Origin of the sequence: Acinetobacter sp. TY1 (assembly GCF_048551395.1) — a bacterium.
Lineage (GTDB): Bacteria > Pseudomonadota > Gammaproteobacteria > Pseudomonadales > Moraxellaceae > Acinetobacter.
Window position 1 is genome coordinate 114,197 of the sequence record NZ_JBLYZK010000001.1, and the last position, 115,343, is coordinate 229,539.

General features: G+C 38.7%; 96 protein-coding genes and 1 tRNA gene. 51 read left to right on the forward strand and 46 right to left on the reverse strand.

Annotated features, from left to right (window positions below; all coding sequences use genetic code 11):
* The first annotated feature begins 36 nt into the window (after nt 1–36).
* The 4 genes from ACK2M2_RS00540 to ACK2M2_RS00555 are packed head-to-tail and all read left to right on the forward strand — an operon-like array spanning nt 37 to nt 6,405.
* Nucleotides 37–474 carry a cation efflux protein, CzcI-like gene (locus ACK2M2_RS00540; protein ID WP_409509865.1) on the forward strand — a complete coding sequence of 146 codons (438 nt, stop codon included), beginning with the start codon at nt 37–39 and terminating at the stop codon, nt 472–474.
* A 57-nt stretch (nt 475–531) separates the two neighbouring features.
* Nucleotides 532–1,899, forward strand: a complete 1,368-nt coding sequence (locus ACK2M2_RS00545) for a TolC family protein (protein WP_419345795.1) — start codon at nt 532–534, stop codon at nt 1,897–1,899.
* A 2-nt stretch (nt 1,900–1,901) separates the two neighbouring features.
* Nucleotides 1,902–3,221 carry an efflux RND transporter periplasmic adaptor subunit gene (locus ACK2M2_RS00550; RefSeq protein WP_419345796.1) on the forward strand — a complete coding sequence of 440 codons (1,320 nt, stop codon included), beginning with the start codon at nt 1,902–1,904 and terminating at the stop codon, nt 3,219–3,221.
* Between the two features lie 31 nt (nt 3,222–3,252).
* Nucleotides 3,253–6,405: an efflux RND transporter permease subunit gene (locus ACK2M2_RS00555; RefSeq protein WP_419345884.1), complete on the forward strand. Its 3,153-nt coding sequence runs from the start codon at nt 3,253–3,255 to the stop codon at nt 6,403–6,405.
* Between the two features lie 77 nt (nt 6,406–6,482).
* Here ACK2M2_RS00555 and ACK2M2_RS00560 read toward each other — a convergent pair whose 3' ends face one another.
* Entirely contained in the window at nt 6,483–7,292 is an 810-nt protein-coding gene (locus ACK2M2_RS00560) for a DUF4198 domain-containing protein (RefSeq protein WP_419345797.1), read from the reverse strand.
* 159 nt (nt 7,293–7,451) lie between these two features.
* Here ACK2M2_RS00560 and ACK2M2_RS00565 point away from each other — a divergent pair, with 159 nt between their 5' ends.
* Entirely contained in the window at nt 7,452–8,417 is a 966-nt protein-coding gene (locus tag ACK2M2_RS00565; RefSeq protein ID WP_419345798.1) for a cation diffusion facilitator family transporter, read from the forward strand.
* Nucleotides 8,418–8,445: 28 nt separating this feature from the next.
* Here ACK2M2_RS00565 and ACK2M2_RS00570 read toward each other — a convergent pair whose 3' ends face one another.
* The 4 genes from ACK2M2_RS00570 to ACK2M2_RS00585 all read right to left on the reverse strand — a co-directional run bounded on the left by ACK2M2_RS00570 (nt 8,446) and on the right by ACK2M2_RS00585 (nt 11,148).
* Nucleotides 8,446–8,787: a hypothetical protein gene (locus ACK2M2_RS00570; protein WP_409509870.1), complete on the reverse strand. Its 342-nt coding sequence runs from the start codon at nt 8,785–8,787 to the stop codon at nt 8,446–8,448.
* A gap of 176 nt (nt 8,788–8,963) precedes the next feature.
* Nucleotides 8,964–9,039, reverse strand: a tRNA-Glu gene (locus ACK2M2_RS00575).
* Nucleotides 9,040–9,170: 131 nt separating this feature from the next.
* A complete protein-coding gene (gltX, locus tag ACK2M2_RS00580; protein WP_409509871.1) occupies nt 9,171–10,679 on the reverse strand; it encodes a glutamate--tRNA ligase in 1,509 nt (502 codons plus the stop codon).
* A gap of 151 nt (nt 10,680–10,830) precedes the next feature.
* Entirely contained in the window at nt 10,831–11,148 is a 318-nt protein-coding gene (locus ACK2M2_RS00585; RefSeq protein ID WP_409509872.1) for a DUF4179 domain-containing protein, read from the reverse strand.
* A 388-nt stretch (nt 11,149–11,536) separates the two neighbouring features.
* On the opposite strand from ACK2M2_RS00585, the gene ACK2M2_RS00590 reads away from it, so the two are divergent.
* From ACK2M2_RS00590 to ACK2M2_RS00630, 9 genes are all read left to right on the forward strand, one after another.
* The gene (locus tag ACK2M2_RS00590) at nt 11,537–12,547 is read left to right on the forward strand and encodes a sulfate ABC transporter substrate-binding protein (protein WP_409509873.1); all 1,011 of its coding nucleotides are present in this window, start codon (nt 11,537–11,539) and stop codon (nt 12,545–12,547) included.
* 273 nt (nt 12,548–12,820) lie between these two features.
* Entirely contained in the window at nt 12,821–13,837 is a 1,017-nt protein-coding gene (locus ACK2M2_RS00595; protein ID WP_409509874.1) for a sulfate ABC transporter substrate-binding protein, read from the forward strand.
* 288 nt (nt 13,838–14,125) lie between these two features.
* The gene (rsmH, locus tag ACK2M2_RS00600) at nt 14,126–15,052 is read left to right on the forward strand and encodes a 16S rRNA (cytosine(1402)-N(4))-methyltransferase RsmH (RefSeq protein WP_409509875.1); all 927 of its coding nucleotides are present in this window, start codon (nt 14,126–14,128) and stop codon (nt 15,050–15,052) included.
* Nucleotides 15,049–15,381: a cell division protein FtsL gene (gene ftsL, locus ACK2M2_RS00605; RefSeq protein ID WP_409509876.1), complete on the forward strand. Its 333-nt coding sequence runs from the start codon at nt 15,049–15,051 to the stop codon at nt 15,379–15,381. Before rsmH ends, ftsL begins: the two co-directional genes overlap by 4 nt.
* A 10-nt stretch (nt 15,382–15,391) precedes the next feature.
* Nucleotides 15,392–17,221 carry a penicillin-binding protein PBP3 gene (ftsI, locus tag ACK2M2_RS00610; RefSeq protein ID WP_419345799.1) on the forward strand — a complete coding sequence of 610 codons (1,830 nt, stop codon included), beginning with the start codon at nt 15,392–15,394 and terminating at the stop codon, nt 17,219–17,221.
* A gap of 6 nt (nt 17,222–17,227) precedes the next feature.
* On the forward strand, nt 17,228–18,724 hold the full coding sequence (locus ACK2M2_RS00615) for a UDP-N-acetylmuramoyl-L-alanyl-D-glutamate--2,6-diaminopimelate ligase (RefSeq protein WP_419345800.1): 1,497 nt from the start codon (nt 17,228–17,230) through the stop codon (nt 18,722–18,724).
* 9 nt (nt 18,725–18,733) lie between these two features.
* Nucleotides 18,734–20,143: a UDP-N-acetylmuramoyl-tripeptide--D-alanyl-D-alanine ligase gene (locus ACK2M2_RS00620; RefSeq protein ID WP_419345801.1), complete on the forward strand. Its 1,410-nt coding sequence runs from the start codon at nt 18,734–18,736 to the stop codon at nt 20,141–20,143.
* 1 nt (nt 20,144) lies between these two features.
* Entirely contained in the window at nt 20,145–21,263 is a 1,119-nt protein-coding gene (gene mraY, locus ACK2M2_RS00625; RefSeq protein WP_409509880.1) for a phospho-N-acetylmuramoyl-pentapeptide-transferase, read from the forward strand.
* A 58-nt stretch (nt 21,264–21,321) separates the two neighbouring features.
* Nucleotides 21,322–22,125: a putative RNA methyltransferase gene (locus ACK2M2_RS00630; protein WP_419345885.1), complete on the forward strand. Its 804-nt coding sequence runs from the start codon at nt 21,322–21,324 to the stop codon at nt 22,123–22,125.
* A gap of 103 nt (nt 22,126–22,228) precedes the next feature.
* Here ACK2M2_RS00630 and ponA read toward each other — a convergent pair whose 3' ends face one another.
* The gene (ponA, locus tag ACK2M2_RS00635) at nt 22,229–24,832 is read right to left on the reverse strand and encodes a penicillin-binding protein PBP1a (protein ID WP_419345802.1); all 2,604 of its coding nucleotides are present in this window, start codon (nt 24,830–24,832) and stop codon (nt 22,229–22,231) included.
* A gap of 164 nt (nt 24,833–24,996) precedes the next feature.
* On the opposite strand from ponA, the gene ACK2M2_RS00640 reads away from it, so the two are divergent.
* The 11 genes from ACK2M2_RS00640 (at nt 24,997) to ACK2M2_RS00690 (ending at nt 40,343) form a co-directional block, all read left to right on the forward strand.
* Nucleotides 24,997–26,055 (forward strand): pilus assembly protein PilM, encoded by a 1,059-nt coding sequence (locus tag ACK2M2_RS00640; protein WP_409509883.1) that lies wholly within the window; start codon nt 24,997–24,999, stop codon nt 26,053–26,055.
* Nucleotides 26,055–26,705 (forward strand): PilN domain-containing protein, encoded by a 651-nt coding sequence (locus ACK2M2_RS00645; protein WP_409509884.1) that lies wholly within the window; start codon nt 26,055–26,057, stop codon nt 26,703–26,705. Before ACK2M2_RS00640 ends, ACK2M2_RS00645 begins: the two co-directional genes overlap by 1 nt.
* Nucleotides 26,702–27,424, forward strand: coding sequence for a type 4a pilus biogenesis protein PilO (locus ACK2M2_RS00650; RefSeq protein WP_409509885.1), 723 nt, complete (start codon nt 26,702–26,704; stop codon nt 27,422–27,424). Before ACK2M2_RS00645 ends, ACK2M2_RS00650 begins: the two co-directional genes overlap by 4 nt.
* Nucleotides 27,424–27,951, forward strand: a complete 528-nt coding sequence (locus ACK2M2_RS00655) for a pilus assembly protein PilP (protein ID WP_419345803.1) — start codon at nt 27,424–27,426, stop codon at nt 27,949–27,951. Before ACK2M2_RS00650 ends, ACK2M2_RS00655 begins: the two co-directional genes overlap by 1 nt.
* A gap of 20 nt (nt 27,952–27,971) precedes the next feature.
* Nucleotides 27,972–30,155, forward strand: coding sequence for a type IV pilus secretin PilQ (gene pilQ / locus ACK2M2_RS00660; RefSeq protein ID WP_419345804.1), 2,184 nt, complete (start codon nt 27,972–27,974; stop codon nt 30,153–30,155).
* Between the two features lie 36 nt (nt 30,156–30,191).
* Nucleotides 30,192–30,743 carry a shikimate kinase AroK gene (gene aroK, locus ACK2M2_RS00665; RefSeq protein WP_409509888.1) on the forward strand — a complete coding sequence of 184 codons (552 nt, stop codon included), beginning with the start codon at nt 30,192–30,194 and terminating at the stop codon, nt 30,741–30,743.
* An 11-nt stretch (nt 30,744–30,754) separates the two neighbouring features.
* Nucleotides 30,755–31,834: a 3-dehydroquinate synthase gene (aroB, locus tag ACK2M2_RS00670; RefSeq protein WP_419345805.1), complete on the forward strand. Its 1,080-nt coding sequence runs from the start codon at nt 30,755–30,757 to the stop codon at nt 31,832–31,834.
* Between the two features lie 18 nt (nt 31,835–31,852).
* Nucleotides 31,853–32,731: a hypothetical protein gene (locus ACK2M2_RS00675; RefSeq protein WP_419345806.1), complete on the forward strand. Its 879-nt coding sequence runs from the start codon at nt 31,853–31,855 to the stop codon at nt 32,729–32,731.
* Between the two features lie 427 nt (nt 32,732–33,158).
* The gene (gene gltB, locus ACK2M2_RS00680) at nt 33,159–37,634 is read left to right on the forward strand and encodes a glutamate synthase large subunit (RefSeq protein ID WP_419345807.1); all 4,476 of its coding nucleotides are present in this window, start codon (nt 33,159–33,161) and stop codon (nt 37,632–37,634) included.
* Nucleotides 37,635–37,725: 91 nt separating this feature from the next.
* Nucleotides 37,726–39,147, forward strand: coding sequence for an FAD-dependent oxidoreductase (locus tag ACK2M2_RS00685; protein ID WP_409509892.1), 1,422 nt, complete (start codon nt 37,726–37,728; stop codon nt 39,145–39,147).
* A 302-nt stretch (nt 39,148–39,449) separates the two neighbouring features.
* A complete protein-coding gene (locus ACK2M2_RS00690; protein ID WP_419345808.1) occupies nt 39,450–40,343 on the forward strand; it encodes a metal-dependent hydrolase in 894 nt (297 codons plus the stop codon).
* A gap of 80 nt (nt 40,344–40,423) precedes the next feature.
* Here the strand turns inward: ACK2M2_RS00690 and ACK2M2_RS00695 are convergent, their stop codons facing one another.
* The 7 genes from ACK2M2_RS00695 to ACK2M2_RS00725 form a co-directional block, all read right to left on the reverse strand.
* The gene (locus ACK2M2_RS00695; protein WP_409509894.1) at nt 40,424–41,038 is read right to left on the reverse strand and encodes a riboflavin synthase subunit alpha; all 615 of its coding nucleotides are present in this window, start codon (nt 41,036–41,038) and stop codon (nt 40,424–40,426) included.
* A gap of 114 nt (nt 41,039–41,152) precedes the next feature.
* Nucleotides 41,153–41,536: a Na+/H+ antiporter subunit G gene (locus tag ACK2M2_RS00700; protein ID WP_409509895.1), complete on the reverse strand. Its 384-nt coding sequence runs from the start codon at nt 41,534–41,536 to the stop codon at nt 41,153–41,155.
* Between the two features lie 22 nt (nt 41,537–41,558).
* A complete protein-coding gene (locus tag ACK2M2_RS00705) occupies nt 41,559–41,834 on the reverse strand; it encodes a monovalent cation/H+ antiporter subunit F (protein WP_409509896.1) in 276 nt (91 codons plus the stop codon).
* Nucleotides 41,831–42,358 (reverse strand): Na+/H+ antiporter subunit E, encoded by a 528-nt coding sequence (locus ACK2M2_RS00710; RefSeq protein ID WP_419345809.1) that lies wholly within the window; start codon nt 42,356–42,358, stop codon nt 41,831–41,833. The genes ACK2M2_RS00705 and ACK2M2_RS00710 overlap by 4 nt, the downstream gene beginning before the upstream one ends.
* The gene (locus ACK2M2_RS00715) at nt 42,359–44,167 is read right to left on the reverse strand and encodes a monovalent cation/H+ antiporter subunit D (protein WP_419345810.1); all 1,809 of its coding nucleotides are present in this window, start codon (nt 44,165–44,167) and stop codon (nt 42,359–42,361) included.
* Nucleotides 44,167–44,532 (reverse strand): Na+/H+ antiporter subunit C, encoded by a 366-nt coding sequence (locus ACK2M2_RS00720; RefSeq protein WP_409509899.1) that lies wholly within the window; start codon nt 44,530–44,532, stop codon nt 44,167–44,169. The genes ACK2M2_RS00715 and ACK2M2_RS00720 overlap by 1 nt, the downstream gene beginning before the upstream one ends.
* A gap of 2 nt (nt 44,533–44,534) precedes the next feature.
* On the reverse strand, nt 44,535–47,372 hold the full coding sequence (locus tag ACK2M2_RS00725) for a monovalent cation/H+ antiporter subunit A (protein WP_419345886.1): 2,838 nt from the start codon (nt 47,370–47,372) through the stop codon (nt 44,535–44,537).
* 8 nt (nt 47,373–47,380) lie between these two features.
* Here ACK2M2_RS00725 and ACK2M2_RS00730 point away from each other — a divergent pair, with 8 nt between their 5' ends.
* Entirely contained in the window at nt 47,381–47,557 is a 177-nt protein-coding gene (locus tag ACK2M2_RS00730) for a hypothetical protein (RefSeq protein WP_409509900.1), read from the forward strand.
* Nucleotides 47,558–47,872: 315 nt separating this feature from the next.
* Here the strand turns inward: ACK2M2_RS00730 and ACK2M2_RS00735 are convergent, their stop codons facing one another.
* The 11 genes from ACK2M2_RS00735 to ACK2M2_RS00785 form a co-directional block, all read right to left on the reverse strand.
* The gene (locus tag ACK2M2_RS00735; RefSeq protein WP_419345812.1) at nt 47,873–49,276 is read right to left on the reverse strand and encodes an AAA family ATPase; all 1,404 of its coding nucleotides are present in this window, start codon (nt 49,274–49,276) and stop codon (nt 47,873–47,875) included.
* A gap of 43 nt (nt 49,277–49,319) precedes the next feature.
* The gene (locus tag ACK2M2_RS00740) at nt 49,320–50,813 is read right to left on the reverse strand and encodes a UvrD-helicase domain-containing protein (RefSeq protein WP_419345814.1); all 1,494 of its coding nucleotides are present in this window, start codon (nt 50,811–50,813) and stop codon (nt 49,320–49,322) included.
* Nucleotides 50,814–51,018: 205 nt separating this feature from the next.
* Entirely contained in the window at nt 51,019–51,801 is a 783-nt protein-coding gene (gene hisIE, locus ACK2M2_RS00745; protein WP_419345815.1) for a bifunctional phosphoribosyl-AMP cyclohydrolase/phosphoribosyl-ATP diphosphatase HisIE, read from the reverse strand.
* Nucleotides 51,802–51,912: 111 nt separating this feature from the next.
* Nucleotides 51,913–52,053, reverse strand: a complete 141-nt coding sequence (locus ACK2M2_RS00750) for a hypothetical protein (RefSeq protein ID WP_409509904.1) — start codon at nt 52,051–52,053, stop codon at nt 51,913–51,915.
* Between the two features lie 129 nt (nt 52,054–52,182).
* Nucleotides 52,183–52,446, reverse strand: a complete 264-nt coding sequence (locus ACK2M2_RS00755) for a hypothetical protein (RefSeq protein ID WP_409509905.1) — start codon at nt 52,444–52,446, stop codon at nt 52,183–52,185.
* The gene (locus ACK2M2_RS00760; RefSeq protein ID WP_419345817.1) at nt 52,439–53,728 is read right to left on the reverse strand and encodes an FAD-dependent oxidoreductase; all 1,290 of its coding nucleotides are present in this window, start codon (nt 53,726–53,728) and stop codon (nt 52,439–52,441) included. Before ACK2M2_RS00760 ends, ACK2M2_RS00755 begins: the two co-directional genes overlap by 8 nt.
* Before the next feature lie 125 nt (nt 53,729–53,853).
* Entirely contained in the window at nt 53,854–54,936 is a 1,083-nt protein-coding gene (locus tag ACK2M2_RS00765) for a patatin-like phospholipase family protein (RefSeq protein ID WP_419345819.1), read from the reverse strand.
* Between the two features lie 388 nt (nt 54,937–55,324).
* Nucleotides 55,325–56,944: an ABC1 kinase family protein gene (locus ACK2M2_RS00770; RefSeq protein ID WP_419345821.1), complete on the reverse strand. Its 1,620-nt coding sequence runs from the start codon at nt 56,942–56,944 to the stop codon at nt 55,325–55,327.
* Between the two features lie 8 nt (nt 56,945–56,952).
* Entirely contained in the window at nt 56,953–57,618 is a 666-nt protein-coding gene (locus ACK2M2_RS00775; protein WP_409509909.1) for a ubiquinone biosynthesis accessory factor UbiJ, read from the reverse strand.
* Nucleotides 57,619–57,654: 36 nt separating this feature from the next.
* Nucleotides 57,655–58,599 carry a bifunctional demethylmenaquinone methyltransferase/2-methoxy-6-polyprenyl-1,4-benzoquinol methylase UbiE gene (ubiE, locus tag ACK2M2_RS00780; protein ID WP_409509910.1) on the reverse strand — a complete coding sequence of 315 codons (945 nt, stop codon included), beginning with the start codon at nt 58,597–58,599 and terminating at the stop codon, nt 57,655–57,657.
* A 155-nt stretch (nt 58,600–58,754) separates the two neighbouring features.
* Entirely contained in the window at nt 58,755–59,459 is a 705-nt protein-coding gene (locus ACK2M2_RS00785; RefSeq protein ID WP_419345822.1) for an FFLEELY motif protein, read from the reverse strand.
* 195 nt (nt 59,460–59,654) lie between these two features.
* Here ACK2M2_RS00785 and ACK2M2_RS00790 point away from each other — a divergent pair, with 195 nt between their 5' ends.
* Nucleotides 59,655–61,073 carry a phosphate--AMP phosphotransferase gene (locus tag ACK2M2_RS00790; RefSeq protein ID WP_419345823.1) on the forward strand — a complete coding sequence of 473 codons (1,419 nt, stop codon included), beginning with the start codon at nt 59,655–59,657 and terminating at the stop codon, nt 61,071–61,073.
* 189 nt (nt 61,074–61,262) lie between these two features.
* Here the strand turns inward: ACK2M2_RS00790 and ACK2M2_RS00795 are convergent, their stop codons facing one another.
* Nucleotides 61,263–61,775, reverse strand: a complete 513-nt coding sequence (locus ACK2M2_RS00795) for a hypothetical protein (RefSeq protein ID WP_409509913.1) — start codon at nt 61,773–61,775, stop codon at nt 61,263–61,265.
* Nucleotides 61,776–61,960: 185 nt separating this feature from the next.
* Here ACK2M2_RS00795 and ACK2M2_RS00800 point away from each other — a divergent pair, with 185 nt between their 5' ends.
* The 3 genes from ACK2M2_RS00800 to recD all read left to right on the forward strand — a co-directional run bounded on the left by ACK2M2_RS00800 (nt 61,961) and on the right by recD (nt 71,408).
* The gene (locus ACK2M2_RS00800) at nt 61,961–65,746 is read left to right on the forward strand and encodes an exodeoxyribonuclease V subunit gamma (protein WP_419345824.1); all 3,786 of its coding nucleotides are present in this window, start codon (nt 61,961–61,963) and stop codon (nt 65,744–65,746) included.
* Nucleotides 65,747–65,781: 35 nt separating this feature from the next.
* A complete protein-coding gene (locus tag ACK2M2_RS00805) occupies nt 65,782–69,534 on the forward strand; it encodes a UvrD-helicase domain-containing protein (protein WP_419345887.1) in 3,753 nt (1,250 codons plus the stop codon).
* A 98-nt stretch (nt 69,535–69,632) separates the two neighbouring features.
* Nucleotides 69,633–71,408 (forward strand): exodeoxyribonuclease V subunit alpha, encoded by a 1,776-nt coding sequence (recD, locus tag ACK2M2_RS00810; RefSeq protein ID WP_419345825.1) that lies wholly within the window; start codon nt 69,633–69,635, stop codon nt 71,406–71,408.
* Between the two features lie 582 nt (nt 71,409–71,990).
* On the opposite strand, the gene ACK2M2_RS00815 is transcribed toward recD, so the two are convergent.
* A complete protein-coding gene (locus ACK2M2_RS00815) occupies nt 71,991–73,289 on the reverse strand; it encodes a serine hydrolase domain-containing protein (protein WP_419345826.1) in 1,299 nt (432 codons plus the stop codon).
* A 278-nt stretch (nt 73,290–73,567) separates the two neighbouring features.
* Between ACK2M2_RS00815 and rpsO the strand changes: the two genes are divergently transcribed.
* The 3 genes from rpsO (at nt 73,568) to ACK2M2_RS00830 (ending at nt 77,606) form a co-directional block, all read left to right on the forward strand.
* Complete coding sequence (gene rpsO / locus ACK2M2_RS00820; protein ID WP_409509917.1) at nt 73,568–73,837, forward strand: 30S ribosomal protein S15; 270 nt, start codon at nt 73,568–73,570, stop codon at nt 73,835–73,837.
* 258 nt (nt 73,838–74,095) lie between these two features.
* The gene (pnp, locus tag ACK2M2_RS00825; RefSeq protein ID WP_409510012.1) at nt 74,096–76,183 is read left to right on the forward strand and encodes a polyribonucleotide nucleotidyltransferase; all 2,088 of its coding nucleotides are present in this window, start codon (nt 74,096–74,098) and stop codon (nt 76,181–76,183) included.
* Between the two features lie 199 nt (nt 76,184–76,382).
* Nucleotides 76,383–77,606, forward strand: coding sequence for a magnesium transporter CorA family protein (locus ACK2M2_RS00830; protein WP_419345828.1), 1,224 nt, complete (start codon nt 76,383–76,385; stop codon nt 77,604–77,606).
* Nucleotides 77,607–77,634: 28 nt separating this feature from the next.
* Here the strand turns inward: ACK2M2_RS00830 and ACK2M2_RS00835 are convergent, their stop codons facing one another.
* The 8 genes from ACK2M2_RS00835 to ACK2M2_RS00870 form a co-directional block, all read right to left on the reverse strand.
* On the reverse strand, nt 77,635–77,889 hold the full coding sequence (locus ACK2M2_RS00835; protein ID WP_409509919.1) for a YdcH family protein: 255 nt from the start codon (nt 77,887–77,889) through the stop codon (nt 77,635–77,637).
* 99 nt (nt 77,890–77,988) lie between these two features.
* Nucleotides 77,989–78,327 carry a chaperone modulator CbpM gene (locus ACK2M2_RS00840; RefSeq protein WP_409509920.1) on the reverse strand — a complete coding sequence of 113 codons (339 nt, stop codon included), beginning with the start codon at nt 78,325–78,327 and terminating at the stop codon, nt 77,989–77,991.
* A 76-nt stretch (nt 78,328–78,403) separates the two neighbouring features.
* Nucleotides 78,404–79,354: a DnaJ C-terminal domain-containing protein gene (locus ACK2M2_RS00845; RefSeq protein ID WP_419345829.1), complete on the reverse strand. Its 951-nt coding sequence runs from the start codon at nt 79,352–79,354 to the stop codon at nt 78,404–78,406.
* 184 nt (nt 79,355–79,538) lie between these two features.
* Complete coding sequence (locus tag ACK2M2_RS00850) at nt 79,539–79,976, reverse strand: DUF2147 domain-containing protein (RefSeq protein WP_419345888.1); 438 nt, start codon at nt 79,974–79,976, stop codon at nt 79,539–79,541.
* A gap of 264 nt (nt 79,977–80,240) precedes the next feature.
* Complete coding sequence (locus ACK2M2_RS00855) at nt 80,241–80,687, reverse strand: DUF2147 domain-containing protein (RefSeq protein WP_409509922.1); 447 nt, start codon at nt 80,685–80,687, stop codon at nt 80,241–80,243.
* Between the two features lie 121 nt (nt 80,688–80,808).
* On the reverse strand, nt 80,809–81,684 hold the full coding sequence (locus ACK2M2_RS00860; protein ID WP_409509923.1) for an Hsp33 family molecular chaperone HslO: 876 nt from the start codon (nt 81,682–81,684) through the stop codon (nt 80,809–80,811).
* 147 nt (nt 81,685–81,831) lie between these two features.
* Nucleotides 81,832–83,739 carry a monovalent cation:proton antiporter-2 (CPA2) family protein gene (locus ACK2M2_RS00865; RefSeq protein WP_409509924.1) on the reverse strand — a complete coding sequence of 636 codons (1,908 nt, stop codon included), beginning with the start codon at nt 83,737–83,739 and terminating at the stop codon, nt 81,832–81,834.
* Nucleotides 83,740–83,855: 116 nt separating this feature from the next.
* Nucleotides 83,856–86,087, reverse strand: a complete 2,232-nt coding sequence (locus ACK2M2_RS00870) for a primosomal protein N' (RefSeq protein WP_419345830.1) — start codon at nt 86,085–86,087, stop codon at nt 83,856–83,858.
* Between the two features lie 145 nt (nt 86,088–86,232).
* Here ACK2M2_RS00870 and gspF point away from each other — a divergent pair, with 145 nt between their 5' ends.
* The 4 genes from gspF to ACK2M2_RS00890 all read left to right on the forward strand — a co-directional run bounded on the left by gspF (nt 86,233) and on the right by ACK2M2_RS00890 (nt 89,210).
* Nucleotides 86,233–87,438 (forward strand): type II secretion system inner membrane protein GspF, encoded by a 1,206-nt coding sequence (gene gspF, locus ACK2M2_RS00875; protein ID WP_419345831.1) that lies wholly within the window; start codon nt 86,233–86,235, stop codon nt 87,436–87,438.
* A gap of 40 nt (nt 87,439–87,478) precedes the next feature.
* Complete coding sequence (gspG, locus tag ACK2M2_RS00880) at nt 87,479–87,916, forward strand: type II secretion system major pseudopilin GspG (protein WP_409509927.1); 438 nt, start codon at nt 87,479–87,481, stop codon at nt 87,914–87,916.
* Nucleotides 87,917–88,353: 437 nt separating this feature from the next.
* The gene (locus ACK2M2_RS00885) at nt 88,354–88,689 is read left to right on the forward strand and encodes a hypothetical protein (protein ID WP_409509928.1); all 336 of its coding nucleotides are present in this window, start codon (nt 88,354–88,356) and stop codon (nt 88,687–88,689) included.
* Between the two features lie 182 nt (nt 88,690–88,871).
* Entirely contained in the window at nt 88,872–89,210 is a 339-nt protein-coding gene (locus ACK2M2_RS00890) for a tRNA-binding protein (protein WP_419345832.1), read from the forward strand.
* Between the two features lie 87 nt (nt 89,211–89,297).
* Here the strand turns inward: ACK2M2_RS00890 and lnt are convergent, their stop codons facing one another.
* Both lnt and ACK2M2_RS00900 read right to left on the reverse strand, forming a co-directional pair.
* On the reverse strand, nt 89,298–90,863 hold the full coding sequence (gene lnt, locus ACK2M2_RS00895) for an apolipoprotein N-acyltransferase (RefSeq protein WP_419345833.1): 1,566 nt from the start codon (nt 90,861–90,863) through the stop codon (nt 89,298–89,300).
* Nucleotides 90,860–91,699: an HlyC/CorC family transporter gene (locus tag ACK2M2_RS00900; RefSeq protein WP_409509931.1), complete on the reverse strand. Its 840-nt coding sequence runs from the start codon at nt 91,697–91,699 to the stop codon at nt 90,860–90,862. Before ACK2M2_RS00900 ends, lnt begins: the two co-directional genes overlap by 4 nt.
* 189 nt (nt 91,700–91,888) lie before the next feature.
* On the opposite strand from ACK2M2_RS00900, the gene tusA reads away from it, so the two are divergent.
* Complete coding sequence (tusA, locus tag ACK2M2_RS00905) at nt 91,889–92,146, forward strand: sulfurtransferase TusA (RefSeq protein ID WP_409509932.1); 258 nt, start codon at nt 91,889–91,891, stop codon at nt 92,144–92,146.
* Nucleotides 92,147–92,238: 92 nt separating this feature from the next.
* Here tusA and ACK2M2_RS00910 read toward each other — a convergent pair whose 3' ends face one another.
* Nucleotides 92,239–93,951, reverse strand: a complete 1,713-nt coding sequence (locus tag ACK2M2_RS00910) for an electron transfer flavoprotein-ubiquinone oxidoreductase (RefSeq protein WP_409509933.1) — start codon at nt 93,949–93,951, stop codon at nt 92,239–92,241.
* A 214-nt stretch (nt 93,952–94,165) separates the two neighbouring features.
* Here ACK2M2_RS00910 and ACK2M2_RS00915 point away from each other — a divergent pair, with 214 nt between their 5' ends.
* From ACK2M2_RS00915 to ACK2M2_RS00935, 5 genes are all read left to right on the forward strand, one after another.
* The gene (locus tag ACK2M2_RS00915) at nt 94,166–94,777 is read left to right on the forward strand and encodes a DUF1285 domain-containing protein (protein WP_419345835.1); all 612 of its coding nucleotides are present in this window, start codon (nt 94,166–94,168) and stop codon (nt 94,775–94,777) included.
* A 48-nt stretch (nt 94,778–94,825) separates the two neighbouring features.
* Nucleotides 94,826–95,704 carry a glutamate racemase gene (gene murI / locus ACK2M2_RS00920; protein WP_409509935.1) on the forward strand — a complete coding sequence of 293 codons (879 nt, stop codon included), beginning with the start codon at nt 94,826–94,828 and terminating at the stop codon, nt 95,702–95,704.
* 115 nt (nt 95,705–95,819) lie between these two features.
* A complete protein-coding gene (locus ACK2M2_RS00925; protein WP_409509936.1) occupies nt 95,820–96,848 on the forward strand; it encodes a DUF4062 domain-containing protein in 1,029 nt (342 codons plus the stop codon).
* Between the two features lie 108 nt (nt 96,849–96,956).
* Nucleotides 96,957–97,964: a ferrochelatase gene (gene hemH, locus ACK2M2_RS00930; protein ID WP_409509937.1), complete on the forward strand. Its 1,008-nt coding sequence runs from the start codon at nt 96,957–96,959 to the stop codon at nt 97,962–97,964.
* Nucleotides 97,965–98,010: 46 nt separating this feature from the next.
* Entirely contained in the window at nt 98,011–98,655 is a 645-nt protein-coding gene (locus ACK2M2_RS00935; RefSeq protein ID WP_409509938.1) for an MBL fold metallo-hydrolase, read from the forward strand.
* A gap of 597 nt (nt 98,656–99,252) precedes the next feature.
* Here ACK2M2_RS00935 and ACK2M2_RS00940 read toward each other — a convergent pair.
* Nucleotides 99,253–99,426: a DNA gyrase inhibitor YacG gene (locus ACK2M2_RS00940; RefSeq protein WP_409509939.1), complete on the reverse strand. Its 174-nt coding sequence runs from the start codon at nt 99,424–99,426 to the stop codon at nt 99,253–99,255.
* An 81-nt stretch (nt 99,427–99,507) separates the two neighbouring features.
* Between ACK2M2_RS00940 and ACK2M2_RS00945 the strand changes: the two genes are divergently transcribed.
* The 3 genes from ACK2M2_RS00945 to ACK2M2_RS00955 all read left to right on the forward strand — a co-directional run bounded on the left by ACK2M2_RS00945 (nt 99,508) and on the right by ACK2M2_RS00955 (nt 101,858).
* Entirely contained in the window at nt 99,508–100,167 is a 660-nt protein-coding gene (locus ACK2M2_RS00945) for an SAM-dependent methyltransferase (RefSeq protein ID WP_419345889.1), read from the forward strand.
* Nucleotides 100,157–101,386 carry a TIGR03862 family flavoprotein gene (locus ACK2M2_RS00950; protein ID WP_419345836.1) on the forward strand — a complete coding sequence of 410 codons (1,230 nt, stop codon included), beginning with the start codon at nt 100,157–100,159 and terminating at the stop codon, nt 101,384–101,386. Before ACK2M2_RS00945 ends, ACK2M2_RS00950 begins: the two co-directional genes overlap by 11 nt.
* Before the next feature lie 61 nt (nt 101,387–101,447).
* Nucleotides 101,448–101,858: a GFA family protein gene (locus tag ACK2M2_RS00955; RefSeq protein WP_419345837.1), complete on the forward strand. Its 411-nt coding sequence runs from the start codon at nt 101,448–101,450 to the stop codon at nt 101,856–101,858.
* 88 nt (nt 101,859–101,946) lie between these two features.
* Here ACK2M2_RS00955 and ACK2M2_RS00960 read toward each other — a convergent pair whose 3' ends face one another.
* On the reverse strand, nt 101,947–102,279 hold the full coding sequence (locus ACK2M2_RS00960; protein ID WP_419345838.1) for a HopJ type III effector protein: 333 nt from the start codon (nt 102,277–102,279) through the stop codon (nt 101,947–101,949).
* 216 nt (nt 102,280–102,495) lie between these two features.
* Between ACK2M2_RS00960 and crcB the strand changes: the two genes are divergently transcribed.
* A complete protein-coding gene (gene crcB / locus ACK2M2_RS00965) occupies nt 102,496–102,876 on the forward strand; it encodes a fluoride efflux transporter CrcB (protein WP_419345839.1) in 381 nt (126 codons plus the stop codon).
* A 135-nt stretch (nt 102,877–103,011) separates the two neighbouring features.
* On the opposite strand, the gene ACK2M2_RS00970 is transcribed toward crcB, so the two are convergent.
* Both ACK2M2_RS00970 and ACK2M2_RS00975 read right to left on the reverse strand, forming a co-directional pair.
* Entirely contained in the window at nt 103,012–103,260 is a 249-nt protein-coding gene (locus ACK2M2_RS00970; RefSeq protein WP_409509944.1) for a type B 50S ribosomal protein L31, read from the reverse strand.
* Nucleotides 103,261–103,588: 328 nt separating this feature from the next.
* Complete coding sequence (locus ACK2M2_RS00975) at nt 103,589–104,893, reverse strand: ABC1 kinase family protein (RefSeq protein WP_419345841.1); 1,305 nt, start codon at nt 104,891–104,893, stop codon at nt 103,589–103,591.
* A gap of 194 nt (nt 104,894–105,087) precedes the next feature.
* Here ACK2M2_RS00975 and ACK2M2_RS00980 point away from each other — a divergent pair, with 194 nt between their 5' ends.
* On the forward strand, nt 105,088–105,300 hold the full coding sequence (locus ACK2M2_RS00980) for a DUF1737 domain-containing protein (RefSeq protein WP_419345843.1): 213 nt from the start codon (nt 105,088–105,090) through the stop codon (nt 105,298–105,300).
* Between the two features lie 89 nt (nt 105,301–105,389).
* Here the strand turns inward: ACK2M2_RS00980 and ACK2M2_RS00985 are convergent, their stop codons facing one another.
* Together ACK2M2_RS00985 and ACK2M2_RS00990 are read right to left on the reverse strand one after the other, a co-directional pair.
* Nucleotides 105,390–106,691, reverse strand: coding sequence for an MATE family efflux transporter (locus ACK2M2_RS00985; protein WP_409510015.1), 1,302 nt, complete (start codon nt 106,689–106,691; stop codon nt 105,390–105,392).
* Nucleotides 106,692–106,791: 100 nt separating this feature from the next.
* Complete coding sequence (locus ACK2M2_RS00990) at nt 106,792–107,265, reverse strand: DMT family transporter (RefSeq protein ID WP_419345844.1); 474 nt, start codon at nt 107,263–107,265, stop codon at nt 106,792–106,794.
* Between the two features lie 119 nt (nt 107,266–107,384).
* Here ACK2M2_RS00990 and hemW point away from each other — a divergent pair, with 119 nt between their 5' ends.
* Together hemW and ACK2M2_RS01000 are read left to right on the forward strand one after the other, a co-directional pair.
* Nucleotides 107,385–108,539, forward strand: coding sequence for a radical SAM family heme chaperone HemW (gene hemW / locus ACK2M2_RS00995; RefSeq protein ID WP_419345845.1), 1,155 nt, complete (start codon nt 107,385–107,387; stop codon nt 108,537–108,539).
* 24 nt (nt 108,540–108,563) lie between these two features.
* Nucleotides 108,564–109,286, forward strand: coding sequence for a sulfite exporter TauE/SafE family protein (locus ACK2M2_RS01000; RefSeq protein WP_419345847.1), 723 nt, complete (start codon nt 108,564–108,566; stop codon nt 109,284–109,286).
* A gap of 81 nt (nt 109,287–109,367) precedes the next feature.
* Here ACK2M2_RS01000 and ACK2M2_RS01005 read toward each other — a convergent pair whose 3' ends face one another.
* Nucleotides 109,368–111,191 carry an acyl-CoA dehydrogenase C-terminal domain-containing protein gene (locus ACK2M2_RS01005; RefSeq protein WP_409509950.1) on the reverse strand — a complete coding sequence of 608 codons (1,824 nt, stop codon included), beginning with the start codon at nt 111,189–111,191 and terminating at the stop codon, nt 109,368–109,370.
* A gap of 240 nt (nt 111,192–111,431) precedes the next feature.
* Here ACK2M2_RS01005 and ACK2M2_RS01010 point away from each other — a divergent pair, with 240 nt between their 5' ends.
* Nucleotides 111,432–113,876, forward strand: a complete 2,445-nt coding sequence (locus ACK2M2_RS01010; protein WP_419345848.1) for a hypothetical protein — start codon at nt 111,432–111,434, stop codon at nt 113,874–113,876.
* A gap of 70 nt (nt 113,877–113,946) precedes the next feature.
* Here ACK2M2_RS01010 and aroE read toward each other — a convergent pair whose 3' ends face one another.
* Together aroE and ACK2M2_RS01020 are read right to left on the reverse strand one after the other, a co-directional pair.
* Nucleotides 113,947–114,738 carry a shikimate dehydrogenase gene (gene aroE / locus ACK2M2_RS01015; RefSeq protein ID WP_409509952.1) on the reverse strand — a complete coding sequence of 264 codons (792 nt, stop codon included), beginning with the start codon at nt 114,736–114,738 and terminating at the stop codon, nt 113,947–113,949.
* 105 nt (nt 114,739–114,843) lie between these two features.
* On the reverse strand, nt 114,844–115,050 hold the full coding sequence (locus tag ACK2M2_RS01020) for a hypothetical protein (protein WP_409509953.1): 207 nt from the start codon (nt 115,048–115,050) through the stop codon (nt 114,844–114,846).
* Nucleotides 115,051–115,343 lie beyond the last annotated feature (293 nt).

Sequence of the window (115,343 nt, forward strand, 5' to 3'; positions counted from 1 at the left end):
TGTTATATTAGCAAGATGTAATTTTTGGGTCGATATGTGAAGCGTTCTGGTATTTTGATGACCGTCTTATTAAGTTTGTTCATGTTTCAAAGTTTATGGAATGTGGCGGCAGCTTTTTGTGGTCATGAAAGTACAATCTCTTCAAATCAGCTTGTTTCTACGCATTTTGGTCACCATGTTGCTTTACATTGTAGGCAAGATCAACAACAACATGCCATTGAATCTAGCGAATATAATCATTCTTTAGTACAAGTTGATCATTTACAACAAAGTGATTTTTTGAACCATTTAAGTGACGATCATAGTGATCATTTACCTTCATTTGCACATTTCATTGTTAAAGATGTTCAGAAACAATCTGAGCAACCAAAATTTATAATACATCCTGAATCTGCATTTATGGATTGGCATAATTTGTATCAGTCGCCACATTTAATTCTACCTAATCCTCCACCCGTATCATCCCCGCTATAAGGTGGGGTAGCCGAAAAAGAGCCCACCGCTAAACATTCATTTTAGTGGGGCATCAACATGTCTAACAGAAAACCCAATGCAACGGGTTCATTATCATCATTGAAGCGCAAGAGTGCTTTATATGCTGGAATTATTCTTGCCTTAATGTCAGCCACGACTTGGGCTGAAACACCAAATTCAACACTGAATTTAGCACAAGCCATCAGCAAAGCTGAGCAGTATCAGCAGACTCAAGAGCTGTGGGAAACTCAGCAACATATTGCAACTGCAAATATAAAACAGACAAAACTGTGGATAAATCCTGAGTTATCCATAACGCAAACAGGTTTCGATTCAGATCAAGACAGAGAGCTAGAAATTGGTATTTCTCAGCGCTTCGATGTATTTGGTGAGCGGAAATCGGCTCAGAAATTAGCATATATCGCCCAAGACCAAATGTCATTGAAGCAAAAAATATATCGGGCTCAACTTGAGTTGGCGGTTAAATATTTATGGTCGCAATTAGCGATTTTTGAATTGGAAAAAAATATTATTCGTGAACAGTTGAATGTCAGCGAAGATAATTTTAATGCCATTCAAAAGCGTTATCAGGCAGGAAGTGTGGCACAGGTCGATGTAGATCGTGCCAAACTTAGCCATGCAGAAAATGTACGACTTTATCGCCAAGCAGATTTGCAAGTACAAGTTGCAACTCAACAATTGTCCAATGTTTGGGGTGAGTCAGATAAAAATATTCGGATCGGTTTGAGCCCACAGGCTTTGTGGCCATCATCTACGCATCAGCAAGTTCAGCAATATTTGTCTGAAAATCTGATGGAAAAATTTCGTCAGTTACAGGTGCTGGAATCAAAAGCAACAGTAGATCAGCTGAAAGCTTCTGCACGCCCGAATCCAACTGTAAATGTAGGGGTAAATAGAACAAAATCCCTTGAAACCTCGACAGAAAATGCATTTGTGGTTGGGGTTTCTATTCCTCTGAATATTTTTAATCGTCAGCAGTATGGTGTAGAAATTGCACAAGCTAAACAGGATTTATTGGCAAAACAGCAGGAATTTTATCTGAAACAAAATGCCTTGCAAGTGGGAACTTTATTGACGGAATTGCAAGGTTTGGAGGTGCAATTCAATGCGGTGGATCAATCTCAAATTCCTTTAGCGACACAAGTACAGCGTAAAACATTGATGGGATTTAGTGCAGGAAAATTCGCTGTGATTGATGTGCAACAGGCGACTTTGCAGTTACAGGATGTGCGTTTGCGTAAGGTGCAATTGCTTAAAGATGGTTGGCAACGTGCAATTGAGGCAGAAAGTCTGAGTTTAGGAATTGAACCAAGTCAGGTGATGGCAAAAGATGCAATTGCTCAGCTCAATCAAAGTTTATGGCAGGACACACAGGCATTACCTGTTGTGGGTGGGGGAAATTAATCATGTTGAATCAAAAAGATAAAATGAATATTCAAAATCAGAATCAACAAGGAAAAGTTTCCCAAAAGCTATTAATTGGAATTACTTTAGTGGTTACAGCATTGCTTGCGTTTGGATTGTTTATTGTTGGAAAAAATAAATCTGCTGAAACCGATGAGCATGGGCATGGTGAGTCGGAAGCTCATGCAGAAGAAGGACATGCGCATAAAGAAGGTGATGGGGAACAGGTGCATAAAGAGAGCGAGCATGCACATGAGGAAGGCGAACAAGGAGAAGGTCACGGCGAAGCCATTAGTTTAACGGCTCAGCAAATGGCTGAACAAGGTGTACAGCTTGCTAAAGTAGAATTAGGTGCAGTCACAAAATCAGCTTCTTATCCTGCAAAATTAATGGTCAATACGGATCGTCAAGCGCATGTGTCACCTGCATTTAGTGGTCATGTGCAATCAGTCAGTGTGGAGCTTGGTCAGCAGGTAAAAAAAGGTCAGGCTTTGGCAACATTGCTCGTACCTGATTTGGTTGATCAGCAGTCTAATTTACAAATTGCACAGTCTAATCTGCAATTGGCGAAGCAAGATTATGAACGTGAGCGTCAATTGTGGTCACAGGGAATTTCTGCGAAACAAGATTATCAACGTGCTTATAACGCTTATCAACAAGCACAAATTCAGGTGCAAGCGATTAAATCACGCCTTTCTGCTTTTGGTGCATCTTTAGGTTCAAATGGACGTTATGTATTGACTGCACCCATTTCAGGTGTGATCAGTAAAAAAGATTTAGTGATTGGTGAAAATGTTCAGTTGGCAGATCAGCTCTTTATTATTGATCAACTCGATCAGTTATGGCTTGAATTTATTGCGCCAAGTGCTGAATTTTCAGCGATTGCTCCCAATCAGCAAATTGAATTTAAATCTTTGCAAACAGGCAATATTTTCAAAGCTCAAATTCAAAGTTTAAACAGTGAAGCAGATGCTCAAACAGGTCGTTTACAGATTCGTGCCAAAGTTTTATCCAATGCCTCTGAACTGCGTCCAAATTTGATGGTGAATGTTCAATTACAACAAAATGGCTCAACTCAGGCACTGCGTGTGTTGAAAAGTGCGGTACAGAAAATTGAAGGTAAAGATGCAGTTTTCGTGGCGCATGAACACGACAAAAAAATTGAATTTACCCCGCAGGCTGTTGTTTTGGGACAAATCTCAGGTGATGGTCAATGGATTGAAATTGAGTCAGGGTTAACGCAAGGTCTGCAATATGCAGGGCAGGGCAGTTTCTTGCTGAAATCTGAATTGGAAAAAGGAGAAGCGAGTCATGAGCATTAATGATTCTTCTGATTCTAAATTAGATATAGATATGGCTTCAGCATTGCCAAAACCTGACGGATTGTTCGATCGGTTGATTCAATTTTCCATTAAAAACGCGATTTGGGTGATGCTGTTTATTATCGCTTGGATTGGTGTGGGTATCTATGGTTATCAGAAATTACCGATTGATGCTGTGCCTGACATTACCAATACGCAGGTGCAAATTAACACGCAAGCCACAGGCTTTACGTCGCTTGAAGTTGAACAACGCATCACCTACCCGATTGAAAATGCGATGGCAGGTTTACCAAAACTTGAGCAGACCCGATCTATTTCTCGTTATGGTTTATCACAAGTCACCATTATTTTTAAAGATGGTACGGATATTTACTGGGCAAGACAGCAGATTAATCAGCGTTTGCAAGAAGTGCAAGCCGAGTTGCCCGAAAGTATTGCACCAACTATGTCACCTGTATCGACAGGTTTAGGTGAGATTTATCAATGGGTGATTAAAGCAGAGCCGAATGCGAAAAAGCCTGATGGCACACCTTATACAGCGATGGATTTACGTGAAATTCAGGACTGGATTGTACGTCCGCAGTTACAACGTGTCGCAGGTGTTGCAGAGGTTAACTCTATTGGTGGTTTTAATAAAACCTATGTAGTAACGCCTGATTTAAATCGCTTGCAACAGTTACAAATTCCATTGTCAGATCTACAAATTGCACTTACGGAAAATAATGAAAATCGTGGTGCAGGCTTTATTGAAACCAATGGTCAGCAGTTGACGGTTCGTGTGCCAGGTACATTAAACAGTATTGAAGATATTCAAAATGTAAATGTAAGCAATAAAAATGGTTATCCAATTCGGGTGGCAGATGTAGCTACTGTGTCCATTGGTCATGATTTGCGTACAGGTGGTGCAACCTATAACGGTGAAGAAACTGTACTTGGCATTGCCATGATGATGATGGGCGAGAATAGCCGAACAGTTGCCAAGGCAGTCGATGCCAAAGTGAAAGAAGTCCAGCAATCTTTGCCCAAAGGCATTGTGATAGAAACCGTGTATGACCGTACAGATCTGGTTGAACGCGCGATTACTACTGTGCAGAAAAACCTTGTAGAAGGGGCGATTCTGGTTATTGTGATTTTGTTTTTATTCCTTGGGAATTTCCGTGCGGCTTTAATTGTTGCCTGCGTGATTCCGTTATCAATGTTATTTACATTGGCAGGAATAGCGGAGCAAAGAATTAGTGCTAACTTGATGAGCTTAGGTGCGCTCGACTTCGGCATCATTGTCGATGGTGCAGTGGTGATTGTGGAAAACTGTATCCGCAGGCTTGCAGAAGCGCAACATGCCAAAGGGCGCTTGCTTAATCGTTCTGAGCGTTTTAAAGAAGTTTTTCTAGCCGCTAAGCAAGCACGTCGTCCGCTTATTTTTGGTCAATTGATCATTCTTGTCGTCTATCTACCAATTTTTGCATTGTCAGGTGTAGAAGCTAAACTCTTCCATCCAATGGCAATGACGGTGGTCTTGGCTTTGGTGGGGGCAATTATTCTATCGGTGACTTTTGTCCCTGCAGCAGTAGCTTTATTTGTTAATGGTGAAGTTAAAGAAACTGAAAGTCGTTGGATGCTGTGGCTAAAGCAAAAATATGAAGCGCTTTTGAATTGGGCTTATGAATTTAAAATGTTCATGGTCACGATTGCGCTGTGTATTTTGTGTTTAACAGGCATGCTAGCGACACAAATTGGTAGTGAGTTTGCCCCGCAACTCAGTGAAGGTGATTTTGCAGTTCAGCAAATGCGCTCACCAAGTACAGGCTTAGAGCAGTCTTTACGTATGCAGGAAAATACTGAAAAGCTGTTGTTGAAAGAATTTCCTGAAATTAAAGCGATCTTTGCTCGTACAGGTACAGCAGAAGTCGCAACCGATGTAATGCCACCGAATATTTCCGATGCAGTATTGTTACTGAAACCACGTGATCAATGGAAAAATCCAAAGGAAACTTTGGATGAATTGCGTCAACGTATGATTGCATTTTTGGCGACTTTACCTGGCAATAACAGCGAATTTTCTCAACCGATTGAACTACGTTTTAATGAGTTAATCTCAGGTGTGCGCAGTGATGTAGGTGTGAAAATTTTTGGTGATGACATGGGGGTGCTAAATCAGCAAGCCAATTTAATTGCACAGAAAATAAAAAGTATTTCAGGTGCCACGGCAGTCAATGTGGAACAAACCTCGGGTTTACCATTGCTGAATATTGAAGTGAATAAAGCTGCAACTGCCCAATACGGTTTGTCGGTAAAAGCCGTTCAGGACTTGGTTGCAACGAGTGTAGGTGGTCAAAATGTCGGGCAGATTTTACAAGGCGATCGACGTTTTGATTTTATCATTCGTTTAGCTGATGCACAGCGCACACCTGAACATTTAGCAACATTGCCGATTCAAATTCCGAATGGTGGTTTGATTCAACTGCAAGATGTGGCAAAAGTTGAGAATATTTTGGGCATCAATCAGGTCAGTCGTGAAGATGGTAAACGCCGTGTGATTGTGACTACCAATGTTGAAGGACGGGATTTAGGTTCTTTTGTGAAGGAACTGCAAAGCACACTCTCTAAACAAGAAATGCCATCAGGCTATTGGTTGGATTATGGTGGGCAATTTGAAAACCTAACATCTGCCAAAGCTCGAATGCAGTTGGTTGTTCCGTTGGCGCTGATCACCATTTTTATTCTACTTATGGCAGTTTTTCACAATGTGAAAGAAAGTTTGCTTGTATTCACAGGTGTACCTTTTGCGCTGTGCGGTGGACTTGTTGCATTGTGGTTACGTGATATTCCATTGTCGATGTCGGCTGGTATTGGTTTTATTGCACTGTCTGGTGTCGCTGTGTTAAATGGCTTGGTGATGCTTACGTTTATTAAAGAATTGCGTCAGCAATTCGATGTTGTGCAGGCAACATGGCAGGGTGCAATTCTGCGCTTACGTCCTGTATTGATGACAGCTTGTGTCGCATCGCTTGGTTTTATTCCAATGGCATTGGCGACAGGAACGGGTGCAGAAGTGCAGCGTCCACTTGCAACTGTGGTTATTGGCGGAATTGTATCATCCACTTTACTGACCTTGCTCATTTTACCTGTAATTTACCGTTGGATAAATGAGCGGAAAGAGAAAGTTGAAATTCTTAAATCCTAAACATTAAAAACGTGTATTCAAAATAAGAACCTCGCTTTTTCCTATGAAAGAGCGAGGTTGAAACAAAGAATTTTTCTTTATTTCGTTGCAGGTTGAACACCTAAACTAATAATGGTGTAGTACTGATTGGTTGGTTTAGCTGTTTTATTGAATTTCTCACTGACTTCAACAAGATACTGACCTGCATGTGGGAAATTTAAAGTCGCTATGCCATTTGTATCAACAGTAACGTGTGTTGCATCATCCTCTTCTTGTCCCTGCGCTCGTACAACAAGCTCGGGATTTTTTAGTGCTTGACCAGATTTTTTAATTGTTATTTGAATGGGTTGTTGTGCGTTAATGTTATTTGGATGGGTTTTGAACTCAACTTGAATAGGTGCATCAATTGTACTTTGTAGAGGTGATATTTCTTCTTTAGAAACATAGCTCTGAATTGACCATTCACGTGTGATTTCTATAGGAGTAGGTGATTTTTTGAAGTCAGAAGGAATAATGTAATCACGCTCTTTAATATCTTTTGCTTTATCTGCGGGCATATCAAAAAAGGTTTTCCATTCTTTATTGTGCTGTACGTATTTTAAAGGGAAAGATACTTTACTTGAAATTTGATACGTACCTTTTTGGGGGAGCGGTAAATCTATCAAACTTACAGATTTTAAATCGCTTTCAGATGGAATACTGATTTTGCTTTGATCAGGTTGAATGATATTAAATGTAGGTTGTTTTAATGCATATTCTGGTTGAAGTGCTTGCTCAGCATAGGCACTAATCACAGGAATTTGAGTATTTGACGTGATATAGCTTAGAGGAGCAACATAAGGTTCATGTGCATATGTTAATGTTGTTGCTAAGCTGAAAAATAAAGTAGAAAGGATATATTTTTTCATCGGTTTTGAATCCTAATGTAAGGTTATAGTTTAAAGCGTTGGTCTTAAAATGGATGAAGTATATATGAGAATTTTATTATTTGATAATAATTATCATTAGTATCTGTGGTTGAGTTAATTATTAGCCCATCAGATCAAAGCAATAAAAAGAGGTGAAAAATGGGTAATCATGCAGGTCATGATCATAGTCATGCTGTTGTAACAGAAGGAAATGCAAAAAAATTAACCTTTGCTTTAGTGTTAACGACGACCTTCTTAGTCATTGAAGTGATTGCGGGTTTTATGACACAAAGTTTAGCATTGTTGTCCGATGCAGCACATATGTTTACTGATGCTGCGGCTTTGGCGATTGCTTTGGTTGCGATTAAAATTGGTAAATTGCCTGCCGATGATAAGCGCACTTTTGGTTACCAGCGTTTTGAAATTTTAGCAGCATTGTTTAATGCCATGATGCTCTTTGTTGTTGCGATTTATATTCTGTATGAAGCGTATCAGCGTTTTAGTCATCCACCTGAAATTCAAAGTCTTGGTATGATGATTGTTGCGGTAATTGGTTTGATTATTAACCTAATTTCTATGAAAATTTTATTTTCAAGTTCACAAGAAAGCCTGAATGTAAAAGGAGCTTATCTTGAAGTATTGAGTGATGCAGTTGGTTCTGTTGGCGTTATTATCGGTGCTACAGTTATTTATTTCACGGGTTGGATGTGGGTCGATACTATTATTGCAGTATTGATTGGTTTTTGGGTTTTACCAAGAACTTGGGTTTTGTTAAAACAAAGTATCAATATTTTGTTAGAGGGTGTACCTGAAGAAATTGATATTGAGAAATTGCGTAATGATTTATTGGCTTTAAAAGGTGTGGAGAGTATTCATCAACTGAAAGTTTGGGCAATTACTTCAAAAAATGTACATTTGACGGTACATTTATTGGCACCACAAGTAGATCGCAACCAGTTGTATCAAGATGCAATGGAAATACTCAGTCATCAACATGGGATTACTGAAATGACTTTACAGATTGAAGACGATGAGTGTGCCCCACATTTACATAGTGAACAGTCAGTGAATGACGATCATGAGTCACATGAACATTCAAATTCTGTAAAACAGCATCAACATTGATGCTGTTTTCTATTTATAAGATTAAGGGTTAAACTTTCCATTGATGATTGCAATCACGGCATTTCCACTCTTTATTGGCTTGCATGAAAGATTGCATTGAAATTTTAAAATCAGGAAGATCACGCCAAAATAAAATTCCGGCAATGGCTGAGGCAATAAAAATAACCACAGTTGCAATTTGGAGTGTTTGACCTGCACCATTACCAAAAATCATCATAAAAATGCTAATAACAACTAAAAGTAATAAAATGAAAATTAATGGGATAAGGAATACCAAGCTTTTCGGCACGACAGGGCGTACTGCAGGTTCATTGGCACTTGCAACTGGAAGAATTTTTCGGCTCTGGCATTTAGGGCATTGGTATTGCATGAGGACTCCACAGATTTAATCTGAGTGTTATTTTAATCGGAATATTGGCGAATGTAAAAAGCGTGCTGATTTTATAAGTATAAATAAAGATATCGTGAAAAATAGGCAATAAAAAACCCAAGTCATAATGCTTGGGTTTTTTACGAAGATAACTTCAAACAAAGCCATCTTAAATATGGCGTCCCTACGGGGATTCGAACCCCGGTTACCGCCGTGAAAGGGCGATGTCCTAGGCCTCTAGACGATAGGGACAATCGAGGCAACAGCAGTAAAATTTACATTAACAATGTTATTGTAGGATCTTACTAACTAAGTTTTGAACCTAGTCTCTGTATGGGCGCTATATTAGGGGCATAGCGCCTATACGTCAACATTAAATTCAATTAAGTGTTATCAACTGCATCATTTTTCGGCAGTTTTAAGCTTTCATTGAGTTTTTCCCATACTTTTGTTTCTTTTTTACTCGGGCCACCAACAATTTCAAGCGCATGGCGTAAACGAGCAAAGGTCAAATCAGGTCCAATCGTCACCATTGACTGCATAACAGGGGTCGAAGATGTTGAACCTGCAATGGCAATAAAGAATGTCGGCATGAAATCACGTAGTTTAATTTCCATTTGTGTTGCCAAATCCATTAAAGTTTGGCTTACAGTGTCATTGTTCCATGTAAACATGCTTTCTAGACGCCAAATAGCAAACTGTAAACTTTGACGAACTTGTTCTTCTGACAATTTTTTACTTTCAAATTGTTCTTTAGATAAAGTTGGGAATTGATTGAAGTAGAAACCTGCCCAATTCACAGCTTCAGACAATAAGTTAATACGCGGTTGAATTGCAGCTGCTATATCTTCAAGTAATTTACGATCTGCTTTCCAAGTCAATAACGTATCGAGTAATTGACCTGGTGTTAAACCTTTAATCCATTGACCATTGAGCCAATTGAGTTTTTCAACATCAAAGATTGGACCACCAAGTGATACACGTTTAATGTCGAAGTGTTCAACCATTTCTGCAAGGCTGAATTTTTCACGTTCATCAGGCATTGACCAACCCATACGACCCAAATAATTCAATAATGCTTCAGGAAGTACACCAATATCTTTGTAGTAGTTGATGGATGTCGGATTTTTACGTTTAGATAATTTTGATTTATCAGGATTACGCAACAAAGGCATATGGCACAGTGTTGGCATGTCCCAACCAAAATATTGGTAAAGTAATTGATGTTTTGGTGCAGATGGAATCCATTCTTCACCACGAATCACATGAGTAATTTCCATTAAGTGGTCATCAACCACGTTCGCTAAATGATAAGTCGGCAAGCCATCTGTTTTTAACAGTACTTGCATATCCACTTGTGTCCATGGAATTTCAATTTCACCACGAAGCATGTCTGGAAAGCGACAAATACCTTCAGTTGGAATTTTCATTCGAATCACATGCGCTTCACCTGCTGCAAGGCGAGTTTGTACTTCTTCAGCAGATAAGTTTAATGCACGACCGTCATAACGAGGTGATTCACCACGGGCTTGTTGATCTGCGCGCATTTGATCTAATTCTTCAGCCGTTTCAAAGGCATAAAAAGCATGACCTTTTTCAACCAACTCAAGTGCATATTGCTTATAAATACCCATACGTTCAGATTGACGATAAGGTGCATGAGGTCCGCCAATATCTGGACCTTCAGACCAATTTAGACCTAACCAACGCAATGAGTCTAAAATCATTTTTTCAGATTCAGGAGTGGAGCGAACTTGGTCAGTATCTTCAATACGTAAAATAAATTCACCGCCATGTTGTTTAGCAAAACATAAGTTAAACAAGGCGATATAAGCTGTACCTACATGGGGGAAACCTGTAGGAGAGGGAGCAATACGAGTACGAACGGTCATGGTAAGCTATTATTCAAACTATAAATTGATACTATTATAACGAAAAAGCCCAATCGCTTAAGGGCTAATTCACCAATAAACGATTGAGCAAGTTAATTCTCTTTGGGGAAGTGAATTTAGTCAGTAGTCTTAAATGACTACAATTACTATTTTAAGAGTTATGCGGTTGGAAAAATGCTTGCACAAAACGTGAAAAACGTTGGTGTTGTTCAGCAAAAAAATTCTGTGTAGGTGCGGACTTAAGTGAAGTTAGTACTTTTAATTCATCTGTTTCAGTGATTAATTTTTGTTCGCTACGCTTTTGTTGCTTTTGTTGCAGTAAAGCTTTTTCAATAGGAGATTGACGTTCAATCACCACGCTTGATGTAATTGCTCTATGTGTATCTTTAATGGCAGCGCTATGCCCCATTTGTGCAGTAAATCCTAAAAAAAGCCCGAGTATTGCTATTTTGTGTAATTGAGTTTTCATATCCAATCATCCCCTATTGGTTGGTATTTTCTTATAATCTGGATGGATATCAAGATTATATACTAACTATAATACATTTGATAACAAAAAATATAAATTAGTTCACATTTTTTACGAAAAGTAATAAAAATAGCTATCCATTTTTACGTTTCTCACCACGCTGTTTTAACAAATAACTGTGTAGACAGCATGAAGAGCTAATTTCGTTTGTGATCTATTTATGGAATATTCTTAATGAAAGTTATTCTCATTTATTTCTGAGTGAATTTCAAGCGATTAAATATGACAAAATGTGATTTATTATAAAAATATACATATAACCGAAGGATTGTAGAAACGAGATGATAAAAATATAGTGGTTAAAAATGATACCAATAGTAGATGCGCAATGAAAAAATTAGTATTAAACAGTCTCGTCACACTTGTTAGCTTTGGGGGAGTATTTGGTAGTACAGCAAGTTATGCTGCCAAAGAGTTTCTGAATGTTTCCTATGATCCAACCCGTGAATTTTATCAGGAATATAATGAAAATTTTGGTAAGTTTTGGAAGACCAAGACAGGACAAGATATTGATTTTAAACAATCACATGGTGGCTCAGGAAAGCAAGCGCGTTCTGTGGTTGATGGTTTACAAGCAGATGTAGTGACTCTTGCACTTGCTAATGATATTGATGAAATTGTCAATGCGGGCTTAATTCAAAAAGGTTGGGAAAAAGAGTTTCCAAACAACTCAGCACCTTATACATCGACTATTGTATTCTTAGTACGAAAAGGTAACCCCAAAGGCATTAAAGATTGGAGTGATTTGGTTAAACCAGGTGTTGAAATCATTACCCCAAATCCGAAAACAGGTGGTGCACCACGTTGGATTTACTTGTCAGCATGGGGTTATGCATTAAAACAACCAGGTGGTAATGATGCGAAGGCTCGTGAATTGGTGAAAAAGCTGTATAAAAATGTCAAAGTGTTAGATTCAGGTGCGCGAGGGTCTCTCACGACTTTTGCTGAGCGTGGCATTGGCGATGTTTTACTGTCTTGGGAAAATGAAGCATTATTGGCAACATCAGGACCTGATAAAGATAAATATCAGATTATTTATCCCTCAATTTCAATTTTAGCTGAACCATCGGTGGCAATTGTCGATAAAAATGTCGATAAAGATGGGAATCGTAATCTTGCTAAAGGCTATTTAAACTATTTGTATTCACCTGTTGGGCAGGATTTGGCAGCAAAATATAATTTCCGTCCACGTAATGCTCAGGCTGCAGCAAAATATGCAGGAAAATTTCCAAAGATCAAACTTTTTACCATCAATGATGTATTTGGTGGTTGGGCAAAAGCGCAAAAAACACATTTTGTAAATGGAGCGATTTATGATCAAATTTCAGCAGAGAAATGATCTGTAGATTATTCTTTTAAAAAATAATCGTAAAATTGTGCATGAAAGTAAAGTGGAAAGAAACGAATTGAATCATATTCGTTTCTTTCATAATAAAAGCAGAAATTGGTATATATGCATTCTAAAAGTTAAATATGTATTTTTTTAAATTAAAAACAATAGATTAAAAAAATTGAGAATAAATCAGCATATGCTATCTACGAAAAGCTGAATTGCGATTTATATGAATTTTTCATATATTTACTAGTAACTTAGATTATTTTTAGATATGTCATGAAAAGCCTATTAAAAACCGTATTGAGTGCAACATTATTGCTCTCAGGTGTTGTTGCAACGACAACGTCTGTACAGGCTGCCGACCGTGAATTTCTTAATGTCTCTTATGATGCGACACGCGAGTTCTATGATGAATTTAACACATCATTTGGTGCATATTGGTTAAAACATACAGGTAAAACCGTACATTTTAAACAGTCGCATGGCGGTTCGGGTAAGCAAGCACGTTCAGTTGTTGATGGTTTGAAAGGTGATGTGGTGACACTCGCACTTGCGAATGACATTAATGAAATTGTGAAATCGGGTCAGATCAATCCAGGCTGGGAAAAAGAGTTCCCATCAAACTCCGCACCTTATACTTCGACCATTGTATTTATGGTACGTAAAGGTAATCCGAAAGGTATTAAGGATTGGACAGATTTAACTAAGCCTGGTGTGCAAATTATTACGCCAAACCCAAAAACAGGTGGCTTACCGCGTTGGATTTATTTATCTGCATGGGGCTATGCACTGAAACAACCGGGTGGTAATGATATTAAGGCACGTGAATTCGTATCGAAAATGTATCACAACGTGAAAGTAATGGATCCTGCTGCTCGTGCCTCAATGACGACCTTTGCTGAGCGTGGTATAGGTGATGTTTTACTGACTTGGGAGAATGAAGCCATGATCAGTAAAAAAACCTTGGGTGATAAGTTTGATATCGTTTATCCATCAATGTCTATATTGACTGAGCCATCGGTGGCAATTGTTGATAAAACTGTTGAGAAGAATGGTAATAAATGGTTGGCGACAGGCTATATTAACTATTTATACTCACCACTCGGTCAAGATATGGCAGCACGTCATTTCTATCGTCCACGGAATCCACAAATTTTAGCGAAGTATTCAAAGCAATTCCCTGCATTGAAAACATTTACCATTGATGAAGTATTTGGTGGCTGGGCGAAAGCACAGCAAACACACTTTGTGAATGGCGGTATGTTTGATCAAATTTATAACTCAAAGCGTTAATTTAAATGATAAAAGTCTTCTGAATGACAGGAGACTTTTTTCTAGGTGGCGTATTTGATGGTTTTAGGTATTTCATTGTAAAAAAATTGTATTTAAAAAGACAATTGTAAAAAAATTGTAATCAATTTTAAATGAACATCTTGAAGTTGAGTTAAAAGGGCAGAATAACCGTCATAAAACGGATTTCCCTATTAAAATTAATATTTCCGTACAAAAAGTCGTTTGGAGCTTTAATAAAACAAGGTAATAATGTGCAGTTACTTTTTTGATTATGCTGAAACCCCGCTTATGTCTCATATTTCCGTATTACTCCATGAAACTGTTGATGCACTGTTAGCAGATCGCAATACCGGAATTTATATTGACGGGACATTTGGACGAGGTGGGCATACACGCTTATTGTTGTCTAAACTGGATACAAATGCGCAAGTTTATGCATTTGATAAAGACCCGCAAGCTCTTGAAGTTGCTTATCAACTTGAAAAAGAAGATCCTCGTTTTAAAATTATTCATGCAAGTTTTGCCGACCTACAACAGGAAATGAATCAAATTGGTTTGTTTGAAGTCGATGGCATTATGGCGGACTTGGGCGTGTCATCTCCTCAGCTTGATCAGGCTGAACGTGGTTTCAGCTTTATGCGTAATGGTCCTTTGGACATGCGTATGGACAATTCACAAGGTCCAACTGCAGCGGATTGGTTGGTGAGTGTAGATGAAGAGCATCTTGCCAATATTATTTATCAATATGGTGAAGAGCGTTATAGTCGTCGTATTGCTAAAGCGATTAAAAATGCAGGTTATATTACAACGACAGCGGAACTTGCTGAAATTGTAAAAGTTGCGCATCCGAAATGGGAAAAAAATAAACACGCGGCAACACGTACGTTCCAAGCGATTCGTATTGAAATTAATAAAGAACTTGATGATGTACATGCCTTTTTACCTCAGGCAACAGATTTGCTAAAATCGGGTGGTCGTTTGGCAGTGATTAGCTTCCATTCTTTAGAAGATCGAATTATTAAACAATTTATTCAAAAAGAATCAACACTTGCCGAAGATGATGGTTGGGGTTTACCACAAAAAATTAAAGATACCCGTAAACTGAAAAAAATTGACCGTATCCGTGCGAGTGAAGCTGAAGTGAAGGAAAATCCTCGTTCACGTAGCGCATGGTTAAGAGTAGCTGAACGCTTAGAGCAAAAAGGCACAGAATGAAAGAACAGGTGATTGAAGAAAAATCAGCAAATATTGCTATTAAAAAAATCGTGGTATATGCCATTTTGCTGCTTATAGTGATGGGTAGTGCTTTTATGGTGGTGTTGCAAGTATTTGAATATAGACATGATTTTCGTGAATTAAATACCTATATGCGTGAACGTGAAGATATTAATGCAGAATGGGGGCGCTTGCTGATTGAACAGCAAACCTTTGGTGCAACGGCACAAATCGGCACACGTGCTGTCACACAATTACGTATGTATTCACCACCAGCGGGACAAACCGTTGTAATTTCATTACCTGCTGAAACAGATCAGAAGAAATAAGGCTCGCTGTATGGTAACTAAGCAGACGAAACAGACTCAACCTACGCGTAAAAAGAAGTCTATTTCCGAAAAAAATACAATCACCCTAGATATGTGGCGTTTTTATCTTTTATGGGGCGTAGTATTGGTGTGTTTTTTTGCACTGGTTGGTCGGGCGTTTTATGTACAAGTCATTAATAAAGACTTTTTACAAAATAAAGCCAATGCTAATATTTTGAGATCAGAAAAGCTCAGAGCAATGCGTGGAGTCATTAGTGATCGTCATGGTGTACCTTTAGCAATTAGTACACCAATCATGAAAGTTGTGATTGATCCAAAAGAATATTTTGAAACAAAAGCTGAATTTGATCGCATCACTAAAGAGCTTGAAAAACAGCCGAATAGCCGTAAATTAAAGCGCGCTTTACCCGATAAAAATTTAAATTTAGATGAGCTTGCGGATGCAGTGGGTATCGATCGTGCAGCTTTAAAGAAAAATTTGAATGATCGCCCTCGTTCACGCTATTTGGTACTGAAAAAAGAAGTGCCACCACCACAGTCTGATTTGATTGTGAAGCGTGAATTTGCAGGAGTATATGCTGAAAAAACCTATAAACGCTATTATCCACAGCCACAGCCAAATGCGCAGATTATTGGTTTGACCAATAGTGAGGGGCTTGGAATTGAAGGCTTGGAAATGCAGCTCAATACTCGCTTAGCAGGTGAAGATGGTGAGCAAAAAATTTCCCGTGATAAGCATGGTAACCGTGTAAAAACGCCTGAAGTAGTGAAAGAAGTCACTGCGGGTGAAAATATTACGCTGAGTATCGACTCACGTTTGCAATATATTATGTATCGTGAATTGACGGCGGTTGGTGTTGCAAATAATGCACGTTCTGCCTCTGCGATTGCTGTAGATGTGAAAACGGGTGAAATTTTGGCGATGAGCAGTTGGCCATCGTACAATCCAAATGATAAAAATGGTCTAAAAAATAAAGATGCTATGCGTAACCGTGGGGCAATTGATATGTTTGAGCCAGGCTCAACTATGAAACCTTTTACTATTGCTGCAGGTCTAGAAAGTGGTAAATACACGCCAAATAGTGTGATTAGTACAAGTCCGGGTTCAATGCGTATTGGTAACCATACCATTCGTGATACGCATAACTATGGTTCGTTGACAGTTACAGGTGTCATTATTAAATCATCGAATGTCGGCTCAGCGAAAATCGCATTATCGATGCCATATTCAACTTTACCAACGTTCTTTAAACGTGTCGGCTTTGGTCAGCGCTCTGCGGTGAAATTTCCAGGTGAAAGTGGTGGTTTAATTCTGCCATCGAATAAATGGAATGTATCTGAAGTAGGTGCAATGGCATATGGTTACGGGATCAATGCCACAACCTTACAGCTTGCACAAGGTTATGCAATGTTGGCGAACCATGGCGTGCGTCATCCACTAAGTTTGTATAAGTTGGAAAGTGAGCCGAAGGGTGAACAAATTATTGATAAAAAAATTGCCGATGATGTTTTGCTGATGCTTGAGCAGGTGACGATGCCAGGTGGTACAGCAAAACAAGCAAACATTCCTGGCTATCGTGTCGGTGGTAAAACGGGGACGGCACATAAATTGCGCCCTGACCATCGTGGTTATTCAAATACTGAGTATCGTGCATTATTTGCAGGCGTTGCCCCGATTAGTGATCCACGTTTAGCGATTATTATTGTGGTGGAAAATCCTCGTGGGCAATATTATGGTGGCTTGGTTGCTGCTCCTGTGTTTGCACGTATCATGCAGGAATCTCTGCGTTTAATGAATGTTCCTTTAGATAAACCGCTTGAAACAGCGAAAGCCCAATAGGTAAAAATGATGATTTGTTTTCAGGATATTTTTGATACCGAAAATAAGTATGCTTGGATGGCAGAGCCTTTTCACGGTTTTAGTTTAGACAGTCGTGCTGTACAGTCAGGGCAAATTTTTATTGCTCTGACCAGTTATACGCAGCCTGAAAAAACGATTCAGTTTGCTCAATCCGCTTTGCAAAATGGTGCATTGGCAGTGATTAGTGAAACAGATTTAGGTCTTGAATCTACTTTGATTTGTCCCGATGTACGTCATTTGATGGGACAATGGCAAAAACAATATTTGCAAGCGACTGATGCTGTAACGCTAAGTCGTATTTTGGCCATTACAGGAACCAATGGTAAAACGACTATTTCTCGTTTAGTTGCTGAATTGATTATGTTGCAAGGCAAAAAATGTGCCGTGATGGGAACAACAGGGAATGGTATTTTACCGAACCTTGAAGCATCGTCACATACCACATTGGATGCACTACATTTACAAGATATGTTGCATGATTTTGCCAAACAAGGTGCCGAATTTACGTCACTTGAAGCAAGTTCACATGGCTTAGAGCAAGGTCGTCTGAATGGCTGTGATATTGAAATTGCAGCGTATAGCAATTTAAGCCGTGATCATTTGGATTATCACGGTACGCTTGAAGCTTATGCTGAAGCGAAGTCACGTTTATTTAAATTTTCATCACTGAAAGTTGCTGTGATTAATATTGATGATGAACATTCTCATATCATGTTAGATGCGGCAAGTAGCAATTTATCGCATCCTAAAGTGTTGACCTATTCAACATCACGTACTGCGGATTATCAAGTTTTTGGTATTCAGTACAGTTTAGAGGGCGCGATATTCCACTTAAAAACGATAACTCAAGAATTTACCGTTCGTAGCCCATTATTAGGGCATTTCAATATTGAAAATCTTGTTGCTGCATTGATTGTTGCAGAGCAAGCAGGTTTTGATTTGGCAAGTTTAATTGCTGATGTGCCGAAGCTCAAAGGTGCACCGGGTCGCATGCAGGTGATTCGTGATGAAGATCGTTTATTTGTGGTCGATTATGCGCACACACCCGATGCACTTACACAAGTTTTAAAAACTCTAAAACGTCACGTAGAAAATCAATTGTGGGCGGTGTTTGGCTGTGGTGGTGATCGTGATCGTGGTAAACGCCCACTGATGACTAGGGCTGCTTTAGAACAAGCTAATCCGATCATCATTACTTCGGATAATCCACGAACAGAAGATCCGACACAAATTTTTGCAGATATGAAACAAGATATTAATTTTAGTCAGCATGACGTTCATGAAATACATGATCGCCGTGAAGCCATTAAATATGCCGTTAAGCATGCAAATAGCGGTGATATCGTGGTGATTGCAGGCAAAGGGCATGAAAACTATCAAGAAATTGATGGTGTACGCCATTGGTTTGATGATGTGGTAGAAGTGCAATCAGCCATTGATGCGCAACATCATAATTCAAATTCAGCATATCCAGCTCAGTAGGAATAAGAGATGCATACCTCGACCACGAGTACTGTGCCTTTGGAGCCATGGTCAGCAGAGCAACTTGCTGAAGCAACTCAAGGTTATTGGTATTTAGATAAAGCACCACAAGGTGAAGTTAAACGTATTTTGACCGATTCACGTCATGCAGAATTGGGAGATGCATTTTTAGCGCTTAAAGGTGAGCGTTTTGATGCGCATGATTTTATTGTACAAGTGGCTACCAATGGTTGCCAAGTTGCGATTGTGAGTCATCCAGTTGATGCTGATATTTGCCAATTGGTCGTCAAAGATACACGCTTGGCATTGGGGTATTTGGGTGCATATCGTCGTGCCAAAAACTCACAACTGAAAGTAATTGCGCTGACAGGCAGTAGTGGTAAAACCACAACCAAAGAGATGTTGGGTAGTATTTTATCTCGCTTAGCACCGACTTTAATTACGCGTGGTAACTTGAACAATGATTTAGGTGTGCCGATGATGCTCCTTGAGCTACGTGCCGAGCATCAATATGCGGTCATGGAGTTGGGTGCAAGTCACCAAGGTGAAATTGATTACACTTCAAATTTAGTTCAACCGCATGTCGCAGGTATTCTTAATATTGGGACGGCACATTTGGGTGAGTTTGGTGGTCGTGATGGCATTTGTCGTGCAAAATCTGAAATTTATGCACATATTGTGCCTACAGGAACTTCAATTATTCCTGCACATGACGACTTTACCGATACGATTCGCCAAGTGATAAAAACTGAGAAAGTACTCAGTTTTGGTCAAGGTGGTGATATTTTTGCAACAGATCTTCAGCTACATACTCAGTCTGCAACATTTACCATGAATACACCTGAAGGCTCTAAAAAAGTTCATTTACCCTTTGCAGGTGAGCATAATGTTCAAAATGCGGAAGCAGCGACTGCTTTTGCTTTAGCGATTGGTATTTCACTTGATGATATTGTTACTGGGCTTGAACAAGCACAAGGCGCGAAAGGGCGTTTGAACTTTATTCAGCAAGACAAATATTTATTTATTGATGATACTTATAATGCCAATCCGACTTCTATGCGCGCTGCTGCTGAAGTGCTTTCACAGCAAAACGGTATAAATGTCATGGTGATGGGTGATATTGGAGAGCTTGGAGATACGGCGGCACAACAACACTATATGTTGGGACGTGACCTAGTTTCTGTTCAAGGTGTCAATTTTGTAGTTGTTGTGGGTGAATTTTCTCCTGCTGCACAAGAAGGTGCACGTAGTACACAATACGGTAAAAAAATGCAGGCTTTTCTGACGCAAGAACAGGCTTTACCTTTCTTGGTAAGTTTGGTTGAAACCCATCAACCACAGTCAATGAGTTTCCTCTTTAAAGGTTCTCGTTATACGCATATGGAAACATTGATGACTGCTTTAATGGAGAAACTCTAAAATGTTGTTATGGTTGTTTGAACATCTGGCAGGCTTTGATAGCACGTTTCAGGTGGTTCGATATTTGTCATTGCGCGCTTTATTAAGTGTATTGACCTCTCTTGCCATTGGCTTGGCACTTGGTCCATATATGATTCGTAAGCTGCAAGCATTGAAATATGGACAAGCGGTCAGTTCATTTGCACCTGAAAATCATGCAAAGAAAATGGGTACGCCAACGATGGGCGGGATTCTCATACTCTTGTCGATTGGCATCAGTACATTGCTTTGGGCAGATTTATCTAATCCTTATGTGTGGATTGTGCTCGCTGTAATGATCATCTTCGGTGCAGTAGGTTGGGCAGATGATTGGATTAAAGTTCGTTATAAAGATAATGCAGGGTTACCTGCAAAGAAAAAGTTTTTTTGGACTTCAGTTGGTTCATTGGGTGCAGGTATTGCGCTATATGTGATTGCGACACAGCAAGCGAATCCTGTTCATACTGCAAATATGCTTGATTTATTGATTCCATTTTTTAAGAACCTCAGCATTCCGTTATCAGCAGTACCTTTGGGAATAGGCTTTATCTTATTCACATATTTAGTGATTAATGGTGGCTCAAATGCAGTGAACTTAACTGATGGTCTGGATGGTTTGGCGATTATGCCAATTGTCTTAGTGGCAGCAGGTTTAGGTGTATTTGCGTATTTGGCAGGTGATATTCGCTTTGCTAATTATTTGCATATTCCTTATGTGAAATATACCTCTGAGCTTGTAATTATCTGTGCGGCAATGATTGGTTCTGGTTTGGCATTCTTATGGTATAACGCCCATCCTGCACAAATTTTTATGGGTGATGTCGGTGCATTATCTTTAGGTGCGATGCTCGGTACAATTGCGGTGATGGTGCGTCAAGAAATTGTATTTGCTATTATGGGTGGTGTATTTGTGGTGGAGGCAATTTCAGTTTTCCTACAAATTGGCTCACTACGCATGCGTAATAAACGTGTTTTCCTCATGGCACCGTTGCATCATCACTATGAGAAGAAAGGCTGGCGTGAAACGCAAGTGGTTATCCGTTTTTGGATTATTACAATTATGCTAGTAGTTTTAGGCTTAATGACCTTAAAATTACGCTAAGCAAAACTTTAATGAAAAGTCGGCTCAAGCCGGCTTTTTTATTTTCAGGAGAAAAATGATGAATCTGCTCATGTGCCCCGTATGTCGTGAAGCACTCAGTCTGACGGAAAGAACATGGCGCTGTGCGAATCATCATAGTTATGATGTGGCGAAGCAAGGCTATGTCAACTTGCATGTGGTACAGCATAAGCACAGTAAAAATCCGGGTGATACACCTGAATCGATACAAGCTCGCCGTGCATTTTTAAGTGGTGGTTTCTATGCGCCACTACAGCATGCAGTGGTTGAAAAAATTCGTGAATTACACATTGCAAATTTGCTCGATATTGGTTGTGGTGAGGGCTATTACACCAGTGCAATGCAAAAAGAAACCTTACAATGTGTTGGTGTAGATATTGCCAAAAATGCGGTACAAGTTGCAGCAAAAATGAATCGAGATGTGACTTGGGTAGTTGGTACAGGGGCAACATTGCCTGTACTTGATCAAAGCATTAATTTATGTACGAGTTTATTTAGTCCAATTCCTGAAGATGAAATTTTACGTGTACTTAAGCCACAAGGTTATTTGATGGTGGTTACGCCTGCACCTGAACACTTGTATGCAATGCGTGAAGCGCTATTTGATGAAGTAAATGCACATGATCCGCATAAGTTTGTTGAGCAGTTAAAAGAAAATTTTGAATTGATTGAGCAACCGATGATCGAGTCAGAATTTACTTTAGATCAACAACAATTGAAAGACTTGATTGCAATGACACCATATGCCTATAAAGCAAAGCAAGATAAACGTCAGCAATTGGAGCAACAATCCGAAATGAAACTCAAAGCGAGTTTCCAAATGTATATTTTTCAGAAGAAATAAGTTGTTGATCCAGTCAAACAACAGATTCAATAGACATAAAAAATAGCCATCCGAAGATGGCTATTTTTTTTAGCATAATGCTTTGTAACTCACTGGAAGATGGTCACTGCACATTATTAATTAAATTTTCCATAGAATCGCTTTCTCGTTTTGCTGAAGTCGAACCTTGATTCATTGCAGGTGGCGCTGAGTTTTTAGGTTTAAGCGCTTGTTCTGATGAACGAGGCGCAGATGGAGCATCGGCATTGCCACTTTCTCCAGGTAAATCATCAAAGTCACTCGCACGATTACGTGTTGGTGCTACAGGTGCAGGACGATAAATAGGGCGAGCCAATGGTGGTGATGCGCGATAATCTTTTTTATCTTCATCATTCAGCATTATATCTTCTTCTGTACTACGTTGTTCGCGACTTAGAGGATCTTTTGCATCTTTGTCGAAACGTACCCAAGCAGAAGGTGTATCTTTAAGCGCTTTGCCCATAAAGTTTGTCCATACAGGTAGAGCAGCAATACCACCATATTCACGACGACCTAGAGTTGATGGTTGATCGAATCCAACCCATGCAATGGTCACGAGTTTGCCATTAAAGCCTGCAAACCAAGCATCTTTAGCATCGTTGGTTGTCCCTGTTTTACCACCAATATCATCACGACCAATTTTCAATGCGGCACGACCAGTACCATGTACGATCACATCACGTAAGATATTTGCCATATCAAATGCAGATTGTGATTTTAGAATACGTTGAGCTTGGCGGTACTTCCCTTGTTCCTCTTTGCTTAGAGGTTTACTTTCAGATGTTGGAGCAGAAGCAGCACTCGCAAATACTTCGTCATCAGGCGAGGTTATTGAATTTTCGGCTTTTTCTACTTGAGGTTGAGTGACTTTTTCATTGATACACGGAATACATGCATAATCAGGTTTCGCTTCGTAAATGACTTTACCATACGCATCTTCGATACGGCTAATAAAGTGAGGTTGAACACGATAACCACCATTTGCAATCGTTGCGTAGCCAGTTGCCATTTGTACTGGAAGTACCTGAGGTGTACCAAGTGCAATCGTAAAGTTGCGAGGAATTTGATCATCTTGTAGGCCAAAATCCATAAGTAGTTGGCGAGCACGTTCTACACCAACGCTTTGTAATAGGCGAACAGACACGGTATTACGAGATAAATACAATGCACGACGTAGTGGAATCATCCCCAAATAGCGACCATCTGAGTTTCTCGGTGACCATTTCCCAATCCGAATCGGACTGTCATTTACCATACTATAAGGAGTCATACCACGTTCAAGTGCTAAAGCATAAATGAATGGTTTAATGGTTGAGCCGGGTTGACGCCAACCTTGTAGCGCACGGTTAAATTTTGAATGATAAAAGTTATAACCACCAACAATTGCTTCAATTGAGCCATCGTTGGGATTAATTGCAATCAATTGTCCTTGGGCTTTTGGAATTTGAACCAATGACCAAGCCGATTTTTCTTCGTTTGGACGCAAGCGGACAATATCTTTTACTTTAACAATTTGTGATGCATTACTTGGTGCTCCACCAACACTGTTGGCATTACGATATGGTCGGGCCCAAGACATACCAGACCAAGGAATAGTGACTTTAGAGCCATCTTGCATCAAAGCATCAAAACTATTGCTATTAACTTTGACAACTTGTGCAGGGTAAGTATTTGCAAATGGAATGAAGTCTTTTAATGGTTTGTCATGTGCCTCTGCACCACGCCAACCGTGACGGCGATCATAGTCTTCTAAACCTTTTTGTACTGATTCTTCGGCATAGGTTTGACGTTGGCTGTTAATGGTTGTGTAAACCTTATAGCCAGAGTCAACCGCTTGTTCGCCAAATTTTTCGACTAACTCTGAGCGAACCATTTCACCGACATAAGGAAATTTATTGGTGATGCCACGGTCAGGCATATTTAAACTAATAGGTTCAGCGACTGCTTTTTGATATTGCTCTTGTTTAAGATAACCGAGTTGCAACATACGTCCCAAAATCCAATTACGACGCTCTAAAGCTCGTTCAGGATTGGCAACAGGATTATATTTTGATGGGGCTTTGGGTAAACCCGCAATCATTGCCATTTGGGCAATGCTGAGCTGATCAAGATTTTTGTCATAATAAATTTTTGCAGCGGCTGCAATGCCATAAGCATTTTTACCTAAGAAAATTTTATTGACATATAAAGATAAAATATCTTCTTTACTTAGGTTTTGTTCTATTTTTCGAGCAAGGAAAACTTCAGTTAACTTACGTTTAAGCGTTCGCTCAGGCGATAAATAATAGTTTTTAGCTACCTGCATGGTGATGGTCGAGCCACCTGTTTGAACATTTGACCCCGTCACACTTTCACTAACAGCACGACCTAGACCTTTAAAGCTGATCCCGCTGTGTTCAAAAAAAGACGAATCTTCAGCCGCCAAAAATGCATATATGAATTCTGGTGGAATTTGTTTGTATTCAACAGGTACCGAAAGTTTGCCACCATACTCTGCAATTAGCTCATTATCGGAGGTATACACCTGTAATGGCTTCAATAAAGGAGCTTTTTTTAATGAGCTCATTTCAGGTAGTGAAGGGGCAATGTAAAGGTACATGCCGTAAAATCCCATTGGAATTGCAACTAATATACTAATAATCAGCAAAAAAAATGGGTGAATATGACCTAATCGAGATAGCTTTTTCATAACAAGTAAGTTTTAATAAGAGCTAATGGCAAACTAATTGACGGTCAGTATAGCTTTTCATTTGGCGGATTGTTAGATGAGATATTGTATCTGTTAAAAAATTAAGACCAGCTGTATTTTAGTTTGTATGTAGTTGGGGATAAAAAAATAATAGGAATTGTATCGTGCTTAGACTATATCGTAAGCCAAATAAGGGGTTAGCAGGGGTGGATATTAGTTCTACTTCTGTAAAGATATTGGAACTGTCTGTTAAAAACGGTCGTTATTGGGTTGAAAGTTATGGATTAAGTCCATTACAGGAAGGGAGTGTCGTTGAAAAAGGCATTCTCAATCCGGAATCTGTTGCAGATGCAATAGAGCGCGCGGTGAATATTGCAAATCCGCAATCACAGAATGTTGCGCTTGCTGTTCCTACATCAATGGTGATTAATAAAGTCATTGAGATGGATGCAGATATGAACGATGAAGAACGTGAAGTTCAGATTCGTATGGATGCAGAGCAGTATATTCCTTTTCCACTTGATGAAGTCAGTCTTGATTTTGAAGTGTTACCCGATCGTCTTGCAAACCCGAATCGGGTCAACGTGTTGCTTGTCGCAACACGCACAGAAAATATAGATACTCGACTCGAAGTGATCGAAATTGCAGGTTTGACACCAAAAATTGCTGATGTTGAAAGCTATGCACTTGAACGTGCATTTGATGTGTTTTCAGATACATTGCCTATTGGTGTAAATATGGTCGGTATTCTCGATATTGGTCATACCATGACGACATTGTCTGTCATGCAAAATGGGAAAATTATCTATACGCGTGAGCAAGTCTTTGGTGGTAAACAACTGACTCAAGATGTGCAGAACCGTTATGGCTTGTCATATGATGAAGCAGGGCGTGCGAAAAAAGATCGTACTTTGCCTGATGACTATGAAACGGAAGTATTGAATCCATTTTTAGAAGCTGTAGTACAACAAGCAGCACGTTCATTACAATTCTTTTTCTCATCATCTCAATTTAACGAGATTGACCACATTTTGCTGGCAGGGGGGAATGCAAATATTCCTGGTTTATCCAAATTATTACAACAAAAACTAGGTTATCGAGTCACTGTTGCAAATCCATTTTTGCAGATGGGGTTCTCACCACAGATCGACCTGAAAAAAATAGAAAATGATGCGCCATCATTAATGGTTGCATGCGGTTTGGCATTGAGGAGTTTTGATTAATGGCAAAGATTAACTTACTCCCTTGGCGTGATGAGCTGAGAGAACAGCGTAAGAAACAATTTATTGCAATGTGCGTTGGGGTGGCAATTTTAGGCTTGGTTGCAGTGATGTTGGCTTGGTTATATTTTGATCATAAACTCAATGATCAGGAACAAGCAAATCAGCTTATTACAAGCACCAATCAAACGCTTGATAGCCAATTAAAAACATTAGATGGTATGCAAGAACGTCGTAATGCCATTATTGAGCGCATGAAACTGATTCAAGGACTTGAAAGTCAGCGACCTGTCACAGTTCATTTAATTGATGAATTGGTACGTGTTGTGCCATCAAGTATGTATATTACAAAGTTCAATCGTACAGGTGATAAGTTTACGATCGAAGGGCGTGCAGAAAGTCCAAATACAGTAGCTGAATTACTTCGTGGTATGGAAGCATCACCATGGTTTAGAAATGCATTTATGAATTCATTCCTAGCAGCAGAAGAAAATAAAAATAAAGACACAAGTTCAATTGTTCCACGAGTTGAAGAAACTTATGGAAGTTTTGTTGTTACTGCTGATCTTGGTGAAGCTGGGACTCAAGCCGATGCAGATCAGGGTGCAAGTGCTGCGGTTGCAACAACAGCGAATGCGGGAGGTGCACAATGAGTCGTGATGAATTAAATGAAGTGTCTCTAGATAAAGATGGACCAAAAAAGAAAAAAATGACAGTTGAAAAATTCTTTCAACAATTTAATACACTTGATATGAATAATTTTGGTAGTTGGCCTTGGTCCGTCAAAATTACCTGTTGGATATTTTTATTCTTTGTTGTTTGCGCATTGGGGTATTTCTTGGCAATCAAATCGAAGTTAGAGTCGATTGATGGTGCGCGTAACCAAGAGCAAACTTTGCTGAATGAGTTTAAGGAAAAAGATTCTAAATTACGTAACTTACAGCAGCTTCAAACGCAGTTACAGCAAATGGAAGCCAATTTTACGCAACAATTGCAACAATTGCCGAAAGAAACTGAAATACCAGGATTAGTTGAAGATATTAACGTTGCTGGCGTGGGTTCAGGGCTTAAATTTAAAAATATTCGTCTTGAAAATGAAGTAAAACAAGAGTTCTTTATTGAACAGCCTATTTCAATTCAAGCAACAGGTGATTACCACTCATTTGGTAATTTTGTCAGCAGTATTGCAGCATTACCACGTATTGTGACTATGCACGACTTTACCGTGACGGCTGCGCCACCATCAGATAAAAAATCAGATATTCCATTGGTTGACTATACGTTGAATGCAAAGACATACCGTTATATTGGTACGGATGATAATGCAGGCTCTAGTCAAGCACCTGCGGTTCAGCCAGGAGGGCAACAATAATGAAAACAATTAAAATTGCCTGCGGTCTTGCGATAGGATTGATTTTATCAGGCTGTGATTCACGTATGGATGCAGTGACTCAAGCAATGGCAGATATTCGTAGCCAAGAGCCTTTACCGATTGAACCAGCACCAGTTTTTGAGCCGATTGCAAGTTTTAACTATAGTGCTCAACAATTGCGCAGTCCGGTTTTACCAAATTCACTTGCCAATGAATTGAAAATCATGTCAGGTAAGCGTGTTTATCCAAACTTCTCACGTCCACCACAACCCCTTGAAAGTTATGCGATTGAATCATTGAATATGAAGGGTAGCATGAAGGGTGTAACAGGTCAGATCATTGCATTGATTCAAACGCCAGATGGTGAAGTTGAACGTGTACAACGTGGTAGCTATATCGGGATGAATCAAGGACGTATTATTGATATTACGCCAACACGTATTGATTTACTTGAAATTGTACCAGATGGCAGGGATGGTTATATCGAAAGACCGCGGAGTCTTGTACTTCTTGGGCCTGCAGATTGAGATTAGATTAAGGAATAAAAATGAAAAATAGTGTAAAAAATTTATTCGTTGGGGATGGCACATTTATGAATAGCAGTCTTCGTCAGTTTTCAATGGCGGCGGTATCAATGGCAATCATGCAAGTTGCATCTGCACAAATCACCATGACTAATGTTGTGCCAATGCAGGTTCCTGGTCAAGGGACGGAAATTCGTGTGATGTTTAATGGCTTGCCACCACAGCCACAAGCCTATGAATTGGAGAATCCATCTCGATTGGTTCTTGACTTTAACGATGCGAAACAAACTTTAAATCAAACGAATGTGCCTGTTGCGACCAATGAAGCAAGCTCTGTTGAAGTCACTTCAGATGAGAAGCGCGCACGGTTAACGGTTAATTTAAATAATAAAAGTGCATTTACAACGCGTGTTGAAGGCAATACCTTTATTTTAAAAGTCAATAATTCAGCTCAAGTCGGTAGCAATACAGCCTTGCCTGAACTTGGACCAAGTGCTGTGTCACAACAACAAGGCATTGCTGATATTGGTTTTCAACGTGGCAAATCTGGTGAGGGGCAGGTGGGTATTAGCTTATTAGGAGCAAATACACCTGTAGATGTCCAGCAACAAGGCAGTAAAGTCGTTGTTCGCTTGTTAGGAAATCGTATTCCTGCACATCTGATTCGCCGTATGAATGTCAATGATTTTGCAACGCCGGTATCTGTAATCGATGCTTATAATGATGGTGCAAATGGTGTCATTACTATTCAATCATCGGGTAGCTATGAGTACATGGCTTATCAGGCGGAAAATAAACTGACTGTGAGCTTAAAACGTCCTGAAGAGAAGAAAAGTCCGCAAAGCTTACAATCTCCAAATAACTATACAGGTAAAAAAATCTCTCTTGATTTCCAAGATATTGAAGTACGTCGAGTTCTACAGTTGCTTGCAGACTTTACGGGAATCAATATGGTTGCTGCAGATACGGTACAGGGCAATATTACTTTACGATTAAAAGATGTTCCTTGGGATCAAGCGCTTGATATTATTCTCAAAACGAAAAATTTAGATAAACGTCGTAATGGTAGCGTGATTTGGATTGCACCTGTTGCAGAATTAATTAAATCTGAGGATGAGGAAGCGAAAGCAATTGCACAAAGCATTAAACTTGCGCCAATTCAAACTGAGTATATTCAGTTGAGTTATGCAAAAGTTGCAGATGTATTGAAATTATTGCAGGATTCTCGTAATGGGAAAAATGCTGGCAATAATAATGGTAATAACAATGCAGACAATCTTGCGCTCGAAAGTTTATTAAGTTCTCGTGGTAGTGTCGTTGCAGATACACGAACCAACACTCTAATTATAAATGACACTTCACAAAATATTGATAAAGTCAGAAAAATGATTGATTTACTTGATGTATCTGTGAAGCAGGTCATGATTGAGGCAAGAATTGTGCGTGCAACGACAGACTTTACCAAGGAAATGGGAGTCAAGTGGGGCATTTTATCTCAAGGTATTACAAAAAATAATGATTTACTTGTTGGTGGTAGCGACACGACACTTTGGGACTTAAAAACACCTGATGATGATGGTAAATATACCATTACACGTCCAGATAATTTAAATGTGGATTTAGGTGTAACAGGTGCGGGTGCAAGTAAAATTGCATTTGGTCTGATTAGTTTGTCAGATTTCATGTTGGATCTTGAGTTATCGGCATTACAAGCCGATGGTTATGGTGAAGTCATTTCGACACCAAAAGTTTTGACTGCAGATAAGCAGAAAGCCAAAGTATCATCAGGTCAACAAATCCCATATCAAACAACCTCGACAGCAGGTGGTGCTGCAACAGCAACAACTGAGTTTAAAGACGCATTGTTGAGTTTAGATGTGACGCCAAGTATTACACCAGATGGTAAGGTGCAGATGGACTTGCTGATTACTAGTGACTCGCCAGCAGGAACAGCGCCGAATGGTGAAATCATTTTAAATAAAAATGAAATTACAACCAATGTACTTGTTGATAATGGTGAAACGGTGGTTTTAGGTGGAATTTTTGAACAGCAAAATTCGAAAACACAAACCAAAGTTCCATTCCTTGGGGATATTCCTTACGTAGGTCGTTTGTTCCGTAAAGATGCAAAAACAGAGAATAAGCGTGAGCTATTAATCTTTGTTACACCAAGAATTGTTAATGACAGTCAAACCAGAAATCATTAATATACTTTCAATGAAAGCAATTCAATAGGTGACTCCTTGCCAAGCAAAGAGTTTAACACCCTACCGAATATTTATTTGGTAGGGCCCATGGGAGCCGGGAAAACTACCGTTGGTCGTCATTTGGCAGATTTACTTGATCGTGATTTTCTAGACAGTGATCATGAAATTGAGCGTAAAACTGGGGCGACCATCCCGTGGATATTTGAAAAAGAGGGTGAACCTGGTTTTAGGTTCAGGGAAACAGCAGTCATTGATGAGCTGACATCGAAAAATAATTTGGTTGTTGCAACGGGTGGTGGTGCTGTAACGCAGCCTGAAAACCGCGAATATCTGCATCAACGCGGAATTGTTATTTATCTTTATACGCCTGTAGAGCTTCAATTACAGCGCACTTATCGTGATAAGAATAGACCATTATTGCAAGTCGAAAATCCTGAGCAAAAACTAAAAGACTTATTACAGCTTAGAGATCCATTTTATCGAGAAGTTGCGCATTATATTATTGAAACTAATCAGGGAGCAGCGCGTGATTTAGCGCAAAGTATTCTCCAACTGATTATTTCCAAAGAATTGACTGATACTCTTTAGTGGCTTACATCATGCAAACGTTATATGTTGAACTTGGCGAACGCCGTTATCCTATTTTTATTGGTAGTCATTTAGACCCACAACAGCTCCTTGGGCCATATATTTTTGGTAAACAAGTGATGATTGTGAGTAATACGACAGTTGAGCCATTATATTTATCACATTATGTATCTGCTATTGAGCAATTAGGTAAAACAGTTAAAACTTGTATTTTACCTGATGGTGAAAAATTCAAAGATATTGAGCATCTTAATTTAATTTTTGATGCTTTGCTTGAAGCGGGTTTTAACCGTGATTGTACCGTATTGGCTTTAGGTGGTGGTGTGATTGGTGATATGTCGGGCTTTGCATCGGCATGTTTTCAGCGTGGCGTATATTTTATTCAGGTGCCAACGACTTTGCTTTCTCAGGTCGATTCCAGTGTTGGTGGGAAAACAGGAATTAATCATCCTTTGGGTAAAAACATGATTGGTGCTTTTCAACAACCTCAAGTGGTTCTTGCTGATATGGCACAGTTAAGCACTTTGCCTGATCGTGAGCTTTCTGCAGGTCTGGCAGAAGTGATTAAATATGCATTATTAGGTGATATTGAATTTCTCGCTTGGCTTGAAGTGCATATGGATGCTTTGGTTGGGCGTGATGCAGATTTACTTGCTGAAGCAGTTTATCGTTCATGTGCTCATAAAGCTCGCATTGTTGCAAATGACGAAAAAGAACAAGGTGAACGTGCTTTACTCAATCTAGGTCATACCTTTGGTCATGCGATTGAATCTTATTTGGGCTATGGCGTATGGTTGCATGGCGAAGCTGTTGCAACTGGTATGGTAATGGCAGCAGATTTGTCACATCGTATGGGCTGGATCAGTCAAGCTGATTTGGAGCGTACAAAAAATATCATTCAACGTGCACATTTACCTGTAGCATGTCCGCAGATTCCGCTAGATGAATTCCTTGCATATATGGCACACGATAAAAAAGTGCTTGATGGTCAATTGCGCTTAGTTTTAATGAAGCAATTGGGGCGGGCAATTATTACGCGTGAGTTTGATGTAGAGCAGATGAAGCAAGCGATTCTTGCAAATCAACACTGAACAAATTAAGGCATTCACATGGCAACAAAGCGTATTCACTGGGAAAGTATTCGGCAATATATTTGGCTGATCAGTGGTTTAGCTTGTCTATTGACTGCCTTTATTTTTTGGGTTGTCACAGATACAGATCAGTTGGTTGAGATGGATCGTCCAATTGAAGATACTCAAGTGCAAATTCAGCCTGAAAAAGTGGCAGCGAGCATTCATTTGGGAAGTTTGCAAGATGAAGTCCGTCCGCTAGAAATGACGACACGTGTGGTTGTATCTGGTGATCATACCGTTGAATTTCGTGGCACGAAATTTATTCAAGACAATAAGAAAAATTTTAGTATTGAATTGTTTAAAGCCAATGAGGAAGATGTGATTTCAGGTTTTATTCGTAAACAGGCAGATAGAAAGAATCTTTTCTATTTTCGTTTAAGTGGTGACAATCAAGCTGAGCAATATGTTGCTAACTACGGTGTATTTAAAACTGAGGCTGAAGCCAATACACAACTACAACAATTACAATTGGGTTTACCTGCATCTGTAAAGCCTAAAGTGATTAAGTTGGGGCAGTATACAGATTTAGTGAATGACTTGGGTTTTGATGAAACACAAGGTGGCAATAAACTATATGAAGTGAAGTTGAAATCTGCACCTATTCCAATTATTGATGAGACACTGATTGTACGACCTAAACCAGTAACGCTACCATCAGGTTCAACAAGTGGCTCATCGACAACAACAGGTGTGCCAACGACAAAAACGACAATTACACGCAAAGATCAAAGTGGTAATGTGATTGGGGTTGAGCAGTCACATTCAGCGGTTGAACAGCCGAAACCCAAGCCAAAAGAACAATTACCTGTAGAGAAAAAAGTAGCTTCACAAGAAATGAGTGATCCATTTAACTAAAAAGTTCTAAAATGGAGCGGTTAATTTTTTTTTAAATATTTATTGCACGTAAATGGTGCATTTTATAGACTTAAAATAGAGCAACACTTAAAGTTATCATTAAAATAAAGTGTATTTTAGGGCTTGGGTGAGTTCTTATAATAATTGGCATATATTTTGCTTTATTGGTGCACTAATTGAGTTAATTGTCCCTGTTTTGGCGCGAAACGATCCAATTAGTGTGCGATTTTAATCCGCTACATCGCTTTAAAAAAGTGCAAAACTATTCGTAAAAGGTTTGTTACAAAAGCATAAGTAGCGGGTTATACAATGACGTTAAAATGACCGATGTCAGCTAAATTGAAATGTTTCATAAAAATCGCAAAGTTATAATTCGTTTGTTTTTGCCCGATAGGGCCCATGTTGAAAAGAAGGGTACGCTATGCACATGCCATCGCCTAATTCTGTAGCTCCCGCTCAAGGTTTATATCAACCTGATGAGTTTAAAGATAACTGTGGTTTCGGTTTAATCGCCCATATGCAGGGTGATGCAAGCCATGACTTAGTCAAGACCGCGATTCATAGTTTAAGTTGTATGACCCACCGTGGTGGTATTGCCGCAGATGGCAAAACTGGTGATGGTTGTGGTTTACTTTTGGCAATGCCAAAGCAATTTTTCCGTGAAGAAGCAAAACGCTTAAGTGACATTACACTGAGTGAAGTATTTGCCGTTGGTAGTGTATTTTTAAGTCTTGACCCTGCAATTGCAGCTTATGCAAAACAAGTATTAACCAAAGAAATTGAAGATGAAGGTTGCCGTGTGATTGCATGGCGTGTGATTCCGACCAATGTCGATATTTTAGGTCGTATAGCTTTACAGTCTATGCCTGCATTTGAACAGATTATTGTTAACTGTCCAATGGGTGTAACTGAAGTTGAGTTTAACCGTAAATTGTTTATGGCACGTCGTCGTGCTGAACAAAAGTTAAGTCAAGATTCATCATTTTATGTCACGACTTTATGTTCAACTGTAATTAGCTATAAGGGTTTGATGTTGCCTGAAGCGATTGCAGACTTCTATACAGATTTAGCTGATCCACGTTTAGAATCACATATTGTGGTATTTCATCAACGTTTCTCGACTAACACATTGCCACGTTGGCCATTGGCTCAGCCGTTTCGTTATTTGGCGCACAATGGTGAAATTAATACGATTACAGCGAACCGTAATTGGGCTGTTGCACGTACACCAAAATTTGAAAATCCATTATTACCAGGTCTTACCGATTTAGATCCAATCGTTAACCGTACAGGTTCGGATTCTTCAAGCATGGATAATATGCTTGAAATCTTAGTCGGTGGCGGTATGGACTTGTTCCGTGCGCTACGCATGTTAATTCCACCTGCTTGGCAGAACGTTGAAACGCTTGATGCAGATTTACGTGCATTCTATGAGTTTAACTCTAAACATATGGAAGCATGGGATGGTCCTGCAGGTTTAGTGATTCAAGATGGTCGTCATGCCATTTGTATGCTTGACCGTAATGGCTTACGTCCTGCACGTTGGGTGATTACCAAAAATGGTTACATCACACTTGCATCGGAAATTGGTGTATGGGGTTATAAGCCTGAAGACGTGATTTCGAAAGGTCGTGTAGGTCCAGGTCAAATTCTCGTGATCGATACCCATACAGGAAAAATGCTCGACACCAAAGATGTCAGCAATCACCTGAAAAAAATGCGCCCATATCGTCAATGGTTACGTGAAAATTCTGTGCGTATCCAAGGTAGCCCTGAGTTAGAAGAATATTTATGTGAACAAGGCTTAAAAGGTGATGACCTTAAGGCCGCACAAAAAATGTTCTTGGTAACTTTTGAAGAGCGTGATCAATTGCTTCGTCCAATCGCTGAAAGCGGTCAGGAGGCTGTTGGTTCAATGGGTGATGATACGCCAATGGCAGTATTGTCTCGCCAAGTACGTCATGTGAGTGATTATTTCCGTCAACAATTTGCCCAAGTGACAAACCCACCAATCGATCCATTGCGTGAATCTATCGTAATGTCATTGGAAACGTGTTTTGGTCGGGAGCAAAATGTTTTTGAACAAGGTCCTGAACATGCGGATCGTTTAATTGTTTCAAGTCCTGTACTTTCAAACTCTAAAATGCACCAAATTCGTACATTGGGTCGTAAAGGTTATGAAATTGCCGATATCGATTTGAACTATGCGGAAACTGAAGGTCTTGAAGCTGCAATTGCACGTATTTGTGAAGAAGCGGCACAAGCGATTCGTGATGGCAAAACATTGTTGGTCATTTCAGATCGTAAAATTCGTCAAGGTTATTTACCTGCAAACTCAGCAATGGTCACAGGTGCAATTCATCATCATTTAATGAAGGTCGGTTTGCGTACCGATGCTAATATTGTCGTTGAGACTGCACTTGCACGTGATGCGCATCAATTTGCAGTGATCTTAGGTTTTGGTGCAACTGCAATTTATCCATATCTTGCGTATGACGTGATCAATGATTTGATTGCTAAAGGTGAGTTGTTGGGTGATCCAATTCATGCACAAGCGAACTTCCGTAAAGGGATTGAAAAAGGCTTATTGAAAGTTCTCTCTAAAATGGGGATTTCAACTGTTGCATCGTATCGTGGCGGTCAGTTGTTTGAAGCTGTCGGTTTGTCTGATGAAGTGGTTGAAAAATGCTTTACAGGCGTACCAAGCCGTATTAAAGGTGCGACATTTACAGACCTTGAAAACGATTTGAAAAAATTGGCGGATTTGGCGTGGAAAGCACGTAAGCCAATTGAGCAAGGTGGTTTGCTGAAATTTGTATTTGACAAGGAATACCACGCATTCAACCCAGATGTGATCAATGCATTACATAAATCTGTGCGTTCAGGTAATTATGCGGACTTTAAAGAATACGCAGAGCTTGTCAATACACGTCCGATTGCTACGATTCGTGATTTATTGAAACTTAAAACTGAAAATTCCATTCCTTTAGAAGCAGTTGAAGCGGTTTCAGAAATTTTGCCACGTTTTGACTCTGCTGGTATGTCATTAGGTGCATTGTCACCTGAAGCACATGAAGCCATTGCCATTGCCATGAACACCATTGGTGGTCGTTCAAACTCTGGTGAGGGTGGTGAAGATCCAGCACGTTACGGCACAATTCGTAACTCGAAAATCAAACAAATTGCATCGGGTCGCTTTGGTGTAACGCCTGCTTACTTAAGATCTGCAGAAGTTTTACAGATTAAAGTGGCACAAGGTGCAAAACCAGGTGAAGGTGGTCAGTTACCGGGTGGTAAAGTGAATGGCTTAATTGCACGTTTACGTTACTCAGTACCAGGTGTGACCTTGATTTCACCTCCACCACACCATGACATTTACTCAATCGAAGATTTATCACAATTGATCTTTGACTTGAAGCAAGTCAATCCTGATGCAATGGTTTCTGTAAAATTAGTTTCAGAGCCAGGCGTAGGTACAATTGCGGCTGGTGTTGCGAAAGCTTATGCCGACTTCATTACCATTTCAGGTTATGACGGTGGTACAGCTGCTTCACCATTGTCTTCAATTCACCATGCAGGTTCACCTTGGGAATTGGGTCTTGCAGAAGCGCACCAAGCGCTTCGTGTGAATGATTTACGTGGCAAAGTTCGTGTACAAACCGATGGTGGTTTAAAAACAGGTTTGGATGTGGTTAAAGCTGCGATTTTGGGTGCCGAAAGCTTCGGTTTCGGTTCGACACCAATGATTGCTTTAGGTTGTAAATACTTGCGTATTTGCCATTTAAATAACTGTGCGACAGGTGTTGCGACTCAACAAGATCATTTACGTCAGGAACACTATATCGGTGAACCTGAAATGCTGATTAATTTCTTCCACTTCATTGCAGAAGAAACACGTGAATGGTTAGCAGCATTGGGTGTTGCATCATTGAAAGACTTGATTGGTCGTACTGATCTGCTTGAAATGTTACCGGGTGAAACTGAAAAACATGCACATCTCGATTTAAGTGCATTGTTAACATCACATCCATCTGCGGAAGGTAAAGCACAATATTGCGAAGTTCAAGGTAATGCACCATTTGATAAAGGTGTATTGGCTGAGAAAATGATTGCAGAGATGCTTCCTGCAATTGACGCTGGTACTGGCGGTGAATATCACTTCACAACCGTAAACTGTGACCGTTCGATTGGCGCACGTATTTCAGGTGAAATTGCCAAACGCTATGGTAACTTGAGCATGGAAGCACATCCTGTAAAAATGAACCTGAAAGGTACAGCAGGACAGTCTTTAGGTGTTTGGAATGCTGGTGGTTTGCATATCAGTCTTGAAGGCGATGCGAATGACTATGTAGGTAAAGGTATGGCGGGTGGTCGTGTGTCGATTTTCCCACCAAAAGGTTCACCATTCCAAACGCAAGAAACAGCAATCATTGGTAATACTTGTCTTTACGGTGCAACAGGCGGTAAATTATTTGCAGCAGGTACGGCAGGCGAGCGTTTCGCAGTACGTAACTCAGGTGCATTTGCGGTGATTGAGGGTGCAGGTGACCATTGTTGTGAATACATGACAGGCGGTATTGTGACTGTACTCGGTAAAGTTGGACATAACTTCGGTGCAGGTATGACGGGTGGTTTTGCTTATGTACTTGACTTAGATAATGACTTCGTAGATTACTATAATCACGAATTGATTGAATTGAACCGTATTTCAACAGAGTCGATGGAGGAACATCAAGAGTTCTTACTTCGTATTTTAGATGAACATATTGCAGAAACAGGTAGTGCTTGGGCGTATAAGATCCGCAATGAGTTTGATTTCTATAGTCGTAAATTCTGGCTCGTGAAACCAAAAGCAGCTAATTTACAAACGCTTTTGAAAACAACTCAAGCCGATCCACAATAATTCCACTACTCATATTTTAGGTAGGTGTGGGTAACTTTGCAGATATACACAGGTATATGAAGTTATCCATATCCAACCCACGGAGAGAGACATGGCTGAACGCCTGAATAATGACTTTCAATTTTTGGATGTAGCACGCCAAGATCCAGAAAAAAAAGATATTGATGTCCGCAAAGCAGAGTTTGTGGAAATTTATAAACCTTTTACAGCAGAAGTGGCAGCAAATCAGACCCACCGTTGTTTAGGTTGTGGTAATCCTTACTGTGAATGGAAATGTCCAGTACATAACTACATTCCAAATTGGTTAAAGTTGATTGCGGAAGGTCGTATTTTCCAAGCAGCGGAACTGTGCCATCAAACTAATACTTTGCCTGAAGTGTGTGGTCGTGTATGTCCACAAGACCGTTTATGTGAAGGTGCTTGTACCCTAAATGATGGTTTTGGCGCCGTTACCATTGGTAATGCTGAAAAATATATTAATGATACAGCCTTTGCTTTAGGTTGGCGTCCAGATATGTCCAATGTGAAATGGACAGACAAAAAAGTGGCGATCATTGGTGCAGGTCCTGCAGGTTTAGGTTGTGCAGATATTCTTGTGCGTAATGGTGTGAAGCCTGTTGTATTTGATAAACGCCCTGAAATCGGTGGCTTGCTGACTTTTGGTATTCCTGAATTCAAAATGGAAAAAGACGTAATGAAACGCCGCCGTGAAATTTTTACAGGTATGGGCGTTGAATTCCGTTTGAATGTTGAAATTGGTACAGATATCACCATTGACCAACTTCTTGCAGATTATGATGCTGTGTTCATGGGTATGGGAACATATACCTACATGAAAGGTGGTTTTGCAGGTGAGGATCTTGATGGCGTAGTAGATGCGCTTGATTTCCTCATTGCGAATGTTAACCGTACGCAAGGTTGGGAAAAAGATCCATCGGAATATATTAGTGTTGAAGGTAAAAAGGTGATCGTTCTTGGCGGTGGTGATACTGCAATGGACTGTAACCGTACTTCAATCCGTCAGGGTGCTGAGTCTGTAACGTGTGCTTATCGCCGTGATGAAGAGAATATGCCTGGTTCACGTCGTGAAGTGAAGAATGCACGTGAAGAAGGCGTTGAATTTCAATTTAATCGTCAACCGATTGAAATTGTCGGTGAAAATGGCAAAGTGACAGGCGTTAAGTTTGTGACAACTCAATTGAGTCAACCTGATATTCGTGGTCGCCGTAGTCCTGAGCCAATTCCTGGATCTGAAGAAATTTTACCTGCAGATTCAGTCTTATTGGCATTTGGTTTCCGTACAAGTCCTGCTGATTGGTTTGCAGATGTAAATATTGGTTTGGATGGTTCAGGGCGCGTACTTGCAGCTGAAAAACAACAGTATAAATTCCAAACATCAAACCCGAAAATTTTTGCGGGTGGTGATATGGTTCGTGGTTCTGACCTTGTTGTCACAGCAATTTGGGAAGGTCGTGAAGCAGCAGAAGGTATTCTAGATTACCTTGATGTATAAGATGGATTGAGCACGTTAAAAATTTAGAGACCCATTTTCAACGCCTACATTTTATGTAGGCGTTTTTTATAGGAATAAATGTAAATGATTGACATAATAAGATGTTAATAATTGTGTTTTATTTTGATATATATAGTTGATTTTTAATGTTAAAAATTAATAACTATATTTTTGGTTTTTATGTCTTATTTGACCTTTCTGCCAGATTGGTATTTTTAGTCAATTGATGGTTTTTTTAGCAATATACAAATTTATGTTTTCTGCCAATATGGATTAATTCAGACAAAAGTAGGATTATTCTTATGTCAACAGTTATAGCGGCGGAAGAAAAAAAAACATATTTAAATCGTCCTAAGGCTATTGGTATTAAAGTCCGTAAACCGAGTTTTAACCCCAAAGCCATTCGTAGACATTTTTTTGCAAACTCACCTGTGATGTCACATTTGTTGACAGCATTATCATCGACTTTCCCTATCGGTGAGCAGTTTTTTGTACATAGCGTACGAAATGTACGTGATAAGATTACTGATGAAAAACTGCAAGCACAAATTGCCGCATTTATTGGTCAAGAGGCGATGCATTCCAAAGCACATGCTGAATTTAATGATGCATGGCGCAGAGATGACTATAACTTAGATCGTTTTCAGGCATGGCTCGGGCGCCGTGATGCACTTATTAAAAGTGTGCCACCAAAGTATCAATTGGCAGTGACAGCCGCTTTTGAACATTTTACGGCACTTCTTGGTGGTTATATTTTACGTCATCCTGAGGTACTGAGTACTTTGGATGATGATGCGATCAAACTTTGGGTTTGGCATGCGATTGAAGAAATTGAGCATCGTGCGGTTGCTTTTGATGTCTATCAAACCCTGTATAAAGATGACAAAGTCCGTCGTTCTGTCATGCGTAATGTGACGACAGGTTTTGCAAGTTTAACTTTTTATTCTGCGACACGTTTATTTATGCAGGATTGGAAGAAGAGCGTACCTAAAGTACCTCAAAATCTTTACGGCATTTATATGCTGTCAAAAATGATGATCTCTTTAATCCCTGAGTACCTATCTTATTATAAAGAAGGTTTTCACCCTGATGAAATTGATTACAGTAAAATTGTGGAATATTGGAAGACAAAACTTGCCGATGAGTATGGCATGGAAAGTTTTCAAGAGGATGTCCATGCCCCAATTTTTAGTTGATATTGTTACTTTTTCAAATAAGAACAAAACCAATCATTAAAATTGGCTTTGTGATTTTATTAAGTTCAGAAATTTTACGGTTAACGTGCATGAATACTCTCTAGAGTATCGACCATTGTTCGAGTCATTTGATCAATTTCATAGTTAAGTTTGTCACCTGCTTTTACAGATTTAAATGTTGTTAAGCGTAAAGTTTCAGGAATTAAATCGACTGAAATTTCATGGCTTTCTCTGTCAACTCGATTTACTGTTAGGCTACATCCTTGTAAGCCAATAAAACCTTTTTTGAAGAAGTATTTAATATTGCCATCTGGAATAATAATATCGAGATGTAAGGTTTCACCGTTATGTACGGCATTTTTGATGGTTGCCATTCCTTCGATATGACCAAATAAGTTATGTCCGCCATTTTCCATACCCGCTTTGATTGAACGCTCAATATTGACGGCATTTCCAATTTGTAAAAATTGTAAGGTTGTTAAAGTATTTGAGATTTGGGCAACATCGAATGATACTTGATTGAGTTTTTGATCAAATCCTGTTGCAGTGAGACATACACCTTCTATTGCAACACTTGCACCAATAAAAACATCACTGAAAAAGTTATTTTTATTTGAAATAAAAAGTGTTGTAAAGTGATTGCCTTGTTGAATGTCATTCACTTTTTCTAAGCCTTGCACAATACCTGTATACATTTTTTTCTCAGAAATTTGCTGATGGATGATTCACTTATACTTTCAGTTGAGAGTGAAGTACAAGCGAATCTCATTATAAAAACAATGATCTTAGATGTCGTTTGGGCTATATTTTTAAAGGTGATCATCTTTAAAATGTTTAATGGTCTTTTGACGTTGCCATGGCAATGCTCGTTCTAGTGTTTCTGGTACATCGCCTGAAGTTGAACGTAAGCGTAAATGAATCGCGGCTTGTGCAATTAAGTTTGCAGATACAGGTGCGGTAATAAAAGCGAGTAGGGTGATGAGTAATTCTGCAAAGCCGAAACGGCTGTTATAAGCCGAATAAATCATTCCTGCAATGAGAAAACTCCCTAATCCCAATGTACTTGCTTTAGTCGGTGCATGTAGACGCATGAATAAATCGGGAAGTTTAACCATACCTATGCCACCAACCAAGGTGAAAAATGAACCTGTAATTAGAAAAAATGAAACGATAATTTCCATAGCAAGTTGCATAAAGTTCTCCATTTATTCCTGATTAGTCAACGACATGACCAGTAGTGAAATAACGTGCTAATGCTGCAGTTGATACAAAACCAAGCATGGCTACCAATAAAGCACCTTCAAACATATTGGTACTTGTCCAATAAATTCCGAGAATAATCACCAAGCAGGTTGCATTTAAAAATAGGGTGTCGAGTGCAAGCAAGCGATCCACGATTGAAGGTCCCATCACAAGTCGAATCAGGCAGAGAAGCATCGAAATCGTAATCATACTGATGCAAATACCAAGTACATAAGGTAGAAATATCATAATTGTTCTTCTCCTTCCTTGACGTTAAAAATTTCAATCAATGGAAGTTCATAGCGTAGTTTAATGGCTTCAATTTCAGCATCAATATCATCACAACTAAGCGCATGAACTAAAATATCGCCACGTTCTTGATCAATACCCGCACTTACTGTTCCTGGCGTGGTCGTAATGATCATTGCAAGAAGTGCATTAACATGCTCATGATCGGTGTCTAAAGGCACACGGAACCATTTTGGGTGTAAGTTTTTTGTTGGACCAAGCACTTGTTTTGCAACACGAATATTGGACAAAATGATGTCCCAAAGTACGACAAAAACTAAATGAATGGCAGGTTTCCAGTGAATATTAGGCGTACGAACAATAAATGGTTGCACGATTTTAGGAATAATTAAGCCGAGCATTATTGCCATAAAAATATCAAAGGCTTCAAAGCTATGTCCAAGCATTAACCAAGATAGACCAACCAGTACCGATACAAATGGATGAGGAATGACGCGATCAATGAAAGAAAGTTTTTGTTTCATTTACTGCTCCATCGGCTTAAGTTGAGGTTGATCATGATCTTTGCGTTGTTCGGCTTGTTGTTGCTGAATCTGCTGCTGTTTATATTCTGAAATATGTTCACCATTCAGCGTATTTTTTGAAATACTGTATGGAATATAGTGAGCATTTGGATCAGCAACTTCACCACCGTCTTTAGTTTCTGGAATATATTTTGGATCAAAAGGTTGAACACTAATGATCTTTTGATGTTCATCAGATTTCAAAATAAGTTGTTGATAGTGGCTCGCTTTCGTAATTTGCTGTGCAGTCTGTTCAGTATATTTTAAAACTGGTGCTGCACAAGCGACATATAAAATTAAGCCACTGAGCAGTAGGTAGATAGTCCAATCATTACGAACGGGTGCTTGATTTGGCAAATTTTGATAATCGGCATAGGCTTGTTCTGCTGGATTATTTTCTGGTGAAGTTGCTCGCCAAAATAAGACAAAGCCAACTCGAGTAAAAGCAAGAATACTGAGTAAACTTACCAAGAGTACTATACCAATAACCCAACCTTGATAAGCAAAATTTGCAGTTGCTTGTAAAATGAGAACTTTACCTAAGAAGCCACTGAATGGCGGAAGTCCTGCCATCATTAAAGCAATAAGGAAGAAGCTTGCAGCAATAATCTTGTCTTGCTTCATTTTAGGAGCAATTTTGAGATGATCTTTGAGTACACCACGTTGTGAGGTAATCCATCCACAGAGCAAATAAAATGATGCTGCAATGATTGTGCTATGTACGAGATAATAGAGACCTGCACTCCATGCGGCTTCATTCATCATTGAGAATGCAACGAGAATCGTTCCAATAGAGGATAAAATCATAAAGCCGACAAAACGACGTAAACGATCGACACCTATTGCTCCAATCACACCATAGAGTGAAGTGATTAAACCAATAATCAACAAGGTATGACTTAAAATACTTTGCCCGAGCTCATCATTAAATACCGTACCATTGACACGTAAGATGGCATAAATACCAACTTTGGTCATAATGGTAAAGAGAGCAGCCACAGGTGTTGCTGCCACCGCATAGGTTTTTGGCAACCAAAAGCCGACAGGAAGCATTGCAGCTTTAATGCCGAATACGACAAAGAGCAATAAGCCACCTGCTGTAGCAAGGCGATGTTGATCATTGGGTAGGGTTGGCAATATACGTCCAACATCTGCCATATTGAGGCTGCCGACACTGCCATAGATCATGCCTAAGCCAATGAGGAATAGTGCAGATGCAAGTAGGTTGATGGTGACGTAGTGAATACCCAATTGAAAGCGTGCTTTGCCTTGCCCATGAAGGAGCAAAACATAAGATGCCATTAATAAAACTTCAAAGAAGACAAAGAGGTTAAATAAATCACCTGTGAGGAATGCACCACACAGTCCCATTAATAAGAAATGGGACATTGCATGGAAATAACGTCCACGTTCATCCCACTCTTTACTTGCAAACCAAAGGATGGGTAGTGCAAGGCTGTAGGTCAGTACAAGCATTAAAGCAGAGAGTTGATCTAGAACTAGAATAATTCCGAAAGGTGCAGTCCATTCACTTAGTTCGTAAATAAAGATTTGCCCTGAGCTTGCTTGTATTAGATAGCTGATTGCTGTTGCAAGTCCCAAAATTGCTGAGATTAAACTGATTCCACGACGCCAAGGTTGTCGCCAATCTTGTGCTAAAGTTCCTGAACCTGGATTGCCAAGTAGAACTAAGGCAAAGGCTGTAAATGCAGGAATGAGAATACTCAAAATAGGGGTATGAGTGTGCCAAAAATCAATCAACATATTCATTAAGGCTCATCCTCACGCGGATCAAAAGTATTCGGCTCCTCTTTAGAGTCAACATGATCTGTACCTGACTCATAACGGCTACGCAGTGCCAATTGAACAATGAATGCAGTAGTTGCAAAGCCAATTACAATTGCAGTTAACACAAGTGCTTGAGGTAAAGGATCTGTCACTTTTTCAGTTTCAACTAAAATTGCAGGTGCATTTTCTTGTAAGCGACCCATCGCAAAAAGAAATAAATTGACTGCATAGCCAATCATCGCAAGTCCTAAAACTACAGGGAAGGTACGAGCACGCAATACAAGATAAACACCTGTTGTCACAAGTAAACCAATTGCGGAAGCGAGTAAAAATTCTAAACTAATCATGATTACTCCTTAAAGACCGGACCGGACATACTTGAGTTGCGTGCATCACTGAGTACAGAAATGAGTAACATGGTTGCACCGACAACCGTGACATAAACACCCAGATCGAAACCTGCGGCAGATGCCAAATGGAATTTTCCAAAAATGTCAGTTTTAACATAAATGTGTGCACTGGTGAGGAATGGACGTGCCCATAACCAAGCGGCAATACCTGTTAAACCTGCAATAAGTAATCCTAGACCGATCCAGACTTCATACAGACGTCCAGATTTAACATTGAGCAATTGTTCGGTTTTGTCTTGCCCTAAAGCAATGTACTGAATCACCAGTGCCATAGAGGTAATGAGCCCTGCAATAAAGCCACCACCTGGATAATTATGTCCACGCATGAAAATATGTAGACTAACGACAAGTGCAATAGGTAGCACCCAAGATGCAGTCATACGAAACATGAGTGGAGATGGGTTGAAGCGGTAGGTTAGACCTTGAGTCATCGTTGTACCATGTGCTCGCATACCATCCATCATGCACAGCGCACCAATGCCTGCGATTCCAAGTACAGTAATTTCGCCAAAGGTATCGAAACCACGGAAATCGACTAAAATGACGTTGACAATGTTTGAACCACCACCTAGAGGAAGTGCTTGTTGTACAAAGAACCACGAAATTGAATCGTGATCACGGGTTAGAATTAGCCATGTAATCCAACCAATCCCTAGACCTGCCACAATTGAAATAATTGCATCACGCCAACGACGGGTACGACTCGATTCATAAGGCGTAAGTTGAGGCAGTAATGATAAACTCATCAATAACAGTACAGTTGTCACGACATCTACAGTGATTTGAGTTAGTGCCAAATCGGGAGCAGAAAGTAGAATAAAGACCATGGTTACAACTAAGCCAATTGCACCACTAATTAAGACCGCTTTAATGCGTTCATGATGGAACCACAGCATCATCCAACATGCAGTAAAGAGTAGTAACCACAAGACAATGGCTGTGAGTGGAGCACTTGAAAGTTCACGTGTACCGAGGGTTAAACCTTGTCCCCATAGTGGTAGTGTCACCATGAAAATACTAAAAACAATAATCAATAAAAGATAGTTCTGTAATGAACCTGTTTCTGTTTTTTGTTTTATTTTTTGAGAAATAAGTAGGAGGTTTTTAAGGAACTTTTCAAAAATCAATTTACCTTGAAATGCACCTAAAGCAGGGTCAAGGTCAATTTCACGAATACGTCCACCTTTAGCCAGTGCAAAATAAAAAAGTAGACCACCAATTAAGGCAATACCACTCATCAATAAGGGGGTATTGAAGCCATGCCAAACTGCAAGGTGTACACCTTCAAATGTTGGTAATTGAGCGCTTGCACGTGTTCCTGCATTGACAATATTTTCAACCAATAAAGCAGGAAGAATACCGACTAAAATACATAAAGTAGCAAGAAAAATGGCAGGTGCACGCATACCAATATGAGGTTCATGTGCCTGTTTATTGGGAACTTCTGTACCGATGTCACCATCGAAGAATACGCCGTGTACTAAGCGAGCTGAGTATGCAACAGAAAATAGTCCTGCTAAAGTTGCCACAATAGCAGCAATAACAACATAACCACCTGATAGGTTTGCCAAAAGTTCAGTAAAGAACATTTCTTTAGACAAGAAACCGTTGGTGAGTGGAACGCCTGCCATTGCAGCAGCAGTGATCATCGTCAATGTTGCGGTAAAAGGAAGTAGTTGCCATAAGCCACTAAGTTTACGTAAATCTCGTGTACCACTTTCATGATCAATAATACCTGCAATCATAAACAGTGCGGCTTTGAACGTTGCATGGTTAATGATGTGAAAAATAGCAGCAGCAACGGCTAAAGGTGAACCAATACCCAATAGGCACATAATCAGACCTAAATGACTGATGGTTGAATATGCCAATAAGCCTTTTAAATCTTCTTTGAAAATAGCAAAAAATGCAGCCATGCATAAAGTGAGCAAACCAATAGTAGTCACTAAATTATGAAATAATGCCGAACCGACAAAAATAGGTAAGAGGCGTGCAACTAAGAAAATACCCGCTTTAACCATGGTTGCTGAATGTAAATAAGCAGACACAGGAGTCGGTGCTGCCATAGCATTAGGTAGCCAAAAATGAAAGGGGAACTGCGCACTTTTTGTGAATGCACCCAATAAGATCAGCAATAAAGCAGGGACGAATAGTGAACTATTTTGAATTTGCTCCGCCATTCCTGTGAGTTGATCAATTTGGTAAGTACCAGTGATTTGCCCAAGTAGAATGAAACCACCGAGCATGGCAAGACCGCCCATCCCTGTGATGGTGAGCGCCATACGAGAGCCACGTTGTGCCGCTTCATAATTGCTCCAATACCCCACCAACAGAAAGGATGAAATACTCGTTAACTCCCAAAAAACCAATAAAATAATTAAGTTATTGGATAATGAGATGCCAAGCATTGCCGCCATAAACAGCATGAGCAATGCATAGAGTTTACTGAGAGAATTTTTTGGACTGAGATAATAATAGGCATAAATATAAATCAGCGTGCCAATACAACTGATGAGTAATGCGAAGATTAGACTGAGTGCATCGAGACGAAAGCTAAAATCGATGCCGAGTTGCGGTAACCATTGCCAACTTTGGACAACAGGTATGCCATTAAAAACTTGTCTAGCTTGTAATAGAAGTAGCAAGAAGCTACTTAGGCTGACAGCAATTGCGCCACATGCAGTTAAGCCACGTGAAAATCGTTGCAACCATAAGACAAGTAGAGTGCCTAGGACTAATGGTAGTAAGATGATAATCGGTAACACACGTGTATCCAGTATCGTGAATGGGCCGAAACCTCAGTGAATCTTATCTTCCAAAAACTGCAGGGACTCAAGGAAAGCCCCAAAGCGATGAAACTTTGGAAGCTGAATCTAAAAAATTTGAAGAAACAAGCTGTATTGCACAACTTGATAAAACGATTGTAAAATCAAAATGGATTGAAAAATCTAATTCAAATTGAATTTTTATCTTATTACATGTAAGGAATAACATCAATTTATTTTGTCAGATTTTGCATAATGTCAACATTGTACGGCTAGTTTCACCTAGGCAATGTTGAAAAATACGTCAGAAAATATCTATTTAGATGCTATTTTAGAGATCACTTCAATCTGTGAATGAATCTTTTAAATCAGAATTTTAAAGTTCTAGATTCATTATGTGAGAAATAAGCGGATTTTGAAAAAAGACCAAATATGCAAATATCGAGTCTTTGGTATTTTTTGATTCGTTTAAATCATCATTGACATGGAGATATATATGCAAATACTTAGATTTAATTCAAAGGCTGATGTGGCGTAGGATCATGATTTGCTCGCAGTAAGGTCAATAAAGCCAGTTTTTCTTCAGGATTCATGCTTTGAATTTTCTGAAAAAAGTCAGTCACATTATGTTCAGATATATTGATCTCTATATTTTCTAAAGTAGATTCAGTTTCTATGTTTTGGTCGGAAGTAGAATGATTTGAGAGTAAATCGGCATAGATTTGTTGAAAATTTTGCTGCTGATTGTCAAATTGAATCTGTGAGATGGTTTTATCTTGAAGCAAGAAGCATTGATATTGTTCTGCGGTTTCAAGTAAAGCATTGCGTTGACTCGTTACAATAATTTGTACACGCGGAAATGCATGATGTAAACGTTCTAATACACCTAAACTATATGAATCATCAAGTTGGGCATCCAACTCATCAATCATTAAAATGCCATCACCTTCTATGCAAGGGTAAAGACTCAGTGGATTGAGTAAACACATACGGCGAACAATATCACCTAGCATAGCAACTAAATTTTTAAAGGAATTGGACAGTTGCACAAATTGAATGGTTTGCCCTTTGTAGACCACCATCAATTGTAGACGAGGTTGGTATTCAATAAAAAGATCAGTAATGTCGGGAATAACGGTTTGTAGTGTGGTGCGGAGTGCCGTTAAGGCAGGGGTATGCATTTGGGTGCTAGCATGTAGAAGTGCATCTGCCAATAGACTAGTATCAGGAGGTGTTGATGTCAGTTTACTTTGCTTACGATCTGCTAAAATTTGTTGAAAGACTTGCGTTGTTTGGGCATTTTCCACATCACTGATCTCTCTTAACCATTCAAAAAAACGAGTAAATGTAGTAAAAGGCAATGGAACAGCCTCATAGGCAGTTGCCGATTGGAACACATGAGGATTGTTTTTATTTAATAAACTAATTTCATTAACAAAGCGTTCAGTTGGATAAAATGCAACTAGGGGTAAACCTTGCATAGGGTCTTGTTTAATCGCTTTTATATACTTTGTAGTCAGTTGTTCGAGTTGTTCAACATCGACTTTACTGATACCAACACCCGTTGCATTTAATGTTTTATACAGCTCCCATTGGCAACGAAAAGTATTAATACTACGTGCATCGGCACTTTCACTGAGTGGTCCAATTTCAGTAGGAACATCAACTTCAATCTCAATCTTAGATTGCACACGTTTGTACATAATATCTTGATCGGGCATGACAATGCCGGGACTGCGTAAATCTTTGAAGCGTGCAGGAAACCATGACAAGGCATGAAACATATTTTTAAGTAACGTGGTTTTTCCTGAAGCTTGTTCACCAATAATCAGGGTCACAGATTGATTAGGATTAAATTCAACTTTCAGGTCAGAAAAATGACAGGCATGTCTGAGACGAATGGCATGAATTTTCATGGTATACCTTTAAATTTTGACGACTGAATTGTTCTGCCAAAATTTAGGCAGACGCTTTATTATTAATTTGTGGTCTGATTTTGAGTTGTTGAACCAGATCGTAGATATGATGAATGTTTAAGCTTACTTTAGCTCGCGTACAGGCAACGTATAATAATCGTAATTCTTCATCACTGATTTTATGTTCTAAGCCATTTATTTTAAATTGATAATCATCTTCGATATGTACTCGATTCCATTCTAAACCTTTGGCTTTATGTGCTGTAGAAATGACGTAGTCGGCTTGTTCAATGGGCGTAATTTTGGCTAGGGCTTTTTTTAGTGGTTCAGTACCGTGATCATCGACTAGCTTTACTAAAGGTTTAATATCACTACCATCATTGGTTTCACAGTATTCATGTACATCATGCCAAGAATTAAACCATGCAAGTTCAGGAACATCCGTTGCACGCTTGCCTTGTTTGAGCATGCTTGCCGCATCAACAAAACGGTTTAATCGTGCGTGGTCGGCTTGTAAACTGACTTTATCTCCCTGAACTAAACCTGAAAGCAAAAGCTCCATTGCACGTGCGTTGGTACGGCATAAAATGGCATCACGCATTTTGGTATGTGGTTTATTGACCACACTTGATTTTGCGTCAGGATTACCAATTAACGGCACATTTTCATTCAGCGCACCAAGTAGTAAATTTGCAACATCAGCAATAGGTTCACCAAAACGGAATGAAGTCGTGAGCCGTGTTGAAGGCAAAGGCATTTGTTGCATGGCATTGACCGCACCACGCCATGCATAAATTTGTTGATGTGCATCACCAACATAGATCACTTGAGTATTACGCTGACGCAGTAAAATTCCGAGCATAAGCGGATCTGCATCTTGCGCTTCATCGAACAGCACATAATCGGCAGGAATATACGGATCGGAAAGTGCCCATAGTTTTAGATAAATATCATGTCCAATACCAGCTTGATGATTCTGATCAATCGATTCTAGCCAACGGCGCTCGACTGAAGGATATAAATGTTTTTGTAGTGACTCAACATCATCGGTATGTAGCCAACTTGGCGCTTGAATGTGTCGAGGGGCAGGGTATTGTGAACTTGTCGAACAAAAATAGCTGACGGCGTTGGCAACCAAGCTCGCAAGACGACTTGGCATGAGTGTGTAACGTTCGTAACGTCCACCCATTAAACGACGAAGTGTGATTGGCTCTATACGATATTCTTTAGCTAGAAAGCCTGGACTTAAACGAGGCAAGCGAAGTTTATCGGTCACACCACGAGGCACGCTACGAAATGCGAGTGAGTGAAACGTTCGACAGTCTACGCCACGATGAAATTTATTTTGTGCTTCAGATGCAATCGCTTTGTTAAAAGCTAAATACATGCCACGGCGATGCTGCATAGCATCACTGATCAATTGTAATGTTGTCGTTTTACCCGTGCCTGCATAAGCAATCACTTTAAATGATTGACCTTTTTGCGCTTCTTCAATGGCAAAGTTTTGTTCTGTCGTGGGCTTTAATAGGTCTGACACAGTGGCTAAAATCTACACAAAAATAAAAATCAAGAGATTGAGTATAGCAAAGAACAGTCCGAATAAGCGTACATTCAATCGGGAAGATCATGTTCGAAAAGCTGAGTAAATGTTGGTTCTGAGATAAGTCATGGATAATAAAAAAGCTCATGTAGTACATGAGCTTTTGAATTTAAACATTATCTTTGCTTATTGAAATGAATAATTAGTGATCACGCTTGGCTTTTTCAACTAATCCTGATAAACCTTGACGGCGTGCCAATTCATTGAGAACCAATTGAATATCAAGGTCGAAATAACCCAGCATTACAATGGTATGGAACCATAAGTCTGCCACTTCATAGATTAAATCATTTTTATTATCTTCATTGGCTACGGCTTTAAAATCTTTAGCTGCAATAATGGTTTCAATACTTTCTTCACCAATTTTTTCTAGAATTTTGTTTAAACCTTTGTCGTAAAGCTTCGCGACATATGAAGAGTCAGGATCACCCGCTTTACGCTCTGCCATCATTTTTCCTAAATAATCGAGGACTTCGACTTGTTCGGATTGAGCATTTGATGCATTCATTGCCAATGTGTGTGGATTTACCGATTTTTCACCATAGATTGCATTTGGATCTTTCAGTTGAGCATCGACAATTTCCCAGCCATTTGGTGTGAGCTTACGATAGAAACAAGACTCACGACCTGTATGGCAGGCTATTCCGCCTTCTTGTTCAATTTGTAGGACGATCACATCTGCATCGCAGTCTAAACGAATTTCGTAAACTGTTTGAAAATGCCCAGACTCTTCACCTTTAAACCAAAGTTTACTACGTGAACGTGAGAAGTATACCCCACGCATTTTTTCTGCAGTGAGTTGTAACGCTTCACGGTTCATCCATGCCACCATCAAAATACGACCTGTAAGATGATGTTGTGCAATAGCAGGAATAAGTCCTTGTTCGTTAAATTTTACTTCATCGAGCCATTGCAAGTTGTTCATAGGATTTCACCAAGTTATTAAGTTTTAAGATGCTACGTGCTGATGTTTTTGAATCAGCATAGAGGATAATAGTTTACGTGATTTGAAATGGTTTGCGGAAAATCTTAAAAATTATTTATCGTTAGGAATCCACGAAACATAACCTTGGTAATGCTTTTTAACAAACTCAACAATAAATTCTTTTTGAGCATCATTAAAAACGTGGTTGTCTTTTTCCCATTGTAATTTCAATCTAAAAATGAACGAATCCATATAGGTTTTATTCTTATCTGTGGTCAGGAAATGATAAACAGCAGAAGGAAAAAAGAATTTATAGCCTTCAGAACTTAAAAAACTGCAACTATTTCCAAAATAATATAAATATTTATAACTTACATCTTTCTATGTCTTAATACTTTCAAGTGGTCTAGTGCGTGAACGAGCAGCATCTAAACCTGCTTGTAAGTAAAATTTTGACCAATCGAAGCCCCATTCAAGAAGTAAGCCTTCTGCGGACATGTCTATTGCCGATAAATAATCATCATCAATTTGGTCAAAATAACAATAATGAGTATTGTAGAAATCGCATTCTAGTAGAGAGCGATTATCTCCTAATTGGAAAGGTGGGAAAATATTTTCGAGAGATTCTTTAGTAATTTCAAACATCGCCATTCCGTTTGTTTTTCACAATCTGCTCATACTGCATCTGACTCAACATGCCAGATTTTAAACCTGAAACAGTCAGCGCCATTTCTTTGCGGAAATAGGGAATACGGTACATCCACGAAAAAGTTAAATCACGAAAAGCACCCGCCCACCACAAATCAGATTGATAGAGTGGAGTTAGTAAACGACTTAAAAACTGATAAAAAGCAGTCGAACTTTGACGATGTTGATGATAAGTTTGCCAAAGTTTCACATGATCAATTGAATTATTATTTTTCGATATTTCTACAGCCTGCCCCAATGCCCAAGCATCAAGGAGTGCCATATTTGCACCTTGCCCAAGTTGTGGACTCATGGCATGTGCAGCATCGCCCAGCACACCAATGCGACCTTCACCAAACTTAGACATCACCACATCACGATAATTTGCAGCAAACCATTGTTGTTTTTCTTCGGGATTGGCAATGACTTGCTCCAGCCATTCAGCAGCAGGCTTCCAACGCTTAGATACTACTTTTAACCAATCAGAACGTGATTGATTATCCTGTAAAAAATTCCTTAATTGATCTGTTGGCATGCTCCAAAAGACACTTGAAAGCCTCTGATTATGAGCTGTAGGAGTTGCACCCGTTGGGAGAATACCCATCATAATTTTAGATTTATCATAAAACTGATGCAGAATTTTTGCTTCGAGTGTTAAACATTCAGGAACAATTGTCCATTTTGCACCCCAAGGATAAGGCTTATCAATCTTCACCCAAGCCTTAGGACGTAGCTCGCTACGTGCGCCATTTGCAATAATCACTGTATCGAAAACAGCATCAAAAGGTTGATCATCCACAGCGCCATAAACTCTTATTTCATTGGTAGATTCTTCAAGTCGTTGAATATCTGTATTCATTTGCCATGTAATCAATTCTGAATATTCATGGCATTTATTTTCTAACACATGACATAAGCTTGCACGATGAATGCCTAGACCGTAAAAATCTGGGTGTGCTTGAGTATAGTGACTATCAACAATTTTAAAACCATTGGCAAGTTGTCCTTCTAATCCTGTGACGATTGCACCTAGTTTAAGTGCTTCATCGAGTACGCCTAAATGTTCAAATACAGCAAGCCCAGAAGGTTGTAGCAGTAGACCTGCACCGACAGGTTCGAGTTCGTTTACTTTTTCAAAAAGGGTGACGTGAATATTTTGTCGAGCCAATAATATTGCAGTTGAAAGTCCTGCTGTACCTGCACCAATGATGGCAAATTTTGGAATTTTAGATGTTGGCATTATTGGTTTTAGTCTTTTTAATTGTTTTAAATTTAACAAAATAGAGGAAATAGGCAAGATAAAACTTGGTTAGCGTTTTATTAATCGCCCTAATTCCCTCTTTAAAAAGAGGGAATTTTTTAAGTTTATAAACGCTGCATTACTTCCGCAAAATTCTGTTTTTCTATCAACTCTAAAAATCCATCGCCCAATCTTTGGCTTTCTGCAACAGATTGTCGCCATAATTTTTTACGTTCACTGTCTGATAAGCCTTTTAATACAAAATCTTTACGATCAGGCAACCGTCCTAAAGGTAAGGATTGTAAATATTCTTGAGATGGCGAAATCAGTAAAGTTCTTGCTTGATTTTTAGGGTTAGCTTTACGTGATTTAAACATTTTATCGAACCAACCCGGTGTGATGCTGTCGGTGAAATGAGGATATAAAACAATACCTTTACTCTCAAATGGTAGGTCGATGTGATAGTCAATTAAACCACCATCACGATATGCACCTTCAGGAGCATCGGCGATATTTTTCACTGCAGGCGTTACACCTGGAATTGAACCCGAAGCCATGAGCCAATCGGCAACATTATCCTGATTAAAATTCATATAATGAGTTTTAAAAGCATCATCCTGAATTTTAAATTGTGGAAAATCTGTAGGCTGACAAATCACACGCTGCATAAATTTATTTAAGTGATCACGAGAAATCACATTACTACCAATAATTCCAAGTAAAGAGCTATATAATGCAAGTTTTTGATCACTTTGAAATAAATGTTCGGCTTTTGCTGCAATGATGGCTAAATGATAGTCAGGATGAGTGACTAATTTATCAGGTTGATCACCTAAAACTCCATGAAGCATGTCTCTTGAAATTTTTTCGATATCGGCGATTTTCATGCCTTTTTTAAATGGTAAATTGATATATAACTCAGCCAATTTTTCAGGTCCGATTTTTTCACCTTGCGTCACAATTCCTGCAAAACGCCATGCACCAACAGATGAACCAATTAAAAAACGTCTTTGTTTGGCTTGAGGGAGAAATTCACCAAAAATAGCTTGGTCTAAACCTGTCAGCCCGATGCCTTTGGGACCACCTGCTGCACCTGGAATCATATCCACTTGCTGTGCATGAAGACCTTCTTTTTCGATCAGTTGTTTGGCGAGCGAGCCAACTTGGATTTTAAGTGATGATGGTTTTCGGTAGAGAATTTGGGTCATGGTGATGTTCGCTCAAACAGATGGCTATATTTTAGAAAATAGTCATGACAGGGCAATGGCGAGAGGTATCAGTAGATGACTTTTGAGTCATTGGATACTTTATTCAAGGATTTTGAAAATAAGTATTCCTTAATTTTTAAGAAATTGGAAAAACTGAGAATTGCTATTCAAATTTATATTGAGAATTCCTTCCCCCCAAAGGGAGAAGGTTAGGATGAGAGGAGTTTAAATAAGAACCTCTCCCTTACATAGCAGTTCTACTCATCTCTAAAGTTAAATTTTGTACAAGTACGTCATTTAGATTGGGAGTGTAAAATCCCTAATATGGAAAAACCACACCAAATTTGATTTGGTTTTTAAGGTAATTCAATTATTTAAGGTGATTTAATTACTTCGCAATCCGCCAAATCGCTAAAACACTTGCCAGCACAATTAATACGATAGATACATACCACGGCGCAATAATTGCAATAGACAATAAAATCGCCATGATACTGCCGAACATCCAACTCCGTTTTTGTTGATGCTCAACTTCCAAACGCATCATTTGCAATTCATGTAGTTGCTTTGAATGCCAAGCAGATTGATTTTTCAAACCATTTAGACTATCAATCATTAGCATTGGTAAATCTTGCGCACCTAAAAGTAAATCAGGGATTTTTTGTCCTAATTCTTTCAGGTTTTTCTGAGGGTTCATCTGTGCTTTAACCCATTCAGTCAGAATCGGTTTTGCTGTACTCCAAATGTCCAGATCAGGATACAAGTCTGTTCCCAAACCTTCTACGTGCACCAATGTTTTGAGTAATAACATTAATTGCGGTGGAATTTCTAAATGAAAGCGACGTGCAATATCCATGACTTGAATCAAAATGCCTGCAAAGTCCAATTCGTGCATCGGCTTGGATACCATTGGTCCGACAGTGCGACGCATTTCACGCGCTAAAGCATCTTGATCAGTCCCCGGTGGAATCCAACCTGCTTGATGCACGATTTGAATCAACTGCATGAAATCACTGTTCATTACAGCAAGTAACATGCGAGCAACGGTCATCTGATCTGATTTAGACAACTCACCCATAATCGCACAATCGAGTGCAATATAACGAGGACTACTTGGATTTAGTGTTTCAACAAAGACATTTCCTGGATGCATGTCAGCATGGAAAAAGTTGTCACGGAACACTTGGGTAAAGAAAATTGTTAAACCTTTTTCAGCGAGATCTTTACGATCCATGCCCAATCTATCAAAGGTTTCAGTATCTGAAATTGGTACACCTGTGATGCGTTCAGCCACCATCACATCTTTGCTATCCATATACACTTCAGGCACATACATCATACTTGAACCTGTGAAGTAATGGCGCATACGGCGTGTATTTTCAGCTTCTAAAGTCAAATCGAGTTCATTCAAAATGACTTGACGATAGTTCTCAATAATTTCTGAAATATGCACAGCACGAGCAGCTTCAAGACGCTTTTCTAGACTTGCACCAAGCCATCTTAAAATTTCAAAATCTTGTAAAATTTGACTGCGAATGTCAGGTCGAGTGACTTTGACAACTACTTCACGACCATCATGGAGGGCAGCCGTGTGTACCTGTGCAATTGATGCTGCTGCTAAAGGCTGTTCGTCAAAACGGGAAAATAGCGTTGAAATATTGGTTTTTAGAGATTGTTCAATACGCGTTTTCGCAACATCATTATCAAAAGGTTTAACACGATCTTGTAATAAAACCAATTGTTGTAACATTTCTGGTGGAATCAAATCACGACGAGTTGAGAGTAATTGCCCCATTTTAATCGCGAGAGGTCCCATCTCTTCTAAAGCTTCTTTCAGCTTGAGAGGGTTCTTTTTCTCTTTGCTTGACCATGCAGCAGGGTGTATGCGAATTAATGCTAAAATATGACGCGCTTTTTCAGGTAATTCTTCCGCAGGAACCAGTGTATCGAGTCGATAGTGCGCGGCAATGCGCCAAAGTTCGAGTAAACGGCTGATGTGCGGAATCATAAATGGTCTTACCTAGATTGTTCAGAATTGAATTGATTTTGAAGTTGTTGAATTTTAGCTTCAAGTCGGTCAATATTTTGATTGAGTTGACGCGTATCTTGTTGTAGATCATCCATTTGCCAACGTGGCGCAAAAAGACGAGAATCTTCTTTTAGAAAATCTTCGACAAAGAAGGTATGACTTTGCACTGAACGTTTTAAATGTTTGGGTGCAAGCTGAATTTTGCCGATTTCATGTGCCAAAGCAGGACCAATCCACGGGCTTAAATGTGAAGCTAAATCAGGTTCAGTCTGTTGGATGATGTTTTGAATATCCTGCAAAAGATGATAATCACCTTCAAGCGGAATATTACCAATATCTTCAGCAACAAAGAGCTTCGCTAATTCAACAATACTTTTGACGTGTAAGGTTGCCGTTGCTTCAGCAATTGCAACATTTTTGTCATAAGGGCGTTGTTCAAATATAGAAGGCGTATCGCTTTTACCTGTCACCGTTGGTTCAAAACGAACTTTATACTCATCAAAATAAACATCAACCGACAACTGTGGTGAGTCGATCACCACACGTAATAGTTTGCCTTGCAACTGATTGAATTGGATGCGAGTAATCGCATCCATATTGATCAACTGATTGATCAGTCGTTCAACTGCACCGAGTGCTAAAATTGACCACATAATGCAACCTTATTGTTAATCATTAAAATGTGAAAATCACAGTTTAAAACCACGGTGAACCGCAACGATACCACCCGTTAAATTGTGGTAGTCACAGTTTTGGAAGCCCGCATTTTCCATCATCCCTTTAAGGGTACGTTGGTCAGGGTGCATACGAATTGATTCAGCTAAATATTTATAACTTTCAGCATCATTGGCAATGATTTTACCCATGATTGGCAATGCCGTGAATGAATACATATCGTAAAGTTTAGAGAATGGTTCAAACACAGGTTTAGAGAATTCTAAAATGAGTAAACGACCACCTGGCTTAAGTACACGATACATGGCTTGTAGTGCAGCATCTTTATCAGTCACATTACGTAGACCAAAACTGATGGTGAGTAAGTCAAAACTGTTGTCTGCAAATGGCTCTAAAGTTTCAGCATTTGCCAAAACGAAATCGACATTGGTACAGCCTGCATCAATCAGACGATCACGACCAACATTGAGCATCGATTCGTTAATATCAGATAAAACTACGTGACCTGTAGGACCAACTTCACGGCTAAATACTTTGGCTAAATCACCCGTACCGCCTGCGATATCAAGTACGTGTTGACCACGACGAACGCCTGACATATTGATTGCAAAGCGTTTCCATAAACGATGAATACCAAATGACATTAAGTCATTCATGATGTCGTATTTTGCTGCCACTGAGTGGAATACTTCGGCAACTTTTTGAGCTTTATCATCACTACTTACAGTCTGATAACCGAAGTGAGTGGTTGCACCGACATTGCCCGTGTTTGCGCCACGTGGCAGATTGTATTTAGGTACTGTACCTGAAACAGGTGTATCAACATGGGCTTGTTGTAAAGATTGTTGTTGCCCTTGTGGAGTACCTTGCGGTAATGGTTCAGTTAAAAAAGGACTCTGTTTGTCTGTATTGGTTGCCGACTCTACAGGTGCGGTTGGCTGTTGGTTTTCATTCGACACTTGAGTCACTCCTGAACACAAAAATGGGAAATCTGATCTTATTTTGCATAATGACAGATTATGCAAAAATTTGCAGTCTTCTGCACGTAATTGTTATGAATAATATACAAAAACCGATCGAAAAGATCGGTATATATTGGATGTGATTTCAACATTTAATAAAATGGGTTGGGTTCGCCTGCATGAACTTTTTCAACAATTTCCCGTTCTTTTACCGTGAATGTATGAATAAAATTTGCAGCAGATTTCATAGGTTTCATTGCGATAAAACCCTCACCAATAAAGTCATACATCAATTCAAAACGATATTTATTTGCAGCACCTTTACACATTTTAAAAGCAGTGTGCATGATGAATGAACGCATATATTTATCGAGTGCGCCACCAAGGTCATCAAGTAAAGAGAGTTGATCTAAACGGGCGTCATATTGATCGAGTTTAATAAGTGTTTGACGCATCATTTCATTATCAATGACTTGATCTGCAGGATAATCTTTCAGAAGTTGTGCTGCGACTTGTTCATCAAGCTGCATGGCTAAAACAGCAAGTCCAACAGATTTTAAGCCTGTTTTAATGGCATTTTCAGGAATGATTTTTTCAGCTTTATGCGCGTATTTTAACAAGCGTTCAATTTGTACAGCTAAGTCATCAAACTCAGGACCACCATATAAACGATTAAGAAAATATTGTGCCATCAGAACATTTTCTTTTTGATTAAATAAGTCCTGATGCGTCATTTGAATACGGTTTTTTAACCATGTCTGTGCTTCATGTAAACGATTTTTTAATATAGGGTCGGTGTGGTAACTCAACTGCTGATATTGTTCTAAGAGTTGATCTAGTGCAGCAAGTTTAGACATATAAAGCTCGAAAATCTGTTTTGATCAAGAATAAAGGCAGTTTAACGGTATCTCTATGACAAAAAAACAAAACAATGCAGAAAAAATGCCATAAATATTGATTAATTTGAGCAAGGTATTGACTCTGTATAAAAAAAATCATGATGTAATCTGATCAGGTTATACTCAAATCAATATCAAAATATATGTGAAAAAATGATGAAAGAAGAATTAGATTTTGTTGTGCGTGATGAAGAAAGTTTATCGGTAGATTTGATTGAAGCTCAGTATGCTTTAAAAAATAGTCGTGATCAAAAAAATGGGAAAAGTTTAGTTATTTTGGTTAGTGGAATTGAATTAGCAGGTAAAGGTGAGGCGGTAAAACAGTTACGTGAATGGGTTGACCCTCGCTATTTGCGTGTTAAAGCGGATCCTGCACATCTATTTTCAGATAAACAAACTTTTTGGCAACCATATGTTCGTTTTATTCCTGCAGAAGGGCAGATCCAAGTCATGTTTGGCAATTGGTACAGCGATTTATTAGCGACCACGATGCACGTTTCACGTCCACTCGATGACACACTTTTTGATGCTTATGTCGATAGTATGCGTACTTATGAACAAGATTTGAAAAATAATCATGTCGAAGTCATTAAAGTTTGGTTTGATTTATCTTGGAAAAGTTTACAAAAACGTTTAGATGAAATGGATGCCTCAGAACAGCGTTGGCATAAGTTACATGGTTTAGATTGGCGTAATAAAAAACAATACGATACTGTACAAAAGTTACGTCAACAATTTACAAATGATTGGTTTGTTATTGATTGTGAAGATGAAACTGTACGTGATCAGCAATTTGCTCAACATATTTTACGTGCGCTAAAAGAGTTACCACGACATCGCACATCGGTACGGACGAAATGGAAACAAACAATCACACCTGAAGTTTTATTGAATCCTGCTCATGACATTTTATCGGCAGAAAATTATAAAACTGAGTTGAAAAAACTGACTAAAAAAGTTTCAGATGCACTAAGAAATGATCCTCGAAATATCGTCATTAGCTTTGAAGGCATGGATGCAGCGGGTAAAGGTGGTGCAATTAAGCGTATTGTGAAAAAACTTGATCCTCGTGAATATGATATTCATACCATTGCCGCCCCTGAAAAATATGAACTTCGCAGACCTTATTTATGGCGCTTTTGGACAAAAATTCAGCCTGAAGAAAAAATTACCATTTTTGATCGGAGTTGGTATGGACGGGTATTGGTCGAGCGTATTGAGGGTTTTGCAAATCCTGTGGAATGGCAACGTGCCTATGATGAAATCAATCGTTTTGAAAAAGATTTAACTGAAAATCAGCATGTGATGATTAAGTTTTGGTTAGCGATTTCAAAAGAGGAGCAAGAAGCTCGTTTTAAAGCCCGTGAGCAGACACCGCATAAGCGCTTTAAAATTACCCCAGAAGATTGGCGTAACCGTGGGCATTGGGATGAATATCTGAATGCAGCCGCAGATATGTTAGAGCGAACCAATACCGACTGCGCCCCTTGGCATGTGATTGCCACTAATGATAAATATTCGGCTCGTATTCAGGTGCTTAAGGCAATTTTAAAGCAGTTAAAAGCTGATTAATATCTTGAAAATCCGTGTACTTTTTGTGTCTATATGGTTTCTGGGGTAAGGAACTTAACTACTAACTAAGGAGAGTAGATGTAACCTCTCTTTAAGTGAAAAGAAAGATACTTTGTTTTTTGTCAGTAAAATAGTAAAAAGCGGACTTCTCATCCGCTTTTCTATTGTTTTAGAATATCTAAAATACGACTAAGAATACTTCACCACACTCGCACTTTGCTTTTGCTGAATCCCTTTTGCTAACTTATAGCATTCATCTACATGAACTTCAGCGACTTTTTTCATCACAATATAACCTAAACTTGCCGCAATAATTGAACCGCCCAGTGGAATAAATTTAGTCACTTGCTTAGTAATGACTTTCGCAGCTAAATTGTTGAGCGATGCTTTTGCCGCAGTACGTGCGACCACTAAACCTGAAAACTCAAAACCACGTTTACGTAGCTCATTCCAATGCACTTTTTTAGTTTCAGGGTCATACACACTAATTTGCTCAGGTGCGAGTCCAAAACGTGCATTAATTTCAGGAATGAGTAAAGACAACATACCGATATCAATAATCACATCAAAAAAGGGGATAGGAATAACAGCAACACCTGCCGAAACGTAAGAACGTTTTTTAACAAGCTCTAAGCATTCTGTACGAATGTTTTCAAGGTTTAAATGTGGATCAATCGAGTCTGGAATTTTATCAATTTTCATAAAGTAATTACCTATTTATCAAGATTTTTATCATATTTCTACAGAAGCAGTGTGTAAGCTTGAAATTGTGAAGTTATGTACCAATAATGCAGTAAAAATGCCATAGTATGAAGTCGTTGTATAGAGGCGAATGTTTATGCTTTTGTGCATTTCAATAAATCATTAAAACAGACGGTTGAGGGACTATGGCGATTCATGTAATTCAAAGCCAACGTATAGATGTGCTTGTACAAGGGCTCTTACAAAATACGGCTCAACCCTCAAAAAATCCATTTACTGTTTTAAAAACCCAACATTTTATTGTACCGAGCCCTGCTGTGCAGGAGTGGCTGACACAAAAAATTTCAGAACAACAAGGTATTAGTGCCAATAATCAGTTTCATCATCGTATTCGTGGTTTTCAATGGTTTGCCTATCAACAAATATTAGAAAATAAAGACAAAGTCCGTAAAGCAAATATTCCTCGTCTGATTATGAAGTGGCGTATTTATCAAACGCTGAAAAATCATATTGATAGCGATGAAAACCAATTGCCTTTAGATCATCCATTGTTTGGCATTGTGAAACGGATTTATGATTCAGCTTCAGCACTTGAGCATGGCTTTAAAAAGCAACTGAAAAAACAAAGTATGTTGTATTGGGTGTCGGAGCAAGTATCAAAACTATTTGGCAATTACATGCTCTATAGAGGGGGCTGTCAGAAAAATTGTGCAAATGAAGGTTATGAATGTACTTGTACAGGCAATTGGCTGGGTCAGTGGGGGCGCAATCAAGCTTTAAATTTAGAAAACCAATTTTTTAAAAAAGATGAAATCTCGGTATTTACGCTGAATCAGGCGGAAGAATTAGAAAGTTGGCAACGCTGGTTATGGCAACATACTTTTCATGATGATTTTATTGATATACAAAGTATTGATACTGATTTTTGGGCGACTTTAGATGATGAGCTACAACGTCCACAGGCATTAAAAAAATTGCCGAGTCGGCTGACAGTGTTTACTTTATTGGATTTGCCACCGAGCCAATTACAATTTTTAAGACGACTTGGGCAGTATATTGATGTGGTGATTTTGCACTATAACCCATCACAAGAATATTGGGCAGATAGTGTCGATCCAAATTGGAAAAAACAATATGATTTACGAGTGAAAGAGCGTTTTATTGCCAAAAATCCAAAGGCAACAGATGTTGAGATTAATCAATTTTTCGAACAATTTACGCTTAACTTTAATGCTGAAACACGAGAATCTCGTCATCCATTACTGACACGGTTTGGTAAACAAGCTCGTGACCATTTTTCAATTTTATCCAATCTTTCTTCAGGTGAGGAAGGGCAGTGGGTCGATGCCTTTGTCGATGAAGAACCAATCAATTTGCTCACCAAACTTCAGTCCGATATTTTATATTTAGTTGAACCTGAAGAGCATGCGTATAGGATTGCACCGACTGATCATTCCATTCAAATCAATGTTTGTCATTCAGGATTACGTCAGCTTGAAGTTCTCAAAGATCAAATGATTCATTGGCTTGCCCAAGGCACAACAGAACAGCCTCGTAGACCCAGTGATATTTTAATTTTAGCACCTGATTTAAAACAGATAGAACCGCTCATTCGCAGTGTATTTCCACATATACCTAATCAGGACAGTGTGTATTTACCTGTGAAAATTGCAGGCGTAACACAACTTGATGCAAGCAATGCATGGCGAGCTGTGTTAGGTCGTATGACTTTGGTTGATGGACGTTTCAGTGTTGAAGACTTTGCAGATTGGCTGAATTTAAATGCCACACAAATTCGTTATGGGTTAGATGTAAACAATACAGATCGTATGGTTGACTTACTAATTAGCGCAGGCTTTAAACGAGGTTTGGATGCAGCACATTTACAACGCAGTTTAAGTCAGGACGATCAAGATTTTCGTTTTACCTTTAAATATGCGCTAGATCGTTTGGCATTGGGTATCGCTATTCCTGAACATATTATTTTTGATGAAACGCTTAGTTATGCACAAGTGATGCCGAGTGATTTTGAACTGATTGCAAAACTGATTCAGATTTATCATGATTTTGATCATCGCCGTGATTGGATGATTGCGCATGAATTGGGTAAGAATACGACCATTCAATGTCATGTTGAAGCATGGTTGAATTTACTGATGAAAGAGCTTGCTGAATTTGAACAATCGGGTGTTGAAATTTTAAAATCAGTACGTGAAATTGTCAAAAAACAAGAACGTATGCTGACATTGGCGTATCGAAATACACAAGATGAAACTGAGGCGAAAGAACTCAAACAGCTCTATCTACCTTTGCCTTATTTGCTTAATGAAATTGAAAATTTACTTGATGGGCAAATGGATCAAGCTTTGCCGACAGGTCAGATTACTTTTAGCCAAATTGGACAGATTCGTCCATTGCCTTACAAGCTCATTGTGATGTTGAACTTAGATGGTGGTAAATTTCCAAATCGAAGTGTGCATTTACCATTCGATTTAATGGAAATTTTAAAACCACAGTTGGGTGATCGTTCTCGTTTAGATGATGATCAAGGTGCATTTTTAGATGCCTTATTGTTGGCACAAGAAAATTTATGGCTGTTTTATAATGGCTTTGATGTCAGTGATGGCGAAGTACGTGATCCATCGAGTGTTTTACAAGAGTTGATCAACCATATTGCGTTTATTACAAAATCTGAGCGGACAGAAGCGAGCACTATAGAAAGTCTTGTTCAAGAAATAGCTATTCAAGAAACTCATGCTCAAGCAGAATCTGATCAAGAAACTATTCAGCCTTATCAAATGATTAAACCGCAAGGCGTGGAGATGGCAGAACAGGTACAATCGTTATATCAAATCCATACTTTGCAACCATTTGATCTTAAAGGCTTTGAAACGGTTGAACAGCAAAGATATCGTGATCAGTGGTTTAACGTCGCACAGCAAATTCGTCAGGCTGAACAATTATCTGAGCGACAAGCATGGGCAAATGTCCCTTATCCAAGTTTAGACGAGCAAGAAAGCATTACGGTTTTGGATGCAGGACAATGGATTCAGGATGTGACATTTCCTGCCCGTTTATATTTGAAAACCTTAGGCGTGGAAAATTTGCGTGCCCAAGATTTACCTGCATTGAATGAACCTTTAGTTTTAGATGGTTTAGCCAAATATCAAATTCGTGATTTCTTACAAAAACAAGATACTCAAGATCAACTTCACCAAGCAGATCAAGCACTGTTACAAGACCAATTACCGATAGGGAAAGTTCAAAACAGCGCATGGCAAATGAGTGTGGTGGAACAAGATCGACTTAAAGATCGTTTATATCGGTATGCTGAAAAAGTGACTGAAACTACGCAACGTCAATGGACCGTTAAAGATGGTTTAGTGATGAATATTACCATTCCTAAACAAAACGAGTTGGAACGACAAGGACAGCATTGGGTCAGTTTAGATGCGTCAAGTGCCCGTGGAAAACGTCGTACTAAAGTTTGGTTGGAATATTTATTGTGGCTAAGTTATTTGGCTTTGGATGATGATCAATCACGAGTATTAAAAAGAATTGCGGTGTTTAGTGATGTCACTCTCATTAATGAAGGTTTGAGCTCCAAAGAGGCTGAAATACATCTGTTGGCTTGGTTTAAAGCCTATGCTTACGGACAGTCTGAACCTTTAGTCTTACCGTCGGCACTCATGTTGAAGTTAGCTGAGGTGGGTAAAGAGCCAAAGTGGTCAGATGGTGATGTTGGAAATATGACGATGGAAAATTTTTCCGATTTACAAAATGAATGGACGAAAAGTGATGCCTTCTTACCTTACGATTTGACTGAAATGGAGTGGAGTCGTAAACATCGTGATTGGCAGTTTATTTTACAAGAACAAGATACAACAGCATTATTAAAACATGCGTGTGATCATTTCGCATATGCATTGTATAGCCCTATTTATCAGTATCAACAGGTTGCGGAGGAGTAATCATGAACGAACACGTATCTTCCGTAAATTCACAAATGAAGATGAATAAAAAGGTATCTATTCAGCCCATTGAAGACATGACGTTTACAGGTCTACATTGGATTGAGGCATCGGCGGGGACAGGTAAAACCTATACCTTATCGAGCCTAATGGTTCGCATATTATTAGAAAAATATTTGCCTAAAGATATTATTGCAACAACATTTACCCGTAAAGCATCGGCTGAATTAAAAAGTCGTATTCGGATACGTTTACAAGAATCTTTACGTTATTTTGAGGCTTGTCGCGATTTAACCGAACAAGAAGTTTTAGCCAAAGCAGCGAAAGAATCTGATCCATTATTTTCTAAATTACTGAGAACATTTGCAACGAAAATTGCTCACGCTTGTGAGCGTTTAAAGTTGGTGATTGATCAACTTGATGATTTATTTGTTGGAACGCTAGATAGCTTTAGCCAGAAGTTGTTACGTGAGTTTGCCTTTGAAAGTGGCAAAATTGAACGTGCTGAAATTACCGATGATGCAAAAAGTTATAGTCATCAGCTCATTCATGATGTATTGCGTGAATGGATTCAGGCACAACCGCAAAATATTATCGATAGTTTAATGTTTGCAGGAGAACTGCATGCTGTTGACTATTATGTTGCAACGGTTGAGCAAACTTTAAATTTTGCTTCAGCACAGTTTATTGAACCGCAATTTTCCAGTGCAGATGCTGATATTTTTCAGCAAGCAATGGTGCAATTGGCACAGATTCAGCCTGAGCAATTGCAAACTTTAGAAGCGTACTATTTGGAAAATGGCGAATACTATAAGCAAATTAATGGAACGAAATTTCGCGGTGGACGTTTCAATCGAATTTTTGCCAAAAGTTTTCCTGAAATTATTGCAACCTTACAACAGCATGATGCAAAACATTATTTAAGTACGCATTTAAATTCGGCAAAAGAAGATTTTGCGAAACTAATCAAAGTTCTACGAGAAGAACAAATTTTTAAAAAAGCAGCACCTGAAAATATACAATCAGATTTTTATAATCATCCACTTATACAACAATTATTAAAAATTTATGAAGATATTGAGGTCTTCGAAAATCAATTGCATGGCACCAATACATTTTTAAAATACTACTTAGCGCAAGAAGTCAGAAAACGTTTACCACAAGTCTTGCAACAAAAGGGTGAAACAACGTTTGCACAACAAATTCGTACCCTTGCTGAAGCGTTAAACAGTGGAAAAGGGCAAGGTGAGCAAGGGCAACGTTTTGCAAGTTTTATACATGCCAAATATCCTTTGATTCTTGTTGATGAATTCCAAGATACCAACCAAGATCAAGATGACATGTTGGCGCAAATTTGGCGACATCCAAACCGTGTAAAAAAAGGTTGTATGATTATGGTCGGTGATCGTAAACAAGCGATTTACGGCTTCCGTGGTGGTGATATGCTGACCTTTTTAAAGGCGCATCAGGATGTTTTTGGTAAAGATGGGCATGAGTATAATCTGATTTATAACCATCGCTCAGTTGAGCCTCTAGTTGAAGTAGTCGATACATTATTTCAGCGACAACTCGATTTTGGTGAACAGGTTTTTTATACCCCTGTACAGGCAGGTAGTCGCCCACATCCTGATTTGATGGATCAAGGCATTGCAAATCCAAAACCATTAAGATGGTTACAACTCGAAGATAAAAAAAATGAAGCAGAACAAGTTGCTTGGAAGATATGTGATTTATTGAATCAAGGGGTTCAAGGACATTTATATTTTGCTGAAAAGTCAGGACAACGCCCGATTGATGAAAGTGATATTGCTATTCTTTCAAAAAATCACGATGGCTTAGATAAGGCACAATCGGCTTTACAATTTCTAGGTATTCGTACTAATCGTCCATCGAAAAAAAGTGTTTTTGAAAGCTCAATTGCGCAGGATGTTGGTGCTGTATTAGGTGCAATTTTACATCCATACCATGAAGGTAAAATTAAACGAGCTTTGCTTAGTCGACTCTTTGGTTTTAATTTACAGGCATTGATTGTATTAGAACAAAATGCTGATGGTTTGAGTCAATATATTGAACAGTTCGATCAAATTCGTGAAATTTGGTTGAATCAAGGGTTTCTCACCGCTTGGCAATATTTACTGAATCAATATGCGGTATGGACAAACTTAGTCGCAACACAAAGCCGTGATAATGAACGTGTAGTAGTGAATTTACGCCATATTACAGAATTGCTCAGTCAACACAGTGAGGAATATCAAGGTGCACAAAATTTATATCATTGGTATTTAAAGCAACTCACTTCTCCAATGGAGCGTGAATGGGAAATGGAGCGTAAATTGTCGAATGAGGCAGGCGTCCAGTTGATGACCATTCACCAATCGAAAGGATTAGAATTTAAATTTGTTTTCTTACTCGGCGCCGATAAAGATTTTAAAGAGATCAATAAAACACTGAACTTTTCGACTATTGAACACGTCAATGCACAAACAGGTCAGACTCAAAAGCAACGTGCAGTTGCGATCAATGACAGCAGTATTTTATCTCCTGAAGCCATTCAGCAGCACAATGAACGTGCTTTAGCTGAACATCATCGACTTTGGTATGTGGCTTTAACGCGTGCGAGTTATCGTGTGTATGCCATGCTTAGTGATACTAAAGCTAAATCGACTACAGGACTCGCATTTTGGCGAGGTCATCCTCTAGAAGCATTTGAGCATGTGGGTAGTGCTGTTGAGCCTTTACTGAAAGAGCGTCCATTTCGTTTGGAAAAAGAAAAAACAGAAGCTATTGCTCAGTTACATGCGGAAGAATTTCCAAAACAACGGTTTTATGCACGGGGTAAAACGAGTTTCAGCGCTTTGGCACAGCATTTAAACCGTTCACAAGTGCAGGATTTTCTAGCAGTTGCTGAACAGAAAATGGGAAGTGCAGATGATGAGACTGAAACGCAAGCATTTATAATTTTATCCGCTACACAAGACCATATTTCTGAACCTATTACATGGATGAAAGCAAATTTTCCTAAAGGGACAGTGGCAGGGAATTTTTTACATGAAATTTTTGAACATATTGATTTTAATGATCAAGCCTTGTGGCATCTAGAAATACATCGCCGTTTTAAAAACAATTATGCGTCTTTACGAACGGAGTTGATTGAAAAATATCAAACTGCATTCCCGAATGATGAGCAATTTGAGGACACCATCATTGAGTGGATTGGTGCATGGTTACAGGATGTGCTCTCTACGCCTATTTTTCCTGATTTTAAATTGGGACAATTGCAAGCACATGAACACTTATCCGAGTTCCCATTTTATTTGGCACTGTCAGATCATATTTTGACTGTTCAACGGATTCATCAGCTCTTTGCAGAAGAAAATATTGCAATGCCTGAGTTTAATCATGCCAATTCGGCACGTTATTTGACAGGCTCAATTGACTTGGTATTTTTTGATGGCAAGAAGTATCACATCGCCGATTATAAGAGTAATTTTTTGGGTACAAGCCAACTGCATTATCATGATGAGGCAGTAAAAAGCAGTATGTCACAAGCGAGTTATTGGTTGCAGGCATCACTTTACTTGGTCGCTTTACATCGTTATTTGAAACTTCAACTTGAAGATTATCAAATAGAGCGAGATCTTGGTGGAGCGACTTATTTATATTTACGTGGTATGAATGGGCAGTCTGAGCAGGGCTATCATTATTGGAGACCAAGTACAGAATTTATTCTACGCCTCGATGCAATTCTTGGTTATTTTATTGAGAATAAACGGGCTGAAACTGCATAATTTGTGGTTTAAAAGGTTGAATAAACAAAAAGTTACGACTTATATGTTTTGTGGGTAAGTGTGTTGATAACTTTATGGATAACTCTGAGGATAACTGTGTGGAAAATAAGCAAGATTTAGAGAGTCAAGTCCCACAATGGATTGAGACATGGAGTAAATATGTTTTAACGCAGTATTCCACAGGTACAGACCCAAATGCAGAAGCGATACGGTTGGCACAAGACATCTTATTGGCAACGACTCAAGGGGATAGCTGTATTGCAGCTGCGGGGCGAGATATATCATCTTTCAAATCATTGATGATTAAAAATACGCAGATAAGCAGCTTTGATGGTCGTGCTCAAGTTGCACCTTTTATTGAAGATAACCAATTTCTTTATTTATACCGTTACTGGCAACTTGAGCACCGTTTAGCAATTCAAGTCGGACGATTAAAACAACAAAAAATTGAGTCAGTTAATATTTCTGAAAATAGTGATTTATTAGAAGAAGAGCAGCAGAAAAAAGCATTGGCGATGGTTGCAGAACAAGCCTTCAGTATTATTACTGGAGGACCTGGTACTGGAAAAACTTATACGCTTGCCCGAATTATTGCTGTTTTAAATCAAGCCATTCCAAATATTCGGATTGCAATGGCAGCCCCAACAGGAAAAGCAGCACAACGTATGGGTGAGGCATTACAAAATTCATTAACAGATGAAAAATTAAAGGCATTTAATTTAAACCCTAAACTTTTTAACCCGATGACTTTGCATCGCTTATTGGGTTTAGGCAATCAAAAAAAGCCCCGTTTTAATGCACGTCAACCTTTGCCTTATGATGTAATTGTGATTGATGAAGCATCTATGCTTGATCTAAGTCTAGCGACATTATTATTTGAAGCTATACCAAATCATTGCCGTTTGATTTTATTGGGCGATGCCAATCAATTGGCTTCGGTTGATGTTGGTTCAGTGCTTGCCGATTTACAACACGTTGAAGCCTTACACGTTAATCGTGTCAATTTGGTGAAAAGTCGCCGTTTTAGTGATGATGCTTTGATTGGAAAAATGGCAAAATTTATTCAAGCGCAAAAAGGACAAAAAAAAGTCAATGTAGATGAAAATGAATTATTGGCTCAGTTTGAGAACAGGATTGTCGTGGCAAGTGAAATTCAAAAGATTGATTTAAATACAATTCAAAAAGATACGATTCAGCTTGAATATTTACCTGATCAAGTTACAGGTTTAGATGTTACGAGTTATTATCAAAAATTAAGTGTAGGTTTTCATAGTTACTTTCAAAGCATCGCTACTTATTTAAAGACAGAAGATGATACAAATAATTTATTCAATAAGATTACCAAAGCTTTTGATGAATACCGTATTTTAACCGCAGTTCGTCATGGTGTATTGGGGCTGAGAAGTTTAAATCAGGAGATGGAAAAAGCGTTATTTGCATACTTGCCAACGTTATCTCGACAAGGTGATTGGTATGTTGGACGACCTGTGATGATGGGGTATAACGATTACCAACTTGGACTATCCAATGGAGATATTGGTATTTGTTTCAGACATCGTGAGCAAGCCGATCAGTTTGAAGTATATTTTCCTAGTTTAGATAAGTGGATTGCTGCGACACGTTTACCAAAAGAAATCGAAACAGCTTTTGTTTTAACAATTCATAAATCACAAGGATCAGAATTTACCCATACGGCTGTGGTTTTAGATCAAGCATCACAAAAATTGCTGAGTCAGGAACTAATTTACACTGCAATTACACGGGCAAAAAAGGCAGTAAGTTTACTGGTTGATAAAAAAAGTTTTGTACAATCACTGAATGTTGAAACATCAAGATTGAGTGGATTGGTTAATAAAATTAAAGAACTAAATTGACCATAAAGTTTTTTTTAATGTCATGCACTTGTGTACGAAATAGCTTACAAGGATTCAGGCGATTGGCGCTAGAGCGAATTGAGCATTTTTGAGATGATCAATCTCATAAAGAACTTAACACGGAATGTTAAGTATAAATCGCACAATAAAAATAACTTAAAGTCGTGAGACTGCGAACTTGCAAGTAAGCAGGAAAGAGGAAACTTACAGCCGCTAAGCCTTGTAGTTTTGGGAGAGACTACAGGGCTTTTTTATGTCTAGAATTATTTCGCTATAAATTTACATAAAGTGTGATGGGTTTTACATTTTGTACGATTTTGCTTACACAAAGATACGTAATATACGACTTTCGTCTAAAATTATTTATGGCAATATAAGAGACATAAGGAAATGCCATAGTAAGAACATGGAATGTCTCAAAATAATGTGAACAATCACAAACGATAAAAATAACAATAAATTAAACAATTATAAAAATAATAGAAAAAACTACAGCGCAAAGAAAAGCCCCTGGTAGAAATATCAGGGGCTTTTCGTTTGATGCTCAATAATATTGGACATGATCAAATTTTAAGACCATTTTTAAACGGGGTCTGTTTCCAAATGATGCGTACCAAATAATGAGCGACGTTGATCTTTCTCAATTTTAGGACATTCGCGAGCGATTCGATACAGTACTTTTGCTGTGGCTGCTAAATGTGTACCGACGACAGATTTACCTGTTGTTAAAAACGATACGCTAATATCCCGTTCAGGATCAGCCCAGCACAATACATTTGAAAATCCGAGATGCCCGAATGCTTGACCTGTCATTGGACCAAAAATACCGACAGGATTACTACCAAGCATTGGACCGAGTGCATAGCGCATTGGAACAAGCAAACTGTGGTCAATGGTAGTTTTAGATGTGGGTAAAGTCGCACGGAATACGGTTTGAGGACTTAAGATTTGTTGACCTTGGTAATTGCCACCATTGAGTAACATTTCAAAAAAACGATTAGCTTGTTCAGCGCTTGTATAAATATTACCTGCTGGGCATACCGTATCCATAAAGCGATGATCATTCGTCACATCGACTGCCATTTGTAAGCCGCCACCGAGCACACGGTTCAAATACAGATCTGTACCTAAAGTTGGATGTAGACCTGTAGACACATTTTGTGATACCAAATGGCGAAATTCAGGTTTTAAGCCATAATTGAAATATTGCATACCCATTGGCTTTTCAATTTTTTCATGTAAAAACTGACGAATATCTTGTCCTGTCACTCGCTCAATGATTTCTCCTAAAATATAGCCTGCTGTGACGGCATGATATGCAAGCTGATTTCCCGCAGGTGCAAGTGGTTTGGATGCATATAGTTCTTGCAAAATTTTTTCTTTATCAAAGAGTAAATCGGGCGTAACTTCAGTTTCTACACGTGGAATACCACCACGATGTGAGAGTAAATGGAAAATGGTTGCACGGTGTTTTCCATTTTGTGCATATTCAGGAATATAATGACTCACAGGATCCAATAAATTAATTTCACCAGATTCATCAAGAAGATGGATAAGCATGGCGGTAATCATTTTAGAGGCAGAAAATAAGCAAACAGGGGTATCTACATTGGCAATTTGAGCATTATTGGAAAGTCCATCTAATGTATTCCCTTGTGCATAGCCCAAACTACGATTAAGAATGATTTGTCCTTGACGGCGTAGACACAGACTAATGAGTGGTGAATTACCTGTTTTATAAAGATCCTCCACACTGCGCCAAATGGTTTCAACTTGCTTTACAGTCATTCCACCTTCTTCTGCAGAAACTTCATGTTGAATATCGGTAATAGCACTCAAATCTTTGGGCACATAACAGGTATTGCTTGAAAATATTTTCACGTTTACATCCGATGTCATTTTTTTTATTGATCGTTAGTTTGCCTGCCAGAACAGAGAAAGTCAGTGTCTGAATTGCCCCGATGGCATAGCATTATGGCAAATGCTTTTATCGGCATCAATTATGGGAGATTGAGCTAGATTTTATGCAATCCTTTGCAATCTAGGAGCACTTCCTTTAAAATAGTCCGCTGCTGTAGTGATGCACGGCAGTCAAATTAATTTTGAAGAATTGGTTTGATTTGTATCAAAACTTTATATAAGCATCTCGGAGAAATCGAATGGCTTTAACAAATACAGATCGCGCAGAGATCGTTGCAAAATTCGCTCGCGCTGAAAACGACACAGGTTCACCAGAAGTTCAAGTTGCTCTTTTAACTGCGCAAATCAATGATTTACAAGGTCACTTTAAAGAACATAAACACGATCACCACGGTCGTCGCGGTTTAATCCGTATGGTTAACCAACGTCGTAAGCTTCTTGATTATCTTAAAGGTAAAGATGCGACTCGTTATGCTGCATTGATTGCTGCTTTAGGTTTACGTCGTTAATTCGATTTAAACTTTTATTTTCGGATTATTGCATGTTAAGTGCTGTATTACTGGAAACTAAAGTCTATCTAGCTTTGACTAGATAAATGAGAAGGGGCGACTATTCGCTCCTTCTTTGTGTTTAAAAATCATATATTTTGTCTGGTGAGGTCGGCTTCTAAGCTTTGTCATTTATATGTAAGTCCACTAAAGTGGGTGAAATGAATGCCAAACCTTAGGGGTCTCCACCAGAAGAAAAAACAGGAAAATTATATGTCAATGTTTAATATTATTCGTAAAGAGTTTCAATACGGTCAACACAATGTTGTACTTGAAACAGGTCGTGTTGCTCGTCAAGCAAATACTGTTGTAATCACAATGGGTGGCGTAACTGTATTGGTTGCCATCGTTGCTCAACCAAAAGCAAAAGCGGGTCAAGATTTCTTCCCACTGACTGTTAACTATCAAGAAAAGCAATATGCTGCGGGTCGTATCCCTGGTGGTTATGGTAAGCGTGAAGGTCGTCAATCTGAATCTGAAACTTTAATTTCACGTCTTATTGACCGTCCAATTCGTCCATTGTTCCCAGAAGGTTTCTATAACGAAATCCAAGTAACAGCAACGGTTATCTCTTCTGATAAAACTATGGATGCTGATATTGCAGCAATGATTGGTGCTTCAGCTGCAATGTCTATTGCAGGTGTTCCATTTGCAGGCCCAATCGCAGGTGCACGTGTTGGTCTAATCAACGGTGAATACATCCTTAACCCGAACCATGAACAGTTGAAAGAATCAGATCTTGATCTTGTTGTAGCGGGTACAGAATCGGCTGTACTTATGGTTGAATCTGAAGCGAAAGAGCTTTCAGAAGACCAAATGTTAGGCGCAGTGCTTTTCGGTCATGACGAAATGCAAATTGTGATTCAAGCGATTAAAGAATTTGCTGCTGCTGCTGGTGCAGTTGAATCAACTTGGGTTGCTCCGACTAAAAATGAAGCGCTTCTTGCTCAATTAAAAGATGCATTTGAAGCTAAAATCTCTGAAGCATATACCATTGCTGTTAAGCAAGACCGTTATGCAGCATTAGATGCACTTCATGTAGAAGCTGTTGCTCAGTTCGTTCCTGAAAATGACGAAACAGGCATTGCTGCTGAAGTTGATGAATTATTCGAAGACCTTAAATATCGTACAGTACGTGACAACATCTTGTCTGGTAAGCCACGTATTGATGGTCGTGATACTAAAACTGTACGTGCAATTGACGTACAAGTGGGTGTATTGGGTCGTGCACACGGTTCTGCATTGTTCACGCGTGGTGAAACTCAAGCATTGGTTACGACTACACTGGGTAACACTCGTGATGCGTTAATGGTTGATACATTATCGGGTACGAAAACTGACAACTTCATGTTGCACTACAACTTCCCTGCATACTCTGTAGGTGAAACAGGTCGTGAGTCTGGTCCTAAGCGTCGTGAAATTGGTCATGGTCGTCTAGCACGTCGTGGTGTTCAAGCCGTTCTTCCACCAGCTGATCGCTTCCCGTATGTAATTCGTATCGTTTCTGACATTACAGAGTCTAACGGTTCATCTTCAATGGCTTCTGTATGTGGTGCTTCACTATCACTTATGGACGCAGGTGTTCCACTTAAAGCACCAGTTGCGGGTATCGCAATGGGTCTAGTGAAAGAAGGTGAACGTTTCGCAGTTCTTTCTGACATCTTGGGTGATGAAGATCACTTAGGTGACATGGACTTTAAAGTAGCAGGTTCTGCAAACGGTATTACTGCACTTCAAATGGATATCAAGATTGAAGGTATCACTGAAGAAATCATGGAAGCTGCATTGAACCAAGCGTATGCAGGTCGTATGCACATTCTCAATGAAATGAACCAAGTGATTTCACGTGCTCGTCCTGAAATTTCAATGCATGCACCAACATTCCAAGTGATCAATATCAACCCTGATAAGATCCGTGATGTGATTGGTAAAGGTGGTGCGACAATTCGTGCAATTACTGAAGAAACTAAAGCAGCAATTGATATCGAAGATAACGGTACAGTTCGTGTATTTGGTGAAACTAAAGCGGCTGCGATGGCTGCGGTTGCTAAAATCCAAGCGCTTACTGCTGAAATTGAACCAGGTACAATTTACAAAGGTAAAGTGATTCGTATCGTTGAGTTCGGTGCGTTTGTAAACATCCTTCCTGGTACTGATGGTTTACTTCACATTTCTCAAATCTCAAATGAACGTGTTGCGAATGTAACAGATATTTTATCTGAAGGTCAGGACATCCAAGTACAAGTTGCTGATGTTGATAACCGTGGTCGTATTAAATTGACAATGAAAGACATCGAACAACTTTAATTGTTCGTTGTTTTAATTTGTATAGGAAAGCCTGCATTAAGCAGGCTTTTTTATTTTTCATAACAAGAAATCATCTTGATAAATAGCATTACTCTTTGGGCGTGACGCTGACTTCAAAATCGCAGTACAATGCAGACGAGCAATTGTTTACGAATAATGACTCAATAAAAAAAAGACCACCGATGACCTGAGTATCTTTATGCAGATTTATTATTTTTACGTACATGCTGCTTCACAACAGATGTATATTCAGTTGCAGCCAATCGTAAACGTTGAACCTGAATTTACATGGGTCGATTGTTATCGGGATGATGTTATTCATCGCTTAGAGCAGTGGCAACAAGATGTGTATGACTGCACTCAACTTCGACTGAATGAATTACATGTCAAGGACATTCAAAATATTGAGCATCCATGTACTTTTGATACCATGGATGATTATGATTTATTAATCTTTCGTAAACTGATTACACCGACAGATCAAATTGTAAGTGGTGAGAATGCACTTGAAGAACATGAGCGTCTCTTTGGGTTGACCACAACACCTGTAAGTTTTATTACCACAAATAATATTTTAATCACCATTCGAGAACGTGGAAATCGTGCTTTAGAAAATTATTTAACGCGAGTGCAAACGATTGCTGCAAAACCCGTAGATGAGCAAAATAAGCCGCGTAAAATGGCAGCTTCTGCTTTGGATTTACAGTTACGTCTACTCAATAGTATGGTCGATGATTATCTTGATTTACGTGCACCACTGAGTAAGCGCGTTGAATTTTGGCAACAAGAACTTTTGCAGGGTAATCGTCGTTTTACCCGTTGGCAACAATTGTTTCAAGAAAATATGGCTTTTCAACAGGTGGAAAATCTGTGTGAGGAGCAGATTGATGTATTACAAGAATTGCGTGGTGAAATTATTGAAAATCACGGGCATGCCAAGTCGAAAAAAAGAGTCGGAAAACAAGACATCATATTAGTTCGAATTAATGATTTAGTCAGTCATGTGGAACGTATTCAAAAATATACAGCACGCTTAAATAATGCAATTCAGTCTGCGATAGATTTACACTTCTCCGCTATTTCCAATCAAACCAATGAAAATATGCGTATTTTAGCAATAATTACAGCTGTGTTTGCTCCACTGACTTTACTCACAGGGGTGTATGGAATGAATTTTGAATTTATTCCAGGACTTAAAAACCCGATTGGTTTTTGGATTATGCTAATCGTTATGCTTCTTTCGACAGCAATGCTGATTCTTTATTTTTATCGACGTCATTTGATGGGGCGTGGGGAGCGCAGTGTAATAGACATGCTTGCACAACAACATAAAAATCAGCATGTCAATTTACTCTGGTTTCTTGATTATGAACCCATTAAACAGACCCTCAAAGAAGTCGAAAAAATGACTCGCTTAAAATGAGCGTCTGTAGAGGATCGAAAGTATATTTTTACTGAGGTGCTGTTTTTTGTAAGATTTGATACAGCTCATCTTTCAGTTTTAACTTTTTCCTTTTCAGCATTTCAATATCTTCTTGAATATGACTGAGTGGATTGAGTTCTAGCTGCGCAATATGCTGATCAAGTTCATGGTGGTCGTTAAAGAGCCGAGCAAAATGCGGATCATCATGGCGCAGTGTGGTAACAAGATCCTGATATTCAGGAAACATATGTTTAATTTTTTTATTCACTACCTTGGAATTCATGGAGTGGAGTAACCTCTTCAAATAAGACCTGAAAGACAGAACAAACATCATGACGGTTAAATATTGAACTGTCATCCGACTTTAACAATTTGAAAAGAATTAGTGGTGTTGTATCTGCATCTGTTTAGCTTGTTTACGTAAAAGTTGAACTTCGTCAAGTAAGTCCATCATCATAGCAACTGCTGTAAAGCTCGCATCAAAGTCCCTTTGGAGACGATATGCTCGGCGTGCTCTAAGTACATCGTCACCAAAAAATTGATGGATCCGTTCATCTGGTCGTGCAGGTAAAATTTCATATTCAAGCAATTGCAGTATCCATGTTGGGCTTTGACCGCAGGCTTGCGCAAAATGTTGTAGATCAAAACTGAGTGTTTCATCAATAATTTCTACATCTTGAGCGCCTTCACAGATAATTTCACGATAATGAATTGTAGTCATAATATTCTTCCTTCTGAGCAATTTTTGTCATCATCAAATATGGCTATATATCTTAAATTTCGTTTTCAAGCGATATTTATGTACGTGGATTAAAGTCTGAAAATGCTTGTGCAAAATCTTGATACGCTTGTTGTTCAGCTTCACTATTTGCTAGAGGTTGAACAATATTTAAAACGAGATATAAATGACCTGGGACTTTGGCTGGAATACCTTTATCTTTTAAGCGCAATTGTTGTTGGTTACGTGCATTCTTTGGAATATTCACTTTGACTGTACCCGCAGGGGTATTCAGTTCAATGGCTTGCCCTAATGCCGCTTCCCATGGTGCAATATCCACAGTGTAATAGACATCTGCGCCTTCAACACGTAACTTGTCAGTATGACGATATTGAATTTCAATATAGAGGTCGCCATTTTCACCACCATTACTGCCCGCTTGCCCCTGTCCGGATAGTCGAATTTGTTGACCAGCTTTCATGCCTTTTGGAATTTTAACTTCCAAAGTCTTACGTTGAACTTCTGGTTCACCATAAACATTATAGGTAGGAATTTGCAGTGAAATATGTTGTGTTGAGCCTTCATAGGCAACAGTAGGGTCAACTTCTATCGATGCATGTTGATCTTCGCCACGATAGCTTCGTTGTTGATAATTGCCTCGTTGACTATATTCTTGTTGTCGTCCACCACCAAAGCCACCACCAAAACGTCCAAATAAATCTTCAAAGCCACTAAAATCTTGTGAGCCCGAAGTACTACCTTGTCGATAGAACTGCGCACCATCAAAGCCTTGATTGCCCCCTTGAGCAAATCCTTGTGGATGATCAAGTTCAAAGTCATATTGTTTTTTCTTTTCTTCATTGCTGAGTGTGTCATAAGCGACATTAATCGCCTGCATTTTCTCTTCAGCATTCTTTTCTTTGCTGACATCAGGATGATATTTACGGGCAAGTTTACGATACGCTTTTTTTATTTCATCAGGCGTCGCATCACGTTTTACTCCTAATGCATCATAAAAATTTTCGGCCATCGTTACACCATAGATTGTTTTGATTTATTTAAGTTTTAAGCGATTTTTGCAGAAGAAAATAGTGCTAAAACGTTAATAAATTGTTTCAAAGTTTAATTAAGTGATGGTGATTAATAATGACAACAAAAATGCCCTGATGAACAGGGCATAACATAAATTATGGTAAGAGAAATTCGAATAAAGTTTAATATTTGATCCAAGTCACACTACGACCAATAACTGACACACCGACATAGCCACGTAAGGTCATATGCTTACCATTTGTAGCAATACGTGCTTTGCCTTTATATATTTTTCCACCAATTGGATCGAGAATTTTACCATCCATATATTCATAAGGATTATCTGGATTTTGTTTGAAACCATAAATAAAGGGTAAGCCAATATAGGGTTTATTTTTTAGATGACCAGGACATTTGGTACAGGTTTCCATTTTTGGTCGACCTGGTACGGTACGAGTTTCAACAATTGTACCTGTGTATGTGCCATCACTATTCTTTTTCACGACGACATCTGCACGTGAGTAGCCAGTACGGTCATCAATGGTTTTCCACTTGCCAATTATTAGGTCTTCGGTTTCTGCAAGTGCCCATGTTGAAAGAGAAGTGAGTAAGCTCGCCATTATGATATTTCGTATAATCATTTCATATTTCCCTGATGAAATAAGATTAGAGTAAAAAGTCTAATTTTATAACAACAAAGGAATGTTTTTCAATTTTATGTTTAAAAATAATAAGTTAAAACATCACATAAAATTATCAAAAGTCAAAGTGATTGACTATTTGGAATTATTTTTATATTTCACATGATCGGCTGACTCAAAGTTGGTTGACCGCTATAAAAAAGCGCCGAAGCGCTTTTGATGATGAATATCTAAGCCTATATATTAATCGATACGAATCCATGTTGCTGAACGACCAAGTAAAGACACACCAATATATCCACGCATGGTTAAACGATTGCCTCTTGGTGTAATTTTGGCTTTGCCGTTATAGACATTACCTGATAGTGGATCAAGTACAGTGCCATTGGTAAATTCATTCGGTGTTTTAGGATTGGCTTTAAAGCCAGTTAAAATCTGTAAGCCTACAAGCGGTACATTTTTTAGGCTGCCTTTACAATTCACACAGCGTGGTTCAAGTGGTTTGTCGGGTAGTGGACGAATCGTGATAATTTTTCCATTATAAGTACCATCGGCATTTTTTGTGATCATCACATCAGCACGTGAAAAACCTGTTTTATCATCTACGGTTTTCCATTTTCCAGCTAAATCTGATGCAAAAGCAGAGCTGAAAAAAAGTGAGCTAATAAGTAGTGCGTAAATTTGTTTCATTATTTTCCCCATTTTTTGTCTTTTATTCATTTTTAATAAAAAAGAGTGATTACAGGATCACTCTTTTTTGGGGGAATGCAATGTTTCTTTTGAGAAAAATATCTATAAGTAATTGTTTAGATTAGCTTAAATGCTCACCAAATAAGCTTAAAGACTCTTTGGCAGTGAACGAATACTTTGCATTACAGAACTGACAATCCATTTCAATTGGGTTTTGATGTTCAAGTGTTTCTTTCACAGCATCGAGTCCAATTTGAATCAGTGCATTTGCACATTTATCATGTGAACAGGTACAACTAAATTGTAGTTTTTCAACGCCAGGCAAACGAACTTCTTCTTCGTTATATAAACGATATAAAATTTCTTCTGCACTTAAGTCAGTTAATTCTGCAATTTTAAGCGTTTCAGTGAGTAGTTTTAAACGCGGCCAAATATCTTCATCAATTTGCTGTTGCTCTTCTTCATTGTTGCGCGGTAACAATTGAATGAGTAAACCACCTGCACGTTGTGCAGTACTGCCTAAAACAATACGAGTCGGAATTTGCGCAGATAAATCGTAATATTGAACCAAGCATTCAGCCAAAGTCGGTTTGTCTAAGGCCACAATTCCTTGATAACGCTCACCGTGTTCAGGATCAATATTGATGAATAATACAGGATTCATGAGTGATGATAGAACAGTCTGACTTGTATCACCCTGCATAAAACGAAGATCTTCTTCATAGTCAGCGAGTGCACGAACTTCGCCCAAGTGGCTGCATTCAGCCATCGCCCATTTAAACGTCCCTTGCGCTTGAATTTGTAAGCTTACACGACCTTTGATTTTCAAAGTACTTGCTAGTAAGGCAATTGCACTGAGCATTTCACCCAATAATACTTGAACGGCAGGGGCATAATCACGCTGTGCAAGGATGGTTTGTAAAGCCTCTTCTAAGTGAACAACTTCACCACGCACAGGGCTATCATCAATATAAAAACGTTGACGTAAATCAGTCATAAAATTCTCCAAATCCCTGTTTAGATGGTGGCGATATTATAAATCACAAGCCTCCATAATAGAGGAAATTGCAGTGAAAATCTGTGCATATAAAAATGAGGTTCAGCAAAATACTTCGCCGAACCCCATTTCAATATTTAAATTGAATTAATTCAGATTATTGCGTTTTTCTTCAGTTTCACGGGTCACGTCAATACGATCTTTTTGATAATGTTCAGGGGGTTTACGTTCTAAACCTGACTCATCTAAATCGACATTGTCTTCAAATTTTTCATGATCAAGTTGTGAGGCTTGTGCATCGCTTTCAAATAAATGTTCAAGTTCAGAAAGAAAATCACGATAACTTTCAAAGACTTTTTGTTCATCTGTATAAATACGTTGTTGGCGTGAAAGTAATTCTTCATCGTAATTACGGAATAATTCAACGCTGTCATACGCGGCTTCTTTACTGATGCCCAATTCACAGAGTGCACGATATCCCATACCGAGTGAGGTTAGATAAGTTTCACGCCAAATATGCTTTACGCCTAAATCACGTAGTAAATGCATGTGATAGCGATCACGAGCACGAACCAATAACGTTAGATTTGGATAATTTAAGCTGATATGACGCACGACATTGATACTGTCTTCTACATCATCAATGGCTAAAACAAAAACTTTAGCGTGTTCGATCCCTGCTGAACGTAGTAGGTCTGGTTGTGTAACATCACCATAATATAATGTACCACTATAACGTCTGACAAAATCAATGCGTTGTAGGTTGTTATCAATGGCGGTAAAAGGGAAGTGTTGCATATGTGCCAAACGTGCCACGATTTGTCCAACTCGACCAAAACCGGCAATAATCATTAGAGGATGACTGTTGGGGATTTCATCATATTTAGGTGTATTATTTTTATTGAGATAAGGCACAATTTTGTCGGAAACGAGCCAAAAGACAATGGGTGTCAGTACCATCGAAATTGTCACAATCAGTATTGCAGGTTCAGTAATAGCAGTCGTTAGAACTTTTTCACTCCGAGCTACATTTAGTACCACAAAGGCAAACTCCCCACCTTGTGCCAAACATGCTCCGATCATGAGACTTGTGTTCCAATTGTACTTCTTATAGCGTGCAATGCCGGTCATTACGATGGCTTTGATCAGAATCAGTAAAGCTGCCCCACCAATAATTAGCAATGGATGTTCGACTAATAATGAAATTTCAGTCGTCATGCCCACAGTCATAAAAAATAAACCGAGTAGTAAGCCTTTGAAGGGAGCAACGCTTGCTTCAAGTTCGTGACGGAATTCTGAATCGGCAAGTAAAACGCCTGTTAGAAATGCGCCGAGTGTTGTGCTGATACCAATGGTATCCATCAATAAAACGACACCTAGAACAATAAATAAACCTGCGGCGGTGATGAGTTCAGTCGCACCGCTTTTGGCAACAAAACGGAAAAAAGGGCGCATGATGTAACGACTAAATAGGAATAATCCACTAAATGCCGCAATAATTAAGGCAAAGTAAGCGATACCATGATGGGTGCTGTTACCATTTGCACCCGCAAGCATTGGAATGACAGCAAGTAATGGAATGGCCGCAATATCTTGGAACAGTAAAATTGAAAATGCTTGCTGACCATATGTGGTATTGAGTTGTTGTTTTTCATTGAGTAATTGCAAGACAAATGCTGTTGATGACAAAGCGAGTGCAAAGCCAATGACAAAACTAGCAGAGAGCGATTGCTGAAACAACAAAAAGACCGTACCCATCAGTACAAGTCCTGTTGCAACCACTTGCAAGGTTCCCGTGATAAAAATGGATTGACGCATTTCCCATAGACGTTGTGGTCGTAGCTCCAGTCCAATGAGGAACATCAATAGAATTACACCAAATTCAGCGAGTTCCATAATTGATTCAGGATCATTGGCAATATTCAGTACGTTTGGACCAAGGAGAATACCTGTAAAGAGATAGCCTAGAACGGTGGCAATTCCAAGTTTTTTACCAAGTGGAACAAAGATCAAGGCAGCGCCAAGAAATAGCGTAATTTGCAGTAACAAAGACATGCAGTGTGTCCTGATATTATTTTTAAATTAAGAAGGATTGTAGCCTGAAAATAATTCAGACCATATTTAATTTATGGAGAAAATAAGCTGTATTTTTACAAATTAAACATAAAAAATTAGCTGAACTCTTGCGGATCGACATCAATGGTAATTTTCATTGTTGATGATTTAATGTGTAAAAGGTGTTGCCACCATGGTTGCACATAAAAATGTAGTTTCGCCCGATGCATTGAGAGTAGCACCATATGTGCTTGAAAACGTCCTGCTTTACGTTCCATTGGAGCAGGAATTGGTCCCCAAATATCAATTAAACCTTCTTCAGATTGCTGTCGAAGTTGTTGTGCCATCGTACTCAGAAAGTTTTGATTTTCATCCTGACTGCGAGATTCACAACGGATTAAAATGGCATAACGACAGGGTGGTAGGAGTGCCAATTGTCGATCACTTAAAGTCTGTTTGGCGAATGCTCGATAATCTTTTTCGAGTAATAAATTGAGCATGGGGTGATCGGGTCTTAACGTTTGTAAATAAACATCACCTTTTTTATCGCCACGACCTGAGCGACCTGATACTTGAGTAATCAGTTGTGCTGTACGTTCAGGGGCACGAAAATCAACACTGAGTAGACCGCCATCAATATCTAAAATAGCCACTAAGGTGACATAGGGAAAATGGTGTCCTTTGGCGAGCATTTGTGTACCAAGTAAAATCGTCGGTTCACTTTTTTGAATTTGGTCGTAAATTTTTTGCCAACTCCCGACTTTACTGGTGGAGTCACGGTCAACACGTAGTACAGGGAAATCGGGGAACAGTTCATTTAAACCTTCTTCAAGTTTTGCTGTACCTAAACCAATCGGTTTGAGATTTTTTTGATTGCACTGTGGGCACGCATCAGGCACACGATTAATGGTTCCGCAGTGGTGACAATGTAAATGTGAATAAGGCTTCATGTGTAAGGTAAAGTGCGCATCACAATGCGGGCAATTGGCTTGCCACGCACAGCTTTCGCACAGCACAACAGGGGCATAGCCACGGCGATTGAGAAAAATAAGTACTTGCTCTTTTTTCTCTAAGCGCTTCTTTATTTCTGAAATAAGTTGCTCACTGATGCCATGTTGCTTTTTCGCAATTTTTAAATCAATCAAATGCATTTTTGGCATCACGGCATTTCCAGCACGCTGATTGAGTTCTAAACGCGTGAGTTTGTTTTGCTCAGCAAGATGATAGCACTCAATACTTGGCGTGGCAGAGCCTAAAACAACAGGGCAATTTTCTAAATAGCCACGGTACAAAGCCACATCACGGGCATGATAGCGAAAGCCTTCTTGTTGTTTAAACGAAAGGTCGTGTTCTTCATCTAAAATAATTAAACCCAAATTAGCAATTGGGGTGTAAATCGCAGAGCGTGTGCCTAAAATAATTGAGGCTTTACCTGTTTGTGCATATTGCCATGCTTGTAGGCGTTTAGTGTCATTTAAACCTGAGTGTAGCAAGGCGATATTACAATGAAAACGAGATTGGAAACGGCTAATGGTTTGCGGAGTCAGTCCGATTTCAGGCACAAGTACCAAAACCTGTTTACCTTGCTCTAAAACCTTGTGCATGATTTGTAAATAAACTTCAGTTTTACCACTGCCTGTTAAGCCATCAAGTAGAAAAGCTTGATATTTATTGTGAGCTTTTAAAATACGATGAATGGCTTTCTTTTGCTCATCATTCGCTGTGAGTGGCATTTGCGAAAGTTGTACAGGTTCTGGGGTAAAGTCTTGTGCTTCAAGTATACATTGTACAAAGCCTTTTTTCTCAAGGGCTTTGAGCGTTGTAGTTTCAATCCCACTTAAATTTAAAATATTTTCGAGTGTGCCTTTAGGATGCAACTTTAAGATTTTAAAGGCTTCACGTTGTTTAATGGCATTTTTAGATAATTTATTTTCAGCCTCTAAATCGGTCACTTTCCAATTACGTGTAAGTAAATTATAGGGTTTACCTTGGCGTAAAATAGCAGGTAAAGCGGCATGCATCACCTCACCAATCGGAAATTGGTAATACTGCGCTGACCATGTCAAAAGCTTTAGCATAGGCGCATTTAGTAATGCCTGATCATCGAGTAACTCAGTAATCATTTTGAGTTTAAATGCGGGATTAATTGGTGTATCTAAGGGCAGTTTTTCGGTAATGATACCTGTGAGTTGTTGACGACCAAAAGATACTGCTACACGTGCCCCAATTTGAGCTTGATCATATTGATCAGCTGTAACTTGATAATCGAAACAGTCATGTAAATAGACCGGAACAGCGACTCGAACACGGTAAATGGGTGATGTAAAATCAGAGCGTGACTGCGGCATAAATTTCGATTGTACCTATTTAAATATTTAGTGATCAGCTGGGGCTTATGTTAGAGTGTAACTGTTATTTATATACAAATATGAATGATTTTAAGGGTCAAGTGCAACAGCTAGACCTACATTTTTGGAAAATTAGAGCATTGTAATGCCCGCATATCAATTTACTGCCATGGATGCTGCAGGCAAGCAGCAAAAAGGTGTGTTGGAAGGCGATTCCGCACGTCAAATTCGTCAGCAACTTCGTGATAAGGAGTGGATTCCTGTCAGTGTAGAGGCTGTCGAACAGAAAGATAAGAATAAAACATCAGGTTTTTTTCAAAAAAAATTTTCTGCTTATGATCTTGCATTAATGACACGTCAGTTATCTGTTCTTGTGGCAGCGTCTATTCCACTTGAAGAAGCTTTACGAGCGGTCGCTAAGCAAAGTGAAAAAGTTCACGTACAAAATTTATTATTGTCCGTTCGATCAAAGGTTTTAGAAGGACATTCACTCGCACAGGCGATGCAACAAATTGGACGTTTTCCTGATTTGTATTTGGCAACCATTGCCGCAGGCGAGCGTTCAGGGCATTTGGATCTGATTTTAGATCAGCTTGCCGATTACACTGAAAATAGCTATGCCATGCAAAAAAAAATTCAGGGTGCAATGATTTATCCGATTATTTTGATGCTGATGTCTTTCGGTATTATTATGGGCTTAATGACTTATGTCGTGCCTGACATTGTCAAAACCTTTGATCAAAGTAAACAAGCATTGCCGTGGATTACGGTGGCGATGATGAAAACCAGCGCATTCATTCGAGCAGCATGGCCATTTCTGATTGTTGGTTCAGTTGTTGGACTATTTGTATTGGTGCGTTTCCTACGAACTTCAGCAGGGCATTATACCTTTGATCGTTTAACACTCAAATTGCCATTATTTGGTAAATTATCGCGTGGTATAAATGCTGCACGCTTTGCAAGTACCTTGTCTATTTTGACACGCTCAGGTGTACCTTTGGTTGATGCTTTAAAAATTGGTGCTGCGGTGAGTAGTAATTGGATTATTCGAGATGCCGTCAATTTGGCAGCAGAAAAAGTCACAGAAGGCGGAAATTTGGCTACACAGCTTGAGCGTTGTGGTTATTTCCCACCAATGATGGTACAGATGATTAAAAGTGGTGAGGTTTCAGGTGAACTAGACCGTATGCTCGATAAAGCCTCGGTGATGCAAGATCGTGAAGTGACCACATTTATTTCAACATTATTGGCATTGCTTGAGCCATTGATGCTCGTGTTTATGGCAGGTATTGTTTTGGTGATTGTGATTGCAGTAATGTTGCCAATCGTCAATATGAATAATATGATTTAGCCAACTATTCCTATAATGAATTGTGTAAGAGAGAATTTGAATGCAACGGAAAGTGTCACATAGACAATCAGGTTTTACATTAATTGAAGTCATGGTTGTAATTGTTATTTTGGGTGTGCTTGCGGCATTGATTGTGCCAAACGTAATGGGTCGTGGTGAAAAAGCCAAAGTCGATACCACAAAAATTGCATTACAAAATATTGCTGGTTCACTAGATCAATATAAATTGGACAATGGGCATTATCCAAATTCGCAAGAAGGCGGTTTAGAAGCCTTGATTACTCAGCCTGCAACAGCGAAAAATTGGGTGCAAGGCGGTTATATTAAAGGTGGAAAATATCCAAAAGACAGTTGGGAAAATGATTTGCAATATGTCATCCCAGGTTCTGAAGGACGTACTTTCGATTTATATTCTTTTGGCGCTGACGGTAAACAAGGTGGCGAAGGAAATGATGCTGATATTTATTATCAGCCGTAATAATTAGAGTTTGTGTAAAAGGAAAAACTTGAATATTAAGTTCATTTAAATTTTAAGTTTCTCCTTTTGTACGATATATAACTCAGGGTGAAGATTAAGCTCAGTAAGAAGATGTGAGTATTTTAAATAAAAACATTTTCCTAACCTTCTCCTAATAGCAGAGGGACTGATTTTAAAAATAAGAGAATATTTATCACTTGGCTTAATTGAGTAAATCAATGCAGAGTGAAGTGATAATCTTTCTTAATTCACAAAATAATCCTAAAGTTCTGAAAAATATATAAAATTTAAAACATTGTTATTTGATAGTTATAATAAGAATTATTCCCATAGCTAATAGTTACAAGAAACTTAAAGTATGGATAAAAATAGACTTTTTATTTAATTTAAAGCTTGCATAATAGTATTAATACAGTCACTTTGGCAGGGAGAATATGATGAAAGCATTAATATTATCAGATGAAATCAGCATTTTTCATTGGTCAATGCTGAAATCTGTACTCTTAATCTTAAGTTTATTGCCTGTGAGTCAGGTCTTTTTAAACCTGTTACACGGTGCAGATGCAAGTAGCCAAATCATGATTGGATTTATGGCAGTCAGCGTATTTAGTGCATTAGCGATTTTAAGTTTTTATAGCGCCTTGAATATGATGAGCGTGCAACTTCAAACAAAGTTAAGCTCTAAAATAGAACAATATTCTATTCATTTATACCGCCATATTCCGATGCTTTTTCTTGCGGTGATGGTTTCTTATTTGGCTGTACAATTATAATCTTTTCGATGGAAGATGCCAAAAGCCGAGCAATATCTCGGCTTTTTTGATTCTAAGAGTTTAAAATTTAGAAAAATAAAAACTGTCTTTTTTGTGGGATTGTTTGTCATTTTTCATTCAGGATTTTATTGAGTACTCACCTTATAGTATAAAAAACAGGTAGATGAAAAGGTCGAAAAATAATGCAAAATATAGAGTGGGATGATTTTTTAAAAGTAGAGTTACGAGTCGGGGAAATTATTTCAGCAGAAGTTTTTGCAAAAGCGCGTAAGCCTGCTTATATTTTACATATATATTTTGGTGAAGATATTGGGGTCAAAAAATCAAGTGCGCAAATTACGGACTTTTATCAACTTGATGATTTAATCGGTAAGCAAGTCGTTGCTGTGATAAATTTTCCAAAAAAACAAATTGGATCGATTCAATCAGAATGTTTAGTTACGAGTTTTCATAATCAAGATGGGCATGTTGTATTATGTGTGCCCGATACGATAGTCCCCTTAGGCACGAAACTACTGTAGGATTGAGAGCTATTGAAAGCTTTGTCATATTTTAAGTATAAAAAAAAACAAAGCATTGCTTTGTTTTTTTTAAAGAATTTAATTTTATTAGCGTCTAGATTTAAAGCTAACATCGACCACTTTAGGACGATAGAATGAACCTAAAAGAAGTAATAAGAATGAGAATACTAAAATCGGCCAATCACTGAAACGAGTATACCAAGTATGTCCTTGCATTGCAGGTAAGTCACCACGTAGTACAGCTTCTTTTTCCATTGGCGCACGACTAACAATATGACCATTGTGATCAATAAATGCAGTTACACCTGTATTGGTAGCACGAATAAACCAACGACCATTTTCTTTGGCACGCATTTGTACCATTTGCAGATGTTGTAAAGGACCTGCGGTGCCTGTGAACCATGCATCATTCGATACGGTCACCAAGAAGTCACTTTGTGCTGCATTACGCCGTGTTAAATTAGGATATGCCACTTCATAGCAAACTGCGGCAGCAAGATTATGTCCTTTAATTTTAAAAGGTTTTTGATCGCTGTTGCCACGAGAGAAACCACTCATAGAGGGATCATTTTGCAAAGCAGGAAGTACCCAACTGAGTAAACCTGAAAGAGGAATGTATTCTCCAAATGGTACCAGACGTTGTTTTTTATATAAACCTGAAGCCTGATCTCCCATTGCCATCATGCTGTTGTAATACATTGGGAAGCCATTTTGCTCTGACTCTTTTAAGTCCCAATATGGAATGCCTGTAACCCATGAAGTTTTGTGTTTTTGCCCCATTTGTTTCATGTATTCAATGAGCTCAGGTACGGGCGCATCAGTTTGAAACATAGGAATAGACGATTCAGGCCAAACGATGAGATCACGTCCCCATTCCGTTTGACTGAGTTTGACATAAATTTGAACTGTTTTGACTTGGTATTCGGTCAGCCATTTAAGATCTTGTGGAATATTACCTTGCACCAATGAAACCGATAATGGCTTTTCAGCTTTGGGTTGTACAAATTGGATAGATGATGCAGCCCAAGCACCTAAAATTAACAGTACGGAAGGAATTGCCCAAAACCATTTACGTCGTAAAATCTCAACCAAAGCAGATGCAAGAATAATCACCACAAATGAAACGGCGAATACACCAAACAGCGGCGCATAATTGTCGAGTAAGCGTTCAGTAAAGGCGTAGCCTGCAAAGAGCCAAGGGAATCCTGTAAAGACCCAAGTTTTAGCCCATTCAAAGAAAACCCAAATTGGCGCAAAGGTGAGTGGGGTTTCAGGGAAAAAACGGCGGTAAAACCATGTTTGAACTGCACTGAATAAACCCATGACCAATGCCATGATCGCAATCATCAACACACTTAAGAATGCATTGGTATCGCCATATACATGAATAGAGGTGTATAGCCAAAAAGCACCGACAAACCATAAGCCGAAGCCATAGCTTAGACCAATCGCAAAGGCTTGTTTTGGTGTACGCTGATGCAAACATGCATAGAGCAAAGCAGGTGACAAGATGGCAAGCCACCACCAATGAAAAGGTGCTAGTGCTAAACTAAACACCGCACCTGCGATCAATGAAATGATCAGGGGATAAATCATTGGTAACTGTTTTTGTTGTTGTGAAGAATTTAACAGCTTGTCAAAGTAGGCTCTCATTTACGTACAGCTCGAATCAGATGAATAGTGCGGGCATCTGCTTCAATGATGGTAAATTGCCAATCTTCAAGTTCAATCACTTGTCCTTGTAAATCACTCACCAATCCAATTTCCTGAAGCAATAATCCCCCGACAGTTTCTACTTCATCGTCAGAAAAGTCTGCATCTAAAACTGTGTTAAAGTGTTCAATTGGTGTAAGTGCTTGAACGATCCATGTATTTGCCGTGGTATGGTCATTGTCAGGAACAATAAATTGCGCTTCTTCATCGACATTGTCATGTTCGTCTTCAATTTCGCCGACAATTTCTTCAAGTATATCTTCTAAGGTGACTAAGCCTGACGTTGTGCCATATTCGTCAATCACAATTGCAATATGCGTTTGAGTGTTTTTTAACATACGTAACAGTTGGTCTGAACGCGCACTTTCAGGGACAAACAACGGTTGACGCATTAAATTACGAATGTCGACATTGACTGAAGGATCAGTCATAAATGGCAATAAATCTTTAGCAAGTAAAATACCAACAACATTGTCTGGTTGGTCTGATGAAAAGACTGGAAAACGTGAATGCGCTGATTCAACTAAAACATGTAAAATATCAAGAATTTGGTCATCTTCTTGTAAGCTAACCATAGATGTGCGTGGTGTCATCACTTCACGAACTTTTGTTGCAGGAAGGTCTAATACGCCTTCTAACATTGCGACAGTATCAGGTTCTAAAAAACGACGAGAATCCTGAACCAATTTGAGCAGTTCATCGCGGGTTTCGGGCGCAGTTCCTAACCATTTACGTAAACCGCGCATACCCCACGATGGGCCTGATTCGTCTTGCATGATCTTTCCTGAAGATACTTATTTCAAAAATGTAAATTTTATCATACCGAAGAAAATACAGATGTCTATCGAATAAACAGGAGAAAGATGAATGCTTGCGTCATCCTGGTGCTTGAGATCATAAGCAGATCATCATAAATAGACTTTGTGTTAAAATATACAAAGTCTAAATTAAGTTTGAGTTTGATGATGTCTGAACAATTGCCTGCACCGAGCATTCAGTTAAATACACGTGGTTTACGTTGTCCTGAACCTGTGATGATGTTGCATCAGGCAATTCGTAAATCTCAATCAGGGGATATTGTTGAAGTTTTTGCAACGGATAATTCAACGTCTTGGGATATTCCTAAATTTTGTATGCATCTTGGACATGAGTTGTTATTGCAAGAAGAAAAACTAGATGAGCAGGGTAATAAAGAATTTCATTATTTGGTACAGAAAGGCTAGATTGTCTTTGATATTGACTCAATATCAATAAAAAGTCAGAAGTGAAATTAATAAACCCGCATTCAGCGGGTTTATTTTTATCTCAATAAAGATTACATGTTAGGATAATTTGGACCACCACCACCTTCAGGTGTTACCCAAGTGATGTTTTGTGATGGGTCTTTAATATCACATGTCTTACAATGTACACAGTTTGCAGCGTTAATTTGGAAACGCTTAGAACCATCATCATTTTCCATGATTTCATAAACACCAGCAGGGCAATAACGTTGAGCAGGCTCATCCCATTTTGGTAAGTTTACGTTTACAGGAATAGAAGCATCAGTCAATTTCAAATGCGCAGGCTGATTTTCTTCATGTACGGTATTTGAGACGAATACCGAAGACAAACGGTCAAACGTAATTTTACCATCTGCTTTAGGATAGGTCGGTTTGAATGTCGCAGTATCTACAGTTTTCAACACGCTGAAATCAGGTGCTAAATCATGCAAAGTGAATGGCACTTTAAAGATGTTTTGATCGATAAAGTTAAATGCACCACCCATCCACAAACCGAATTTGTGCATTGCAGGGCCGAAGTTACGTGAACGGTGTAACTCTTCTTTTAACCAACTATTGTTGAATTTGTCTGTGTACGCAGTCAATTCTTTAGCAAAGAGATCTTCGCCTTCAGTGACACGAGCAACAGCTAAATCACCACCTTTTTCTACACCAGCAGCAATTGCTTCAAATACAGCTTCACCACATAGCATGCCTGATTTCATTGCAGTGTGAGAGCCTTTGATTTTTGCAAAGTTTAAGAAACCTGCATCATCACCAATCAAGCAACCACCAGGGAACGTCAATTTAGGTAAAGAGTTTAAACCACCTTTTACCACTGCACGTGCGCCATAAGAAATACGTTTACCACCTTCAAGATATTGCTTGATCAGCGGATGTGTTTTCCAACGTTGCATTTCTGCAAATGGATACATGTTTGGATTTTCATAAGATAAATCCGTGATCATACCCAAAGTCACTTGGTTATTTTCAGCGTGATATAACCACCAACCACCTGAAGAACCCGTTTCAGTTAAAGGCCAGCCTGAACCATGCATCACTAAACCAGGTTTATGTTTTGCAGGATCTATTTCCCAAAGTTCTTTAATACCAATACCGTAATGTTGCGGATCAGCATCTTTGTCTAAATCAAATTTAGCAAGTAGGCGTTTACCTAAGTGACCACGGCAACCTTCAGCAAAAATGGTGTATTTCGCATGAAGTTCGTAACCTGGTGTAAAGTTATGCGTAGGTTCGCCATCTTTGCCAATACCCATATCACCTGTTTGGATGCCTTTTACAGAACCGTCCGCATGATAAAGGATCTCAGATGCAGCAAAACCAGGGAAGATAGAGACTTCTAATTCTTCAGCTTTCGTACCTAACCAACGAACAACATTACCCAATGAAATAACATAGTTACCGTCATTATGCATCGTTTTAGGCACCATCCAATGTGGCGCTTCTTGTGACTTTTCAGCAGACATTAAGAAATAAGTCTTGTCTTCAGTCACAGGCACATTTAAAGGTGCACCTTCTTCTTTCCAATTTGGGAAAAGTTCATTGATTGCACGAGGTTCAAGTACAGCACCAGAAAGGATATGCGCACCAACTTCAGAGCCTTTTTCAACCACACAGACAGAAAGGTCTGGAAGATTGTTTTCAATAGCCAATTGACGAATTTTAATCGCAGCAGAAAGACCTGCAGGGCCTGCGCCTACGATGACTACGTCAAACTCCATCGCTTCACGTTCGATGTGTTCCATGTAGGACTCCTCATATTTCAAGGGGTGGCAACCGTATGCATTTATTGATTATTAAGTTGAAAAACAATAAATCGGTGCTGCCGTGAGTGTTCTAAATTTCACTGATATGAATATATATTCATATCATTCATATATTTTGCGCTAGTATAGTTATAAACCTTGATCTAGCCAATTGGCTGAGTCGTATTATTTTTAAGTCAGCAAGGTATAAACCATGGTAAATCAAAATAATTCAAGCTCAGAAGCGCAATATCAGTCTGATTCTGATCATAAAAATTTAACGAACATTGCACAATACTTAAAAGATGTACACGTCAGTCACAAAAGGTCAATACCGCCTATAGCAGACTGGAAGCCAAAGCATTGTGGCAAAATGGATTTGAGGGTAAAAGCCAATGGAGAGTGGTGGCACGAAGGTCAATTGATCAAGCGTCAGCCTTTACTAGACTTATTCACCAAAGTACTTTGGAAAGAAGATGGAAAATTCTATTTAAAGACGCCTATTGAGCAAATTGAAATTGAGGTTGAAGACGAGCCTTTGTTGGTTAATCAAGTCGATCAAGTTGAGCTTGAAGGACAGAGGTATTTACAAGTTACGACAACCAATCAAGACATTGTTATAGTTGATGCTGAGCATCCAATTTTTATGCGTGAGTATCAAGGTGAACTTCGACCTTATGTACATATTCGTTTTGGCATCAATGCTTTAATTCAGCGCAATGCATTCTTTCATTTAGTTGAATATGGAAGCCTACTAGAAAATGAACAAGGTGAAGCTATATTATCGTTACAAAGTGGTGATTTGCACTTGCAATTAGGCACATGAGGTTTAAGCTTAATTTATTATTGTTGACTCATAAATGCAGTGGATCAAATGAGCGCTATTCTTCCTTTATATCCTTTAGAAAATCCAATGCCTCGGGCTTCAGCAGATGCACCGATTGGTATTTTTGATTCTGGAATAGGCGGCTTATCCGTTGCTCAGGAGATTGCGACATATCTGCCAAATGAACGTATTTTGTATTATGCAGATACAGCACATGTACCGTATGGCCCACGGACGGATCAAAATATTCGTGAACTGACTGCGCATGCAATTGAATGGCTCTATCGACAAGGTTGTAAAGTTGCGGTTGTGGCATGTAATACCGCCTCAGCATTTAGCCTAGATTATTTGCGTTCACATTATGGCGATGATTTCCCAATCATCGGCTTAGTACCTGCCTTAAAACCGGCGGTTCTACAGAGTAAAAGTAAGGTTGTTTCAGTATTGGCAACACCTGCAACATTTCGTGGTCAATTAATAAAAGAAGTTGTACATCATTTTGCGGAGCCTTTGGGAGTACAAGTTTTACCTGTCACTTGCTTAGATTTAGTTCCTTTTGTTGAGGCAGGAGAGCAGAGTAGTGAAGCATGTATTAATAGTTTGAAAAAAATACTACAACCTGTAGTTGATCAAGGCGCAGACTATTTGGTCTTAGGTTGTACGCATTATCCATTTTTAAAACAAACAATTCAGCAGTTGTATCCTGAGCAATTCACTTTGATTGATTCGGGACATGCTGTTGCAAGACAAACTTCAAGAATTTTAATTAAAAATAGTTTAGTATCAGAAAAGCTACAAAATAATCAAATTAGATTAAGATGTTTTACGAGTGGAAATAATGCCTCAGTATTACAACCTGTGCTTAGGCATATGATTTTACAAAATATTACGTGGTCAATTGAAAATATTGTTGATAAACTGAACTAAAATAGTTCGGCCATATGTTTGTTTTTACTTTTCATAAGTATAGGGCATGTAACCATCAAATCGACTTTGGGGAAGGTTTGAACTTTAAGGATGTGAGAGAGAAAAGGGTTTACCTATGCTCGATAAGCGTTATCAAGTTTTTATTACAACATCAGGCAAAGAAATGCAGCCTGAACGAATGGTGGTGACTCAGACTCTGATTGGAATGGGCTTTTTTTCATGGGGGCTTGAACAACGGACGCCATTGAGTACTGCTTTTGCACGTCGTCAAATTGATGACTGCGATTATGTTTTATTGCTCTTGGGTAGCCAGTATGGGGAGCAATCTGTATCAGGTGTAGGTTATATGCATCTTGAATACATTTATGCAGTCACCAAACAAAAACCAATAATTGTCTTTATGCATGATGCACCTGAAACACGGCAAAATGATCTACAAGATCAGACTACTGCATTGAAAGATAAGTTTAAAGAATTCCGTCATCAGCTACAAAAAGAAGTCGAACAAGTCGTAACTTATAAAACATTACGTGATCTAGAGTTAGCAGTTCGTTCTTATATGCCGCAAATGTTAGAGCGTTATCCAGTTGTTGGTTGGGTGCGTCCACAAAATTTACAAGTATTACAAGATGAGATTGATAAGTTAAAATCAGAACTTGCTAAAGCTCGCTCAGAACAAACTACCGTACATGGCTTAAAAGAAGTTGATCCATTTTTGACTTTACCAAAAGTGTATAGCAATGAAATTTTTAGCTTTGATTACCGCATGCATGCCTATCAGGATGGTAACTTTAGAGAATTAACGCCAATGCGTGAGATGAGTTGGCTTGAATTGGTGAAAGTACTTTCTAGCGAATTTCGTGAACAAATGCCTGAAGAATTTTTCTCAAAAGTACTTAATGAACATTTGAATAATACAGGTCTCAATGATGCTTTGAGGGTCATGCCTCGAGCGCACGCTGTTTCTCGTGCACAGATTAATATTCGCGCATTACATACCATTAAGCAACAAATGCGTCAAAATGAATGGGTTGTACCTGTAGGACGTGATGATCGTCAACGTATGCTTTGGCAAATGACCGCAAAAGCTTTAAAATTAATTGAAGGTGACGGCCAAATTGGGCGTCGCACACCGATTCTTTGAACTTTTCATCAATCGGGGATGATGAAAACATCATATTGATAAAGTACGTGTCCCGTAGAGCATCAGGTACTATATTAGATGTCTAAAAGTGTGTTGGAATTTAAGAGAATGTCTGTAAAGCCTAAAATTTTGGTGATGATTGCAAATTTGGGAACACCAGATGAACCAACCACTTCTGGTGTTCGCCGATTCCTTGAAGAGTTTCTGTCAGATGGTCGAGTAATTGAGATTCCTAAATTTTTGTGGAAGATCATTCTGTACAGTTTTGTTTTACCTTTTCGTCCTAAAAAAGTGGCGCAAGCGTATGCGCAGATTTGGACTGAAGATTCTCCAATGCGCTTAATTTTAAATCAACAGGTTCAAGCGCTTCAACAGCAAATTATTTCTGTATATCCTGAATTTGAAATAAATATTGTTCCTGCAATGACGTATGGTACGCCAGGGATTTCAACCATTTTGGCGAATGCGACACAAGCTCAATATGATCATGTCATCTTATTGCCCTTATTTCCGCAATATTCTGCAACATCGACAGCACCGTTATATGATGCGATAGCGGATTGGGTGAAGACTCAGCGTAATTTACCGGGTCTAAGTCTGATTCGTGATTATTATCAACATCCTTTATATATTGAAGCATTGGCTGCAAGTGTGCGAGATTATCAGTCCGAACATGGTCAAGCTGATAAATTGTTGATGTCATTTCATGGTATTCCACAACCTTATGCTGATAAAGGCGATCCTTATGCTGAGCGCTGTCGTATCACTGCAAAAAAAGTTGCACAGGCACTCGGTTTAAATGAAACGCAATGGGCTATTAGCTTTCAATCGCGTTTTGGGAAACAAGAATGGGTTAAGCCTTATACAGATCGAATACTGCAAGAGTGGGCTGAGCAAGGTGTGGCTTCTGTGCAAGTCTTGAGTCCTGCATTTTCAGCAGATTGCTTGGAAACACTTGAAGAGCTTGCTTTACAAAATGCTGAACTTTTTATGCATGCGGGCGGAAAGCACTATGCGTATATTCCGGCACTGAATGATCGAGCAGATCATATTCAATTATTGAGTACATTGGTTCAAGCACAGCTTGATGCATTGAAACAGACACTCATTTCATAAAATTTTTATTTCAAGATTTTCTATTTCAAGGTGGCAGGAGAAATGTATGCTGCAAGTTAAAATTGTACCTGTCACGGCATTTCAACAAAATTGTTCGATTATTTGGGATTCAGAAACTAAAGAAGCTGTTTTGATTGATGCGGGCGGTGATGCTGAAAAACTTCAAGCTGAAGTTGAAGCATTGGGCTTAACAGTGAAAGCGCTATGGTTGACACATGGTCATTTAGATCATGCTGGAGCTGTGGGTGCATTGGTTAAAATATGGAATGTTCCTGTGATTGGGCCACATAAAGAAGATCAATTTTGGTTGGATATGATTCAAGAAGTCTCCGCTCGTTATGGCTTCCCCATTCCAGAACCTGTCATTGTCAATCAGTGGCTAGAGGGTGGTGAAGTCTTAAAACTTGGGCAAGAAGAATTTGAAGTTCGTTTTGCACCAGGTCATACACCAGGTCATGTAGTTTTTTACAATAAAAATTATGGTGTTCTATGGACAGGTGATGTGTTGTTTAAAGGTTCTATTGGTCGTACTGATTTTCCACGAGGTAATCATGCTCAACTGATTGAATCAATACATCGTGAATGTTTTAGTTTACCTGATGAAACACAGTTTATTTCAGGGCATGGGCCAATGAGTACGATTGGTTTTGAAAAACAACATAACCCTTTTGTTGCAGGAAAAGCGGGTTAAAATTAAAAAGCCCTTAATCTTTTTAGATCAGGGGCGATATTATATTTTTTATTATTTTTTTTGTTTTTACAAAGCTAAAAGTATTTTGTCAATTTAATGAAAAGTTTTTTGTCCTTAGGCAACATTAAAAATGTTTACGTATATTTTTATATATTGTTACTTTCTATTTTATATCTATCGCTTATCTTGTACATCTGATTGTATCTTTTTTAGTGACTAAATGGATTATGTAACGATTGTTTTGCTTCAAGAACAATTAATATGGAAGCAACGATAAATAGAATAGCAACGCTAAGTAACAATAGATCAAGGCTATACAGACCTAACGTTACAAAAAAAATAGAAAGTAGCATGAAAGTGGAAAGTAAAATTTTTAAACTTATATGCATGATAATACTCCTAAAGTCATTTTAAGCAGTTTTTGAATTAGATTTAATACAGCTTAAAATGAGTTATAAATTATAATGATGACGAAAATATGAACTTTTTCAAAAAAGTTTAAAGCTACTTTTTAATGTAACTGTAAAATATACTACATTAAGAATGTGATTGAATTGTTGTTTTTTGTATATTTGTTTAATTTAAATCACTAAAAATCTAATTGTCTTCTGCTTGCGGGGCATCTTCAGTTGGAAGTTTATATTCGTCACTTGCCCAAGCACCCAAATCAATCATCTTGCAACGCTCTGAGCAAAAAGGGCGAAATTCATTACCTTCCCAAGTAGATGGTTCACCACAACGTGGGCAAGGAAATGTACGTGGAACAGACATGAAATACTCCAAAAATAAGTGAAAAAATAGGAAAGCGAGTCAGGAATTGTTAGACTTACATTTGATTTCTCTTAGTTTGATCTGATTATGCCGATTCGTCAATTTCAAGCACAGCGTATGCATGCGCCTCGTGATTTTATTTCTATTGAAAATCAGCCGATTTGTGTGGAGATTGGTGCAGGAAAAGGTAAGCATGCCTTACTGTTTACAGAGCAAAATCCTGAACAGCAATTGATTGCAATTGAGCGAACACGTGAAAAATTTGTAGCGATGCAAAAACAACATCAACTTGAAGGTCAAAAAAATTTAATACCTATGCATGCGGATGCTGTGCCATGGGTTGTTCATGCACTTTTTCCTGCACAAGTCGAACAGTTTTTTATTCTTTATCCAAACCCTGAGCCACATAATCCCGCTCAGCGTTGGTTGAATATGCCATTTTTTGAGTTTTTGGTTTCACGTTTACGGGTGAATGGCACGGTGACATTGGCGAGTAATATTCCTGAATATATTGCCGAGGCAGAAAAGCAACTCATTGATGTTTGGAAATTACCTTATGTCAAAGAGGTCATTCCTGCGACATCGGCAAGAACTCATTTTGAAATTAAATATTTAGAACGTGGTGAGCTGTGTCAGCAATTGATTATTTCAAAACCTGAAAGTTACACCACGCGTTTTGATGATTTCATGCCTATACAAGGTCAAAATGCACAAGCTTCTGAGCCAGCAGATGCAAATTAAAAAAGTTGCCATTATTGGTGCAGGGCCTGCTGGATTGATGACTGCCGAAGTATTGAGTCAGCTTAAGAGTACTCAACTAGAGATTCATGTTTTTGAACAAAAGCCTTCTGCTGCACGTAAATTTTTGATGGCAGGCAAAACTGGTTTGAATATTTCTCATGCAGAACCTGTTACACAGTTTATTCAACGTTATGACCACGTAGAATGGTTAAAGCCTTGGGTTGAACAATGGGATGCAAAATGGATTCAAGCGTGGATGCAAGGTCTAGGTATTGAATCATATACAGGCAGTTCAGGACGAATTTTTCCCATTGAAATGAAAGCTGCACCGCTGCTTCGAGCTTGGTTAAAACGCTTGATGGAACAAGGCGTAAAATTCCATTATAGGCATCAAATTATGAATTTGGCTGACAATCAACTCACTATTTTAGATCAAAAAAATCAGCAACAATTTGAGCAGAAATTTGATGCGATAGTTTTAGCATGTGGGGCTGTGTCTTGGTCACGCTTGGGTAGTGATGGTGCTTGGCAAAAATGGTTAAATGCTGATGCCATTGAAAATTTTCAACCAAGTAATGCTGGCGTAGAGCGCAAGTGGTCAAGCTATATGCAGCCTGTATTTGGGCAACCTTTAAAGCGTGTAGATGCATGGCTTGACCATCAACAGAAAACCCAAGGTGATATTGTCATCTCACATTATGGGCTTGAAAGTGGGCTGATTTATAAACAAGGTCGAGCATTGCGCACTTTGCAAAAAGTAGGGCAGCCGATGATACTTCATTTGGACTTGTTGCCCGATCAAAGTATTGAACAGCTTACGCAAAAATTACAATCTTCAAAGAAACAGTCGATGAGTAATGTTTGGCGTAAGGCTGGTTTAGATAGTGCAAAAGCCAATTTAGTCCGAGAGCTAGTCGATAAATCCATTTGGCAGCAGCCTGAAAAATTAGCATTTCAAATTAAAAATTTAGCTATTACTTTAGATGGTTTTCGCCCAATTGAAGAGGCGATTAGTTGTGCAGGTGGTGTACGTGAAAATGCACTGAATCAACATTTACAGCTGAAATCGAATCCTTATGTTTTCTGTTGTGGTGAAATGCTTGATTGGGATGCACCGACAGGCGGTTATTTGTTGACGGCATGTTTTGCGACAGGTCGTGCAGCAGGTGAGGGTGTGGTGCAATATTTACAATTGGATCAATCATCATGTATATCGTAATGGAGCGTAGAATATTTTTTTAGTATCCTAAAAAGCGTTCGCAATTGATGAAGGAGTAAAAATGTCCGAAGAAAAAATCTATACAGGCAGTTGTTTATGCGGTGCGATTCGCTATGAAATTCATGGTGAAATTGGCGAAGTAATTCAATGCCATTGCAAGCGTTGTCGCAAAGCCAATGGCACAGCATTTGCTACCAATGCTCCGATTAAAAAAGCAGATTTTAAAATTGTTCAAGGTGAACATTTATTGAAAAAATTTGCATCAACACCAACTACAGCACGTTGTTTTTGTAGTGAATGTGCTTCGCCCATCATCAGTATTAAAGCAGAGACACCCGATACTTATCGTTTAAGAATTGGAACATTGGATACGCCATTAGAACACAAGCCTGTTATGCATATTTTCACAGCCTATAAGGCAGAGTGGGATACTATTTGTGATAGTTTGCCTCAGTACGATGAGCGTCCTTAAGGGGCTGTATCAAGTTATAAATTTTATTAATTCCTCCCCTTGCGCAGTCATACTGTTCACCTTTAACAAAGGGAGGAGCAGCATGAGATTATTTTACAACTAAAGCCGTGCCTTCAAACTTGATACCATTCCAACCATTTTGTATAAATTGACGAATGTTTTGGTGATCGGTTGCTTCAGGTGTCGCCAATACAGACGCATAATGTTCTGCAAATAGGCTTAAAGTTTGTGTTTGATCAAGCCCATTAAGTTGAGCAAATGAAAATACTTTTGCGCTACCTTGGTTTTCAGTGGCTACATTATGTTGCTGACCATTTTGAAATGCGGTTGGTGTATGTGTATAACGAGCTTCAATAAAAGCAATGACATCGGAAAATTTAGCTTCGCCCGATTGAAGTTGATTCAGTAATTCCTGTGACATGTGCATACTCCAGTGAATGATCTATGATGAGAGAGGATGAATTGAATCATCATCCTTTATTTTTCACTCAGAATCATAGCTGAATGTGGTGATGAACTATAGATTGAATTGTACAAAATCATAATGATGGAATTGAAGAAAGCATTTGGAAATTGATCACTTGTGGATAAATTAAGACTTATCCACTGAACTGAAATTGATGAAGTGGAGAATATAATGAATTGGTTATTGGTCGCTTGTGGTGGAGCAATAGGTGCTTGCTTACGCTATGGTGCAGGGCTACTCATTGTGCGACCAATGAGTTTATTTCCTTGGGCAACATGGTCTATTAATGTGTTGGGCTGTTTTCTTGCAGGCGTCTTCTTTGCCTTAAGTCAACGCTACCCTATACTGCAAAATGAGACTCGACTTTTTGTCATGGTTGGTATTTTTGGTGGATTCACTACATTTTCAAGTTTCGGTTTGGAAACTTTTCAGTTAATCAGACAAGGGCAAATGAACATAGCTGTCATGTATAGTCTGTCGAGTATGATCGTGGGTGTGCTGTGTTTGGCGATGGGTTTTTATTTATTTCAAATATTTTTAAAGTCCGCTTAGCGCTTTTATAAAATCAATATTTAATAATAAAAAGAAGCCTGAATCTGGGGAGATATTCAGGCTTTAAAGTCAAACTATATTTTTAATGAATGCTTCATTTCACTCATCGTATTCTGTCTTTACATCGAATAATACTTAGCGTTTAAAACGTGCAAAGCGTTTATTGAAGTTTGCAATACGACCATCATTATTCACTTGGCGTTGTTCACCTGTATAAAATGGATGTGAAGCACTCGAAATATCTAAGCTGACGTAAGGATATGATTTTCCTTCATACTCACGAGTGTTATTGCTGTTGAGTGTGCTGCCAATGATAAAATAAGCATTAGCGTTGGTGTCATGGAATAAAACTTCACGGTATTCGGGATGGATATTTGTACGCATTTCTTATCTCTTATTGGGTTGATTTTGTAATGTTATAATATAACAATATATGTGTCAAGAGATGTTACTTAGCTGGTTTCTGAGTGATTGTATTCAAAAGAAAAATAAATAATTTTGAAGAGTGTTGCATCAAAATAAACATAAAAAAAGAAGTCTAGCAGGAGGATATATTTGCATAGACTTCTAAGAGGTGTTGATTAAAAGTCGAAAGAGATAACGACTTTCTATGTAGATAATTTAGTCTCGCTAACTTAAAAAAATATTAAAATAAGGTTTTGTTGTACAAACATTTTGTAAAAGGTCTGTAAATATATCTATTTAAATATGCTTAATTAAGTTGTTCGGATGGAACTAAACTTTCAAATACATCGTTTAAATCATCATTGACTTTAAGATGAATAAGATTCCAATATTGTCCTGAAATGGTTCGGTTGACCATCAATGTATCTGGTGATGGCTTGAAAACATCCCAATATTTGAAGGATTTCTTGACGAGCTTCATCCCATCATGGTGAGCTGAATTTTCTGCAAAATCATAAGGTGTGGTCAGTGGACGCAATAAAACTTCTAACCATTGCTGATATAAATCTTCAGGAAATTTATTTTTTTCAGCGAGTGCATCAAGTGCAGTTAATTCATCTTCAATACGTGGAATATCTTGTTGGCGTGCAGCATTAACCAATGATTTAAAGTGAGTAATAATGTCAGTCGATAAGGTTTTTACGCCACCAAAATCGTAAATAATTACACTGCCATTTTCACGAAAAGCAAAGTTACCTGGGTGTGGGTCACAGTGGAATCGCTTTAAAAAAAACATTTGTTGACCCAATGCCTGAATCAAACGGCGACCAATATCATTACGAATTGTTAAGTCCCACGTACTGGCCGTTTCAATACTTTCACCTTGTTCAAAACTTAAGGTTAAAACACGCCGTGTTGAATGTTCAGGAAAGACTTTGGGAATAATAATTTTACTGTCTAAACTCTGGTGAAAGGTACGAAAAACCTCAAAATTTTGTGCTTCAATTTCGTAGTTGAGTTCTTCATGTAAACTGTGTTGAATTTCTTGAAATAGGCGATCTTGGAGTTTTTTATCGACCTTTAAAACACCCATTAAGCGTAAGGCTAAACGAACCTGTTTAAGATCACTTTCACAGGCAGTATCGACACCAGGATACTGTACTTTTACTACGACAGGTGTGCCATTGGGTAAAATCGCTTTATGGACTTGACCAATCGAGGCTGCGGCAAAAGGTTGCTCTTCAAAATGGGTAAATGCTTTATTGATCGGCTGTCTGAGCTCACTTTCAACTTGTTGTTTTATTTCAGCAAAGGGCATGGCTGGTGCTTGGCGTTGTAGTTTAGCAATCGCGCTTGCAACTTCAGGTGGGAAAATATCTTTATATTGTGAGGCAATCTGCCCAACTTTCATTGCCGCGCCTTTCATCTCGCCTAAGGTATCGGCAATTTGTAGACCAATATCTTGAAAAAGCTGACTACGAGCTTCATTTTTTTTGTCTTCATCGGCATTAAAATTACGAATGGAGTTGGAAACAGTTTTTGTCGCAATACTTGCAGTCATACTCGCAAGCTTCATAAAGCGGCGGCCTGGTGTACTTGCATTTTTTGACATGCTGATGCGCCCTTCGACAAGAAGAATATAATGATTGTTTTGATCATAGGTGACATTTACATGACTGCCTACTTCAAATTGTTAAGATATTGTTTCGCATTGGCTATTTTTCAATATTTTGATTGTATTTAGTCGAAAGATGTAGCATGCAGAAAAGCGTAGAATAAGCAGATATTGTGTCTGAGGAAAATCAAATGACAAAAGTGTACCGATATTTAACAGGTGAAGATGATGTGAATTTCTGTGCCAAAGTGACCAAAGCTTTAAATGAAGGCTATGAACTCTATGGTTCTCCCACCATGACGTTTAATGGGGTAGATGTGATTGTAGGTCAAGTGATTGTGAAAGATGTTGAAAGTGAATCGGACATTCCATCAGGTTTAAAAGTAGCAATAGGTCAGTTGTAAAGTATTTCAAAATTACCTCCCTCTAATTTTTTAAAAGGAGGCGGAGTAATTTTGAGCTTATCTATTCTTGAATGCTAAATGCTTTATTTTTAATTTGATGATTGTATTAAGCGTTGATTGTTCATACGTAGGCGTGTGAGTAGTAAAACACAAGCGATACTTAAACCGACAATCAACCCAATCCAAACACCCGCTGCACCCATTTCAGTATAACGTGCCAAGTAGATTCCGACAGGGAAGGCGATAATCCAATAGGCAAGCATGGTAATCCACATTGGACCTTTGGTGTCTTGCATACCACGTAAACAGCCTGCTGCACTGACTTGCCATGCATCCATGAGTTGATAAGCAATCGCAAAGATAATTAAATAAATTGCGATTTGTGTTACTTCAGAATTAGAGGTGTAAACTGCGACAATGTCAGCACGTAGTAACCACATCAGAAGCATGGTAATAAATGCAAAACCCGTTGCAGTGAGTAAGCCGAGTCTTTGTACTTTACGCATAGCCACCCAATTTTTTTCACCATAATAAGTTCCGACTCGAATAGTCAATGCAAGTGCCAAAGACATTGGAATCATAAACAGTTGAGAGGTGACGGAAATGGCGATTTGGTGGGCGGCGATGGTGACTTCACCCAGTGTGCTTAGTACAATTGCCCCTGTGCTAAAAATGCTCACTTCAAAGAAAATAGCTAAACCAATTGGTAAGCCTAATTTCAAAATACGCTTAATCAGTACGGGATTCATTTTTTCCCAATGCGTCAACGGTTGAGTTTTTTGATAGCGTTTTGCTTTAAATACATAGATCGCTAAAATAATAAGCATCAGCCATTGTAAAATTGCCGTTGCAAAACCACAGCCTGCACTGCCCAAATGCGGAATAGGACCCAAACCATACATAAAAATAAAGTTTAGCGGAATAAGTGCCACTAAAGCCCCTAAGCTCAGGGCTGTTACAGGTCGTGGAAATCCTAAGGCTTCAGAGTAGTTGCGTAGAGCTGAATACATGGTGACTGCGGGCATACCGAATGCAATCGCATGTAAAAACAGACTTGCTTTAGGAAGTAAAGAATCAGGGACACCAAATAACGGGAGTAGTAAGGGTGTGGCTTGTAAAATCAGCATTGCAATAATGCCGAGAATCAAGGCAATCCAAAGTGACTGACGGACAATTGAAGGGATTTTTTCAGGGGTTCGTGCGCCGTTGGCTTCAGCCACTAAAGGTGTGGTTGCAATCATAATGCCACTAAATAACAACATGACAGGAATCCATAACCCAACTCCGACTGCGATAGCTGCAAGGTCTTCGGCGGACATATGTCCTGCCATAATGGTATCAATTAGTCCAAAACCTGCATAGGCAAATTGAGTGACTAAAATAGGGAGCATTAGATGAAATAGTTGCTTTAATTCAAAGCGGGTAGTTGTGGCTTTGGTCGATGCAGACACAGAAAATACTCGTTTTAAATGTGCTTAGAAAATAAATGGGTTAGCGTTGTAGAGTGAGAAGCACACCAATAAAAATCACCACGCCACCTAAAAAACGTTGCCAATTGATCGGGGTTTTCTCTGAACCTAGAAGCCCAAAGTGATCGATCAACATCGACATTAAAATTTGACCAAAAATAATTAAGCCAGAAAGTGTTAAAAATCCAAGTTTTGGAGCAGTGTAAATGCTAATACTAATTGCATATACACCCAAACAGCCACCGAGCCATAAGTACCAAGGGATCATGTTTAATTCATGCAAACTCGGTTTAGATACGGCTTGCAAGGTCGTTTGAATGATCACTAAAACGGCGAGCACTATTGTACCAATTAAAAATGATAAAAGGGCAGCTTGCAGTGGAGAATGTAAATATTCACGTAATTGTGTATTGAGTGCTGTCTGAAAGGTCATGGCAATCCCAATCCCCATGGCTAAGGGTAAAAGGAAAAATAATTGGCTCGCAATTTTCATCATTTTATACCTTTGCTTTTTATCATTTTGCTTTCAGTCTAAAGCAAAATAGAAAGTTGAGCGAATGTGAATGTAGAACTCATGTTAAAATTGTGCATTATCTCTTTGTTTTGAGCTGTCCTTTGGCTGATTTAAATCCTGCACTGATTCCACTTTCTTTATATATTCACATGCCATGGTGTGTGCGGAAATGTCCGTATTGTGATTTTAATTCACATGCCGTGCCTGACGGAAAGTTATCACTGGATTTAGAACAAGAATATTTACAGGCATTGGTCGAAGACTTTAAAACGCAAATTGACTTTGCCCAAGGGCGAGAAATTCATAGTGTATTTATTGGTGGGGGAACACCATCATTAATTTCTGCTAAAGGTTATCAATGGCTTTTTGCTAAACTCAAGGCATTATTATCTTTTGAGCAAGATTGCGAAATCACCTTAGAAGCTAATCCTGGGACAGTAGAGCATGATCCATTTGCAGGTTATTTAGAAGCAGGCATTAACCGTTTATCGATTGGTGTACAAAGTTTTAACACCGACCATTTGCAAAAACTTGGTCGTATTCATAGTAATAATGATGCGATTTTTGCCATTAAAAATGCAAAAGAAGCTGGCTTTAAGCGAGTCAATGTTGACTTGATGCATGGCTTACCTGAGCAGACTTTAGAGCAGGCATTGCTTGATTTAAAACTGGCTGTAGAAAGTGGAGCAACGCATATTTCGTGGTATCAATTGACCATTGAACCGAATACAGTATTTTTCCGAACACAACCAATTTTACCTGTCGATGAAGTGTTGGAAGACATTCAAGAACTGGGTGAAACTTATTTAAAAGCCAATGGTTTTATCAATTATGAAGTGTCAGCTTGGCGTAAGGAAAAACCGTCAGCACATAATCTTAATTATTGGCAATTTGGTGATTATTTGGCGATTGGTGCAGGTGCACATGGAAAAGTGACACAAGTTGATGGTGTATATCGTTTTCAAAAAACGCGTTTACCAAAAGATTATTTAGCTAAAGTACCTGCGGAAAATCTGCAATTTAAACGCCTTGAACATGATGACATGCCGTTTGAGTTTATGATGAATGCTTTACGTTTAAACAATGGCGTAGACGCTTCACTGTATGCTGAGCGTACAGGTACGGATTTGTCAGAAATTGCTGAGTTAGTGGCATCATTGCAACAACGTAAATTGATGGTAAATGATCCAAATCGTATTGCATGTACCGAGAAAGGACATGTGTTCCTAAATTCAGTATTGGAAGAGTTTCTTTAATATAGTTGGACAAAAAATCAGATCATGATTTATGTGGTGTTGGCACTGATTGGTGTACTTTCAGGCATGATTAGCGGTATTGTCGGAACTGGCTCATCTATTATTTTATTACCCATACTTGCTTATATTTTCGGGGCTAAATTGGCAGTACCAATCATGGCAATTGCTGCGATTATGGGAAATATTTCACGTGTGATGTTATGGCGACATGAACTAAATATAAAAGCTTTTTTGCTGTTTACGAGTGTCGGTATTCCTGCTGCTGTATTGGGCGCAAATACACTGTGGGTTATGCCTGCGAAAGTGTCCAATATATGTATAGGATTGTTTTTTATATTATTGATTCCATTGCGACATTTTGCAAAACGTAAAGGTTTAAAATTAAATAATTTTCATTTATTTCTTGCTGGTGCATTACTCGGTTATTTGACGGGTTTGGTATTTTCTACAGGTCCATTGTTGTTGCCAGTTTTTAGTGGTTTTGGTTTAACCAAGGAAGCATTACTGGCAACAGAGGCAGCATCTTCTTTTGCATTGTATGCTTCAAAAAGTATAGCCTTTGGTACTTTAGGCATTTTAAAATCAGAAGTGATTCTTGCGGGTTTTCTTGTGGGTTTATCTTTAATGTTCGGAAATTATTTTGGGAAGTTATTTGTTTTGAATATTTCCGAACGAGTGTTTAATTTATTACTTGATGCAATGTTACTTTTTGCGGGTCTTTCTATGTTGTGGGCTGCCGTTTCATAATGTGATTAGATTAAATGCTCATCTATTAAATTTAAAAAAGACCGCCTAGGCGGTCTTTTGCTTTTTCTAAAAACTTACAACTTAGTAGTCAAAGCTAAAGTGTTCAGCATCAAGAGACATCATTGTTTTAGATGGATTCACCATAGATTCAGCATGACCTTGTGAACGTGGAAGCAATTGTTCAAAATAGAAATCAGCAAGTTTGATTTTTGCTTTATAGAATTCAGGAACTTCAGCACCCTCACCCGATGCCAATTTTTCTGAAGCAACAGCAGCTTGTTGTGCCCAATAGTATGCCATCATCGCATAACCAGAGAACATCAAAAAATCGACAGAAGCAGAAGATACGATGTCACGGTCTTTACGTGCTGCAAGCATGATACGTACAGTTAAAGCATTCCACTGTGCACAGATTTTAGTTAAATCCCATGCAAAACGGCGCATGTATTTATTACGTGCATGAACACCACAGAATTTCAAGATTTCAGCAGTGTATTCACGAACTACCTTTCCTTTAGAAGAAAGTAAAACTTTACGACCAATCAAGTCTAATGCTTGAATACCTGTCGTTCCTTCATAGAGTGTTGAGATACGTGCATCACGGGCAATTTGTTCCATGCCATGCTCTTTGATATAACCGTGACCACCTAGCACTTGCATACCTAAGTTTGCAGACTCTAAACCCATTTCAGTCAAGAAGCCTTTCAAAATTGGGGTATAGAAACCAAGTTTGTCATCATATTCATCATATTTCGCTTGATCGCCTTGAAGGAGGGCATCGGTCATTTTATCCGCTAGCTGTGCAGCGTGATAAATCATTGAACGACCACCTTCAGCAAATGCTTTTTGCGTCAACAACATACGGCGGACATCAGCATGGTGAATGATGGCATCTGCAACACGCTCAGGATCTTTTTTACCAGAAAGGGCACGCATAGACATACGGTCTTTTGCGTATGGTAATGCACCTTGGAAAGACAATTCAGCATGTGCCAAACCTTGAACAGCCGTACCGATACGTGCGGTATTCATAAAGGTAAACATTGCATGTAGACCTTTGTTGATTTCACCGATGAGGTAACCAGTTGCAGCATCAAAGTTAAGCACAGCAGTAGCTGAAGCACGAATCCCCATTTTATGTTCAATTGAACCGCAAGTTACAGGATTACGTTCACCTACACCGCCATCTGCAGTTGGAATGAATTTAGGTACGATGAATAATGAAATACCTTTTGTGCCTGCAGGTGCATCTGGAAGACGGGCAAGAACAATGTGAACAATATTGTCTGTTAAATCATGTTCACCTGCAGAGATGAAAATTTTCGTTCCTGTAATGGCATAAGTACCATCTGTATTTGGCTCTGCTTTAGTTTTCACTTGTCCTAAGTCGGTACCGCACTGAGGTTCAGTCAAACACATTGTACCTGACCAAGTACCCGCAGTGAGATGAGGCATATACGTTGCTTTTTGCTCATCTGTACCAAACTGCATGATGGTGTTCATACAGCCCATACTTAAACCTGGATACATAGTGAAAGACCAGTTTGCAGTCCCCATCATTTCAGATTTAACGAGGTTTAAAGACATCGGTAAGCCTTGACCACCAAATTCTTCAGGATAAGACAAACCTTGCCATCCGCCTTGAACAAATTGATCGTAAGCTTCCTTAAAACCTTTTGGTGTAGTCACTTCACCATCTTTAAAATGACACCCTTCTTCATCACCTGATTGGTTGAGTGGTGAAAGTACATTTTCACAAAAGTCTGCTGCACCATCAATAATCATGTTAATGGTGTCTGCATCGGCATTTTCACCGTTAGACAGTGTTTTGTAATGTGATGCGTAGTCAAATACTTCATTCATTAAGAAGCGGATATCTCGTACGGGCGCTTTATATGCTGGCATGTGTCGTAATCCTGAATACAAATATAGTTATGGGCTTTTAAGCAATGGATTTATTATTCAATTTAAATGAGTTGAATGCATTGATAACTGTAACTAAAAAAAATGTCAGAAAAGCGAATTAGATACAAAATGTAGAGTGTGTTTTTTAACTTTTTTGATAAAATTAAAATGATTTTTATTGTGGATCTAAATTTATTTTTAGATTTTAATTATAAAGAAACAAGATATTTGAAGAATATTATGCGCCTAAAAAAATTAAGTTTATGTTTGTTTGCACTCAGTTTAACTGCTTGTTCATCTCACGTCATTAAATCCAATAATGCAACAACCAATGCTCTTGATCAGCGGGCAAGCGATGGTCTTAATGCCATGTTTGACTATCCAAGTTATGATTATAATGGCACGTTTAAATTTGCGGTTGATAATGCAAGCGTAAGCAAAGAAAATATTTCAAATCAATCTAGATTTGCCGATCCTGAGCTTGAAAAACAGGTACAAGCAGTACTCAAAGCACAGCGTATCAATTTAAGTTCGGTACAATTGCAACAGCTTTATCAAGCTATTGCAGCAGAAGAATTAGGCGAATCATCTTCGGCATCGTCTTCACGTTCTAAAAAAATTGAAGGTTTTGTCATGAAATTGCTGAGTGAAATGCAATTTAGCTATGATGGTTCGGTACATTATAAGCAAAAAATGGCATCGATGAATTTGACGGTTAGATATGAAAAACCAACCTTATTGGTACAAGCCAAAGTACCCATGGTCGTCGACTTTAATGCATATAAGTTTTACACCAATTATTTTGCATTGATGCCTTTTATGGTCAATAAAGACAGTCAGAATTCACTCGCTTATATTGATTTTTCAAAATATAAAAAAGATCTTGAAAAGCTCGATGTAAAAGCATTGGTTTCCTATTTAAAAGAATCATCGGCTTTACCTTATTTATTGGCAGATGCTCAAAATATCGAAACAGTTTCATTAAATGCACAAGATAAGGCTCAAGGTGCAGTCGATAAAATTCGTTTGAAAATTTCACTTGAGGAATGGCTCTTACAAGCACGTTTATATGAGCAAATAAATAAACCCTATTTTCAAGCTAAAATGTCGAGTGTATTTCCTAATAACGACGCTACAGCAGATGCAGCCTCTAGCGATGTAATTGCTGAATATGCAGATGCTTCTTCAGATGACGCAGATTCATTGTCAACCTATGGGATGAGTGCACAAGAAGCTGAGGCATACCGTGCAAGTCAAAACCTCTATAAATTAGTCAATGCACAGTTTAATTCTGATGATGATCGTACAGCAGATGATGAAGAGGCAGATTGTGAAACGGCAGGTGAATGCGCTGTTGCAGCAAGTAGTGCTGCTGTCGATGCTGCTACAATGTGTACGAGTGAGTGTAATGAAGCAATAAATGCTGCTTCGACAGATACAGAAGAAGCTGATTCTTCCGATGATGAAGGTACTTTAAGTGCTGAGCAATGTCAGGCAATGACTGTACAGAAAAAACGCCCTGCCATTGGAGATATTCAATCGTGTATGGAAGAGCATGAGATTGATCTACTTGTTCATAATACAGTGAACAAACCACAAAGCGTAACCTCTGAAGATGCACCATCATTTATAAACACGGTTTTTTCGACTGAAAAAACAGAACTTGATCAACGCTTTGAATCTTATGCATCTAAAGAATTTAAAGATGCTAAAGCCTTTAAAGTGTTGTGGGATCAGCATCAAGCTGATGTGAAAAAAGAGTTAGCACGTCAGGGCAGTCATAACCCTGTGCTGATGGATGTTGCATTAGACAAGCAGGGTCGTGCAGTTCGTATTGATTATGATATTCAGTTTAAAACCAAGGCATCAGGGATACTCAAGTTTAAAACAGATATGAATATTCTTAATTATGGCAATGCTACAACTATTAATCGTACTGAATTAAATCAGGCAAAATCAATTGAAGAAGTTGGTAAAGGTTCACCACTTGAAAATATGGTGAACGGTTTCAGTAAATCTTTGGGTGTAGATACAACTCAAGCCTCAGGTGCTGTAACCCCATTGTCTTTAAAACAACAACTGAATGATCTTGCAATTCAAGTCTATGATTCAACAAAATCTTATAGCAAAACTTATCAGGCTGTATTTATTGTAAAAATGAGTGCGGAACAACCTAATGTTGTTAAATTATTTAGCCCAAGCGAGCTAAATGAGATTGGCAGTGTTTATGCCTATGCCTATGCGGATGAATCGATTTACAATCCACAAGGCAAAGTCAAAGAAGAACTTGATCGTTTGGTGAAAAAGCATCATTTAGAGCTGAATGATCAATATAATGATCGCGTAGGTGAGTCGGTGTATAGTGTTGTTGTCGATGCTATTGAAGGGCAGAAAGATCGCCAAGCGTGGAAAACTTTTGTTCAAAAGCATAAAACAGCGAAAAGCGCATTTACTGAATATTATGTTTCTGAATTTCTATCTGATTTTGAAGAAGGAGATTTAGATGCTGAGCAAAAAGCAAGCCTGCATAAAACTGCAAAAATTCTTGCTCAAGCTTATGAAGATACACGTAAAAATCAATTAACAGCGAAAACCATTCACAACTTAAAAGAAGATGATGTTGGGTTTATTGACTATGATTTATATCGTAAAACCTTTGAAAAGGTGGGTGCTTCATTTAAGTAAAGCAAAATAGAAGTATTGAATAAAAAAGCACCTTAAATGAGGTGCTTTTTTATTCATTGGAATTTAAAACTTAAATAAAGTCTTTTAAATTAGGTTTAACACCATTCCAAATATAAAATGCCTCAATGGCTTGTCCAACGAGCATGCCAAAACCTTCCGATGTGGGTACGCCACGTGCTTTGGCTTGATCAATAAAAGTTGAAGGTTTGCCGTATGCCATTTCATAAGCATATTTAAATTGTAGTGTTTCAGGCAGGATAAGCGTATCGCCTGTTAAACTTGCAGAGGTTGCATTGATAATAAGATCATATTCGCCATGTAACTGATCTAGTCCACAAGCTGAAAGTTCTATATGCGGAACAGCATCCCGAAGATCACTGACCAATTGTTCTGCACGAGCAAGTGTACGGTTGGCAATAGTGATGTGTGTTACGCCTGCTTGAGCAAGTGGATAAATGACACCACGCGTTGCACCACCTGCACCAATAATTAAGATGCGACTGTTTTGGAGTGACCAATCGAGTGCATGAATGGCTTCAACCAAACCTTGACCATCTGTATTGTCGCCATGTAATTCACCATTTTCCATCCATAAGGTATTGACGGCTTTAGCAATGGTGGCACGTTCAGATAAATGTGTACATAAAGCAAAGGCTTGTTCTTTGAATGGAACTGTAACGTTCATCCCTACGGCATTGGCGTCGGAAAAAAAATCTTTGACGCTGACTTCAAAGTCATCAAGTTCAGCCAAACGTTTCTTGTAGCTTAGATCAATATGAGTTTTTTCAGCAAACTGATGGTGTAATTCAGGTGAGCGAGAATGTTCAATGGGATTACCAATGACCGCGAATTGTTTGCTCATTGCACAGCATCCATGTGGTGAAAATGAGCTTCAATATACGACAGAATACAGAATGACTAAAGCCTGAACTATAGATTTACAGAAAAACTTGGTGAGAAAATAAAATTACGGATTGCAGATATCTTGAACGGTATCGACTAATAAAAACAGTCCACTGACTAAAAAGCCAATTACACCAATCGCCATCGTGGTAAAAGCAAAATTATCATTAAATGCACTTTCAGAAAAAACAGTAGTGCTGACAGAACTTAAAAATACAATCACAAAGCTCCATAAAAGGAGGGTGATGGTACTAAATTTTTTGATATTCATCGATTATTCCCTGTTTGCTATGATGAAGATAAAGGCGAAAAACGACCTAAACACAGGGCGTAATGATGAAGTGATTTTCAAGATATGGGACATCTTACGCTAATTTCAGCGCTGAGATGTTATTGTGTTTGCAACAGAACGTATCAAGAATTGAAGATTTAATTTATGTTGTAATTGAGTGTGGCGAGTTTAAATTTTTAAAAATACTATTTAAGTAAATTAAAATAAGGTTTTACATTGAATTGTAAGTTCAAAATACAATACATTTTTTGTTTTCTCTTAAAATGTATTGC

Bases quoted from the DNA above. Each gene is read 5' to 3' on its own strand.
- rpsO (WP_409509917.1), top strand. From the start codon at position 73,568: ATGGCTTTAACAAATACAGATCGCGCAGAGATCGTTGCAAAATTCGCT.
- ACK2M2_RS01010 (WP_419345848.1), top strand. From the start codon at position 111,432: ATGCGCCTAAAAAAATTAAGTTTATGTTTGTTTGCACTCAGTTTAACT.
- ACK2M2_RS01020 (WP_409509953.1), bottom strand. From the start codon at position 115,050: ATGAATATCAAAAAATTTAGTACCATCACCCTCCTTTTATGGAGCTTT.
- ACK2M2_RS00830 (WP_419345828.1), top strand. From the start codon at position 76,383: ATGCAGATTTATTATTTTTACGTACATGCTGCTTCACAACAGATGTAT.
- ACK2M2_RS00655 (WP_419345803.1), top strand. From the start codon at position 27,424: ATGAAAACAATTAAAATTGCCTGCGGTCTTGCGATAGGATTGATTTTA.
- ACK2M2_RS00850 (WP_419345888.1), bottom strand. From the start codon at position 79,976: ATGGCGAGCTTACTCACTTCTCTTTCAACATGGGCACTTGCAGAAACC.
- ACK2M2_RS00840 (WP_409509920.1), bottom strand. From the start codon at position 78,327: ATGACTACAATTCATTATCGTGAAATTATCTGTGAAGGCGCTCAAGAT.
- gltX (WP_409509871.1), bottom strand. From the start codon at position 10,679: ATGACCGTTCGTACTCGTATTGCTCCCTCTCCTACAGGTTTCCCCCAT.
- ACK2M2_RS01005 (WP_409509950.1), bottom strand. From the start codon at position 111,191: ATGCCAGCATATAAAGCGCCCGTACGAGATATCCGCTTCTTAATGAAT.
- ACK2M2_RS00870 (WP_419345830.1), bottom strand. From the start codon at position 86,087: ATGCCGCAGTCACGCTCTGATTTTACATCACCCATTTACCGTGTTCGA.
- ACK2M2_RS00550 (WP_419345796.1), top strand. From the start codon at position 1,902: ATGTTGAATCAAAAAGATAAAATGAATATTCAAAATCAGAATCAACAA.
- murI (WP_409509935.1), top strand. From the start codon at position 94,826: ATGAGCGCTATTCTTCCTTTATATCCTTTAGAAAATCCAATGCCTCGG.
- ACK2M2_RS00960 (WP_419345838.1), bottom strand. From the start codon at position 102,279: ATGTCACAGGAATTACTGAATCAACTTCAATCGGGCGAAGCTAAATTT.
- ACK2M2_RS00785 (WP_419345822.1), bottom strand. From the start codon at position 59,459: ATGTCTAAACTTGCTGCACTAGATCAACTCTTAGAACAATATCAGCAG.
- tusA (WP_409509932.1), top strand. From the start codon at position 91,889: ATGTCTGAACAATTGCCTGCACCGAGCATTCAGTTAAATACACGTGGT.
- ACK2M2_RS00750 (WP_409509904.1), bottom strand. From the start codon at position 52,053: ATGGATTCGTTCATTTTTAGATTGAAATTACAATGGGAAAAAGACAAC.
- ACK2M2_RS00645 (WP_409509884.1), top strand. From the start codon at position 26,055: ATGGCAAAGATTAACTTACTCCCTTGGCGTGATGAGCTGAGAGAACAG.
- ACK2M2_RS00565 (WP_419345798.1), top strand. From the start codon at position 7,452: ATGGGTAATCATGCAGGTCATGATCATAGTCATGCTGTTGTAACAGAA.
- mraY (WP_409509880.1), top strand. From the start codon at position 20,145: ATGTTGTTATGGTTGTTTGAACATCTGGCAGGCTTTGATAGCACGTTT.
- ACK2M2_RS00940 (WP_409509939.1), bottom strand. From the start codon at position 99,426: ATGTCTGTTCCACGTACATTTCCTTGCCCACGTTGTGGTGAACCATCT.
- ACK2M2_RS00950 (WP_419345836.1), top strand. From the start codon at position 100,157: ATGCAAATTAAAAAAGTTGCCATTATTGGTGCAGGGCCTGCTGGATTG.
- ACK2M2_RS00925 (WP_409509936.1), top strand. From the start codon at position 95,820: ATGCTCGATAAGCGTTATCAAGTTTTTATTACAACATCAGGCAAAGAA.
- ACK2M2_RS00915 (WP_419345835.1), top strand. From the start codon at position 94,166: ATGGTAAATCAAAATAATTCAAGCTCAGAAGCGCAATATCAGTCTGAT.
- ACK2M2_RS00675 (WP_419345806.1), top strand. From the start codon at position 31,853: ATGGCAACAAAGCGTATTCACTGGGAAAGTATTCGGCAATATATTTGG.
- ACK2M2_RS00630 (WP_419345885.1), top strand. From the start codon at position 21,322: ATGAATCTGCTCATGTGCCCCGTATGTCGTGAAGCACTCAGTCTGACG.
- ACK2M2_RS00585 (WP_409509872.1), bottom strand. From the start codon at position 11,148: ATGAAAACTCAATTACACAAAATAGCAATACTCGGGCTTTTTTTAGGA.
- aroB (WP_419345805.1), top strand. From the start codon at position 30,755: ATGCAAACGTTATATGTTGAACTTGGCGAACGCCGTTATCCTATTTTT.
- ACK2M2_RS00730 (WP_409509900.1), top strand. From the start codon at position 47,381: ATGGGCCGAAACCTCAGTGAATCTTATCTTCCAAAAACTGCAGGGACT.
- pilQ (WP_419345804.1), top strand. From the start codon at position 27,972: ATGAAAAATAGTGTAAAAAATTTATTCGTTGGGGATGGCACATTTATG.
- ftsL (WP_409509876.1), top strand. From the start codon at position 15,049: ATGAAAGAACAGGTGATTGAAGAAAAATCAGCAAATATTGCTATTAAA.
- ftsI (WP_419345799.1), top strand. From the start codon at position 15,392: ATGGTAACTAAGCAGACGAAACAGACTCAACCTACGCGTAAAAAGAAG.
- ACK2M2_RS00955 (WP_419345837.1), top strand. From the start codon at position 101,448: ATGTCCGAAGAAAAAATCTATACAGGCAGTTGTTTATGCGGTGCGATT.
- gspG (WP_409509927.1), top strand. From the start codon at position 87,479: ATGCAACGGAAAGTGTCACATAGACAATCAGGTTTTACATTAATTGAA.
- ACK2M2_RS00890 (WP_419345832.1), top strand. From the start codon at position 88,872: ATGCAAAATATAGAGTGGGATGATTTTTTAAAAGTAGAGTTACGAGTC.
- gspF (WP_419345831.1), top strand. From the start codon at position 86,233: ATGCCCGCATATCAATTTACTGCCATGGATGCTGCAGGCAAGCAGCAA.
- ACK2M2_RS00910 (WP_409509933.1), bottom strand. From the start codon at position 93,951: ATGGAACACATCGAACGTGAAGCGATGGAGTTTGACGTAGTCATCGTA.
- ACK2M2_RS00985 (WP_409510015.1), bottom strand. From the start codon at position 106,691: ATGCTCCCTATTTTAGTCACTCAATTTGCCTATGCAGGTTTTGGACTA.
- ACK2M2_RS00715 (WP_419345810.1), bottom strand. From the start codon at position 44,167: ATGAATATGTTGATTGATTTTTGGCACACTCATACCCCTATTTTGAGT.
- ACK2M2_RS00795 (WP_409509913.1), bottom strand. From the start codon at position 61,775: ATGAAAATTGATAAAATTCCAGACTCGATTGATCCACATTTAAACCTT.
- ACK2M2_RS00770 (WP_419345821.1), bottom strand. From the start codon at position 56,944: ATGATTCCGCACATCAGCCGTTTACTCGAACTTTGGCGCATTGCCGCG.
- ACK2M2_RS00765 (WP_419345819.1), bottom strand. From the start codon at position 54,936: ATGACCCAAATTCTCTACCGAAAACCATCATCACTTAAAATCCAAGTT.
- ACK2M2_RS00990 (WP_419345844.1), bottom strand. From the start codon at position 107,265: ATGATGAAAATTGCGAGCCAATTATTTTTCCTTTTACCCTTAGCCATG.
- aroE (WP_409509952.1), bottom strand. From the start codon at position 114,738: ATGAGCAAACAATTCGCGGTCATTGGTAATCCCATTGAACATTCTCGC.
- ACK2M2_RS00735 (WP_419345812.1), bottom strand. From the start codon at position 49,276: ATGAAAATTCATGCCATTCGTCTCAGACATGCCTGTCATTTTTCTGAC.
- ACK2M2_RS00855 (WP_409509922.1), bottom strand. From the start codon at position 80,687: ATGAAACAAATTTACGCACTACTTATTAGCTCACTTTTTTTCAGCTCT.
- ACK2M2_RS00615 (WP_419345800.1), top strand. From the start codon at position 17,228: ATGATGATTTGTTTTCAGGATATTTTTGATACCGAAAATAAGTATGCT.
- ACK2M2_RS00860 (WP_409509923.1), bottom strand. From the start codon at position 81,684: ATGACTGATTTACGTCAACGTTTTTATATTGATGATAGCCCTGTGCGT.
- ACK2M2_RS00590 (WP_409509873.1), top strand. From the start codon at position 11,537: ATGAAAAAATTAGTATTAAACAGTCTCGTCACACTTGTTAGCTTTGGG.
- ACK2M2_RS00755 (WP_409509905.1), bottom strand. From the start codon at position 52,446: ATGTTTGAAATTACTAAAGAATCTCTCGAAAATATTTTCCCACCTTTC.
- hemH (WP_409509937.1), top strand. From the start codon at position 96,957: ATGTCTGTAAAGCCTAAAATTTTGGTGATGATTGCAAATTTGGGAACA.
- hisIE (WP_419345815.1), bottom strand. From the start codon at position 51,801: ATGAACAACTTGCAATGGCTCGATGAAGTAAAATTTAACGAACAAGGA.
- ACK2M2_RS00620 (WP_419345801.1), top strand. From the start codon at position 18,734: ATGCATACCTCGACCACGAGTACTGTGCCTTTGGAGCCATGGTCAGCA.
- ACK2M2_RS00845 (WP_419345829.1), bottom strand. From the start codon at position 79,354: ATGGCCGAAAATTTTTATGATGCATTAGGAGTAAAACGTGATGCGACG.
- ACK2M2_RS00775 (WP_409509909.1), bottom strand. From the start codon at position 57,618: ATGTGGTCAATTTTAGCACTCGGTGCAGTTGAACGACTGATCAATCAG.
- ACK2M2_RS00595 (WP_409509874.1), top strand. From the start codon at position 12,821: ATGAAAAGCCTATTAAAAACCGTATTGAGTGCAACATTATTGCTCTCA.
- ACK2M2_RS00720 (WP_409509899.1), bottom strand. From the start codon at position 44,532: ATGATTAGTTTAGAATTTTTACTCGCTTCCGCAATTGGTTTACTTGTG.
- ACK2M2_RS00970 (WP_409509944.1), bottom strand. From the start codon at position 103,260: ATGCGTACAAATATCCATCCCGAATACCGTGAAGTTTTATTCCATGAC.
- ACK2M2_RS00900 (WP_409509931.1), bottom strand. From the start codon at position 91,699: ATGCAAGACGAATCAGGCCCATCGTGGGGTATGCGCGGTTTACGTAAA.
- ACK2M2_RS00805 (WP_419345887.1), top strand. From the start codon at position 65,782: ATGAAGATGAATAAAAAGGTATCTATTCAGCCCATTGAAGACATGACG.
- rsmH (WP_409509875.1), top strand. From the start codon at position 14,126: ATGTCTCATATTTCCGTATTACTCCATGAAACTGTTGATGCACTGTTA.
- ACK2M2_RS00560 (WP_419345797.1), bottom strand. From the start codon at position 7,292: ATGAAAAAATATATCCTTTCTACTTTATTTTTCAGCTTAGCAACAACA.
- pnp (WP_409510012.1), top strand. From the start codon at position 74,096: ATGTTTAATATTATTCGTAAAGAGTTTCAATACGGTCAACACAATGTT.
- ACK2M2_RS00700 (WP_409509895.1), bottom strand. From the start codon at position 41,536: ATGCAACTTGCTATGGAAATTATCGTTTCATTTTTTCTAATTACAGGT.
- ACK2M2_RS00975 (WP_419345841.1), bottom strand. From the start codon at position 104,893: ATGTCAAAAAATGCAAGTACACCAGGCCGCCGCTTTATGAAGCTTGCG.
- ACK2M2_RS00790 (WP_419345823.1), top strand. From the start codon at position 59,655: ATGATGAAAGAAGAATTAGATTTTGTTGTGCGTGATGAAGAAAGTTTA.
- ACK2M2_RS00545 (WP_419345795.1), top strand. From the start codon at position 532: ATGTCTAACAGAAAACCCAATGCAACGGGTTCATTATCATCATTGAAG.
- gltB (WP_419345807.1), top strand. From the start codon at position 33,159: ATGCCATCGCCTAATTCTGTAGCTCCCGCTCAAGGTTTATATCAACCT.
- ACK2M2_RS00705 (WP_409509896.1), bottom strand. From the start codon at position 41,834: ATGATATTTCTACCTTATGTACTTGGTATTTGCATCAGTATGATTACG.
- ACK2M2_RS00935 (WP_409509938.1), top strand. From the start codon at position 98,011: ATGCTGCAAGTTAAAATTGTACCTGTCACGGCATTTCAACAAAATTGT.
- ACK2M2_RS01000 (WP_419345847.1), top strand. From the start codon at position 108,564: ATGATTTATGTGGTGTTGGCACTGATTGGTGTACTTTCAGGCATGATT.
- ACK2M2_RS00695 (WP_409509894.1), bottom strand. From the start codon at position 41,038: ATGTATACAGGTATTGTGCAAGGCTTAGAAAAAGTGAATGACATTCAA.
- ACK2M2_RS00650 (WP_409509885.1), top strand. From the start codon at position 26,702: ATGAGTCGTGATGAATTAAATGAAGTGTCTCTAGATAAAGATGGACCA.
- ACK2M2_RS00800 (WP_419345824.1), top strand. From the start codon at position 61,961: ATGGCGATTCATGTAATTCAAAGCCAACGTATAGATGTGCTTGTACAA.
- ACK2M2_RS00710 (WP_419345809.1), bottom strand. From the start codon at position 42,358: ATGAAACAAAAACTTTCTTTCATTGATCGCGTCATTCCTCATCCATTT.
- ACK2M2_RS00570 (WP_409509870.1), bottom strand. From the start codon at position 8,787: ATGCAATACCAATGCCCTAAATGCCAGAGCCGAAAAATTCTTCCAGTT.
- ACK2M2_RS00885 (WP_409509928.1), top strand. From the start codon at position 88,354: ATGAAAGCATTAATATTATCAGATGAAATCAGCATTTTTCATTGGTCA.
- ACK2M2_RS00980 (WP_419345843.1), top strand. From the start codon at position 105,088: ATGACAAAAGTGTACCGATATTTAACAGGTGAAGATGATGTGAATTTC.
- ACK2M2_RS00835 (WP_409509919.1), bottom strand. From the start codon at position 77,889: ATGAATTCCAAGGTAGTGAATAAAAAAATTAAACATATGTTTCCTGAA.
- ACK2M2_RS00760 (WP_419345817.1), bottom strand. From the start codon at position 53,728: ATGCCAACATCTAAAATTCCAAAATTTGCCATCATTGGTGCAGGTACA.
- ACK2M2_RS00865 (WP_409509924.1), bottom strand. From the start codon at position 83,739: ATGTCTTTGTTACTGCAAATTACGCTATTTCTTGGCGCTGCCTTGATC.
- ponA (WP_419345802.1), bottom strand. From the start codon at position 24,832: ATGAAAAAGCTATCTCGATTAGGTCATATTCACCCATTTTTTTTGCTG.
- ACK2M2_RS00690 (WP_419345808.1), top strand. From the start codon at position 39,450: ATGTCAACAGTTATAGCGGCGGAAGAAAAAAAAACATATTTAAATCGT.
- ACK2M2_RS00555 (WP_419345884.1), top strand. From the start codon at position 3,253: ATGGCTTCAGCATTGCCAAAACCTGACGGATTGTTCGATCGGTTGATT.
- ACK2M2_RS00685 (WP_409509892.1), top strand. From the start codon at position 37,726: ATGGCTGAACGCCTGAATAATGACTTTCAATTTTTGGATGTAGCACGC.
- crcB (WP_419345839.1), top strand. From the start codon at position 102,496: ATGAATTGGTTATTGGTCGCTTGTGGTGGAGCAATAGGTGCTTGCTTA.
- lnt (WP_419345833.1), bottom strand. From the start codon at position 90,863: ATGAGAGCCTACTTTGACAAGCTGTTAAATTCTTCACAACAACAAAAA.